Here is a 112,071-nt window from a genome sequence, read left to right as displayed (position 1 = left end):
GGCTCATTCCTTTCCGTTCACGAGGGGCCGCAGCGCATTTCTCGGGTGTCGCAGCAGGAATTGCTGCCGGGCATGATCTTGTCGAACGAGCCCGGTTACTACCGTCCCGGTGCCTTTGGTATCCGTATCGAGAACCTCATTTATGTGCGCGAGCCCGAGAGCATCGAGGGCGGCGATATCCCGATGCACAGTTTCGAGACGCTGACCTATGTGCCGATCGACAAATATCTGGTTTTGACCGAGCTTTTGACGCGCGAAGAGCTGCAATGGCTCGATGCCTATCATGCCAAGACGCGCGATGAACTGATGCCGCTTGTCGAGGATGCAAAGGTCAAGGCATGGCTTGAGAAGGCAACGGAGCCATTCAGCCGCTGAAATGGCGCATCGCCATGACCACGCACCAGCCGATGATCAGCATGGGGATGGCTGAAAAGCGAAGCCCTGCGATCAGTCCGGCAGCCATTGCCACCTTCACATCCAACCCGCCTGCATAAAAGGCGGGTGCCACAAGGGTGGTGAGCACGGCTGCCGGGACGGCGTTGAGCGCGGCATCAAGGCGTGGCGGGATGGTCTTCATCCGGCCGATGATCAGATGGCCGCCAATGCGGGTGAGATAGGTGGCCACAGCCGATGCCAGAATGACGATGAGCATGTAGGGGCTGGCAAATTCGCTCATCGTACCGCCTCCGCAGTGGCGACCGCATCCCGGCTTTTCGGCGGAAGCGCTGCTGCCAGCAGAATACCGACCGCCGCGCCGATGCTCACATGCCATGGCGAGCCGACATAAATATAGGCCGCGATTGACGCGATCGCGCTGGCGACGACGACGATGGCGAAGTTGTCGCGCTTGCGAAAGCCGAGTGTCAGGCCACCGAAATAGATGGGCAGCAGCACATCGATGCCGATGGTTTTCGGATCGCCGATCAGCGTGCCGAAATAGGCGCCGACGGCTGAGAGTATGACCCAGGGTACGTATAACGCGACGCCAAAGCCGAGATACCAGCCGAAGGTGACCGCCTTTCCGCTTTCCTTGCGCGCCAGAGACAGTGCGAACTGCGGATCGGTGAGAAGGAAGAAGGCGAGCGCCTTTTGCGCTGGAGAGTAGGCGGCAAAGAGCGGGCCGATGGCAGCGGAGTAAAGAATGTGGCGGAAATTCACAGCGAACACCGACAGCACGATCAACCATGCCGGCACGTTGTGTCCGAACAGTTCCAGGCCAACCAGCTGACTTGCGCCGGCAAAGATGGTGGCGCTCATCAGGCCAGCCTCTGCCACCGTCAACCCGTTGCTGGCGGCGATGGCGCCGAACAGGATGGCGAAGGGCACCGTCGATACCAATACCGGAGGGGCTGCCGACATCCCCTCAATGAAGTCCCTACGCATCTCTACTCCTCATGTCCTGTGTGTCGGGCATAGAACCGCCGGTGTGAATGCACAAATGAATTCCCTTTATGGGGCGTTGGAATTTGCTGAACCGGTCTTTCCGTCATAATCTTTGTGTCTCGCACCGTTTTCTTGAAGAAAAGGAACGACGTTGATGGCAACACTCGATTTTTCCCCCGAAGAACTGGCCGAGACCGTTGCGCGGCTGCAATCTCATTTTCGCGAGGAATTCCAGCTGGAGCTGGGGCGGTTCGAAATGGAGGAACTGGTCGCTGTTTTTGCCGGCGAGCTCAGCTCGCATTTCTACAATCGCGGGCTCTACGATGCGCAGGCTGCGGTGATGCAGAAGGTGGACGATATCAACGAGGCGATCTATCAGCTTGAAATGCTTGGTACCGACGCGAATTGATCTTTTCTGGACATCTTGGGGAAGGTGCTCAGGTCGCAGTCAGCCAGTCGTTATGACGCGGTTATCGAGCAGTCTCGTTGCGCCGATACGGACGTAAAGCAGGACAAGAATGGCATCGCCCCCGGTTTCGATCTGCCCAAGGGTATGCGGGTCGCGAACGGCGATGACGTCGGGCTGGGCGAGCGGTTCCGTGCGGATGAAGGTCGCAAGCGCTGCTTCCAGCTCTGCCGCGTTGCGCATACCACCCTTAAACAGTCTTTGTGCTTCGCTGAGCGCATTCGGTACGATGACGGCCGCAGTCCGCTCGATTTGCGAGAGGTAGACATTGCGTGAGGAGCAGGCGAGGCCATCGGCTTCGCGAACGGTGGCCACCGGAACGACACGAACCGGCTGCGCCAGATCCTCGACCATGCGCTTTATAATGGCGACCTGCTGGTAGTCTTTCTCACCGAAATAGGCGGAATCCGGCTGGACGATGTTGAAGAGCTTGGCAACGACGGTCGCGACGCCGGCGAAGTGTCCGGGGCGGGCTTCGCCCTCCAGCTGATTTCCCAGCTTCGGAAGGTCAACCACCGTTTCCATCGGGCGCGGATACATGTCTTCCACGCTCGGCGAAAACAGAAAGTCGACACCGGCTTTTTGCAGCATTTCACTGTCGCGTGCGAGGTCGCGTGGATATTTGCCGAGGTCCTCTTTCGCCCCGAACTGCAGCGGATTGACGAAGATGGATGTGACCGTCACATCGTTTTCGGCGCGCGCACGGGCAACAAGTTCCATATGGCCCTGATGCAGATAGCCCATGGTCGGAACGAAGCCGATGGACTTTGCGGCACGTCTTGGTGCGGCCAAGCGTTCGCGCAGTGCCGCTATGCTGGTGAGGGTTTCCATCCGCTTTTCCGCTTGGGTCAACCGAGGATGTCAGTGCTGTCGACGATAGCGATGCCCTTGGCACGCATCTCCTCTTTTGCTTGTTCGACGCCTGCTGGATCGATGCCGCGGCTGGCATCGGAGATGAAGCGAACGGTGGTGCCCGGCAACATCTCGACGGCGTCGAGAGCGGAGAACTTCACGCAATAGTCCGTGGCCAGACCGCAGATATCGACGGCCGTGACATCCTTCGATTTCAGGTAATCGGCAAGGCCGGTCAGGGCTGTCTGGTCGTTGTCGCGAAAGGCCGAATAGCTGTCGACCGCCGGGTCTTCGCCCTTTTGCTGGATATAATCGATCTTGCCGGTCTCAAGATCCGGATGGAACTCGGCATCCTTGCTGCCTTGCACGCAGTGATCGGGCCACATCATTTGCGGTTGGCCTGCCAGTTCGCCCATTTCGAACGGATGCTTGCCGGCATGTTGCGACGCAAAGCTGCCATGGTTGGCTGGATGCCAGTCCTGCGAGGCGACGATCAGATCATACCCCCCGGCATCCATCAGCCGGTTGGCGATGGGCACGATCTTATCGCCTTCGGGCACTGCCAGATTGCCACCGGGGCAGAAACCATTCTGAATGTCGACGAGAAGCAGGGCCTTGGTCATGAAAAATCCTTTGTCTATCTGGGCGGAGAATGCCAAGTGCCGTCTTCGGGATCAATCGGGAAATTGCCCGAAATTGCCGGAGAGACTGGAAGGGTTAGGCAATCGATGCCGCGTTTTCGCCCAAAAGGTAAAGACAGCTGTGCATGGTTTGCGTCAGGACACGGATGTATGTTGCCGCTCACTGATCGCTTCTATAGAGGGCAATGAGGTAATTGCTTTTCGGTTTCACGAGGTTGAGTTGAGCGGCACGTCAAAGAAGATGAGCGTGGAAGCCTGGATTCTGGCAGGGCTCGAGGCGCTTGAGGCCCACGGTTTTCGGGTTGTCAAAGCCGATACCCTGTCGAAGATGCTGAACGTCACGCGCGGCAGCTTCTACTGGCATTTCCCCGAGGTCGGTTCCTTTCACCGTGCCGTGATCGGTCGCTGGACGGACGAAAGGATGGGGATGCTCAACAAGGAGTTCGCTGCCGACGACACCAGCGTCAGAGACCTGCTGAAACAGGCTTTCGGCTCCGGTGCCATGCGCGAGCGGCAGATGCGGCTTTGGGCGATCGAAGAACCGATGGCACGCGCTGCCCTTGCCGAAATCGACGGACGCCGTCTGGCGCTGATGGAGGAACTGGCCGTTGGCCGTGGTCTGGAGCGCGACACCGCAAGCCGCCGCATCAAGCTCATCTATTGGAGCTATGTCGGTGCATCCGTGCTGGAAGAGCCGGCTCGCGACGATCTCTCCATCTATATCGAGGAACTGGCACTGATGCTGGAGCCGGCAGGTATCAATCTGTCTGCTGCCATGGGTGTGGAGAAGGTTGCGGCATTCGAAGCCGTCGCCGAGCCAATGGCCGCAGCTGGAACCGACAACGATGCTGTCTTGGAGCCGACACCAAAAGCCGCCAAGCCGAAGCGTGAGAAGCCCAAGACCGACAAACCTAAGGCTGCGAAGGCAAAGCCAGCACCGGACATGCCGGTTCAGCAGGCGCTATTCGACTTCTAGGCGAGTGCCATTGAAGAAACTGCGACAGCCGGGCTTCATGCCCGACTGCCAAGGGCCGCCTATCACTCAGGCTCTTATTTCCTGACGCTGGAACGCGACGTAAGCGATGGTATAGATGACGATCATCGCCGCAATCAGTCCCGAGAACTGCGGCCAGATCAGCAATGCGCTCTGATCCAGAGGCAGTGGCGTTCCCATCAAGGCACCTTGCAGCTGGCTCATGAAGACAAGGCCCAGAGAGCGGGTTTCCGGATTCAGCAGTGCCTGGATCGTCTCCTGATAGAGCGTCGCCGGTGATAGCCTGGCAAGATCATGCGCCCACTCGGCCTGCGAAATGAGGGTGAGCGGGTTATAGGGATCGACCGGGGAAATGGCCGATGCTGCAAGCGGCGCGATCATGCCCCAGAATAATGTCAGCACCAGCCACAGGGTCAGTGCTGCCAGCGCCGAGGTCGCCGGTGAGCGGAACAGCGTCGAAAACAGCATCGACACGGCGAGCCATACGCCCGCATAAAACAGCGAGGCGAGCAGGAAGGCGAGGCCGCGTGCCACTTCCTCACCCGATGGCGGCAGCCCCAACGTGATCAGAGCCATGCCGGTGACCAGCAGCCACAAGGTGACGAGGCAGATGCCGATGATGGTCAGCCCGCCGAGGAACTTGCCAGCCAGAAGCGCGTCGCGGTAGATCGGTTGGGACAGGATGCGGCTCATGGTGCGGCGGTTATATTCGCCATTGATCGCGTCGAAGCCGAGCGCGATACCGATCAGCGGCAACAGGAAGCCGAGAAAGGTGACGAAAGAAGGCAGTGGCTGCTGGGCCGTGGTGAAGACACGCAGGAACAGGAACTGGTCCTGTCCCACCGTGTCCTTGATCTGGCCGATGGCGCCATAGATCGAGCCAGCCGCCGTCAGCAGCACCAGCAGCATGACCAGATGCATGCGGGCGCTCGCCATATGGTCTGCCGCCTCCTTGAGGGCGACGGCGGCCAGTCCCGAAAAGGGGGAACCTTCACGCTGCTTCATGATGCATCTCCTTGAAATAGCGGACATAGACCTCGTCGAGGCTGGTCCGGTCCATGGAAAGCCGCTTCAACGAACCGCCGGCATCGACAATCGCCTTCGAGACGGCGGCGCGAACATCCCGATCGGCTTCGATGCGGATCGTGTCGCCACCGGAGCGGCTGACATGGGTGACGCCATCTAGTTTTTCGGTGAGCGCCTTGGCATCGCAGCCCTGCGCTTCCACTTCGACCACATGCGAGCCACCGAGCACCTGGGTGGCAAGATCATCGACCCGGCCGACAAGGGCGGCCTTGCCGGCATTGAACAGGGCGACGCGGGTGCAGATGCTCTGTACCATGGCCAGCATGTGCGAGGACAAGACGATGGTCATGCCGTCGGCGGCCAGTTTCAGGATCATGTCCAGCAGTTCCTGCGTGGACTGCGGATCGAGGCCCGAGGTCGGCTCGTCGAGGATGGCCAGTTCGCATTGCTTGACCAGGAGATCGGCGATGCCGAGCCTTTGGCGCATGCCGCGCGAAAAGTCCGATACCCGTTTGTTGCGCACATGGTCTAGGCGGACGCGCTTGAGGGAGTCATCGACGCGCGCGCCGATCTCGGCACCGGCAATGCCGGCCAGCCTTGCCGTGTAAGCGAGGTTTTCGAAAGCTGTCATGCCGTCGTAAAACCCCACAGCATCGGGCAGATAGCCCACGCGGCGTTTCACTTCCAGCGGTTCTCGCAGTGGATTTCGACCCAGAACCTTCACCTCGCCGCCGCTCGGCTCTGTCAAACCGAGAAGCAGGAGAATGGTGGTGGTCTTGCCGGCCCCGTTTGGTCCCAGCAGGCCGAAAATTTCGCCCTGCCGGATTGTCAGGTCAAGTCCGTCGACGGCGACGTGCTGACCGTAGCGTTTGGTGAGGCCTTTCGCCTCGATGACGGGGGCGCTCATCTGCGGCCATACCTGGTGACTGCAAAGGCCAGAACCATGACGGCAGCGCCGATTGTGCCAAGACCTGCCAGACCCCATACCGTGGAGGTGGTGACGGTGACGCGGAACTGCTGGCTGTCGGACAGGCCATCGCCATGAGCGCGCACGCTGACCATATAGTCACCGGCAATGGCCTTGTCGGACGGTGTCATGGTGACGGAAACGTCGGCCTTGTCGCCGGGGGCGATTTCCGGCACTTTTTCCGGACTTGCCGTGACTTTCCAGCCCGAAGGTGCGTTGGCACTCACTTCAACATTTTCGGCCGGAGCCGTGCCGGAATTGGCGACCACGAATTTGAAGCTTTGCTCCTTGCCGGCTTCGGCGCGGCCTGAGAGCCGTTCATCGGCGGTTGAAAGCTGCAAGTCTGCCTGACCGGTCACATCGAGAACAAGCTGTGTCTCGCCCTGGGCCTTGGCATCGGATGCGCCGACCTTGACCGGATACTGGCCAGCTGCGACCTGCGCCGGCGGCTTCACGGAAACCTTCACCGTTTTTGTCTCGCCGGCTTTCAGCGGCAGACTGGTCAGCTCGTTGCTGCCATACTGTTCCTTGAAGGTTGCGGTAAAGCCGGGCGGTGCCTGACTGAGAAGATTAACGACATTATCCTCGGTGCTATCGTTCTGGATGGCTACATCGTAGTCGAAGGAGGATTTTGGCGTGCCGCGCAGGGCCGGCAAGGTGGGTTTCAGCGTCAGCTTGTCAGGCTCGGCGGCAGCCAGCGTGATCTTGACCGGCAGCGTGAGGGTCCTGCCATCATCGGTGTGGCCGGCAACGGTGAAGGCGTAATTGCCGGGCTTGGCCGCGTCGGGCGGTGTGAGCTTCAGTTGGAGGGCGCGGGTCTCGTTGGGGCCCGCCATGGCCGCTTCAACCGCCTTGCCATCGCCAAGCAGCGTCCACGTCCAGCCAGACGGCAGACCGCTGACGGAAAAATCGACGCGGGCCGGCGGCATCTCGGCATTTTGCAGGCTGAGCGGCAAGGTTGCGTCCTGGCCGATCTTTTCGGTCAGTGCAGGATAGGTGGTGGTCAGCCACAGGCCGGTCGGCTGTGCGGTGTCCTGCTGGGCCAGAGCTGGCATTGCGGCAAGCACAAGCCCACCGGCAAGCGCCAGGGCTGCAGGCAGGTGACGAGGAGAAGTCATCCCATTACTCCCAATGTTTCGAAATGAAAAATGTCTCGATGCCGGGCGGTTTTGCAGGAGTGCTCAACGCCGGCGAATACGAGACTTTGCCTGAAAAATGACGAAACCGGGGCAAAGAAAATTACAGTTATGTAATGTTGCCAAGGGGTTATGCTGGGTGCGTCATATTCTCGACGCGCCCGGCGCTCTGCAGTTCGCTTGGAAAAACGGCCGTGATGTCGATGAAGCCGGCACTGCTGCAAGGTTTCTTTAACCCTGATGGGGCACCTTTGACGAATCTGCGAAGCAGGGGCAGGGGCGATTGCCCGGGCCTATTATTGCCGCATGATGATCATGCAATCAGCCGGTCTTGCAGCGTGTGTCGCAAGCGGTTCAGGGAGTAAAGAATGACGCGTTCAGCCGCCGCCAAAAGCCCCGCCGGAGCCCTCCATTTCTTTCCCATCAGCCAGCGGTCCGACGTGGTGCGCCAGGCCGCACGCGAACTCGACAGTCATAACGGTCAGGCGGCTCTCGACTTCTGGAAGAACAAGTGCCGCGCGCTTGGCGCTGAACTGACCGCCCGCGGCTGCGCCGAAGACGAAATGCGCGCCCAGATCATGGATTTCCAGGCGGCCGTTCAGGCAGAACTTCTGGAACTGCATCATCAGCGGATGGTTGAGGGCTGATTTTCCAGTTTGGCGATTGCCGCCTCACACCCGCTCCACAAATCCGTCCAGCACGCGTTTCTGCCCGGCCCGGTCGAAGTCGATCGTCAGCTTGTTGCCTTCGATCGTCGCGATGTTGCCGTTTCCGAACTTGATGTGGAAGACACGGTCGCCGACTGAATATTTCGACGGTTCGGTGGCGGTCGACTTGGCCACCAGTTCGCCATCGATGGTCTTGCCGCGCGGGCCCGATTCGCCGTAGCCGATGCGTTCGACCGCATGGCCGGAACGATTGCCCCAATTGTTGCGGGTGGCGTCGGTCTTGTTGGCCTGGGCGCGCTTCCAACCGGGGGTGGAATAGCTGTTTTCAAAGGGCTCCTGCTTGTCGAAGCGGGATTGTCCGTAGCCACCACGACCATAACCGCCATAATTCCCCTCGGATTCGGCCACATCCACATGGGCGGATGGCAGCTCGTCGAGAAAGCGGGACGGCATGGTGGATTGCCAAAGGCCGTGGATGCGGCGGTTGGATACGAACCAGATATGGCAGCGCCGCTTGGCGCGGGTGATGCCGACATAGGCGAGGCGGCGTTCTTCTTCCAAGCCCGAGCGCCCGCCTTCATCCAGCGCGCGCTGGTGCGGAAAGAGGCCTTCTTCCCATCCGGGCAGGAAGACGGTTTCGAATTCCAGTCCCTTGGCGGAATGGAGCGTCATGATGGAGACGGCGTCCATATCCTCGTTCTGCTCGGCATCCATGACCAGCGAGACATGCTCGAGGAAGCCGCGCATGCTCTCGAACGCCTCCATGGAGCGGATGAGCTCCTTGAGGTTTTCCAGACGACCCGGCGCTTCTGCCGATTTGTCGTTCTTCCACATATCGGTGTAGCCGGACTCTTCAAGGATCTGCTCGGCAAGTTCGGTATGGGGAACGGTTTCAAGCTGTTCCTGCCATCGGCGAAAGTTTTGCACGACGTCAAACAGGGCCTTGCGGGCCTTGGGTTTCAGGTCGTCGGTCTCGGTCATGTCGCCTGCGGCCTGCAACATGGGAATGTCGCGGGCGCGGGCATAATCATGCAGGGCGCGCACCGAGGTGTCGCCCAGACCACGCTTGGGCGTGTTGATGATGCGCTCGAAGGCCAGATCGTCTGCAGGCTGGCAGACGAGGCGGAAATAGGCCATGGCATCGCGGATTTCGAGCCGCTCATAAAAGCGCGGGCCGCCGACGACGCGGTAATTCAGGCCAAGGGTTACAAAACGATCTTCGAATTCGCGCATCTGGAAGGAGGCGCGCACGAGGATCGACATATCGTTGAGCTTGTGTTTCTTGCCGTCTGCATCGCCACGCTGCAGGCGCTCGATTTCTTCGCCGACTGCGCGGGCTTCCTCTTCGGAATCCCAGGCAGCATGCACCACGACCTTTTCATCGTCGGGTTCGGAGCGTTCGGTGAATAGCGTCTTGCCAAGGCGGCCTTCGTTATGGGCAATCAGATGGCCGGCAGCGCCCAGAATATGTTCGGTGGATCGATAATTGCGCTCCAGTTTCACCACCTTGGCGCCGGGGAAATCCTTCTCGAACCGCAGGATATTGTCGACTTCCGCGCCACGCCAGCCATAGATCGACTGGTCGTCGTCGCCCACGCAACAGACATTCTGGGCCACGCCCTTGGGGCGCTGGGCCAAAAGCCGCAGCCACATATATTGCGCGGTGTTGGTGTCCTGATACTCGTCGACCAGAATATAGCGGAACTTGTCGTGATATTCCCGCAGCACATCCGGATTGGCCTTGAACATGCGGATGGGGTGCAAGAGAAGATCGCCAAAATCGCAGGCGTTCAGGCTTTTCAGCCGGTTCTGATAGGCGGTGTAGAGTTCACGACCCTTGCCATTGGCAAAGGCACGGGCATCGCCTTCGGGGATCTGTGACGGATCGAGCCCCTTGTTCTTCCAGCCATCGATCATTCCGGCAAACTGGCGGGCCGGCCAGCGCTTGTCGTCGATGCCTTCTGCCTGGATCAACTGCTTGATCAGGCGAATGACGTCGTCGGTGTCGAGAATGGTGAAGTCGGAGCGCAGGCCAACCAGTTCGGCGTGGCGACGCAGCAGTTTCACGCCGATGGAATGGAAGGTGCCGAGCCAGGGCATGCCTTCGACCGCGCCACCGACCAGAAGCCCGATACGCTCCTTCATCTCGCGCGCGGCCTTGTTGGTGAAGGTCACGGCGAGAATCTGGCTTGGCCAGGCGCGGCCCGTCTCCAGAATATGAGCAATGCGGGTGGTCAGAACGCGGGTCTTGCCGGTGCCGGCGCCCGCCAGCACCAGAACGGGGCCTTCGGTCGCTTCCACCGCTTCACGCTGTTCCGGGTTGAGGCCTGACAGGTAATCGGGTGCCCGTGACTGATCGCGCGCCGCCATGGCGCGGGCCGCAATGCCAAGCCCGCCTTCCTTGGGCGCATGGGCCTGGGGGGCAGGGGCATTTGAGGGCTTGCGCGGCTCGTCAGGCTCCTCGTCGAAAAAGGGGATATCACTAAAACCACTGGTCATGGGGCTCAATGTAGTGATTCGAAACCGAAAGGCCAGAAAAGATGTTCTCCTTTCATTCCCAAAAGGTCACTATGCAACGGAAAATTGCCGGCTTTGGCGGATATCGTGCCGGACGCTGTCGTGAATGTGATTGGTCAATAGCCCGCATGGGTGCGAATAAAGGCTTGCGTTTCAATGTCGCCGGGCTTCGCAACACCTCAGGATAATGACAGTTTCGTAATGTTCATGATGGCGGGTTGCGGTTGCAACGCAGTCATGAATATTGGGCTTGAGCCGTTCCAAGACGCTGGGCCGCGGCGATCGCAAATCAGTTCTATTTCAGTGTCACTTGCGGAGATTGCATGGCCTTTTGGAAACAGTTGCTTCTGGCAATTATCGTCCTCGTTGCGGGGTTCTTTGTCTGGATCTGGCTCGTGCCCGGCAGTGGTGCCGTTTTGGCGCGGCTCGGCGTTCCAGCTGGCGTCGTTGCCATGGTGTCGACTTCGCAGACCGAAGGGGGGGATGCAGCCGGTGCAAAGCGCGGCGGTGGCCGCGGTTTCGGAAATACGCCTCAGGTGGTGGTTCAGCCGGTCGCGATCGGCAAGGTGAACGACCGCCTGACAGCGATAGGCAGCGGTGAGGCGGTTCAATCTGTCATCGTCACGCCACAGGTGGCCGGCACGTTGAAGGAAGTGCTGGTCAAATCCGGCGATCTCGTTGAGGCCGGTCAAGTGATGGCCCGCATCAAGGACGAGGAACAGATCATTGCGCGCGATCAAGCCAAGGTGGAACTGAACAGCGCTCTGGAAAAGGCGAAGCTCTACGAGAACCTGAAGTCGACCATTTCCCGTATCGATGCTTTCAACGCCGATATCGCGGTCCAGACTGCAAAGCTTGCGGTCGAGACGGCAGCGCTCAATCTGCAGCGGCGCGAAATTACCGCGCCCATCAGCGGCGTCGCGGGCATCGTCACCGTTGATCCCGGCGATAATGTTACCACGACAACAGCCATTGTCAGCCTCGATGACCGTTCGGAAATCCTCGTCGATTTCTGGGTTCCGGAGCGTTTCGCGCCGATCATCAAGGTCGGCCAACCGGTCGAGGCAACGGCAGTTGCGCGTCCGGCAGGGCTCTATCGCGGTGCGGTCGAGGCCATCGACAACCGCATTGATGAGGCCAGCCGCACGCTTCATGTGCGGGCCCGCATTGCCAACGAGAATGACGATCTGAGGGCCGGCATGGCGTTTACGGTCGCCATGACGTTCGACGGTGAAGACTATCCGGCCGTCGATCCGCTTGCGATCCAGTGGGACAGCGACGGCTCCTATGTCTGGCGGGTGAGTGACGGCAAGGCCGAAAAGGTTACCGTGCGCATCGTGCAGCGTAATCCCGACAGTATTCTCGTGGAAGCGGCATTGTCCGCCGGGGATGACATTATCATCGAGGGTGTGCAGCGTGTGCGGGCCGGCGGTGAGGTCGCAATCGCCGGCGAGCAACGTCCGGCCGATACCAAGCCATCCGCCGAGGCGCCTCAGCAGGAGGCGGCCAAGCAATGAGCGATCGCGAAGAAGGTCTGTTGCCGTCAGCCGATCATGGCGGGTTCACCGCGCTGTTCGTGCGACGCCCCATCCTGGCGCTTGTTTTCAATGCCCTGATCGTCGTTGCCGGCCTGTCTGCGCTTTACGGCGTCGAGGTTCGTGAACTGCCGGATGTCGACCGTCCGGTGATTACCGTTCGCACGACATTTTCAGGTGCGTCGCCCGAAACGGTCGATCAGGAGGTGACGACGGTCATCGAGGGGGCGGTGGCACGGGTCAGCGGGCTCAAATCCATGTCGTCGTCCTCGTCCTTCGGCTCCAGCCGCGTGACGCTCGAATTTTCCGATGCAACGGATCTCAACGTGGCCTCGACCGATGTTCGCGATGCGATTGGCCGTGTCACCAATGAGCTTCCCGACGAATCGGACGAACCACGAATCATCAAGGCCGATGCCGATTCCAGTGCGATCATGCGGCTGGCGATCACGTCGGACAGTCTCAGCCTCGACGATCTGACGCAACTGGTCGATGACGAGATCGTCGACCGGCTTGCCGCAGTGGATGGCGTCGCGGATGTCGATATCTACGGGGATCAGGAAAAGATTTTCCGGGTCGATGTCGATCAGGCAGCGCTTGCCAGCCGTGGGCTGACCATCGCCAATCTGTCCACTGCGCTGAGCGACCTTGCCTTTGACGTGCCGGCAGGCGCGCTCAACAGTGCCACGCAGAATATCGTGGTGCGGGCGACCGCGGAGCTGAAGACGCCGGAGGATTTTGCAAGTCTTATCATCCAGAACCGCGTGCGGTTGGGCGATGTGGCCACCATTACCCTGGGGCCGGATATCAGTTCGACCACTTTGCGGGCCAATGGCAGCCCTGGCATCGGTCTTGGCATCATTCGTCAGGCACAATCGAATACGCTCAGCATCTCCGATGGCGTGACCAAGGCTGTTGCGGATATCTCGAAGACCTTGCCTGAAGGCACGCAGATCCGCATCACCAGCGATGATGCCGTGTTCATCCGCGGCTCCATCGAAGAAGTGGTGCGCTCGCTGGCACTGGCAGCGATCATCGTGGTCGGTATCATCTATCTGTTTCTGCGCGACGCCAAGGCGACGATCATTCCGGCGGTCACCATGCCGGTGGCGTTGATCGGGACGGTTGCCGCGATCTATCTGCTCGGTTTCTCGATCAATATTCTGACCTTGCTTGCGATTGTGCTTGCCACCGGCATGGTGGTGGATGACGCGATTGTCGTGCTGGAAAATATCGTCAGGCGTCGAGCACAAGGCCTTGGACCTCGGGCAGCAGCCGTGCTTGGCACTCGGGAGGTGTTCTTTGCGGTCGTCACCACCACGGCCACGCTTGCCGCTGTGTTCGTGCCGCTGTCGTTCCTGCCGGGGCAGGTGGGCGGACTGTTTCGCGAATTCGGCTTCGTGCTGGCCTTTTCGGTGACGCTGTCATCGATTGTGGCGCTGACACTCTGTCCCATGCTGGCGTCTCGGCTGCTGACCCGCGATGTCGATCCTGACCCGGGTATGCTTGGCAGGTTGGGGAACCGCTTCTCCGATCTCTACCGCTATACGCTTCGCGGCTGTCTGAGAGCACCGTTCGTCGTGTTCATCGTTGCCATCGTCTTTGCCGGAGCAGCCTTTGGCGCATTCCAGCTGATCACCAACGAGTTGACGCCGCGCGAGGATCGCGGCCTGTTGTTGATGCGGGTGTCTGCTCCGCAAGGGGTCAGCCTCGAATATACCCGTGATCAGATGCGCCGGGTTGAGGAAAACCTTGAACCCCTGCGCGAGAGTGGAGAGATCATCAATCTGTTCTCTATTTCCGGATTTGGCAGCAGCAAGAACAGCGGCTTCATGGTGCTGACGCTGGCACCCTGGGATGAGCGCAGCCGCAGCCAGGACGAGATAGCAAAGGACGTGAATGCGGCGGCCGTAAAAGTGCCTGCCGTCCGTGCCTTTGCCATTCAGCCCAATTCTCTGAAAATCCGCGGCGGAGGAAATGGTCTCAGTTTCGCGCTTGTCGGTTCGAGCCATCAAAAGCTGACCCAGGCCGCTCTTTCCGTGGTCGATGCCATGGAACGGGACGGCCGTTTCGACAATCCGCGTCTGGCCGACGATGTCAGTCAGGCGCAGCTATCGGTCGTGATCGATCGTGAACGCGCGGCCGATCTCGGGGTCAATATAACGGGGCTTGCGCAGGCGATGCAGGCATTGCTCGACGGTCGCTCCATCGGTGATGTCTTCGTCGATGGCAAGTCTTATCCGGTGAAACTGGTATCGACCACGCGGCCAATCGATGATCCGACCGATCTTGAGAACATCTTCCTGCAGACGAGCGAAGGCAAGTTCGTGCCGATGTCGGTGATCGCCACGCTGAAGGAGAATGCGGTCGCGCCATCCTTGTCGCGTGAGCAGCAATTGGCGTCGGTTAGCATCAATGCCGGATTGAACGAGGGGACGTCGCTTGGTGAGGCGCTTGCCGTTGCCGAAGCCATCGCCGAACCGCTTTTGCCGCCCGGCGCAAGGCTGATGCCGCTGGCGGAGGCAGCCACGCTGAATGAAAATTCAAGCGGCATGGGCACGACCTTCGGTTTCGCCATCGTGATTGTCTTTCTGGTCCTGGCGGCGCAGTTCGAAAGCGTCTTGTCTTCACTGATCATTCTGGCGACCGTGCCGCTCGGGCTTGCCTGTGCCGTCTTCGCGCTGGTGCTGACGGGTTCATCGCTGAATGTCTATTCGCAGATCGGGCTGGTGCTTCTTGTCGGGGTGATGGCCAAGAACGGTATCTTGATCGTCGAATTTGCCAATCAGCTTCGTGATCAGGGGCAATCGGTTCGCAATGCAATCGAGAACGCATCCAATATGCGTTTGCGCCCTGTGATGATGACGATGATCTCGACGGTGCTGGGCGGTGTGCCGCTCGTGCTGGCCTCCGGCGCCGGTGCCGAGGCCCGTATCGCCCTCGGTTGGGTGATGGTGGGCGGACTGGGGCTTGCCACAATCGTCACACTCTATGTGACACCGGTCGCCTATCTGGCGCTTGCCCGGTTTTCAAAGCCGCGTGGCGACGAAGAAAAACGCCTGCGTCAGGAAATGGATATTGCGGCTTCGCTCGAGGCTGCTGAATGACTGCCGATAAGCAGGAGACTTTTGCATGACGACACATATGATTGAGATCAGCACCGCAGAAGGCGTGGCCAAGGCCGTTCTGGTGAAGCCTGCCGATGCCATTGCCTCCAAGGCGGGCGTGATCCTTTATATGGATATTTTCGGGCTTCGATCGACGCTCACAACCATGGCGGAGCGGCTGGCCAATGAAGGCTATACGGTTCTTGTTCCCGATCTTTTCTATCGCTTCGAGAACAAGCAGGACTTCGATCCCAAGACCGCCTTTTCCGACCCGGTTGCCGGTCCAAAACTAAAAGCAATGAAGCTTGAGACCACGCAGGCGATGACGGCAAGCGACAGTGCTGCCTTTATCGCCGCACTCGATGAGGCCGGAGCGACCGGTCCTGTCGGTGTCGTCGGTTATTGCATGGGTGGCGCTTATGCGCTGACGACCGCAGCCCGCTATGCGGAGCGCGTGGCGGCGGCTGCAAGCTTTCACGGCGGCAATCTTGCGACATATGCTCCAGACAGTCCGCATTTTGGCGCTCAGTCGATCAAGGCGCGTGTTTATGTCGGTGCTGCCGGTGTCGACGGGTCCTTCCCGCCGGCGCAGGCCGGGCGGCTGGCCGAAGCCATGGCTGAGGCCGAGGTCGACTTCATGTTGGAAAATTACAAGGACATGAAGCATGGCTGGACGATCTGCGATCACGGTGTCTATGACCGCGACGGCAGCGAGCGCCACTGGACCCGGCTTCTGACCTTTCTCGGCGAGACACTAAAGTCCGCCTGAACTGACACATCCGTCACTTGGGCCAGAATGTGATCTGGACAAGCCACGCCGATCTATCCCATATCTCGCGGCAAGAGGCGCGTCACTTTGCGCGCTGGCAATGGAAGTGCATAAGGGATTTCGCCATGGCGATGAAGGATGTCATCACGGGAGCGCGCAACGAGGACGGTATCGCGACGGTTCTCGCACTGTTGAAGCAGGTTTTTGGCGACAGGTTTCAGACCGGGCAATCTTTCCTCGAACAACACGCGCATACCACCACCTATCTGCCGGCGCAGCTTCCGGACGGTGTGGTCTTTGTCGAGACGACTGAAGACGTGCAAACGGTCGTGCGTTCCTGTGCCGAGCACAAGGTTCCCGTGATCGCGTTCGGTACCGGATCGTCGCTAGAAGGTCAGGTCAATGCATCGCATGGCGGTATTTCTCTGGATTTCAGCCGGATGAACAAGGTTCTTGAAGTCAATGCCGAGGATCTGGATTGCACCGTTCAACCGGGCGTCACGCGCGAGGACCTGAATGTCTATCTGCGCGACACAGGCCTGTTCTTCCCGATCGATCCGGGTGCCAATGCCTCTCTTGGCGGCATGGCGGCGACACGTGCCTCGGGGACCAATGCAGTTCGCTACGGCACGATGAAAGACAATGTGCTTTCGCTGACCGTGGTTACGGCTGACGGTGAGGAAATCCGCACGGCGCGCCGCGCGCGCAAGACGTCAGCTGGATATGATTTGACCCGGCTTTTTGTCGGATCTGAAGGTACGCTCGGGATCATCACGTCAATCACGCTGAAGCTGCAGGGCATTCCCGCGATGATATCAGGTGGCGTATGCGCTTTTCCGACCCTGAAAGCGGCGTGTGATGCTGTGATCATGACGATCCAAATGGGGATTCCGGTGGCGCGCATTGAATTACTCGACGAGACCCAGATGAAGGCGGTGAACGCCTATTCCAATCTCTCATATGCGGAAAAACCGACGCTCTTTGTCGAATTTCACGGCACGGAGGAGACTGTTGCGATCCAGGCCGAACAATTTGGGGAGATCGCCGCCGAATTCGACGCTGACGCGTTTCAATACACAACCAATGCCGAGGAGCGCACCAAGTTGTGGAAGGCGCGCCACAACGCATATTGGGCGGGCAGGGCGCTTGCGCCTGAGCTCAATGGTCTTTCCACAGATGTTTGCGTTCCGATTTCAAGGCTTGCAGAATGCGTGGAAGCGACCCAGGCGGACATCCGCGAGACCGGATTGCTGGCACCGATTGTGGGGCATGCCGGGGACGGAAATTTCCACGTTCTCGTTTTGATGAACGACAAGGATCCTGCTGAAGTTGCCAAAGCAGAGAAGTTCCTGGAGCGGTTGAATACGCGGGCGTTGGAGATGGATGGTACCTGCACCGGCGAGCACGGCATCGGGCAGGGCAAGATGGGCTTTCTTCGGCAGGAGCTTGGCCATGCCGTGGACATCATGGGGCAGGTGAAGCGCGCGCTCGATCCCGACAACATATTCAATCCGGGCAAGATTTTCCGCATCTGACTATGATATTTGGCGCTTGTTCCCGCCGCGAGAACCGTTAGTCTCCGCTGGACTCGTTTGGAGTGAGACGTTTGCTCGGTCGTATTCTTGTCTTCCTTGGCGGACTGCTCGTCGTAGCTTTGTTTGCGGCACTTTTAGCGCCTTTTTTCGTCAATTGGACGGATTTTCGCAGCAATTTCGAATTGCGCGCAAGCCGTATTCTTGGCCAGAAAGTAACCGTCAACGGTGCTGTGGAAGCACGTCTTATCCCGTTTCCGTCTGTCACCATGCATGACGTCACGGTCGGACGCGGCGATGATGGCCAGCCGCTGGTCCATGTGGCACAGTTTTCCATGGATGCAGAACTTGCACCGTTTCTGTCCGGTGAAGCGCGTATTTTCGATATGCGCATCGAACAGCCGAAAATTAATCTGAGACTGCTGAAAGATGGCACGCTCGATTGGCTGCGTGGCAGCCGGTCGGACATTCCTGCCCGGAACGTTGTTCTTGAGAATGTGCACGTTACAGACGGCGAGCTGCACTTCATTGACGAGCAGACAGGCCGTACCCGCATTGTGACCGGGCTGGAAGCCGAAATGTCGGCAAGCTCGCTTGCAGGGCCGTGGACCGTCGATGGCCATGCGGTTCTGGATGGAGAGCCTTCGCGCTTTTATCTGTCGAGCCTGCAGCCCAATGTTGCGACCGGCGCGATACCGGTCAAAACGCGGCTGATGCCGGACAATCGACCTTTCGAGTTTGAACTCGATGGCGATGTAGCCGTTACGGAGGGGAAACCCGGCTATGCCGGCGAGTTCGTGGGACGTTGGACGGGGCTTGAAGCTGAGGAAAAAGAGAGCGCTGCTGCCTCGGGGCCACGAGTCAGCGGACAGTTTGAGCTCAGCAATGAACGCTTGCGGGTTCCGTCCTACCGGCTTGAACTGGGCGATACCAACAATCCATATGCGGTGACCGGCGAAGCCACGCTTGATACAGGCAGCAAGCCGGAATTCCTGCTGACCGCCGATGGCCAGCAGATCGATGTCAGCCGGATCGGCAATGAGGGGGCCAGTGGCAAGACCGACCGCAATCCTTCCCTCTCTGTCCGCCAGCGGTTGAAAAAGATGATCGATCTGGCCGCAAGTATTCCCATTCCCAATGTCCCTGGCCGCGCAAGTCTTTCTCTGCCGGCTGTGGTGGCCGGAGATACGGTGATCCGGGATATTCAGCTGGAGGTTCAGCCGGCAGCCAAGGGGTGGACGATCGACAGTGCGGTCGCGACCTTCCCTGGGCGCACCCAGCTGGAGGCCAACGGGCAGCTGACACTTTCAGGCGAGCCTTCCTTCAATGGCGAAATGCTTGTGGCCTCTACGCAGCCGACCGGTCTTGCGTCATGGTTGTCTGGACAGGTCGATCCGGCGCTGCGGCAGATCAAATCCTTGGGCTTTTCGGCGCTGGTCGATCTGACGCCGGAACTTCAACGCTTCGACAAGCTCGAGGTTGCGATCGGCCCGGCCACGCTCAAGGGTCGCGTGGAGCGACAATCTGTCGGGGACAGCGAACCAAGCCTGTCGCTCGATCTCAGCGGCAATGCCGTCGATCTGGATGCGATCCGGTCTCTGGGTTTCCTGATCGCCGGCGAAGACGGGGGCGATAGCCTGTTCAGTCATCGGATCGGCGCGCATCTGAAAGTCGATACCTTCAGCGCCTTGGGCGTGGCGGCGGAAAATGTCGACACGATCTTCACGCTTGCCGATGGCGCAATCACGCTCGACAAGCTCAAGATCGGCAGTCTGGCCGGAGCGTCCATCGAGGCTTCCGGAAGTGGGGCCGGCGGGTTGCTGGATTATAGCGGCAGCGCCAAGCTGCATGTGTCAGCCTATGACCCTGGCGCCTTGCTGCGGATATTGCGAGACCGGTTGCCGGATCATATCGCACTGGACCGGCTGGTGCGGAACTCAAGCTGGTTTGCCAATAGCGACCTGTCTGCCGATATCAGTTTTGGCGAACAGAATGGCGGGGGGCTTAGTGTTCGCGTTGATGGTAGCTCCAACGGCAGCCGGATCGATCTGCATTATCGCCTTGCCGACCTGCTGGATCCAGATGGCGAAATGACGCTCGATGCAAACCTCGCCAATGACGATACGTCGATCCTTTTGGGGCAGGCCGGTTTGCAACCCCTGCCGCTTCCGGCCGATAATCACGGTGAGATTGCGCTGAAGGTCAAACGAACAGGATCCGGACCGGCAGAGACGACTGCAACATTCAAGACGGATCGCACGTCTGCGAACCTGACGGCCAGTCTGGATATCAATGCCGATGGCGGCTTGACGGGCACCGGCAATGCCTCGCTCGAGAGTGCGGATATCGAGCCTTATCTGATCATGAACGGTATCGCGTTGCCGCAGACCCTGAGTGGCGCTCCGGTGAAAGGTGAGGCGGCATTTGCGCTGGATGGCGGCACGATTTTGGTGTCAAATCTCAAGGCCGATATTGCTGGCAATTCCCTATCGGGCGATCTCAATCTCGATATATCCGGGCAGGGACCCAAGGCCACCGGTAATCTTTCCGTCGCTCGCCTCGATCTGCCCTGGCTTGCCGAAAATGTGTTCGGCATGATCACCGATCCATTGAGCGGAGATATCGGCGAGACTGCATTTCCAAAGCCGACATGGAGCGATGCCGAGGCGAAGCTCGCGATCAAGGCGGATACATTCACGCCGGGTCCCGGACAAAGTGAAATCTCCGGATTCTCGACCAGTCTCGATTTTAATGGCGGGATTCTGGTTCTGGATGACATGGCGGGCAAGTGGTATGGCGGCGACGCCAGTGGCCGGCTGACCATGACGAACAATGACGGCAACGGCTTTGGCGAACTCAGGCTCGATGTAAAGAACGGTAACATCGCCACCTTCTATGGTGCCCCAAATGGCGATGCACCTGCCAAGGGCATGTTCGATCTGACGCTTGTGGCGGAGAGTTCAGGCGCCAACGCCAATGATCTGCTGTCATCCTTCAATGGATCTGGATCGCTGGCGCTCAAAGACCTGTCCGTCGGTGATTTTAATCTGTCCCTGTTCCAGCCGCTTCTTGCGGCGACTGACAAGATCGAAGGCACCACGATCGATGCGACTGTGGTGACGCCGCTGGTGCAAGACCTTCTGGCCAAATCCGAGGTGGCGATCGGGAATGTCACCATACCTTTCAACATCACATCCGGCCTGGCGCGCATGCAGAATGTGACGGCCGCAACAGCCGATGCGCGCATGAGCGCCGACGCCCGCGTCGATGTCCTGAACCATGACCTCGATGCGACCGTAAACGTGTTGCTGGATGCCGGTGAGGACGCGCTGGACGGGGCAGAGCCTGCCTTCCGGCTTGGGCTCAAAGGCGATGTGTTTGCTCCAGATGCATCGCTCGATATTACCGATTTGAGCAATTATCTGTCGCTTCGCGCCTTTGAGCGCGAGCGTCGGCGAGTGGAGACGCTTCAGTCACGGGTATTGGAAAAACAGCGCCTCCGTCGCGAAGTCATGCTCTATCGCAGCAATGACGAAGCGCGCAAGGAGGCGGCGGCGCGGGAGCAGTCCCTGATCGCGGAGGAAAACCGTCAAAGGGCGCTTGCTGCAGAACGGGCAGACAAACAACGGGCTGAGGACCAGGCGAGGCGTCAGGCCGAGGAGGAGGCGCAGCGCGAGGCTGAACGTATATTACAGCAGTCCGTTCCTGACGATCAGGAGCCGCGGAGCACCGAGACAATTCCCGATAATGCGCGGTCTCTGCCGGTGCCGCAGCAGGAAAAAGTGATCCGCGGCAACAAGCTGCCACCGGTACAATTGAAATTCGACACGCTTCCGGGTGTGAACTGACATTCTCAACCGTCCGGGCCGGCCGTCGAACAGGTTGAGCCATGTCAGCCATGGTGTCGTTGACATCAAAAAAGGCGGCCCGCTGGACCGCCTGATCTTTTGATTTTTTCTGTTGCGCTATCAGACGTAAGCCCGGCGCTCACCGAAGGGTGGCTCATCGTCCATATTGGAGGTGCCGATGCGGTCGCTTTCGCCCGACATCTTTTCGCCGCTTGCATCGGGCCTGGGTGGCGGTGCCTTGGAACCGGTTTCCGTCTGCTTGTCGGCGGCTTCAAGCTTAGAGGCCTGTGCCTGGAGGGCGGCCAGCTGCTGTTGAAGTGCGGCCACTTCCTCTTCGAGGTCAGCCTTGGTGTCTTCATCTTCGGCGCTGCTGACCTCGGCCTGCTTGCTGGAGATTTTATTTTCAATAGCGGAGATCTTCGATTTCACCGCAGACGCGCTCGAGGCGGAAGACGAAACGTCGATTGACGCGGTGGTTGAGGTTCCTGAAATAGCTGCGACCATGGTCTTCAATATCCTGGCTTAAACGACGATGCTGTCGTGTAAAATGTGGGTTCAAACGCAACACATAAATGGATCGAGCCAATGCAGCTCATATAGTCAGCATGACAGCAATACGTATACAAATTATTTACGGGTGGGTTTCATATCGTTGAGCCGAATGCCGGTTCATTCAGTCTTCCAAATCACGCCGGCAGCGCGACCAAAGATCTCTAAAATTTTGGATCTATGGAATGTGAATGCGGCTGGTCAGGCCTTTTCCGCTTTCAATATATCGAGCACGTGAAGGCGGAGCGCCGATGAAAGATTGGTCTCGGGTGCGCGTGCTTCGTCGATCTCGCTGATCAATGCCGCGACGGCGATCGACCGCTTCTCTGCAATGGCTTTCAATTCGAGCCAGAAAGGCTCTTCCAGGGAAAAACTGGTCCTGTGTCCATGCAACGAGACAGAGTGCTTTCGGATCATGCGACACTCCAGAGCCGATCGGTGCCTTCAAAAAGTGCTTTTAGATTTGTCGCCAAGTGTTTGATGGCGAGTTGAGTTCGCAGAACCCTGGGCGCTATTCGTTTGCCTTTGGCTTTTCGATTCGCCCCTGGTCATGTGCCATCTCCGCCTTTTCATTGATCAGACGTGTCAATTCCTTCTCGGCCTTGGTCCTGCCATGGCTGAGTCGATTCTGATCCGCTTGCCGATCCTTATCGGCGCGGTTCTTCGCCTTTTTGAATTGGCGAAGATTGACAACTTCGGCACCCATTCCGGCCTCACCTGGTCGTTTGCTACCTAGTGCTTTTTGCGGAAAGCGTCGAGCGAGACGACAGAGCCTTCCTTCTTTTCTTCCGGTGCCGCGTCGGTTGCCTCGGCTGGTTCTGCAGCCTCTGTGGCCACTGGGTAAGCGGCGATTTCAGCACCTTCTCCTTCGGCGTCTTCATCTGCCAGAGGGACGTCGAATTCCAGCTCGAAATTGACCGACGGATCATAGAAACCGCGGATCGCATTGAACGGAATGACCAGCTTTTCCGGGGTGTCCGAGAAGGAGAGGCCGATTTCAAAGCCGGTCTCTGTCACTTTCAGGTCCCAGAACTGATGCTGGACCACGATGGTCATCTGCTCGGCATATTTCGATTTCAGCTGCTGCGAGATCCTGACCCCCGGCGCCCCGGTGAGGAAGGTGATAAAGAAATGGTGGTCGCCCGGCAGGCGGCTGGTAGCAGCGACCTCCGTCAAGACCTTGCGGATAACGCCTCTCAGCGCGTCCTGAGCCAGAATGTCGTAGCGAATATGGTCCTGCCCCATGTGTTCCTATCTTTCTTCCGGTGCCGAATTACGCGGCTATATGCCATGTCCCGCCGCTCGGGAAAACCCCGACCGCGAGTCATGGAACTTCATATTACATGATTTTTGAGAAGGGGAGTAGGTGAAGGCTTCTGTTGCCAGGTGCCTTCGGACCCCGCCTTACAGTGCTACCTGCAAGGACTTAGTTCGGATTTCCGGAACCGCCATTAGGCAGCTACAGCATAACCCTGAGCGTTGTTGTCATTTGCAACTACACTTGTGACCCGATAACGGTGGTATCATACCGAGCAAAAGTTCGATCTTTACACCCTTGTCGATCCTATTTCGCCCCCATCAAAAGCCGGTCCGAAGCATTTCGGATACGGGCCGGTTTTTGGTGGAGGCGCCGGGTACCGCCCCCGGGTCCAATAGGTTTATTTCATCGACCGTTTATCGCCATAGCCGGAGCAAGCCCCGGCAAGGCTGATATAGGTGTTTTAAACGCGGATGAAAAGAGGCAAGCGAAGAATCCGTCGATGGGGCCTGTAAAGAAGTGGTGGGCGGAGGACGTCAGCGCTTGGGTTTCCAGTCCGCGCGATATAAATATGGCGACAAGACACGATTCACGGGTGACGACCATGCGCCAATATCTCGACCTTCTCAGCCATGTGCTCGAAAACGGCTCCGACCGCGGAGATCGCACCGGTACCGGCACGCGTTCCGTCTTCGGTCACCAGATGCGCTTCAATCTGGCCGACGGCTTCCCCGTCACCACCACGAAGAAACTGCATCTTCGCTCGATCATTCATGAGCTTTTGTGGTTTCTGAAGGGGGAGACCAATATCGCCTATCTGCACGCGCATGGTGTCAGCATCTGGGACGAATGGGCGGATGAGAACGGCGATCTCGGACCCGTCTACGGTTCGCAATGGCGGTCTTGGCCGGCACCGGACGGCCGGCGGATCGATCAGATCGCCAATCTGGTCGAGAGCATCAAGACCAATCCCAATTCGCGTCGGCATATCGTCTCGGCCTGGAACCCGGCAGAGGTGGACGAGATGGCGTTGCCGCCGTGTCATTGCCTGTTCCAGTTCTATGTGGCGGATGGCAAATTGTCCTGCCAACTCTACCAGAGGTCTGCCGATATCTTTCTGGGCGTTCCCTTCAATATAGCCTCCTATGCGCTTTTGACGCTGATGCTGGCCCAGGTGACGCGGCTGGAGCCGGGTGATTTCGTCCATACGCTGGGGGATGCGCATCTGTATTCGAACCACTTCGAACAGGCGCGGCTGCAGTTGAGCCGGACGCCTGGGACATTGCCGGTGATGCGCCTCAATCCAGATGTCCGCGATCTGTTCGACTTCAAGTTCGAGGATTTCACGCTGGAAGGTTATGAGGCCGATGCCAGCATCAAGGCGCCAATCGCGGTATAACGGTCCTTGTGGTGGCTGAATGATTACTGCCTCAATCCACGGAATAAAAATGACCGATATCAAACACGTAATTGTTGTGGCTGTTTCCGAAAATGGCGTGATCGGTCGCGAGGGCGATATGCCCTGGAAACTTTCCACCGACCTCAAGCGCTTCAAGGCGCTGACGCTCGGAAAGCCGATGATCATGGGGCGAAAGACATTTGAGTCGATCGGTTCGCGCCCATTGCCGGGGCGGCCCCACATAATCATCACCCGCAGCACGGATTTTCATCCCGAGGGCGTTGATGTCGTTCACAGTCTCCAGGCCGCGATCGAGCGAGCGACGGCTCTTGCCGCTGAAGATGGCGTTGACGAGGTGGTCATTGCCGGCGGTGGCGAGATTTATCGGCAAGCCATGCCTTTGGCCGATGTGCTTCATGTCACCCATGTCGAAGCCCGGATTGACGGCGATACGCATTTCCCGACCATCGATCCAGCCGTCTTTTCCAAGATCGAGGAACACGTCGTTCCGGCGGGCGAAAAAGACAGTCAGGCGACGCGTTATGCGGTTTATCACCGCACTGTGACCGGATAGGCTGGAACTTATTGCGAATTCTTGCCGTTTCGGCGGCCTGCGCCGCCGCTTTACGTTGAAAGCGGTGATGCTGATACCTATAACGGGGCATACGTTTCGCGCCGGGGGCTCCGAGGAGGATGCCGGGGCGAGTGTGACATCGCATCAAACTAAGAGGTATGGATGCCCTGGAGCAATCAGAACGGCGGCGGCCCATGGGGCGGCGGCGGCGGAAATAATCAAGGACCCTGGGGGCAGGGACCAAAACGGCCAGGTGGTGGCGGTGGAGGAAATGGCAATGGTGGGCCACCGGATCTGGAGGACATCATTCGCCGTAGTCAGGACAAGCTGAAGAACATCATTCCCGGCGGTTTCAACGGTGGTGCAATTGTTGCCATTATTGCGGTGCTGGCGGTGTTCCTGGCGATCCAGTCGATCTACACGGTTCAGCCGGATGAGCGTGGCGTTGAGCTGCGCTTCGGCAAGCCAAAGCAGGAAGTCTCGATGCCGGGACTGCACTTCCATTTCTGGCCGTTTGAAACGGTCGAGATTGTGAAGGTCACCGAGCAGCAGCAGAATATTGGTGCCAAGGCATCTTCTGGCAGTGCAAGCGGCCTCATGCTGTCTGGCGACCAGAATATCGTGAACGTGCAGTTCTCGGTTCTGTTTACGGTCAACGATCCGGAAGCCTATCTGTTCAATCTGGAACGCCCACCGGAAACACTTCAGCAGGTTGCCGAAAGCGCCATGCGTGAAGTCGTCGGCAGACGTCCGGCACAGGACATCTTCCGTGATGCCCGTCAGGAAATCGCGACCGACGTGCGCGGTATCATACAGACCACGATGGATAATTACGGTGCCGGCGTTGCCATCAATGCTGTTGCGATCGAGGACGCTGCTCCGCCACGCGAAGTGGCAGATGCGTTTGACGAAGTGCAGCGTGCCGAACAGGACGAAGACCGTTTTGTGGAAGAAGCCAACCGTTATGCCAACCAGAAGCTTGGTGCAGCACGCGGTCAGGCAGCCCAGATCGGCGAAGAAGCAGCCGCCTATGGCGACCGCGTGGTCAAGGAAGCACAGGGTGAAGCCCAGCGCTTTATCTCGATCTACGACCAGTATACCCAGGCGCCTGACGTGACGCGCAAGCGCCTCTATCTCGAAACCATGGAGCAGGTCCTGAAGAATTCGAAGAAGGTCATCATCGATGGCGATCAGGGTGTTGTACCCTATCTTCCGCTGACCGAACTGAACCGCAGCCAGCAGGGAGGCAATTGATCATGTCAAATCGTCTTCCCGCTTTTCTGATCGGCCTCGCAGTTCTGCTGTTGCTGATCTATTCTTCGGTCTTCGTGGTCAATGAGCGCCAGCAGGCCATCGTTGTCCGCTTTGGTCAGATCCAGGCAGTTCACTCCGAGCCGGGCCTTTACTTCAAGCTGCCCTTCGCCTTCATGGATGCCGATCGTGTTCAGTATCTCCCGGACCAGGCCTTGCGCTTCGACCTGAACAATATTCGTGTTCAGGTCTCCGGCGGCAAGTTCTACGAAGTGGATGCTTTCGTGGTCTACAAGATCACGGATCCGCGCCGCTTCCGCGAAACCGTTTCGGGTGACCGGGACGCTGCTGAATCCCGTCTTCGTACCCGTCTCGACGCATCCTTGCGTCGCGTATACGGTTTGCGCGGGTTTGAGGCAGCCTTGTCGGATGCACGTGCATCCATGATGCAGGAAGTCCGCGACGATCTGCGCGGCGATGCCGAAACGCTCGGCCTCAGCCTCGAAGATGTCCGTATCCGTCGTACCGACCTGACGCAGGAAGTGTCTCAGCAGACATTTGAGCGCATGAAGGCCGAACGTCTCGCGGAAGCGGAACTCATCCGTGCACGCGGTAACGAAGAAGGCCAGCGTCGCCGTGCTATTGCCGACCGTCAGGTTGTCGAATTGCAGGCTGCGGCCCAGCGCGACGCCGAGATCGTTCGTGGTAAGGGCGATGCCGAGCGTAACCGTATCTTCGGTGAAGCCTTCCAGCGTGATCCTGCATTCTTCGAGTTCTACCGTTCCATGCGCGCCTATATCGCGTCCATGGTCGGTTCGGACACGACGATGGTGATGAAGCCGGATTCGGAGTTCTTCAAATTCTTCGAACAGTCCGGTCAGGACACTCCCTCGGCCCAAAGCCCGGCAGCTCAGCCTGACGGCACGACGGCTGCAGAACCTGCAACCCCGGCACCTGCCGGAAACTGAGTAGCAGACCGATGTCGGATTTTCTGACCGGTCTTGCTTTCTTCCTGATTATTGAGGGGCTGATCTATGCATTGGCCCCTCATGTCGTTGTCATGATGGCAAAACTGCTCCCCTCCATCCCCGAACAGCAGCTGCGTCTCTCCGGCCTCATTGCGATGGGGATCGGTGTGTTTCTTGTCTGGATAATCCGATTTTGAACAAGCTTCGGTGATCAATCGCTGAAAGGCGTTTCGCGATCCTGCAATACGCCCTATGTTCTATGGATAGAATCTAGAGCCCGGACGAGGAGCCCCATGGTCGCTTTCCCCTTCAAGATCTGGACGTGTTTTCCAACGGCTCTTCTGGGAGCCGCGCTGGCTTTCGGGCCGGTTTTACAGAGCGCTCACGCGCAAGGACCCGTGCCGGTTGCCAATCTGGCCGAGGGGCTGCTCGACGCGGTCGTCAATATCTCCACCTCGCAAAATGTGAAGACCGAAGGCAAGGGGCCGATGCCGAAAGTGCCGGAAGGGTCGCCTTTCGAGGATCTTTTCGACGATTTCTTCAAGAATCGTGATGGGGGAGGCGGAAGCCAGAAGGTCAACTCGCTGGGCTCCGGTTTCGTCATCGATCCAAAGGGCTATATCGTCACCAACAACCATGTGATCGAAAACGCCGACGATATCGAGGTCGTCTTTCCTGATGGAACGCAGCTCAAGGCAAAGCTGGTCGGCACAGATACCAAGACCGATCTGTCGGTTCTGAAAGTTGAGCCGAAGACACCGCTGAAGGCGGTGAAGTTCGGTGATTCGCGCAAGATGCGGATCGGCGACTGGGTGATGGCGATCGGCAATCCGTTCGGCTTGGGTGGCTCTGTCACGCTCGGCATCATTTCTGCGCGGGGCCGCAATATCAATGCCGGTCCCTATGACAATTTCATCCAGACGGATGCGGCGATCAACAAGGGCAATTCCGGTGGCCCGCTGTTCAACATGGATGGTGACGTCATCGGTATCAATACAGCGATCATTTCGCCCAGCGGCGGGTCGATCGGTATCGGATTTTCGGTTCCGACCGAGCTTGCAGAAAACGTCATCAATCAATTGATCGAGTTCGGTGAAACGCGACGCGGCTGGCTCGGTGTGCGCATTCAACCTGTGACCGATGACGTTGCCGAAAGCATCGGCATGGAAAAGGCGAGGGGCGCTCTGGTGAGCGGCGTGATCAAGGGCGGTCCGGTTGAAAACGGTCCGATCAAGGTCGGGGACGTGATCCTCAGATTCGATGGCAAGGATGTTCGCGATTCCCATGATCTAGTGCGCGTGGTGGCCGAAGGTGCCGTCGGCGAGGACGTCGATGTGGTTGTTTTACGCGACGGCAAGGAAGAGACGCTGAAGGTGAAGCTTGGCCGGTTGGAAGACAGCGAAGTGGCGTCTGCCGATCCTGCAAATGCGCAGCAGGCTCCACAGGATGACAACCAACCCAAGGCGGATGATGCTGATCCCGACCAGGGTGATACACAGGCCGCACCCGGCACGATCCTGGGTCTCTCGCTTGCCGAACTGGATGACGATGCACGCGCGAAATACGGCATCGATGCGAGCGTGGAAGGCATCGTCATTACCGATGTCGCGCCCGGTTCTGCTGCGGCTGAAAAAGGGTTGAAGCCGGGTGAGGTGATCGTCGAGATCTCTCAGGAGTTCATGGAGACCCCCGATGCCATATCGGAGCAGATCCAGAAGCTGCGGAGCGATGGGCGCAGAAGCGCGCATATGATGATTGCTGCGCCGAATGGCGACCTGCGCTTTATCGCCATTCCGATCGAATAGATTTTTGACAACCCGGGTAACCGGGTGTCTTCAATGGTTTTTGGCGCGATATTCTGCGGCCGTGATCGCATAGAGCACATGGTGCTTCAGGTGCGGATGGCTGTCGGGAACGCGCGGATTGTCAAAATCGCGGCTCGCATCCCGCTTTAGACCGATGCGCTGCATGACGGCGGTCGAGCGATGGTTTTCAGCGACGGCGAAAGAGACGATTTCGTTGAAGCCGCAGGTGTCGAAGCCGAATGAGAGGAGCGCTCTGGCCGCTTCCGTCACGTAGCCGTGGCCCCAGAACCGTGTGGCCAGACGCCAGCCGATCTCGATCACACCGTCGGGTAGTTCCGGTGCAAGATTGGCGTTCGACAATCCACAAAAGCCGATGGCTTCGTCGCTGTCTTTCAGCGCCACCGCGTAAAATCCAATTCCATCCTCTCGAATGGTCGTACGCACGCGCTCAAACAGGATATCGGCTTCCTCGTGGCTGCGGCGAAAGGGAAAATATTCCATCACCTTCGGATCGCGATTGATCTCGCGAAAGAGGTTGCGGTCCTCTTCACGCCAGTTGCGCAGTCGCAGCCGTTCTGTTTCGAGCACGAACACGGGTTTTCTCTCAATCCGGTGTCAGGGGTAGATGAAATCCGACTTCCGGTAACCCTGAAGATAAAGAAGGCCGGTCAGATCGGCGTGGTCTAGCCGGATTTTGGCCTGGGCGGCGACCGAGGGCTTGGCATGCAGTGCCACGCCAGAACCGGCCATTTGCAGCATGCCCAGATCGTTTGCCCCATCCCCGACGGCGATGACATCGGCGGGCGTGAGGCCGCGCTTCTTGCAGATGTCGAGAAGTGCGTCGACCTTGGCCTGTTTGCCAAGGATCGGCTCGGCGACCTCTCCGGCCAGCAATCCGTCTGCTTCGATTAAAATATTGGCGCGGTTCTCGTCAAAGCCCAGCCGCTCGGCAATGCGGCTTGTGAACACGGTGAAACCGCCGGACACCAAAGCTGCATAATGGCCCTTTGCCGACATCGTTGCGATCAGTTCAGGGCCGCCTGCGGTCAGTGTGATACGCTTTTCGATGACCTCGTCGACAACCGAGATCGGCAGCCCCTTCAACAATGCCACGCGTTCGCGCAGAGCCGGTTCGAATTCAATTTCGCCATTCATGGCGCGCGCGGTGATGGCAGCGACCTTTTCCTTCAGGCCGACTTCGGCTGCCAGTTCGTCGATGCATTCTTGTCCAATCATGGTCGAATCCATATCGGCGATCAGGAAGGCCTTGCGACGGGTCTCCGCGTCCTGAATGGCGACATCGATGGGGAGATCGCCGATCACCTCGCGCAACGCCGCATCAGCTAGCGCGGGATCTGAGCCATCGACAAGTGCTATATCGCAGGCAATGCCATCTGCCAGCCAGTAAAGACCGTGGGCTTTGACAACTCTTGCGGCCTCTTCTCCGACGGCAAGGGTCAAGACAGGATTTGACGGATTGGCGATAAGCGTGGCAACGAGAGCCATGATGACAGACCTTGAACAAGAGACAGACGCGGTTCTGATAACCGGCCCGACGGCCAGCGGCAAGTCCGCGCTGGCGCTTGAGTTCGCCCGACGTCACAACGGCGTGGTGGTGAATGCAGACAGCATGCAGGTCTATGGCATCTTGCGGGTCCTGACGGCGCGGCCGTCCGAGGCGGAAATGGCAGGGGTGGCGCATGCGCTTTATGGCCATGTTGATCCGGCAACACCCTACTCGACCGGCGATTGGCTGCGTGAGGTTCAAGCACTCATGTCGCGGCTGAAGTCCGAAGGACGCTTGCCGGTGATCGTTGGTGGAACAGGTCTTTATTTCAAGGCACTGACCGGGGGGCTGTCGGAAATGCCTTTCGTTGCGGATGATATCCGGCTTCAGTGGCGCTCGAGACTTGCCGATGATGGGGCTGTGGCTCTTCATGCAGAGCTCATGCGGGTGGATCCGCAGACGGCGTCCGGCCTCAATCCCGAGGACGGACAACGGATCGTGCGCGCGCTTGAGGTGTTTTCTGCCTCCGGTCAATCGATCCGCGCGTTTCAGGGCAAGTCCGGTCCCATGGTGGTCGATCCGGGACGCGCACGAAAGATCGTGGTCCTGCCGGATCGTGCCGTCCTGCATGACCGGATCAACCGACGCTTCGAGCGGATGTTCGATGATGGGGCCGTGGCCGAGGTCGAGGCGCTGCTGGCGCTGGACCTGAAGCCTGAAATGCCGGCGATGAAGGCCATTGGCGTCTCGCAGATCGGCCAGATGCTGCACGGCGCGCTTTCGCCTGAAGCCGTGATAGAAACCGCATCGGCTGCCACGCGGCGATATGCCAAGCGACAGATGACCTGGTTCCGTAACCAGATGGATGAGAGCTGGGAGCGCATGGCGCCCTAGTGGATCGTTTCTCGCTCTTTATCTAAGGTGAGGTCGAATATGCCAAGGTCTGCCAGGATGGTCGCATTGCTTTTCAGCGCTGCGATCTTGCCGTTGATATAATCCAGCGAGACCTGCGCGTGTTGCCTGTCATAGGAGCCGATGCAGTCCGAGGCCAGCACGACGCGAAGGTCGCGCTGGTAGGCGTCTATGGCCGCCATGCGAATGCAGGCATGGGTATTGATGCCGCAAATAGTGACTTCGTCTATGCCGTTCTGGACTAGAATCGTCTCGAGATCCGTCTTGAAGAATGCGCTGTAGCGCTTCTTAACGATCACCTTGTCTTCGTGATCGACATCGAGCGCTTCATGAAGCTCGGCACCTCTGGTGCCTTCAATGCAGATGTGAATGTTGCGATCTCGCATCTCGAGAAAGGCATCGGACAAATCGGCCTTGAATTCCTGCCTTACCCAGATCACCGGATAATCCTTGTCCCGGAATGCCTCAGCCAGAATGTTGGTGTGATCAATCAATGTCGCCACGACGTCGTCGTCCCATTGGTCGAGAAAGTCGTTGAGCATGTCGATAATGAGAAGGCAGCGTGCGGTCATACATTCAAGATCTCGCCTTCCTGTAACAAGGACATGACGACGATAACTTTCGATCTAAACCGTCACCGTCAATCCTTGTTGTAGAGGCTCGATAGCGGCTTCTTCAGGATGCTTTCGCGCAGCGATCCCGGCTCACGTCGCACCGCCTGGGCTGACGTGGGTGATGGTGCCGGAGTTTGCGAACCTGTGCCAATGCCGAAGCGCGGCGTCGTGCGCTCTATCGGGCGCTGCTGTTCTGCATACCGCGTGTCGTTCAAACCCGGAGCGCTGGTTGGTGCGCGCGCTTCGCCGATCGGCAGCATATCGGGCCTGTAGGGCTCGATCGGCGGCTGAGCGCTGGCGACGGGCGGAGAGTGCGGCTGGACGGGCGCTGTGGCCACCTCAGGCGGTCTGGCCTCAGTGCGGTAGGCTTCGTGCTGTTCGATCTCCGCAAACTCGTCTTCGTCTTCATCCATGTCTACATCGGAATAGCCCTTGGTATCGTCATATGCCTTCTGGAAGGATGAGATATCGGGGCCTGAGATCGCCCGCATGCGGTTGATGACGCCGCGCAGATCGACCGTATCCGGTGTTTCGTCTGTTGCCTTGGCGGTCGCGCCGTGGGCCTTGGGCAGATAATGCTCTTCGACGCGCGAGAACCGCATGCGCATGGGCACGGCGATGGCCTCACCGAAGGCGATGGCTTCGCCATTGCCGATCGACGAGATGAAGCTTGTGGTCGAGATTGATGAATCCGGGATTGCAGAGCGAATGATTTCCTGGTCGCGGTCGTTGGACAGGCGCATGGCAAACAGCGTCGAGCACTGTGACAGGATGGTCTGGTCGAGTTCGCCCGGACGCTGGGTGATGATGCCGAGCGACACGCCATATTTACGGCCTTCCTTGGCAATGCGGGCAATGGCCTGACGGGTCGGGAAAAAGCCCAGTGTCGGGTCGGCTGGAATGTAACGGTGTGCTTCTTCACAGACGACCAGCATATGGATTGCGCCGTTCGACCACAGCGCAATCTCGAACGCCATGCGGCACAGGACAGAGGCGACAGAATTGACAACTTCCGAAGGAATGCCGGACAGCTGGAATGTCGAGATCGGGCGTCCGTCTCCGGGTACCCGGAAGATATGGGCGATGGTCTCCATGATCGTATCGCTGATCGTATTGTTGGAGAACATGAAATGATAGCGGGGATCGTTGACCGCAGACATGATGCGCATCTTCAGCGCGCGCAGATGTGGCTTTTCACCGCGACCTTCGAGACGCCCTATGCGCTCGTCGATCAGCGCAAGCAGATCGGCTACCCGGTAGGGGACCGGTGTATCGGCAGTGATCGACGATTTCTCGTTGGCCCTGCGCATCAGCGTCGATTCCGAACCACGGAAAGCCTTTTTGGCCTCGGGCATTAGATCGCGCAGGATATCCATTTCCTCGGCAATCGGCGGGCGGCCGCGAAACAGCACTTCGGCAAATTCGTCCAGTTTCATCAGCCAGAAGGGAAGGTCGAGCGTATCGGTATCGATGACCACGGCATGATCCGGAAAGGCGGCCGCGAATTCGTTGTGCGGATCGAGAATCAGCACGCGCAGCTTTGGATCGGATTCGATTGCCTTGTGCAGCAGCAGCGAGACTGCGGTCGATTTGCCGACGCCGGTGGAGCCGACAATGGCGAAGTGCTTCGACAGCATGGAGGGAATGTGGATCGTCGCTTCGATCGACTCGTCCTGCGTCAGCCTGCCGACCGTGCGGGTGTCGCCCAGCCGGCTGTCGTAAATGCGAGACAGGTCAGCTGCGCGGATTCGGTGAGCGATGGCGCCGAGATAGGGATAGCGTGAGATGCCGGTGGAGAATTCCTCGCGGCCATCGGGAAAGACCTGGACCTCGCCCAATAACTCCACTTCGATCAGGAATGGATTATCGGTCTGTTCACCCCAGGCACGTCCATCGGTTTCCATGGAATAGGCCAGCGCCACGACGCGATTCGGGCCGACATCAATGGAAATCAGGCGTCCAACCGACCAGAGTTCGGTGAGTTCGGTTGCGCCTTCTCCCGCGACTGCCGCGATTGTCGCACGCGAGCCATTGCAGGCGACCACGCGGCCCAGGAGCCGATTTCCCGGATGCATGCCGTCGCGGCGCTCTGAATCGCCGTCGGATGCGGAATTCTGGAGGTCGTGATTACGCAATAAATAAAACTCCTGCTTGCATTGAGAATATCTGCGGCGCGTTAACAATATCTATAACAGTTGTGAATTTTTCGGGGGTGGGAAGGTGCCGCTGTCGTCAGAACTCAGAAAATGTAGCGCCTGCGTTGACGAAGCCGAGTTTTGCCATTATCAATTCCAGCCATGAAAAACGTTGCGGAAATTCTCGTGGTGGGACTGCGTATGGGCAGGATGGTGTAACCATCCGGCGATAGCCACCCATGCGCGACAAACAGGCTCCTCAAGGGGCCTTTTTTTATGGCCAAATTCAGGGCATCTGCTGAAGCAAAAAATTCCGAGGAAATGGACAAGGGCATGACGGACACAGACAATCAGATCACTGGGGCAGAGATCGTCTTACGGGCGTTGAAGGATAACGGTGTCGAACACATCTTCGGTTATCCGGGCGGCGCGGTTCTGCCGATCTATGACGAGATCTTTCAGCAGGAAGACATTCAGCACGTTCTGGTGCGCCATGAGCAGGGTGCTGGCCACGCTGCCGAAGGCTATGCCCGCTCGACCGGCAAAACCGGCGTCATGCTGGTAACGTCGGGTCCGGGCGCGACCAATGCGGTCACGCCGTTGCAGGACGCCCTGATGGATTCGATCCCGCTGGTCTGCCTGACGGGCCAGGTTCCGACCTCGCTCATCGGTTCGGACGCCTTTCAGGAATGCGATACGGTCGGCATTACAAGGCCTTGCACCAAACATAACTGGCTCGTGAAGGACGTGAACGATCTGGCACGCACGATCCACGAAGCGTTCCGTATTGCCCAGACAGGTCGTCCCGGTCCCGTCGTCGTCGATATTCCAAAGGATGTGCAGTTCGCCAAGGGCACTTATACCCCGCCCTCCGATTACGTTGCCCAGCGCAGCTATCAGCCCAAGACACAGGGCGATATCGGGGCCATTGCTGCGGCCGTCGAACTGATGGCGCAGGCGCGTCGTCCGGTCATCTATTCCGGTGGCGGTGTCGTCAATTCCGGTCCGGAAGCGACCAAGTTGCTGCGCGAACTGGTCCAGCTCACCGATTTCCCCATCACCTCCACACTGATGGGGCTTGGCTGTTATCCGGCTTCCGGTCCGAACTGGCTGGGGATGCTGGGCATGCACGGCTCTTATGAGGCCAATATGGCCATGCATGATTGCGACGTCATGGTTTGTATCGGTGCGCGTTTCGACGACCGCATCACCGGTCGTCTCGATGCCTTTTCGCCCAATTCCAAGAAGATCCACATCGACATCGATCCGTCCTCCATCAACAAGAATGTCCGCGTCGATATCCCGGTTGTTGGCGATATCACGCGCGTGCTCGAAGACATGGTTCGCCTGTGGCGCGCCTTGCCAAAGAAACCGGACGCCGCGCAGACGTCGGAGTGGAAGAGCAATGTCGATCGCTGGAAGGCCCGGAAGTCCTTTTCCTATACGCCTTCCAAAGATGTCATCATGCCACAATATGCCATCGAGCGTCTGGCAGCATTGAGCAGCGGTCGTGACACCTATATCACCACGGAAGTCGGGCAGCACCAGATGTGGGCAGCGCAGTTCTTCCCGTTTGAAGAGCCGAACCACTGGATGACATCCGGCGGACTTGGCACGATGGGTTACGGTTTCCCGGCAGCCATCGGCGTGCAGATTGCCCATCCGGAAGCGCTCGTCATCGACATCGCCGGTGACGCGTCCATCCAGATGTGTATCCAGGAAATGGCCTGCGCCGTTCAATATGAGGCACCCGTCAAAATCTTCATCCTCAATAACCAGTATATGGGCATGGTGCGGCAGTGGCAGCAACTGCTTCACGGTAACCGTTTGTCGCATTCCTACACGGAAGCGATGCCGGACTTCGTCAAGCTGGCCGATGCCTATGGTGCCGTTGGCCTGCGTTGCGACGATCCCGCCAAGCTGGACGATGCCATCATGGAAATGATCGAGGTGAAGAAGCCGGTGATCTTCGATTGCCGGGTCGCCAATCTCACCAACTGCTTCCCGATGATCCCCTCCGGCAAGGCGCATAACGAAATGCTGTTGCCCGACGAGGCCACGGATGATGCGGTCGCCACGGCCATCGATTCCAAGGGCCGTCAGCTCGTTTGACGAAATAGGGAAGGCAAGAAAACAATGAACGCACAGCTACAACCCACCGGATCTGCCTATTTCATCGCCAAGGAAACAGCAGTCGTGGAAAGCCATACACTTTCGGTTCTCGTCAGCAACGAGCCGGGCGTGCTGGCCCGCGTGATCGGCCTGTTCTCCGGCCGAGGCTATAACATCGAGAGCCTCACGGTTTCAGAAACCGAGCATGAAGCGCATCTATCGCGCATTACCATTGTCACCAATGGCACGCCTATCGTGCTGGAACAGATCAAGGCCCAGCTTGAGCGCATCGTTCCTGTCCACCGGGTCCTCGACCTGACCGTACGCGCCAAGGAATTGGGGCAGGAGCGTCCCATCGAGCGTGAAGTGGCGCTGGTCAAAGTGGTTGCCAGCGGTGAGATGCGGGCGGAAACCCTTCGTCTTGCGGATGCCTTTCAGGCCAAGGTGGTGGACGCCTCTGTCGAGCATTTCATTTTCGAGCTGACAGGAAAGTCGTCAAAGATCGATCAGTTCGTGTCGATCATGAAGCCGCTTGGCCTCAATGAAGTATGCCGTACCGGTATAGCCGCCATGAACCGCGGCGCTCAGGGCATGTAAGCTTTAGATACTCTTCGATCACCAGAAGGCGCCGGCGTTTTGACACCGGCGCCTTTGTTTTGTCTGATCCTATCGCAGTAGTTCATGGTTAATACAAAATGAACGCGATGTTACAATCTGGTTCAGCACATTTCCTTCAGAACAAAAGCGCGAGTTGCGCGTTGTAGTGGATGAAGGATAACGCCATGACAAAGAATATTTTGCAGACCAGTATCGCCGCCGCCTTTTCCGTACTTGCAATCGTCTTTGCAGTGCATGCGTCGACGGGTGTTTTTTCGAGCCGACCTTCTGCTGATATGTTCAGCAACCAGGTCGTCGAGAAGACCGGACGTTATGGCAATGAGATTGCCAGTGCAGATATGGCGCTCGAGGACGAGAGCGAATGGGTCCTCGACTGCTATGACCAGTTCGGTCCTGACGGGTCAAATCCTGTTGCAGCCAAGCTGAAAAGCTGCCTGCCCTCTTAGAGGGCTTCGCTCTACCGCATTTCCAGCGGCATTTTTGCTGCCGGTGGCGGAAACAATTCATCCAATGCATCCCAGTCTTCATCGGTGATATCGAGTTCGCAAGAACCGCGATTTTCGGCAAGACGCTTCAGGTTGGAACTCTTAGGGATGGCAATGACCCCATCGCGCTCCATGACGAAGGCCAGGGCGACCTGCGCCGGCGTCGCCTGGTAGGCCTTGGCAATGTCGATCAGTCCGGCATTCGAGAGCACGTGTCCCTGATCGATTGGGGAGTAGGCCATGACTGCCACCCCCTTTTCCTGACACCAGGGCAGAAGATCATGCTCGATCCCTCTGCGCGCCAGATTGTAAAGCACCTGGTTTGCCGCGCAGTTCTGCCCATCCGGGACTGCAAACAATTCTTCCATATCGTCAGTGTCGAAGTTGGAGACGCCCCAGGCGCCGATCTTGCCTTCACGTTTCAGGTGCTCAAAGGCAGACACGGTCTCTTCGAGGGGATACTCGCCGCGCCAGTGAAGCAGATAAAGGTCCAGTCGATCAGTCTTGAGCCGTCTCAAACTGGCTTCACAGGCACGTATTGTCTTTTCGAAACTGGCATTGCCGGGATAAACCTTGCTGACGAGAAAAACGTCGTCGCGCCGGTCTTCCATGGCCAGCCCCACCAGCGATTCAGCGCCGCCATCCCCATACATCTCGGCGGTATCGACCAGCGTCATACCAAGGTCGAGGCCTTGTCTTAGCGCGTCGATTTCCGTCTGCGCCCTTGATCGCGTCTCGCCCATTCTCCAGGTGCCGAGGCCGAGTGCCGGAACGCTGATACCTGAGGAAAGTTGGACGGTTGGGATAGGCTCTTGCATGGTGCTGTGCTCCTCGCTTTCCTTCAGCTTATTGAATACTTGCGGCAAAGCGAAGCATGTCGCTTTGGCAAGACGACATAATTTTCCGTTGTCGTCTCCAATGTCCAGCGATAGCATTTGTCTTTGCGACCATTCCGGAGCTTTTCATGACCACCGCATTGTTAAGCGCCTTGTTCCTCTTTGCGATCGCCACGTCGATTACTCCTGGTCCCAACAACATGATGGTGTTTGCGTCCGGTGTGAATTTCGGCTTCCGGCGCACGGTGCCGCATATGCTGGGCATCGCCTTCGGCTTTGCCGTCCTGCTGGCTGCAGTGGGTTTTGGCCTCGGCGCGGTCTTGCAGGTCACGCCAGTCCTCTATCTCGCCCTCAAGATCGCCGGCGGGCTCTATCTTCTCTATATCGCATTGCGACTTGCGACCTCACGAACGATGGCCAAGGGAGAGGCCAGGGCGTATCCGATGAGCTTTCTCGGTGCCGCTGCGTTCCAGTGGGTCAATCCCAAGGCGTGGGTAATGGCGATAACGGCGACCGCGACCTATGCCGCGCCCGGCGACTACGAACGCAGCATTGTCATCATCGCGCTGGTGTTCGGTCTGGTGACCATGCCGACAGTTTCCATCTGGACCGGTTTCGGTTCGGTCCTGCGCGAATGGCTCTCGGTGCCGCCGCGTCTCAAATATTTCAATATCGCCATGGCCATCCTGCTGGTTCTCAGTCTCTGGCCAATGCTGAGATAGCGCTTCAGATCAGGGTCACGACCACTTGGAATTTTCCGGGGGAATTCGTAGAGATAGACCGAGCTCATTGCGGGAGGTTTCTATGGACAAGCGTCATCACCATCACGACCATGGAGACCATCACGATAATCATTATTCCGACATGCAGGCGCGAGTGAAAGCGCTGGAGACGGTGCTTGTCGAGAAAGGATTGATCGATCCTGAAGCCATCGACGCCATCGTCGAGACTTATGAGACCAAGGTCGGTCCGCGCAATGGTGCGCGCGTTGTGGCCAAGGCCTGGAGCGATGCGCGATTTGCGGACTGGCTGAGGGAGGATGCGACGGCTGCGATTGCAAGCCTTGGCTATACCGGTCGACAGGGCGAGCATATGCGGGCGGTGTTCAACACGCCAAGCACTCATAACATTGTCGTCTGCACACTATGCTCCTGCTATCCCTGGGCCGTTCTGGGCCTGCCGCCTGTGTGGTACAAGGCACCCGCCTATCGCTCACGGGCAGTCATCAATCCTCGTGCGGTGCTTGAGGAGTTCGGTGTAACCCTGAGTCCTCTCACACAGATCCGTGTCTGGGATTCGACTGCGGAATTGCGCTATCTCGTGGTGCCAGAACGGCCAGAGGGAACTGATCACCTTGACGAAGCAGCGCTTGCAGATCTGGTGACACGCGATTCCATGATCGGTACCGGTCTTGCTACTCTACCGGGATCTTCACCATGAATGGTCCACATGATCTGGGTGGGCAAATGGGTTTTGGCCCGGTCGCACCAGAAAAGGATGAGCCGTATTTCCATGCCGAATGGGAGAAGACTGCGCTTGGCCTGACGCTGTCCTGCGGGGCGTTTGGGGCCTGGACGATCGATGAAAGCCGCCATGCGCGCGAAGCGATACCGCCGGCGCAGTATTATTCCGCGAGCTACTACGAGATCTGGATCCGGGCGCTGGAGACCCTGCTCGAGCGGCATGGCTTTGTTACCGCGCAAGAGATCCAAGCCGGGCAGGCGCAGCAGCGGGCTGCGACACCGAAACGCGTGCTTAAAGCGGAGATGGTGTCCGAGGTTCTGGCACGCGGCGGGCCCTGCGATCGCGCAATTCATCGAGAGCCGCTGTATGCAGTCGGCGATATCGTCCGCACGAAGAATTTCAATCCTGAGACCCACACACGCCTGCCGCGCTATGCCCGTGCGAAGATCGGCCGCGTGGAGACCGTGCAGGGAAGTTTCGTCTTTCCGGACGATAATGCCCATGGCCGTGGTGAAAACCCGCAATGGGTCTATACAGTGGTGTTTTCCGGTCCGGAACTATGGGGCGAGGGGGCCGATCCGACACTGTCCGTTTCGATCGATGCGTGGGAGAGCTATCTTGAGCCAGTGTGATGTGCCAACGCCGTTTCGGGCATCCCCCGGCTTACCCGTCTCTGCCGAGGGCGATCCGGTGTTTGAAGAGCCCTGGCACGCTCATGCCTTTGCGATCACCGTGCATCTCCACGAGCGAGGCCTCTTTTCCTGGGGTGAATGGGCCGAGACCCTTTCCGGCGAACTGCACAAACCTGGCCGCGCAGAAGACGGTTCGGACTATTTCGATGGCTGGGTCGCTGCCTTGACGACACTGCTTGGTGAAAAGGGCGTCGCTGACCATGCAACCGTCGTGGCGCTTCAGCAAAGCTGGCAACGGGCGGCAGAGGCAACGCCGCATGGGGCCGCCATCCGCATCGAGAACGATCCGTTGCGGTGAGCCGTTGCCGATATCGCTGCGTTACTTGCTGCCGCCTCTGAACGAGGCCTTCAGCTCGCTGGAGCTGGTCCGGCAAGCGTCCAGGGCCGAACGGTTGAAGACAATGCCGTGGCCCGGCACATCAAGCGGTGTTCCGATGCCGTTGCTCGTCTCTATCGGGTTTTCGATCAGGCCCAGTTCCGTCAGGCTGCCGCCGACGACATCTTCCAGCATGAAGCCGTTTGGAACGCCGCAAAGCAGCGGCAGTGACAGCTCCATCATGTAATGCGGCGCGATCGGCTTGCCGAATGTCCCGGCCAGATGGGCAATCTTCAGCCATTCCGTTACACCACCGACGAAGGCGACGTCGGCCTGAACGATATCGACGGCTCCGGCGCGCAGATAGTTGAGAAACTGGTATTTGCTGTAGAGGCTTTCGCCGAGCGCAATCGGTATCTTGGTCGACCGCTTGAGATCGGCATGGCCCTGGACATCGTGATAAATCAGGGGCTCTTCGATCCAGTCAAGATGGAAGCGTTCCAGTCTGGATGCTGCCTGAATCGCTTGGGATGCAGACCAGCGCTGATTGAGATCCACCATCAGATGAACATCGGAGGGAAGCATCTCCTTAAGTTTGGCAATGCGCTCGATATCGGCTTCGAAGTCAGGTTTGCCGATCTTGATCTTGATGGCCCGGTAGTGCCGGGAGAGATAGTCGCGTGCCCGGGCAAGGAGATCCTCGACGCGGTCGTTTTCCGACAGGTTGATTTCGCTGATATAGGCGGGGATGCTGTCGCGCGCGCCACCGATCAACCGGTGCAGCGGCTCGTTCTTGTGCTTGCCGATAATATCCCAGACCGCGACATCGATGGCGGCGATGGCCATGCTGTTGACGCCGAGACCGAGCCTGCGGGACTGGTTCGACAGTTTCGACCAGAGCTTCTCGTAGGACAGAGGATCCTCGCCAATCGCCAGGGTGGAGAGGTAGTCCTCGATCAACGTATGGATGGCGGTGCCACCGATGTCGACGCTGTAGGTGAAGCCGGTGCCCTTCAAGCCGGTATCGGTCGTTATTTCCACAACGACGAATTCCAGCGCGTCGACCTTGTTGGTCGCGTCTTCCCAAGGCGATGCCGGCGGCAACCGGTGCACACTTGATGTAATATTGTCTATCCGCATTCGATCCTCCTCCTGATCCTCAGGATACATCTCTGGCAGTTTCATGACACGGCACAAGGCGTCGCTGCTGGGGATGCGGTACGCATTCGTTCTTTTTCGGTTGCGCTCGTCATTCGAATCCTGCCAAGTCCGGCGATGCAATTTTCACCGCAACAGGACGAGGCCCTGAAGGCCGTTTCCAAGTGGCTGAAGGAAGGGCGCTCGCCTGTCTTCAGGCTGTTTGGCTATGCCGGAACGGGCAAGACGACACTGGCGCGGCACTTTGCCGAAGATGTCGACGGCGATGTGCTGTTTGCGGCCTTTACCGGCAAGGCGGCGCAGGTGCTGAGGTCTCGTGGCGCCACCAATGCCAAGACCATCCATTCGCTGATCTACCGCCCGCGCGGCGAGGAATCGGTTGAGGATGAAGAAACCGGCAAGACCTCGATTTCGCCCATGTTTGCCATCAATCGCCAGAGCCCCGTTGCCAAGGCAGCTTTGATTGTCATCGACGAATGCTCCATGGTGGATGAGGCGCTTGGGCGCGATTTGATGAGCTTCGGCACGCCGATCCTGGTTCTGGGCGATCCCGGACAGTTGCCACCGGTTCAGGGCGGCGGATTCTTTACCGAGCAGGAGCCGGATTATCTTCTGACGGAAATCCATCGACAGGCCCGCGACAACCCGATCATTGAACTTGCCATGCATGTGCGTGAGGGCAAGGAGATCATGTTTGGCGATTACGGGACGGCGAAGGTGATCTCCAAGAATGAGGTCAATCAGGACCTCGTTCTGGGAGCTGATCAGGTTCTGGTCGGCACCAACCGCACCCGGCGGCGCTATAACAAGCGATTGCGGGAGCTCAAAGGTTTCGTTGCCGATCATCCGCAGGCCGGCGACAAGCTTGTGTGTCTGCGTAACGATCAGGCCAAGGGCCTGCTCAACGGTTCCCTGTGGCAGGTGATGAGCTCATCTCGCGAGACGGTGAAGCCGGGCATCAATCTTCTGGTGCGCCCTGAAGACGACGACATGAATCGCGGTGCAGCCAAGATCAAGCTCTTGAAGGCGGCATTTGAGGATCTTGAAACCGAGATCCCATGGTCGACGCGCAAGCGGTATGACGAATTCGATTTCGGTTATGCGTTGACCGTCCACAAGGCGCAGGGTTCGCAGTGGAACAATGTCGTTTTGTTCGACGAGAGCTATGCCTTTCGCGATACGCGCGAGCGCTGGCTTTATACCGCCGTGACCCGCGCCGCACAGACGCTGACGATCGTGCGCTGAACACGCCAGCCGGCAATCAAACCATAAGATTATGATATCGATCCTCTGCGACAATCGAGAGCGTCAGGGCGTCCAGCATTCCGTGGTTGAGGTCAGGAAGAGACGATGCCGAGAAGCACTGCCTTGGCAACCGCCTGAAAGCGATTGTTGGCGCCGAGTTTTTCAATGATGCGGGTTTCAAGCGTGGAAATTTCCGAGCTTGTCATGTCCAGGGCCCGCGCCAGGCGAAGTGGAGCGTAACCTTCTGCCATGAGTTGCAGGCAACGGCGTTCCATATCGTTGAGGTCGATGTGTTCATGCCGGGTGTTTCCTCTCAGCTCATCGTCATCCAAATGCTGATCGGACAAGAGCTGCTCAAGATTGCCGATCTGTTTCAGGATTGTCGATTGTGCCGTCTTGAGTTCTCTCCTGCGTGCCAAGAGCGCGTTTTCAAAGATCAGATCTGCAGATTGCTGATCGTCGGCGTTCGCCAACGCGGCGAGCAAATCCTGGATTGCAGCAACGGACATGCCGATCTCGCGGCAGGTGTTGATGCACGACATCAGCGCGACATCGTCACGGGTATAGATCCTCATGAGGCCGATGCGACCTGCATGGATCATCCCTTTTTCCTCATAAAAGTGCAGGGTGCGGTGGGTGACACCGAAGAGGTTGGCCATGTCGGCGATTGCCACGGGTTCGTCCAGTTGTCGGCGGGGGCGCGTACTGGTCGGCAAGAAGTGGGCGTCTGGCTTCGGCTTTGTCCTTGCCGTTGCTTTTCGCGTGGAACCCTTCGTATGTTCAGCCATGGTGCCCCCCTTCCTGCTCAGCACGTCTCTTTTGTATTCAAAGACCAAGCAAGCAGTGCCGCTTCGTGCGTCGGAGGCTCTTCAGGGCCTGTCCGACCTTGCACATATCCCCAGTCGTTCTTTGTTTTTCCGCGACTTTAGCGAGCAGAGTAGGCCTCGCTTTTCAAATTTGCAAACCACTTCATCTGGCGTGTTTTGGTGACCGTGCAAAATGTGCAGTTGCTGTTGGAATCACATCGCAACCCATTTTCGGTTTGAAATTTAAGTACGGGAAATTGCTGGAATATTGCTGAAATGCCTGTTTGCAGAGGCAATCAATTGCAGAAATGGATAGATGATATAAACGCGTTGGCGTTTCAGCCGCTAATCGCCTAAATGCAATGGTTCCTGCTCAACATCAAAAGACGTGCGCCATGCCAGTTCAGCTTTCGGTCAATCTCAATGCCATCGCCATGCTTCGCAACAGACGCGATCTGCCATGGCCGGATGTTGCGCATTTCGGTCGGCTTGCGCTTGGCGCCGGTGCCAGTGGCTTGACGGTGCATCCCCGGCCCGACGAAAGACATATCCGTTTTTCTGATTTGCCGGTGCTGCGCGCCTTGATCGACGACGAATTCCCGCATGCGGAATTCAACATGGAAGGCTATCCGACAGAGGAGTTTCTGGCTCTTTGCGAAGCCAATGCGCCGGAGCAGGTGACCCTTGTGCCCGATGATCCGTCGCAGGCGACGTCCGACCACGGCTGGGATTTCGTCAAACACGGCGATTTACTGCAAACCGTTGTCGGGCGCCTCAAGCGCCGGGGTATGCGTGTTTCTTTGTTTGCCGATGGTGACGGCGATGTGGCGGCGGTCGATGCAGCCAAGGCGACCGGTGCCGATAGGATCGAACTCTATACAGGGCCGTATGGGGGGTGTTTTGATCGACCGGATCTGGCCGAAGAGCAGATTGATTTGCTCGGACGCACTGCAGATGCAGCTTTTGCGGCCGGGATGGGCGTGAATGCGGGTCACGATCTGACCGTCGCCAATCTTCCGCCACTGGTCAAGCGCATTCCCGACATGGCCGAAGTGTCCATTGGCCACGGCCTGACGGCGGACGCCTTGGAATTTGGAATGACGCAGACCGTCCTCCGTTTCCGCAAGGCTTGCGGTCAAAAAATCTGAAAACGGTTTGAATGCGTAACCCGTTCGACTACATATAATGCTGCGTTGCAGCAATTGTGCCGTATCGCCTTAAGTCAGGACGTATAGCCGTGAGCCATCATCGTATCGTCGTCGTTGGAGGCGGATTTGGAGGGTTGCAGTTGGTCAACTCCCTTGCGGGAGCGTCAGCGGATATCACGCTGATTGATCGGCGTAACCACCATCTATTCCAACCTCTGTTGTATCAGGTCGCAACCACAGTGCTTGCGACATCCGAGATCGCCTGGCCGATCCGTCATCTCTACCGTCACCGCAAGGATGTCCGCACACTTCTGGATGAGGTCATCGGCATTGACCGCGAGGCGCGCACCGTGGAACTCAGGTCCGGCGTGACAATTCCCTATGACACGCTTGTCCTGGCGACGGGTGCTCGACATGCCTATTTCGGTCGAGACGACTGGGAGGGTGTTGCGCCTGGCCTCAAGACTCTTGAAGATGCCACGACGATCCGGCGGCGAGTGCTTCTGGCGTTCGAACGAGCGGAACTCAACGGCGGCGAGGATGAGCGCGATGGTGAGTTAACCTTTGTGATCATCGGGGGAGGTGCGACAGGCGTCGAAATGGCAGGCATGATCGCAGAGCTTGCCAAGCAAACCTTGCCGTCCGAGTTTCGCTCCATCGATACCACCCGCACACGTGTCATTCTTGTCGAGGCCGGGCAAAGAGTGTTGCCGGCGTTCACGGACGACCTGTCTGACTACACGGCCAAAGCCCTTGGAAAGCTTGGTGTCGAGGTTCGCACCGGTCTACCCGTTACGGATATCACGGACGCAGGCGTGACTGTGGGTGAGGAATTTGTACCTTGCCGGACTGTCATCTGGGCTGCCGGTGTGCAGGCATCGCCTGCGGGTAAGTGGCTCGGGGTCGAGCAGGACCGTGCCGGTCGGGTTAAGGTCGAGCCGGATCTGTCGATCGGCAGCGATCCCGATATTTTCGTGATCGGCGATACGGCGCTCGCCGTGCAGGAGAACGGAAAACCTGTTCCCGGCGTCGCGCCTGCAGCCAAACAGCAGGGGGCATATGTCGCTCGGGTGATCAAGGCAAGGCTCAACGGCACGCCGGTGCCTGCAGCATTCCGCTATCGCAACCAGGGCAATCTTGCCACGATAGGCCGGCGTGCTGCGGTGGCCGATTTCGGCTGGATCAGACTAAAGGGCGGTATTGCCTGGTGGCTCTGGGGGCTGGCGCATATCTACTTTTTGATCGGAACCCGATCGCGCCTCGCCGTCGCATGGAGCTGGCTGTGGATCTATCTGTCCGGGCAGCACAGTGCGCGACTGATCACTCAAAAAGAAACGCTCAAGGATCACTCCTGAGCGTTTTCCTTGTGTCCGACGGCTCCCATGACGCTATTGGGAGCCGTCGGTTTCCGTTGCGCCTAAGGCGGATCGTTGGCGCAACAGGTTCGGGACCGACTGTCAGCCTGCAAGGGCTGCGGCGTTTTCAGCGATAAAGCTCTCCGTCGACTTCAAGGGCTGGCCGATCAGGGTGCGGGCGTCGGACGTGATTTGCGACAGCTTGCCTTCTCGCGTTGCTGTGCTCATGGAGACCAGAATCGGGATCAGGGGTGCCGGCAGGCCGGCACCGGCCATGCCTTCGGCCAGTTGCTCATCATTTATTGCCACGACATTGATGGGCTTTCCGGTCGCCTTGGATGCGAGTTCGGCAATTTCCGCGTCGGTATAGGCGCGCTCACCGGTCAAAGTCAGGATCTGATTTTCTTTTGCCGGTTTGGCGAGCGCCGCGGCTGTCGCGCGTGCGATGTCTTCACGGGCAATGTAGGCTGTCTTACCATCGCCGCTTGAGGTGTACATGGTGCCGGACGCAATGGCATTCGGGATGCTCATGAACATGTTTTCCTGGTACCAGCCATTGCGCAGGATGGTATACGGCAGTCCGGATGCAGATATGGCCTGTTCGGTGCCAAAGTGATCCGGTGCGAATGTGATCGGTGACGTATCTGCGTCGGGCAGGGATGTGTAATAGATCCGACCGACCTTGGCAGTTGTGGCAGCTTCGACGGCAGCCTTATGCTGCTGGAGGCGTTTTCCCGGTGCCATCAACTCATCAGTCGAAATGATCAGCAGGCGGTCGATGCCCTCGAAGGCGGATGGCAGATCTGCGTCGTCGAAATCAACCTTGCGGGTCTCGATATTCAGAGCGGCGAGTTCTGTGAGTTTCTGCGGATTGCGCGAGCCGGCGACAATATCGGATGCGGGCACCTTTTCGGTTTCCAGAAGGTGCTTGATGACGAGGCCGCCGAGATTGCCGGAGGCGCCGGTGATGAGGATCTTTGTCATGGTATTTCCTTTCGGTGACGGGACGTCTATAAACCCGCAGGCGCTCTCAAAATGAGAGTAGGGCTAAATTGTAGATTGACGCCTCGTTGTAAAGAAGGCAGTTTTTCAGCAGTTGGTTACGTAAAAGGAACTACCCATGGACGCCACGCGCAGCACTTTCGAGTCCAAGTTACGGAAATACAGTGATGACAACTCCTCGATCGCAGATTGCCCGGTTCGTCTTGTCATTGCGCCGATCGGCAGCAAGTGGTCGACGCTTCTATTATTGACGCTGGCTGAGCGGCCCTATCGTTTCGGAGCGCTACGCCGGCTGGTTCCCGATATCTCCCAGCGGATGCTGACCCAGACCCTTCGGGACCTCGAACGCGACGGTTACGTCCAGAGGACGGTGTATCCAACCAAACCGCCGAGCGTCGAATACTGCTTGACCAAGCTTGGACATTCGCTCTTTGCGTCGCTTCACGTCCTGGTGCGTTGGGCCGAAGACAATGCCCGGAGTGTGGAGGCGGCGCGCAGGACGTATGACGAACTTCAAAACATCGGTTAAGTCGTCAGCATCGCCACGCCATTTGCCCGTGCCCCGAATAAACCAGGGCACGGGATTTGCATACCAGCTTACTGGTCGTTGCTGAGCATCTGGCGCGTCACCAGATCAACACTATGCGAGGCGTTTACGCGGTAGATTTCGCGATATTCCTGACCGTCCTGGCCGGTGAAGCGGTGCTCGAAGTTCGAACCCACAGGGGACTTCGGCAGGTAGGATTCGTTACCGTTATAAGTGATGGAGCCCTGGATCGGCTGGGTCGCATAGGCTGCCGACGAGCCGGCAAGAACTGCGAGAAGGGTGGCTGTTGCGAACTTGTTCATAATATTCTCCTGTAATCAATGTTGCGCACAATCGAACTGTGCGGTTCGATTGCTTGTATTTCGTTATGTTTTATAACTTTTGCAAGAGCAGTCTTGCAAAAAAAAGTCACGAAGGGCTTTTGAGGATCCGAAAAATTCTTCCGCGGTCCATCATCTTCGATAATTTTTTCAGATACTTATGATTATTTTTGAAAGTTCTCATGGGTTGTTGAAAAAAGTTATAATAAACAACAAAACTTGAGCCTCCTGATCCAGGAGAAGGCTCTTGCCGTGTGCGGATTGGGACGCGCTCGGTGCAATTCATGTTGAAGGAGAGGCGCGCGCCACGTCGCTTACACGGCCAAAAAGACAGTCTCTGTCGTCTGCATTTTTCTCTTGACGATATTCGGCGTCCTCTGTATCTAAATCGGAACCGTACGGTACGGTACGGAATTTGGGAGAGATATTTTGCTTAGCGATCCTGCAAGCGACAGTAGCTTTACACCGCGACAGAACGCCGTTCTGGACGTGGCTTTGCGCTTGCTGGTTGACGGCGGCGAAAAGTCGCTGACAACAGCTGGACTGGCGCGTGCTGCCAATTGTTCCAAGGAGAGCCTTTACAAGTGGTTTGGCGACCGCGATGGGCTCTTATCTGCGATGATCTCGCATCAGGCCTCCAAGGTGAGGACGGTCGAGCGCGCAGGCGAACGGCTGACGTCGGAGAGCCTGACCCATCATCTTGAAGTTTTTGCCCATGACTTGCTCGATGTCTTGAGTGGTGATGTGTCGCTGGCGCTGAACCGCCTGGCAATCGGCCAGACAAGTCGCGACGGCTCCAAGCTTGGTCACCTTTTGCGCGAGCGCGGGCGCCGCCAGATCGACCGGCGGGCGAGGGCACTGATCGAATCCGGCCAGCGCGACGGTCTGCTGCGCTTTTCCGATGGCGAAGAAGCCTATCGTACCTTTTACGGTCTGATCGTCTCTGATCTGCATGTGCGCATGCTGCTGGGCGACAGACCGGACAATAATCTATTCGCCGCCCGGGCGCAGAAGGCCGTTGCAGCCTTTCTCACGCTTCACGGCACGGACAAGATACTGGCGGCCCCGGGTGTCGGCCAGAAAACAACGCTTTAAACGACTAAGTCAGGGAAGGAACAAGACAATGCGCGTTTATTACGATCGTGATGCCGACGTAAACCTCATCAAGGCCAAGAAGGTCGCTATCATCGGTTACGGTTCGCAGGGTCGCGCCCATGCGCTCAACCTCAAGGATTCCGGTGCCCAGAACGTGGCGATTGCGCTGCGTGCCGGTTCGGCAACCGCCAAGAAGGCAGAATCCGACGGCTTCAAGGTCATGACCGTTGCCGAAGCTGCGGCCTGGGCAGACCTGATGATGATGGCAACGCCTGACGAATTGCAGGCCGGCATCTACAAGGATGAAATCGCACCGAACGTTCGCGATGGTGCCGCGATTGCATTTGCGCATGGTCTCAACATCCACTTTGGCCTGATCGAGCCGAAGGCCTCTGTCGATATCGTCATGATTGCACCAAAGGGCCCTGGCCACACGGTGCGCGGCGAATATCAGAAGGGCGGCGGTGTGCCTTGCCTCGTTGCCGTTCATCAGGACGCATCGGGCAATGCTCTTGAAATGGCTCTGTCCTATGCCTGCGGCGTTGGCGGCGGTCGTTCGGGCATCATCGAAACCACCTTCCAGGAAGAGTGCGAAACCGATCTGTTCGGCGAACAGGTCGTTCTGTGCGGCGGTCTCGTCGAACTGATCCGCGCCGGTTTCGAAACTCTGGTTGAAGGCGGCTACGCGCCTGAAATGGCCTATTTCGAATGCCTGCACGAAGTGAAGCTGATCGTCGACCTGATCTATGAAGGCGGCATCGCCAACATGAACTACTCGATCTCCAACACGGCCGAGTGGGGCGAATATGTCACCGGTCCGCGCATCATCACCGATGAGACCAAGGCTGAGATGAAGCGTGTTTTGAAGGACATCCAGACCGGCAAGTTCACTGCCGAGTGGATGCAGGAATGGCATTCGGGCGCTGCACGCTTCAAGGGCATTCGTCGGATGAATGACAAGCACCAGATCGAAGAAGTCGGCGAAAAGCTGCGTGGCATGATGCCATGGATCGGCAAGAACAAGCTGGTCGACAAGTCGGTCAACTAAGATCGCAGATCGGCCGATAGAACACCTTGAATGAAAAGAGGCCGGGGCTTTCGCTCCGGCCTTAGTTTTGTGCTGCGTTTACATGGGACTATACGGCGGCGACCCGATTGCGGATCACTATGATCGCAAAGAGAAGCATTGCGATAAGGGTGATGAGCGAGCCGATTGCGGCGAAGGCTTCGGTAATATCGAGCATGGCCAGGGCGATACCGGGGGCGAGCAGAAGCACTCCCAGGGTGGCCGCGCCCACCTGGATTTGTGGCAGCCGCCCCAGAGAGGCTGCCGGCACCGCGTGATAGTAAAAACCATAAAGGGCGATGGTGACCCAGCCGACCAGATTTAGGTGGGCATGGGCTGGCGCGAGCATATGATCGTGCGACGCTGCCATGTAGATGCCAAAGGCCATGCCGGCCAGTGCGTAGAGGCTGGCTGTGGCCAGGCAGAAGAATGATAGTCCACGCATTTGGAACTCTCCTGTTTGTGGTGTCCCGGTGCATGGCATGTCCCCGCCAATGCGTCCCCCGAGTGTGTTTATGCTTGTGCGCTTTCGGCGTGCGGCCTGGTCACTGTTGCGGTGATCCATGTACGCGCTACGGCGCGATGGTGTTTCGTACGGCAGCGCCGGAGACCGCGGCATTTCGTGTGCACCGTGTCAAACCAGCTGCTTTCCCGTAGCCTGCGATATTCTTTTTCAGATGCGATTGTTCCCGCTGATTGCACGCTCCAGCGGATGACCTGATGCATTAGCGTACTGAGCGTCGCCGCGCTGCCTAAAACAATCCTAAGTGTCGAGGATGCTTTGCTTATACCAAGGTGGCGCGCCTGACGGCATCAATGATCGTTGGATCGAGGTGGCGGCAGCAGTGCGATGCCGTTGCGGATGGCCGCTTCGGCGATGAACGCGAAATCCGGATCTGTCTGCGGTGGAAACTGCGCGGTTTCCCCGCTTACGGGCTCACCTACGGCATCGAAGAATGCCTCGTGAAAGCCGCCGGGCATGTTGATGATCAACATCTTTGCTGGCGTTTCGCCGATATTCCTGAAGAGGTGGGGCGTGCCCGGCTTGATGTAGATGAATTCCTGAGGGCCAAGCAGAATCGCTTTCCCGTCAATGGTGAATTCCACATTTCCTTCCTGGATCAGGAAGGACTCTTCATCCTGTTGCGTGTGGTAGGGCGAGCCGGCACCCGGCGCGGTGATGCATTCCGCAACGGAAAATTTGCCGTCTGTTTGCGCAGCGCGGGCGCGAAAGGTCAATAAGTTGCCGAGGAAATGCACTGCACTGGGCGGCTTTGCCGGATCGGTTGTGCGGATCTTTTCGGTATTCATGGTTGCTTCCCTTCATGGTTTTGATACAGTTATCTCTTCATGAGATAATAGTCTCATAAAGAGGATCAAATGACCGGTCAAGTGAAAAGTTCCGAGCGGATCAACCAGAAGAAGAGGACGCGGGCCGAGTTGCTGCGGGCGGCCCACGCGTTGATCGAGCAGGGGATACAGCCCACGATTGCGGAAGTGGCAGATCATGCGGGAATTTCGAAAGCGACTGCCTATCGTTACTTCTCGAAACAGGACGACCTCATTCGTGAGGCGGCGCTGGATGCCGTTGCGGCAACGATTCATGTAGACCCATCGAGTGGCGGAGCCGACCCGGAGGAACGGGTTGTTGATGTGATCGGTCGGATCATGGCCATGGTAGACGCTGAGGAGCCAATGTTTCGGGCATTGCTGGCCAGTACGGCCAACAACGACGCTGCCACGCGAAGAGGCGGGCGCCGGACTGGCTGGCTGGATGCTGCGCTGGCACCGCTGCGTGATGAACTGCCCGGCGAAGACTATCGCCGTCTCGTGCATAGCCTCAGCCTTTTGTGCGGTATTGAAACAACGGTGGTGCTTGAAGACGTCTGCGGACTCGACCGAGAGGAGGCGAGGGATGTCTATCTTTGGGCCGCCCGCAGGCTAGTGCGTGCAGCGATTGCCTAATTGAATGGCCAATCCGGTCCGAAACGACTTTTACAAGCCGTCAGGTCTGTGGGAGTTCCTTCATCGAGGACAACTTCAGGCCGTCGCCGCTCCGCACGCGGTTGCGACCCGACCGCTTGGCCTCGTAGAGACCGGAATCGGCGCGGTTGATCAAGTCCTCAGCGGAGAGAGGTTCGCCGTTGAGCATTGTTGCAATGCCGATACTGATCGTAATGCCCGGGGCGCCTGCAATCACATTCGACATGTCTATCTCGGACATCAGTTTGCGGAGCTTTTCCGCGATGCTGGCTGCACCTGTGGAATCGGTTGAGCTCATGATCAGTGCAAATTCTTCACCGCCATAGCGGGCGGCAAAGAGTCTTGGCACGTCGGCGAATTCCTTCATGACAAGACCGATCACAGTCAGGCAGGCATCACCGGCGAGATGACCATGGGTGTCGTTAAATTGCTTGAAGTGATCGACGTCAATCAGGGCCAGAGAGAGACAGTTCTCCTGTCTGACGGCCTCATCCAATTGCCTTGCAAGACGCTGATCGAACTTGCGCCGGTTGGGAAGGCCCGTCAATTCATCGGTCATGGCGTAGTGTTTGAGTTGCGCATTGGCCGTCTCAAGCGCTTCAGCTTTTTCCGCCAACAGTTCCTGTGCCTCAACCCGCTCCTGCTTCGACTTGAGCTCGCTCACGCGCAATTCAATCAGTTTCCGGACCTGGCCGATCTGAAACAGCATAAGCAAGAGCGCAAGAGGAGCAACGAGATACAGGCCATCCACCACAGCCTGTGCTGCCAGTATGAGCATCAAAGCTGCTGCCTGTGACATAGACTGAAGCGGGGCCATGTAGCCACGGGATGTTGCGGACTGAACGATTGCGCAACCGACTGTGAGGGTCATGAGCTGAATCGAAGGAGATGCCTGATGAAACATCAGCGCCATGGATATGCCCCAGAGCACCCCGGACATAAGGGCCGCGACCCAGAAGATGTAAAGCCAAAGCTGAAGACTTGCCTGTTCGGAGCGGCGTATATAGGCAAGCTTGAAGCCGGCTCTCATTAAGAGTTGTAAGGCTATAAACAGGACGGACCATTCCAGAGCGACAGATCCGCCACCCGAATAACTGGCAATCGCGATCATCAGAATGCCGGTGCCCGCAATCAAGTGCGGCCACATATCGAACAGATCGTCGAGAACGTCCCAACAATGGGTGCCTTCGTTGTACTCCTGCCCGACCGCGAGCTTGAGAAAACTTCCAGCAGGGGCGGACTTCATGTTTTGTCCAATGCGTGTGCCGATACTGATCCGGTAGTAATGCATGCCAGGCTTAAACAAACCCTTATCAATAATGCGCGCATTCACTCCGGTCGGATTATGGGACGTGACAGTGTCTCCTGTTCGTCTGTGGCTGCCCTGTTTGGGATGTCACGATGAACACCTGCCGGTGATCCGAGCGCCACATTCAAATAGGTCAGCATTATTGACATATATAGGTCTTCGTGATCAGCTTCCTCTTAAAAGAACGCACTGAGGAAACGCTCCATGATGAAATGGGATCATATTTTCGCGACGCGCTCGTCGCGTATGCGCGCATCCGAAATCCGTGAATTGCTAAAGCTTCTGGACCAGCCCGATATCATCTCCCTTGCGGGCGGTATTCCCGATCCGGCACTCTTTCCCAATGAAGAGTTCAAAGACGCCTATGCCGATATCTTCAGCGGGGAACAGGTTGCGGCGGCGCTGCAGTATTCGGTGAGTGAGGGCTATCAGCCATTGCGTGACTGGCTCGTCGGTGAAACGGCCAAGCTCGGCATTCCCTGCAGCAGCGACAATGTCTTCATCACGTCTGGTTCGCAGCAGGCGCTTGATTACCTGGGCAAGCTGTTCCTGTCGCCTAAGGACACGGCACTGGTGACATGGCCAACCTATCTGGGGGCACTGCAGGCCTTCAACGCCTATGAGCCGTCTTATGACCAGTTGACACTCAACGGCAATCGGACGCCCGGCAGTTACAAAGCGGCCGCCGAGACGGCGGGCGGGGCCGTCAAATTTGCCTATCTCTCGGCCGATTTTTCCAATCCGACGGGGGAAACGATCGACCGCGCAGGGCGGGAGCGGCTGCTGGCACTGGCGGACGAGCTGGATATCGCAATTATCGAAGATGCCGCCTATCAATCGCTGCGCTATGACGGTGAGGCAATCCCGCCGATTCTCGCTCTCGAGATTGCCGAGAAAGGCTCAATCGAAAATACGCGCACCCTTTATTGCGGCAGCTTCTCCAAGACGTTGGCGCCGGGCCTGCGCGTCGGCTTCGTTGTCGCCGCTAAACCGGTTATTCGCAAGCTGGTCTTGATGAAGCAGGCAGCCGATCTGCACTCGTCGACGATCAACCAGATGGCGATTGCGCAGGTGGCCGAGCGCCATTTTACCCAGCAGGTCGCCAAGATCAGGGCTGCTTATGGTGCACGTCGCGATGCAATGCTCAGGGCCCTCACTGCCTATATGCCGGCTGGATGCTCATGGACCAGGCCTGACGGAGGTATGTTCATCTGGCTGACACTGCCTGCGGGACTGGACGGCGGTGAGCTTCTGGCGCGCTCCGTCGAAACGGAGAAGGTGGCGTTCGTCCCCGGACGTGCCTTCTTCGCTGATGGCTCCGGTGCGAACACGATACGGCTATCTTTCTCCTGTGCGAACGAAGCGATGATCGAGGAAGGCATTAGCCGTCTTGGGCGCCTGATCGGCGGTGCTGTGGCTGCTGCAGCCTGATCAATACACTTGTGTGTGGCTGCGTTCGTCAGGGGCGGAGCTCTCAGGCTTTTTGTTATCTGCTTGTGATTGTTCCCGTCCGGCTGGATGAGAATCGCGCCTCACCGGTTTGTCATACAGATGTTGCACGAGAGGCCTAGACCCGCCTCGAATTGAAACGAGGGTCCAATCATGTCCAAACGCCTTTCTTCCGCCGTCGCCGCCATTGCGCTTCTTGCATCCGCGACTTTTACCCAAGCCGCCGATCTGGTGCTCTATACGAGCCAGCCCAATGAAGACGCCCAGGCGACAGTCGATGGCTTCATGGCTGCCAATCCGGACATCAAGGTGGATTGGGTTCGCGACGGTACGACCAAGATCATGGCGCGTCTGATGTCGGAGATCGAAGCGGGCAATCCGGGTGCCGACGTGCTGCTGATCGCCGATACGGTCACGCTCGAGCGCATGAAGCAGGCCGGCCAGTTGATGGCCTACAAGTCACCGGAAGCGGCCAACTACGATGCATCGCTCTATGACGCCGATGGTACCTATTATTCCACCAAGCTGATCACAACCGGCATCATGTATAACACGGCAGCGTCAATGAAGCCGCAGCGCTGGTCCGACCTTGCCAAGCCTGAAGCCAAGGGTCTGGTTGCGATGCCAAGCCCGCTCACCTCGGGTGCAGCGCTCATTCATGCGCAGACCTTGAGCGGTGTGGACGGGCTCGGCTGGGATTATTACAAGGCGTTGAAGGAAAATGGCGCAACGGCCGCCGGCGGCAATGGCGGCGTATTGAAAGCGGTTGCCACCGGCGAAAAGGCTTATGGCGTGGTCGTCGACTATCTTCCCATCCGCGAAAAGGCCAAGGGCGCACCTGTCGAATTCGTCTTCCCAGAGGAGGGTGTCTCGGCCGTCACCGAACCGGTCGCTATTCTCAATACCACCAAGCATGCCGAGGCAGCCAAGAAGTTTATCGACTACGTACTCTCTGAAAAGGGTCAGGATGGATTCTTGAAACTCGGCTATATCCCGGCGCGCAACGGCATGCCTGTGCCCACTGGTTTCCCGGCCCGCGAAACGATCAAGGTGCTGCCTCTCGATGCTGCGGCAGCACTCGCATCGACAGACAAGGATCTGAAGACTTTCTCGGATATTTTCGCGACCAACTGAGCAATAGACTGCATTGGCCAAGTTCAGCTCTACCGGAAACAGCCAGCCGCGCTGGCTGTTTCCTTTTGTTATCACTGCAATTTCCTGCCTGAGTATCGTGCCGCTCGGACGGCTGGTCTATGCCGGTGCGCTGTCGATCATGGGTGGGGGGGCCGGCGATCTGCTTGTCGATCCTCAGGTCTGGCATGCCGTCGTCAACAGTCTGGTGACGTCGCTTGCCGGTACCTTGATCTCTGTCGTCCTCGGTGGCGCGTTTGCGCTTGCACTTGCACTGACGGATATCAGGGGGCGGTGGCTGTTGAGCTTCCTCTTCATGCTGCCCACCATGATTCCACCGCAGGTGACGGCACTGTCCTTTGTCGGCATGACCGGGCCATCCAGTCCGCTGTTGAAGGCGCTTGGCATTGCACCGCCCCTGGGGAGCCCGCAGCCGCTCTATTCGCTCGGTGGTATTGCGCTGTTATTGGGTATCCAGCATGCGCCGCTTGTCTATCTCTCGTTGCGCGCCGGGCTTTTGTCCCTTCCGCGCGAGGGTGTGGAGGCAGCTCAATTGTCCGGGGCGTCGCCAATGCGGGTGTTGCGTGACATCATCCTGCCGCTCTCCATTCCAGGTGCCATTGCCGGTGCCGCCATCGCTTTCGTGTCTGCAATCGGCAATTTCGGCATTCCCGCCATATTGGGTATTCCAGGCTCGATCATCACCTTGCCGACCTTGATTTATTCCCGTTTTGCCAGTTTCGACTCCGGTACCTTTGGTGATATCGCCATGCTGTCAGGGATCATCGCACTGATCGCTGTCATCGGACTTGCCATCCAGGATCGCGCGCTCAAGGGCCGCGATTACAGGGTGATCGGGTTGTCGGGTCCGGTGGCAAGTTTCAAGCTTGAAGGGCGGCGTCTGCCCGTTGAAATCATGCTGTGGCTTTGCCTTGCCTGCATTCTTCTAGCACCCTTCGCTGCCTTGCTTGCAGCCTCTCTCGTGCCGACATATGGCGTCGCGCTGTCACTCGATACGGCAACGCTGTCGGCCTATCGCGAGATCCTGTTTCGTCAAAGCGTCACGCAGATGGCGTTTTTCAATTCGATATTTCTGGCCGGCGCAACGGCTATCGGTCTCTTGGTGATCACCGTTCTGGCGGCCTATACGCTGTCCAAGCGCCGCGGCTTTATCGCAGGCCTGATCAAGTCGTCGATTGATATTCCCTATGCGCTTCCGGGCATCGTGATCGCGGTCGCCTTCATTCTGCTGTTTGCGGCACCATTGCCGATCCTCAAAGTGACGATCTACGGTACGATCTGGATCATTCTGCTTGCCTATTTCTCCAGTTTTCTGGCTGTCAGCTTCAAGCCGGTCATGAGTGCATTTCTGCAGCTTGATCCGGCGCTGGAAGAGGCCGCACGGCTGTCCGGTGCGGGATTTCGTCATCGGCTAGTCGATATCCTGTTGCCGCTGATCGCACCATCCGCCGGAGCATCGGTCATCCTGGTGTTTCTGATCGCCTGCAATGAACTCACGGTGTCTGCGCTTTTGTGGTCAGCGGGTACACAGACGCTGGGCGTCGCCATCTACAATCTCGATGACAGCGGTTCCTATGATCTGGCGTCGGCCCTTTCGGTGCTTGTGGTGTTGATGGTGGTCGTTTTGATGCTGATCCTGGAAGGTCTGGCCGACCGTCTGCCCAGAGGAGTGGTTCCGTGGCGAAACTGATACTCAATCATCTGGCCAAGGATTTTGGCGGAGTGCGGCCAGCCGTCTCGGACTTCTCTATCGATATTCGGGATGGCGGCTTTCTGGCGCTGCTTGGGCCATCCGGTTGCGGCAAGACGACGGTTCTGCGCATGATTGCCGGATTTGAAGTGCCGAGCGACGGCGCCATCTATCTCGGTGAACGTCTGATGTCCGACGGCGGCGGGATTGTGCCGCCAGAACGCCGCAACATGGCGATGGTGTTTCAATCCTATGCGCTGTGGCCCCATATGAGTGTTGCCGAGAATGTCGGTTATCCTCTGAAGGTGCGCGGCGTGACTGGAGAACCGTATCGACGCAAGGTGGCAGACGCGCTTTCCGCCGTGCGGCTCGAGCCCTTTGCGGGACGACGACCGGCTGACCTCTCCGGGGGACAGCGACAGCGCGTGGCTCTGGCGCGATGCCTCGTGACTGAGCCCGATGTGGTTCTTCTGGACGAACCGCTTGCCAATCTCGACCGCCACTTGCGGCAGGAGATGGAAGAGACATTCCGCGAATTTCACCAGCGCTCTGGCGCAACCATGGTTTATGTGACCCATGATCAGGCCGAGGCGATGGCGCTTGCCACGGATGTCGCGGTGATGTCGGAAGGGCGCCTGTTGCAGGTTGGAGCGCCCGCCGAACTGTATGCGCGGCCTGAGGGCAAGCTGGTTGGCGGATTGATCGGGCAAGGGGGTATTCTATCGGTCAGGGATGACGGGATTGCCGAGCGTGTCTACAATCATTCGAGAATGGCGACCGGTCTTGACCAGGCGCAATCTGGCGAACGGACAGTCGACGTTCTTGTGCGGCCGCAAGATATCGAGATTGGTTCTGACGGTGTTGCTGCACGGGTCGAGAGCGCGACGTTCGAGGGCGAGCGCCATCTGTTGCGACTGACCCTGGACGATGGACAGAGCCTGCGCGCATTCAGTCGGATCGCCGTCAAATCCGGAGACCATCTCAACATCAGGATCCGTGAAGGCTGGCGCCTATAGGGTCTCAGGAGCCTTGCAGACGCCTCATCACAAACTCATTGCGGCATATATCCATCGCCCCGTGCAGTCGTGTTCGGTGCTGCCATATTTGCCAAACCTTAAGCACCGTCGGCCTAGTTTCGCTTGTGGGCCTCTTGCCCGTGTGGAATTTCGGGGCCGGCGATCAGTGAAGGCTGGGTGAATTGATGCGATTTTTGGCGTTCGACGGCTTGCGCGGATTGTTTTCTATTTTTGTGGTGTTGTCGCACATACCGGCTGCGACTTTCCTCTACCAGTCTGGGCTCGAATCCAGCGGTCGTTCCCTGGTCGATCTTTTCTTTGTCTTCAGCGGCTTCGTCATCGTCGCAGGCTATGAGCAGAGGCTGCTCGAAGGATACAGCTTCCGCCGTTTTCTCATCGCGCGCCTTGGACGGATCTATCCCATACATGTGGTGATGCTACTGGTTTTTATACTGACAGAAATTGCCTTTGCGACCATTTTGAGCCCGCTCGCCCCTGAAGGCAGGGGCTATTTCGAGGGCCCTAAATCTCTCTTCGCGATTGTCACCAATCTGACTCTCATTCAGGCCTGGGGTATTCACGATCAACTGACCTGGAATTTTCCAAGCTGGAGCCTTTCAACCGAATGGGCGGCATATCTGCTGTTTGCCGCCTCGCTCTTCTGCCTAAGGCGACGTTTTCTGTATGTGACCGTCGTGGTGATCCCCTTCAGCATGGCGATGCTGGTGTTGGTTGCGCCGGATGGCATGAGTTCGTTTCAGGATTTCGGCGTCTTTCGGTCTTTCCTTGGCTTCAGTTGCGGAACGCTTTCCTATTATCTTTTTGGCTATCTCTACCAGCGTGACATGTTCAAGACTGTTCCTGTTGCGGTTTTCACGGCATTGGAACTTGCAGGATTTGCGCTGATGATCGGGCTCCAGCTGGCGATCGGGCGCACGGAATATGCCGTGATCCTGCCGGTAGTGTTCATTCTCTTGATGGTGCTGTTCGCCTATGGCCGAGGCCATATCTCGGCGTTGATGAGCACGGCTCCGATGATGTATCTCGGTGCGATTTCCCTTTCGATCTACGTCGTGCATGCGTGGATCGTTCTGCGCGCCGGCAATGTCATGATGTTGGTGCAAAAACTGACCGGTATCACCTTGTTCGATTATACGGCGGATGTTGGTCAGCAGTATTTTCGACTGTCGCTCTCGCCGCTCGCAGCCAATCTCTATGCTTTGGTCATTGTTGTGCTGACCGTGATTGTCAGCCATTTCACATATCGATGGGTGGAGTTGCCGGGGCAGACGCTCTTTCGCAACTGGGGCCAAAAATTGTGGCCGTCTGCTTCGCCGGCACCGCAAGGGCAGCCAGCCACGCTGCCCGGCACCAGATAGCAGTCACAAGTCTGCTTGCGGCCTCCGCTCTTAGATGGTTCATTGGCGCTCCAGTCACGCCCTTGATCAGGCGCTCGGGGGACGTCTCGTCCGATGGATGTCCTCAAAGGAGTTTCACCGACGCTTGCGCCAGCCCTCCGGCGTCGAAAATCCCGAAAGTCTCACATGACGCTTCGTCTTGCTACCTTCAACGTCGAAAACCTGATGACGCGGTTCGATTATTCGGGTTTCCGAAATGGCGCGCGACAGGACAGGGTCCTGCAGCTGTTCGAGGTCGATAACGAGGCTGAGTATCAGCGTCTTGAGGCGGCACGCGTGGTGGCATCAACCGACGACACGCGTCAGATGACGGGCGCGGTATCGACGTCGGCGTGATGATGCGCGAGGAAACGCGAGACGGCGAAAAGATCGAACTCACGGATATCAAAAGCCATGCCGGTGTCACCTATCGCGAACTCGGCCTGTTCAATCCGGCACTCGTCGATCGAAACGCACCCGATGACAAGATCTTCAAGCGCGACTGCCTGGAAGTCGATCTCAGAATCGGTGGACGTCCCTTTACGCTGTACGTCGTGCATTTCAAATCGATGGGCGGTGCACGCGATGGCGTCGATGGACGCATGGTAACCAAGCCTGTGCGCGAGGCGGAGACGTACGCGGTGCGCCACATTATTGAAGCGCGTTTCGGTAAAGGCGGCACTGCAACCAAGTCTTTTGCCATCTGCGGGGATATGAACGATTACCAGGAGCGTGTGGATGTGTCCGGCGACCGACGCCGTGGCTACAGCTTCCATCATGTCGGTGCGCTCGACAGCGCGCTCGATGCGTTCAGCCATGACGGTTTTGTTGAAAATCCGATGCTGCGTCGGGATGCACTCGATCGCTGGACGCTTTATCATTCGCGTGGCCCGCAAGAACAGCATTTGTGTCAGCTCGATTATATCTGGCTGTCGCCGCATCTGGCGCGGCGAAACGCAAATGCCGTTCCTGAGATCATTCGGGGCGGGCAGCCATTCCGCACGCCGTTCCGCCTGGCCAGGAGGTCGAGCGTTATCCGCGGATCGGTTGGGACCGACCCAAGGCGTCCGATCATTGCCCTGTCGTCATTTCTCTGGATCTTGAATGATCGATATCACTGAAGAAGATCATCGCTTGTGGCCGCCGGAACATCTTATTTTTCCGGTCGATTCCCTCAGTCTTCAGGTCTTGCCGGTCGATCATCCATTTCATATCGCGGAACGCTTGGAGGCAGAACGCAACTGGCTCCAGGAGGTGGACAAGAAGCCGGCTTTGTTCAACGGGCAGGTCGTGCTGCAGCATCGGCTGACGATGGACGATGGCGTCATCGAAGGGGTAGGGCACCTCGTTCCCTATTCGACCTTTCTCTGGTGGCGCGCCCAGGAGCCGGCACGGGGAGGATTTCACCTGTTTGGCTTTCCGGTGTTGATTTCCTCCGACGGGGCAATCATTGCCATCAAGATGGCGGCTCACACCATCAACGCGGGAAAAGTCTATTGCGCCGCTGGATCGCTCGACAAGGACGATGTCGCGAATGGCGCCTGCGATCTCGAGGGCAATATGATGCGCGAGGTCCTGGAGGAAACCGGTCTCGAGCTTTCCTCTGCGCGTGCTGATGAGAAACTCTTTGCCAGCCATCGGCAACGACGGGTCACCGTTTATCGCCGCTTCCATTTCGACAGGACAGCAGAAGACCTGATTGCCGATATCCGCTCACATATGGCGGTCGATGATGAACAGGAGATCGCGGATGTCGTTGCGATCCGCTCAAACGACCCCGCAGCCCACAATTATGATGTGGCGATGCTGCCCTTGTTGACGTGGATATTTGGAGACGGGGCTTGACCGGATGAACTGTCGCGGGGGATGAACGTTAAACGGATGACACACCGATGACGAGCGGAGGCGCCTTTGGCACGCGAATACTCGATCTATGATGTTTTCACTGACCAAAAGCTTGCCGGCAATCCGTTGGCGGTCATCTTCGACGGCGAAGGATTGACAGCCGAGGCCATGCAGGCAATCGCCGGCGAGATCAAGCTATCCGAAACCGTCTTTGTTCAGAAAGCGGAGAATACGGCCTATACCGCCCGTATCCGCATTTTTACGCCAGCGCGTGAATTGCCCTTTGCAGGACACCCAACCGTCGGCACGGCCATCGCTCTTGCGGAACGCAACCATGCAGACGCCGGCGGATCGCTCGATCAGGTCTCGGTGCTTGAGGAGAATATCGGGCCGGTACGCTGCGCTGTGCGATTGCGGCCCGGAGAAGCGAGCTTTGCCGAATTCGATCTGCCGCGCAAACCGGTAAAGATGGATTATATTCTTGAAAAAGGCGGCATTGCCAATGCGCTGTCGCTGAAGGCCGGCGAGGTCGGGTTCGAGAATCACCTGCCATCCGTCTGGAGCGCCGGCGTGCCCTTTCTGGTGGTGCCGGTTCACAATCTGCGCTCGGTCGAAAGCCTTGAATTCGATCCGCAGATGTGGGAGCGCGTCGCCCCCTATGCCGATGGTGCATTGTCGTCGGCTTATGTCTATTGCCGAGGCGGGATTCATCATCGCGCCCGTTTTCATGCACGCATGTTTGGTTCGGGCATGGGGATTGCCGAGGATCCGGCAACCGGTGCGGCAGTGGCAGCGCTTGCCGGCGCTATCCAGCATTTTGATGCATTGCCGGATGGTCATCATCCCATGATCGTCGAACAGGGTGTTGAGATGGGGCGCCCCTCCTTTATTCACCTGCATATCGATAGCAAGGACGATGAAATCGTGAAGGCCAGGATCGGGGGGCAGGCGGTGCGTGTTGCAAGCGGCGTACTGGACCTTTGAACGAGAAAAATCGCAAAGGTCGAAAGAAAATTCACCGAGGTGGTAGACAAGTCTGAGCTTCCTGTTTATACGCCGCATCACACCACCGGACGGTGGCTGTGGGTGATTAGCTCAGTTGGTAGAGCAGCTGACTCTTAATCAGCGGGTCGTAGGTTCGAGCCCTACATCACCCACCATTTCTTCTTCCTGGGAAGAAAAAACGTCAGCTCCAAATATAAAATTTTCCGTGATCTGCATCTGTTCCGCTGACTACTAGGTCGCGTTCCCGCAATGTTTCTGTTTTAGTCCTTGGGCTGTTCCACTTGCCTGTGGATTGCTGTGGATAACCTAAGGTAAGGTGGCGTGGTGGCAGGAGACAGGTAGCCGGCAACATAGATCGAAAATGCGATCATTGATGCGGCGTGTCGCTATGCATGCCGTCCTTTCCTTTGCCATATCGCATCTCTATGATCGACCACAGTTCGTGCCTGCAGTTAAAGGACAGAATTTGCTTCTTTCGCATCGTATCCGACGTCTGTTCGTCGCCATCGCTTTTTTATCTTTGACTGCCGGCATTGCCGGTGGATCCGCCGTTCCTGTCCAGGCTCAGGCAGCGATTATCAATGATGAGAACGCCATCCAGAAGGCGGAGCAGGAAATCACCGACGCGCAGAAGCGTCTCGAGACTTTGCGCAAGGTCGTCGAAGGCAATGTCACCGACGATTCGCGTCTGATCGACACAAAAGTGAGCATTGACGAGGTCACGCGCGATCTTCTCGCCACCACAGTCAATCTTCGCCCGCGGCTCGACGAGGTCAAAAGCCGCCTCGACCAACTTGGAGAGCCGCCAGCCGAGGGGCAGCCGGCCGAAGACTCATCGGTGACCGATGAACGCAACAAGCTCACCGCCCAGCGACTGAAGATCAATAATCTGACAGGAGAGGCTGAAGATCTTTCGATCACGGCCAACAAGCTATCGAATGCGATCACCAAAATTCGCCGCGATCTCTTCACTGACCGGCTTTTGGAGCATACCGACATTTCTCCCTCGTTGATTTCGGATGCAGCAGCGGCCTTTACCGTCGAAGTGAGCACTTTGGTTCGCACGGTCAGCAGTTGGTTCAACTTCATCTGGAACTACAAGCGTCTCTCGCTTGCAAGCGCGGTGTTGCTGTCCATCGCGTTAGCCTTGTTTTTGCTCGCCGTCGAATACCGGTTGTTCGGTCGCCTTATCCGACGTGATCCCGCAATCAAGGAGCCCGCTTACACAAGCCGATTGTCTGTGGCCTTCTGGGCGACGATCCTGCCGGCGCTAGCCTTGGCCTTCTTTCTTGTCACATCCTATTTCCTGCTCAAGACCTTCAACGTCTTGCGCATGGATATCGCTCCGATCGTCTCCGCGACCTACAGTTTTATCGGTCTCGTCGCTTTCGTTGCATTGATATCTCGTGCGATTCTCGCTCCCAGGCAGCCCAGTTGGCGGCTTGTCTCTGTTTCCAACAGTGGCGCACGCAGCCTCGGTGTAGCCATCCTCATGATGGCCATCGTCAATGGCCTCGATTACGTCGCTGGCAGCATAAGCGAGGCGCTGGGCTCGCCCGTCGTTCTCACCGTCATGAAGAGCCTGATTTCCTCTGCGGTCGTTGGCTTGCTGGTCATCTATGTTTCATTCCTGAAGCCCGTTGCAGGTGAGGATGGAGCCGACAGCGCCGACAGCCGCGATTGGCCTCGCTGGATCGTCTGGGCGCTCAGGTTGATCGGTATCGGCCTCTTGCTTGCCAGCCTCTCGGGTTATGTCGGCATGGCACGTTTCCTGGCAACGCAGATCATCGTGACAGGCGCTGTCATCGCCACGATGTATATCGGCATGCTGTCTGCCCGCGAGATATCGGCTGCTGACCGGTTCGGCGAGACGAGGGTGGGAAAGTATATCGAGGAGCGTTTCCATCTTGGCAGCGTCAGTCTCGACCAGGTCGGCCTTGTCGCCGGATTGCTCAGCTATCTTTTCGTTCTGGCCATCGGTGTTCCGCTGATCCTGTTTTCCTGGGGTTTCCAGCCCAGGGATATCGAATTGTGGGCTTTTCAGATCTTTAACGAGATCTCCATTGGCAATATCCGGATTTCGCTATTCGGGATTGCCGGCGGCGTTCTGTTGTTCGCCATCGGGCTTGTGGTTACGCGCTGGTTTCAGAAATGGCTCGACGGTAGCGTCATGGCGCGGTCGCATGTCGATGCCGGCGTGCGCAATTCGGTCAAGACGGGGGTCGGCTATATCGGCGCAGCAATAGCCGGCGTCATTGGCGTTTCGGCAGCCGGGATCAATCTGTCCAGCTTGGCCCTTGTCGCCGGTGCCTTGTCTCTCGGCGTCGGTTTCGGCTTGCAGAATATTGTCTCCAACTTCGTCTCTGGCCTCATTCTGCTGGTCGAGCGGCCTTTCAAGGTCGGTGACTGGATTGCCACCGGAACGACCGAAGGCTTTGTCCGCAAGATTTCGGTGCGGGCAACCGAGGTCGAGACATTTCAGCGCCAGACGATCATCGTGCCGAATTCGGAGTTCATCAACGCGTCGCTTGGCAACTGGACCCACCGCAACCGTTTGGCGCGCATCGATGTGCCGATCGGTGTTTCCTACGACAGCGATCCGCGTCAGGTGATCCGGATACTGGAGGAGGCGGGCCATGCGCAGGAAGGCGTGCTGAGCAATCCCGAGCCGTTTGTCATCTTCCTCGGTTTCGGCGATTCATCGCTCGACTTCCAGCTCTGTATCTTCGTGCCGGATATTCTCGATGCCTTGAACGTCAAGAACGGTATTCGTATCGAGGTGTTTGAGCGCTTCAAGAAAGCTGGAATCGAAATCCCGTTCCCGCAGCGCGACGTCAATCTCTTCATGCGCGAAAATCAGGTAAAAGAGGCAGTGAAGACAGCAACCGCTGCCGCACAACGCCCGATGGATAAACCGGAACAACACGGTATTGTGGAAACTGGCGACATACCGGAGGATGCATCCGGCGATGGCGATAAAGCCTGAGTGATATTATTCAGGTCGCATTCAGGTTGACGGTGTATAACGGTTGCAAATGCTTGAGGTCTTACAAGATCAAAGCGACATTCTAGACGAGAGGGCGGCGCTGTTGCGTCGTAAATGCCATGAAAAACATGATGACTACGCTTATGTTGCTGACCTTGTCCGCTGGCATGGCATCGGCAGCAACCGTTACAAACAAGGATTCTGCGCCGATCGTCTTGTCGGTCGTTGAAAATGGCAACCGTATGGAAGTGGCGTTGGATGCCGGTGCAAGCCAGTCACTATGTCCGACCGGCTGCTTTTTAACGCTTCCGAACGGAGACCGGATCGGACTTCAAGGCAATGAAAAAGTCGATATCATCAATGGTTCGGGTACCATCAAGTAATGGCCTGAACCAGTATCGCGATCAAAAAGAAAGCGTCCGGTCTAACCGGACGTTTTTCTTTTTTCGCACCCCAAAAAAACAACTGCACGTCCGTGTTTGGGAATGTTTTCTTCAGGTTTCATTAATAGCTTTGCGAGTTCCGTGCTTCTGCGATTAACAGTTCTTCAAGCTGATGATGTTAGAACCTCCTGAAATTAGTGAAGTTCTCGAGAAAAGGCGTAGCATGGCAATCTTCGGTATTTCCGGAATGCAGTATTCCGGTCAGCAATTCCCCGATGTCAGGATCATCGTGGCGGAAGACTCAAATGTCTTCACATCCATGATCACCACACGCCTGAAAGAACTATTCAGCATAGACGCCGAGGTCTGCCGTACGTTCGAGGATTTGCAGGTGGCCAATGAACTGGCCGACGAGCCGGTGACCTTGGCCATTTCCAACATCAATCTGCCGGGTGCCGAAAATGGCGAGGCTCTGGAATATCTGATCGATCTCAATATTCCGACGATCGTGTTTACCGGCACATTTCACAGCGATACCCGCGAGAAACTTCTGGCGAAAGAGATCGTCGACTACATCCTCAAGGACAGCGTTTTCGCCGTCGAGATGCTGGCCGAGTCAATCTATCGCTTCTTGACCAACCACCAGCACCACGTGCTGATCGTCGATGATAGCCCGACAGCGCGTGCGTTGTTGTCCACCCGCCTGAAGCGCTACAATTTCCGGGTCAGCGTTGCCGAGAACGGTGCCAAGGCACTGGAAATCCTGAAGGCCAATCAGGATATCGGCCTGGTGGTGACCGACTATAACATGCCCGATATCGATGGCTTTGAATTGACGCGTCGTGTGCGTGCCGTTCGCGGCAGTCATGAATTGCGCATCATCGGCGTGTCGTCCTCGACGGATCGTCTGCTGTCGGCGCGCTTCCTCAAGGTTGGCGGCAACGACTTCATGCTGCGCCCCTTCATTGACGAGGAATTCTACTGCCGCGTCAACCAGAACCTGGATACGCTGGTGCAGATCAATGCCGGTAAAAAACAGCGCGCCTGATTGAGGATTGCTGCCTGTCTTCAAACCCGTCGCGGCCTCGGCCGTCGGCGGGTTTTTTGCGTCCGGGATCTATCTGCTGCCCCTTTCTGGCGGTGAATCGCGCTAACGAACTGGCAAGTTCGATCATGCTTTCTATCTATAGGGCTCTTATCCTCGCACCGACTGGTTACAACCGATGCCGCCCATTATTTCGATCCAAAATCTTTCCAAGACATATGACAACGGTTTTTCTGCTCTCAAGGATGTTAGCATCGACATCGAGAAGGGGGAGATCGTTGCTCTTCTGGGTCCCAATGGGGCGGGAAAAACGACACTGATCTCCATTGTGTGCGGTGTCGTCAATCCGAGCGGCGGGACTGTTCTGGTCGGTGGACACGACGTTGTAAAGGAGTTCCGCAAGACCCGGGCTGTAATCGGTCTGGTGCCGCAGGAACTGACGACGGATCAGTTCGAGACCGTGTTCAATACCGTCACATTCTCGCGCGGTCTCCACGGCAAGCGTGCCGATCCCGCCTATATCGAGGACTTGCTGAAATCCCTGTCGCTTTGGGACAAGCGGGACAGTGCCTTGCGCGAACTTTCCGGCGGCATGAAGAGGCGCGTGCTGATTGCCAAGGCGCTCTCTCACCAGCCCGACATTCTGTTTCTCGACGAGCCGACGGCTGGCGTGGATGTGGCCTTGCGCAAGGATATGTGGCGATTGGTGGGCGAGCTTCGCCGTACGGGTGTCACCATCATCCTGACGACCCACTATATCGAGGAAGCCCAGGAGATCGCCGACCGCATCGGTATCATCAACAAGGGTGAATTGCTGTTGATCGAGCAAAAGGATGCGCTGATGCACAAGCTCGGGCGAAAGCAGATGGTGCTGGAGCTGGCGGAGCCGATTGATGGCGTTCCGGAGGCGTTGTCTGCCTATCATCTCAATCTATCCGAGGATCGTTCTCAGTTGATCTTCGAATATGACCAGGAAACCAATCATGGTGGCGTTGCCGGGCTGCTGGCCGCTGTCGAGGCGGCCGGTGTCCGCTTCTTGGACATTTCCACCAGCCAGACGTCGCTTGAAGATATCTTCGTCTCACTCATCGGAGAAAAAGCATGAATTTCGAGGCGATCAAGTCAATCTACTATTTCGAGATGAACCGCACACGCAGAACCATGCTTCAAAGCGTGGTGTCTCCGGTGGTCTCCACCTCGCTCTATTTCATCGTGTTCGGGGCTGCCATCGGCTCACGGCTGCAACAGATCGACGGTGTATCCTACGGTGCCTTCATTACGCCGGGGCTGATCATGCTGACGCTGATCACCCAGTGCATTTCCAACGGTTCGACCGGTATCTACTTTCCGAAATTCGTGGGGACGATCTATGAGATCCTCTCGGCACCGGTGGCCATGACGGAGATCCTGTTGGGCTATGTCGGGGCTGCGGCGACAAAAGGCATGATGATCGGTTTCATCATCCTTGCGACTTCGGCGCTCTTCGTTGACCTGCATATCGAGCATCCGGTCATGATGGTCGTGTTTATGGCGCTGACGGCCGTCACCTTCAGTATGGCCGGCTTCATCATCGGGATCTGGGCGAAGAATTTCGAGCAGTTGAGCATGGTGCCCATGCTTGTGGTTCCGCCTTTGACTTTCCTCGGCGGGACCTTCTATTCGGTCAGCGTGTTGCCGCCGTTCTGGCAGACGGTCAGTCACCTCAATCCTGTGCTCTATCTCGTCAGTGGCTTTCGCTGGAGCTTCTACGGCATTGCAGATGTCGCTCCGACCATCAGCTTTGCCATGATCCTCGTCTTCCTGGGCATCTGCCTCGGTTTTCTGAGCTGGGTGTTCAAGACAGGATACAAGCTGCGCAACTGACCTTCAGTCCTGCAGCCGCAACTCATCGGACTGAATGTTGATCGAACGCAGCGTGGAGAGAAAGCTCATTCCGAGCAGGCTCTGATCGAGCATTCCCTGCTGGGTGACTGTCGCTTCGATGTTTTCGCGGCGGATCGGGCCGAGGTCGATGCTTTTCAGGCGGACCGGGGCTGCCTGCGCGCGGCCATTGGCCGTCAGCATGGTGCGGCTGTATGTCAAGCTTTCCGGGTCTATGCCGGCGGCAATGGCGTCTTCATAGGAAAGGGCAACGATTGTCGCTCCGGTGTCAACCAACATCGAGACCGGGGTGCCGTTGACCGTGGCCTTGGTCTCGAAATGACCGCCGAGCGATTTGTGCAGGATGACGATCGGCTGACCATCGGCATTGGTTGCGACGACCGCACGACCAGGCATCAGACCGGAGACCAGACGATTTCCCACTTGCTGCAATTCGTTGCGATAGAGATAGCCCGTGGTCAGCGCCATGGCGATCAGTGCCCAGGTCAGCATCTGTTTCAAACTCTCGCCCAATGAACGACGGCTGGCAAGGATACCGACCGACAGCATCGCGGCGAAGGGCAGGAGCGTGATCAATTGCCCGAAGCTGTCATTGTCCATGCCGAAGCTTCGGCCCGTATCGTGGTTGGCAATCAAAACGACCAGGCCGAAGGCCAGGATGGCGATGACGATATAAAATCTGTTCAAGCTATTCTCGCTGTTTTGCCATGCGGCTGCGGCGGGTTTCGCGGCGCGGTTTGCGCTCGATGGTTTCCAGCCGGGTGGGGAGTGCTTCCATGATGGTGCGGCGCTGTTCACCGGTATAGCCGCTCCAGCCGCCGATCTCCTCGCGCGTGCGACCGCAGCCGAAACAGAGGCCGGTCTTGTCGTCCATCACGCAAACGAGGATGCAAGGTGATTCCATGGGGCGCCTCTGTTGTCAGACCCTATATTGTGGCTTCAGACTGCCAGAGCAAGACTTGCAAGCATCAGGCATTCGCAAATCTGTTGGGTGGCACCGATGGTGTCGCCGGTATGGCCACCGATGCATTTGCGGACAAAGGCTGTAAATGCGGCACAAGCGAGAGCCGCCATAGCCGAGGCAAACAGCATTGGCGCAAAGCCCGCCGATGGCCAGAGCAGGGCGAATGCGACGATCGCCGCGGCGATGAGCGCTGCAGTCACAGCATCTCTCGTCGGTTCCCCTTGCGATGCTGCAACGCCATCTGTCTTGGCCGGACCGATGGCCGACCAGTGCCAGACCATCAGCGCTCTGCTCAAGGCGGCGACCGCTGGCAGGCAAAGGGCAGCCTCGATCGGATCGATCCTCGTGGCGATGGCACCGATGGCTGAGGCCCTGAGGCCAAAGCTCAAGACCATGGCAATGACACCATAGGAGCCCACGCGGCTATCCTTCATGATGGTGAGCGCATGGTCTTTGTCGCGGCCGCCAAAAAGACCGTCTGCAGCATCGCTCAAGCCGTCTTCATGCAGTGCTCCAGTGATCATGGTCTGCAGGGTCAGAACCAGGAAGGCGGCCAGATAGACGGGCGCATCGGCTGCCAGCAGCAACCACAGCAATATCGCGGGACCAGCCAGGATCAGCGCTCCTGCGAGCGGGAATGTCTGGACACCGCCCGAAATGCTGGGGCCTGTGCCAGAGAAAAATGATCTGGGCACGGGAATGCGGCTCAGGAAGGCAATCGAGCGGACGGTGTCGTCAAAATAGTCGCTCAATTTCATGGCCTTGCGAACCTCCATTGCATGTGCGACCGAAATGTCGCTTTTTTGGGTTGTGGCATATTCCCGGGCTTATTATGAGAGGCCACAAAGCCTCAAGTCGAGTGCAAAGACAAGGAAGCAATATCCATGAATGTCACAGGCCTGCCGTTCGACGATTTTCGCGTGCTGATCAACGACCTTCCGGGTCCCGACACCGCAGCGCTGGCTGCCGCGCGCAAACGGGACGGACAGTTGACCAAGCCGCCCGGCGCGTTGGGTCGACTCGAAGAAATCGCCATGTGGCTTGCGGCCTGGACCGGCCGTACACCTGCAGTCAACAGGCCTCTCGTTGCCATCTTCGCCGGCAATCACGGTGTCACGACGCATGGTATCACGCCGTTTCCATCCTCCGTTACCCAGCAGATGGTGGAAAATTTCGCAGCGGGCGGTGCCGCCATCAACCAGATCTGCGTGACCCATGATCTGGGTCTGAAGATCTTCGATCTGGCGCTCGACTATCCGACCGGCGATATCACCTGCGAGGCGGCGTTGTCGGAGCGCGATTGTGCGGCCACCATGGCCTTTGGCATGGAAGCGGTGGCCGGTGGCACGGATCTTCTGTGCATCGGTGAAATGGGCATTGGCAACACCACGATCGCCGCTGCAATCAATCTGGCGCTTTACGGCGGCACGGCGGAAGACTGGGTCGGTCCTGGAACCGGGTCCGAGGGTGAAGTGCTTCAGCGCAAGATCAATGCTGTGAAAACCGCCGTCGAATTCCACAAGGAGCATCTGTCGGACCCGCTGGAAATCCTGCGCCGGTTAGGCGGGCGTGAAATCGCGGCCATGGCGGGTGCCATTCTGGCTGCCCGTATGCAGCAGATTCCCGTGCTGCTCGATGGCTATGTCACAACCGCTGCGGCCTCCATCCTCAAGGCAATGAACCCGTCGGCGCTCGACCATTGCCTGATCGGCCATGTATCAGCGGAACCGGGCCATATGCGGGCGATCGAAAAGCTCGGCAAGACGCCGCTTCTGGCGCTCGGCATGCGCTTGGGCGAGGGCACCGGTGCTGCGCTGGCCGCGGGTATCGTAAAGTCCGCAGCAGCCTGCCATACCGGCATGGCGACTTTTGAAGCTGCCGGTGTCAGTGGTAAATCCGATGCTTGACGATAAAACATCTCGAAGCGAAGAGAGAATTGGCGAGACGGATCTTAGCAAGAAGACCGGCGTTGCGCATTTTTTTGCAGCGGCGCGATATTCGTCGCAGGGGTTCCAGCGGCTTCTCGGCGAAGCGGCGTTCCGTCATGAACTGCTGGCCTTCGTCGTTCTTGTGATCCTGTTTGCGCTCACCGGCGCAGTGCTGGCTCAGTATGTGATCCTGTTGGTTCTGGCGCTGGTGCTGTTTGCCGTGGAAGCACTCAATACAGCGGTCGAGGAGATCGTCGACCGCGTATCGCCGGAATTCTCAACGGTCGCTCGCCATGCCAAGGATTTGGGATCGTTTGCCGTTTTCTGCCTGCTCATTGCCAACGGCGTGTTTGCGGCAAGCGTGGTGTTCTTCTAAGGGCCAGATACAAGTCCGTATCTGAGGACCGGAGGCTTGCTCCGGTCCTCAATATCCCGATCAAAACTCGACTTTTGCAAAGGTGGAGCGGTGATCCGACGGCCAAGGTGTGACGACGACATCGGCGTCCGGTGATTTCTCGCCGACGATGCCGGCGGCGATGACCTTGATGTCTTTGGCCTTGCCGAAGGTGTAATCGATGCGGTCATGGTGGTCTTCCGGATCGGACACCTCGCTTGTCGGTGTCCAGGTATAGGCCGGTTTTGCGACTTCATCCGGGAAGGCTATGCGAAACAGATCCGTGAAGCCGCCTTCCTGTTCGATCCTCAATGCGGAAGGGTATTGGACAGCGATGGGCTGATGGCCGGCCTTCACGCTTGCCTCGGTCCAGTCCAGATGCGACGGCTCATTGAAGTCGCCAAACAGAAATACTGCATCTGCGCCCTCTGCTTCCCTCAGATCCTTCATCACCAGATCGAGTGCCGGTCCCCGCGCCTTAACAGCAGCATCGACCGCTTCCGCTTCGGTCTTCAAATAGGGGGCCGGTCCGTATTCTATGTTGAGCAGCTGATAGGGTTGGTAGGGGAAATCGGTCAGGTGTATGTTGAACGCATAGACCTTGCGTTCATCGACGGTAATTTCAACGCCGAGATCGTTGGCCGTCGCCTTGCCGATGGGATAGCGGCTGATTATGGCATTGGCCCACAAAGCCGGATTTTCCTTGGTCTGGTCGTAGAAGTGAAAACCGAGTGCTTGCGCGAGCTTGGCTGCGACGCTTTCGCCGACCGCCGGACAGGCATCGGCTTCACAGACTTCTGGCTCCGGTTTGGTTTCCTGGATGCCGATGATATCCGCACCGGTGGCGCGAATGGCTGCTGCTGTTTCCTCTACACCCTTGCCCGCATTGGTGCCGCCGCCCCAGATATTGAAGCTCATTACCGTCAGTTCTGTTTTGTTGTCTGCTGATGAGGCAGACGTCACCGCGGCGGCCGTCATTGCAAGGCCCAGCAGGGCCGCGTTCAGTCCCAGTTTCATGATGTCGTCCCCACTGAATAGTCAATGGACAGAGGCTAGCAGAAAACGGTGACAGATACGCGAATTCCCAACAGGCGTCTGAGCCGTCAGGCGAACTGCCTGCGGCGAGGCTGGACGGCCTGGATTTCCGAGACGGCGGGTAATGTTTCCAGAACGCGGCGGGCCGGTAGGATGGCAATCACTTCGGTGCCTTCGCGCAGCTTGGACTTGAGCTTGAATTCACCACCATGCTTGTTGAGGATCGCCTGGACGATCGGCAGACCAAGGCCGGTGCCCTGTTCTGCACTCTTGATGGCGATCGATCCCTGACCGAAAGCCGAGAGAACGACCGGAATTTCCTCTTCGGGAATGCCCGGTCCATTATCGCGTATCGCCACATATTGCCCGCCGCCTGCAGTCCAGCCGACACGAATGTTGACCTCGCCGCCCTGGGGGGTGAATTTGACCGCGTTGGACAGCAGGTTCAAGATGACCTGACGCATCGACTTTTCGTCAGCCCAGACACCGGGCAGGGCGGATTCGAACTGCTCGTGAATGGTGATGTTCTTGGCGCGGGCGCGAAGCTGGACCATGCCGACGCAGTCTTCGCTCAATTCCAGCAGTGAGATCGCGGATTCGTTCAACTCGTATTTGCCGGCCTCGATGCGCGACAGGTCGAGGATCTCGTTGATAAGGTTGAGCAGGTGATCGCCGGAGCGATGAATATCGGCTGCATATTCCTTGTAGAGCGGGTTCTGCAGCGGCCCCAGGACTTCCGTCGCCATGACTTCCGAAAATCCGAGAATGGCATTCAGCGGCGTTCTCAACTCATGCGACATGGACGCAAGAAACCGGGATTTGGCCAGATTGGCGTCCTCGGCGCGGCGGCGGGCCTCATCCGACATGGACTTGGCGACTTCCAGCTCGACGATCAGGTCGTCCTTTTCGCTCTGGAACGAGAGCAGGACGATGTTGTTGCGATAGAGCTTGCCGGCCAGATAGATGAAGAAGATCACCGCCGTGGTGAACATCGTGGTCAGTCCGATGTCGAGCGGCTGACGTGTCGTTGCTGCATTATAGAGCAGTGCCATAACGGTTGGCAGAAAGCTGAAGAGAGTCGCCTGCCGCAGCATGACATTCGACATGGCGGTGACGGAGAGCACGATCAGCAGAACGGCGCCCTTGTAGAAAAACAAGGTGTGGCTGTTGCCATAGTCCAGGGCGAACATGGCCCAGCAGATGCCGATTGCCACCTGACCACCGATCAGGATCCGGCGAAACTTCTGCACCTGCCGTTCATCGAAATCCATCTTCGACACGCTGCGGATCAGCAGCACGTTGAGCGCATGGATGGTCAGGGTGAACATGACCCAGATGTAGAGTGCAGGCGACGGTTGGATGATCGCGCCAACACCGGCCACGAATAGCACGAGGATGGGGATGACAGCGGCACCTTGAAGTGCTGAGCGCATATGCATGCGCAGCATCTCGCAATCGAATGCAGCGCCACCGATGTGATTTGTCTGGAGACGCTCCCGGGTTGCGCGCACGGCCTTGGACGCAGCCTTGTTACGGTGACTGCGTGTGAGGTCGACAATGTTTTTGTCGGTCGAGGTGCTTACGCCGTTACTCATCTCTGCCGGATGCCGATCGGAATTGTTCCAATTGACTGCAATCTATCGTGCAATTCTTAAGAAATGCTGTTGAGAAAGGTTTTGTTTGCCATGTCGGTAAAGAATGAATTGCCGCAATTCAGTGCATTTTAGCGAAGTTGTTTTGAGGTAAAACAAACTCTTACGAGCTGTTTCTCGCATATCGAATCAGACGCCCAATTTCGCCTTAATCGTAAACTTTCGATATCCTGTTGGCATGTCCTCTTGGCGATCTCTGGCGAGAGCTGAATTCTTTGCTATCTATGGGAGGCAGAGGAGGCATTCGATGAAGCTATATGATGGCGGGCGCGCGCCCAATCCGCGCCGGGTAACGGTCTTTTTGAAAGAAAAAGGCATTTCCGTGGACATTGTGCCGGTGGATATGGGGGCGATGGGACACAAGTCGGCGGAACTAACGGCGAAAAATCCGTTGCAGCGGCTTCCGGTGCTGGAACTGGACGATGGGACCGTGATTACGGAATCTGTGGCTATCTGCCGATATTTCGAGGAGCGTCATCCCGAGCCGCCGCTTTTTGGCGTGGATGCCAAGGACAAGGCCTTGGTTGAAATGTGGAACCGCAGGGTGGAATTTCACTACCTCGCAAGTGTGGCCGCCGCCTTCCGCCATCTGCATCCGGCGATGAAGGAATGGGAAGTCCCGCAGGTGCCGGAATGGGGTGAGGTCAACAAGCCCAAGGCGCTGGAATTTTTGCAGTTCATGGATCAGGAGTTGAGCGGCCGGGAATTCGTGGCCGGATCGCTTTTCTCCATCGCCGACATCACCATGATGATCGCCTTCGATTTCATGAAGCCGGCCCGGATCCTTTGTCCGGAGGAATTGGTGCATGTCTGGCGCTGGTACAAGGCGGTCTCTGCGCGTCCGAGTGCAGGACAGTGACGATCCAGACGACGGTAAGGTAGCATATGTCCGACATCGAGGCGTTGAGAGAGACGATTGCGGCCTGCCGGATCTGTCGGGAGCAACCGTTGGGTGGCCCGGAAAAGCGATTGCCACACGAGCCTCGACCGGTCGCAGTGATCTCCAGGACGGCGAAAATCCTCATTGCCGGTCAGGCTCCGGGGATGAGGGTGCACCAATCGGGTCTACCGTTTAACGATGCCTCGGGCGACAGGCTGCGGCAATGGCTGGGTGTGGATCGCGACAGTTTTTACGATCGAGACAAGTTTGCCATCGTGCCGATGGGATTCTGCTTTCCGGGCTATGACGCCAAGGGCCATGATTTGCCGCCGCGTCGGGAATGCGCACCGCAGTGGCGGTCTTCCGTGATGGCGTCCATGCCGCAAATCGAGATCGTGCTGGCGATCGGTCAATATGCACAGGTCTGGCATCTTGGTGAAAACCGCAAGAAGACCATGACCGAGACCGTCTTTCACTGGCGTGACAGCTTCCTCGCCAATCGCGATGGACCTCGCGTTTTGCCGCTGCCGCATCCGAGCTGGCGCAACACCGGATGGCTGAAACGCAATGCGTGGTTTGAAGCCGACATACTTCCCCTGTTGAAAAGAGAGGTCAATCGTCTGCTGGGGTCTGCTTGATACTGTTTGTTATCGGTATTTGTGGGCTATACGGTAGATGAGAGCTCGAAAGGGTAGAAATGGACCGTTTAGACCGGAAGATCCTGCGCATCCTGCAGGAAGATTCAACGCTTGCCGTTGCCGATCTCGCCAAGAAGGTGGGGCTTTCGACGACGCCTTGCTGGCGCCGCATCCAGAAGATGGAAGAAGACGGTGTTATTCGCCGGCGTGTGGCGCTTCTCGATCCGGCCAAGGTCAATACCAAGGTGACGGTATTCGTCTCCATCCGCACCAATACCCATTCGATCGAGTGGCTCAAACGCTTCTCTGAAGTGGTTGGCGATTTTCCCGAAGTGGTCGAGTTCTACCGTATGAGCGGCGACGTGGATTATCTGCTGCGCGTCGTGGTGCCGGATATTGCCGCCTATGACGCCTTCTACAAGCGGTTGATTGCCAAGATCGAGATCCGCGACGTGTCGTCTGCTTTTGCCATGGAGCAGATCAAGTATACGACGCAATTGCCGCTCGACTACATGATGCTCGACAACGGAAAATCGGGCGAGGAATAGGGCTGGTCAAGAACCGAACGCCCGGTTGGTTGGAAACCGAACCGGGCATTGTCGGAAAAGCCGATTATTTGGCTTCAAGTCGTGCCAGCAGGGACGACGTATCCCAGCGGTTCCCACCAAGCTTTTGTACTTCTCCGTAGAACTGGTCGACAAGGGCTGTGACGGGAAGACTTGCGCCGTTGCGGCGAGCCTCAGTCAGCACGATGTCGAGATCCTTGCGCATCCAGTCGACGGCAAAGCCATAGTCGTATTTGCCGTCGTTCATGGTCTTGTGGCGATTTTCCATCTGCCAGGACCCTGCCGCTCCCTTGGAGATAACCTCGATCACCTTTTCTATGTCGAGACCGGCCTTCTTGCCGAAGTGGATGCCTTCGGCCAGACCCTGCACAACGCCGGCGATGCAAATCTGGTTGATCATCTTGGTGAGCTGGCCGGAGCCCACATCGCCCATCAGGCCCACCATTCGTGCATAGGCATCAATGATCGGCTTTGCCTTGTCGAAGGTCGCCTTGTCGCCGCCGCACATGACTGTCAGCACACCATTTTCAGCGCCGGCCTGGCCGCCCGATACGGGCGCGTCGATGAAGCCGCAGCCCTTGTCGCTTGCTGCGGCAGCGAGCTCGCGGGCAACTTCCGCAGAGGCTGTGGTGTTGTCGATCAGAATGGCACCGGGGGCCATACCGGCAATCGCGCCATTGGCGCCGAGTGTTACCGAACGAAGGTCGTCGTCATTGCCGACGCAACAGAAGACGAATTCGGCATCCTGTGCAGCCTCCGCCGGTGTCAGGGCCATGGCTCCGCCAAACTGCTTCACCCATGCTTCGGCCTTGGCAGTGGTGCGATTGTAGACGGTGACGTCATGACCACCCTTCACCGTCAAATGGCCCGCCATCGGGTAACCCATTACGCCCAAACCGATGAATGCCACCTTGGCCATGTTCTGCTCCCTTGAGAATTTTTTTCGATCTGCCAGACGTAGCGGACCGGCGCGAAAAGGAAAAGCCGGGCAGGGTGTCTTTCGGTTCGCTCATTTCGATGGCCGGTGCTTCAACTCTCCGTTTCGGCGGCAGCCGATGTGGCTTCCAGGAGCCAGTCGACGAAAGCGGCTGCCAGTGCGGACAGTCTGGCGAAATCACGCACCACAATGAAATAATCGCCGCTTGGAATGACAATGTCGGACAGCTGTACAAGGTCGCCTACCGCAAGCGCCGGTGCAGCCTGTTTGAGGTCGACCAGAGCCACGCCATCGCCGCGCAGGGCCGCTTGATAGACCAGCGCACCATCCGTGAAGATCGGGCCTGGCTTTGCCGGCACAGACAGGCCAGCTGCTTGAAACCAGCGCTGCCAGTTTTCCCGGTTTTCCTCGTGAAGCAGGCTGAAGTGTGAAACATCGGATGCCGCGACAATCGTCTGGCCGTCCAGTAGTCTGGGGGCTGCGACGGCGACGAGTGAGACGTCGGTCAGGTGACGCGCCTGACTGCGCGGCCAGCTGACGCGCTCCAGACTATGGCGAATGGCGATATCCGCCTTGCCCTGGCGCAGGTCGATCAATCGTGCATCGGAATCGATGGTCACATCGATATCCGGTTCGGTCTGCTGGAAGAGGGACAAGCGCGGGCCGAGCCAGTTTGCGGCAAAGCTCGGTTCGCAACTGATCGTCAGTGCGCCGCGCGCCGTGCTTGTGGACACCTGGTCGAGCTGTTCGGAGATTGTGTCGAAGGATGCTGTCAGGACGGCCAGCAAGGAATGACCCTCGTCTGTCAAAGCGATGCTGCGGTGTCCACGGGTGAACAGCGGCTTGCCGAGCTGTAGTTCGAGGTCGCGGATCTGCCGGCTGACTGCTGCTGCCGATACGAACAGCTCATCGGCGGCTGCTGTGATGCTTTGGAGGCGTCCCGCCGCCTCGAAGCTGCGTAGTGCCGTTAAGGGAAGCCGACCACGTTTCATGCATAACCTCAAGTCAATCGAAGGTGACTTAAAGCTCGTTTGAGCGGAGAGCGCAAGTGGGCTCAATTGGTGTCTCGAAAGGAGACCACTATGCCCGCATTTCTCTTGATACTATCCGATGTGATCCGGCTGATGACGTTTCAGCCGGCACGGATCATCCGCCCGTCAGCTTCGCGATCACCAGATGACCGGGGCTCGGCTGACCATCCTGCATGCGAACGTTGATTTCGCCCATTTCGACGATCTCAAAGCCAGTCGCGGCCAGACGCTCGCAGATATAGGCTTCTGTATGCAGATAACGCTGATGCGGCCCGACCGTATAGGGTCGACCTGCCGATGCCTCCAGCGTTTCGGACGAGAAGACGAAAAGCCCGCCCTCGACCATGTTTTCGGCGGCCCCGAAAAAGAGCGGTTCCAGCGCTCCGAGATAGGGCAGAACGTCTGTTGCGGTGATCAGGTCAAAAGGCTCGTCGTCATTGTCTTCGAGGAAGTCCTCGACTTCGGCGACGTAGAGCGTCTCGTAAAGATCCTTCTCGTGGGCGATTTCGACCATGTTTTCCGAAATGTCGATGCCGGTCATGTCATCCACCATGTCGCGCAAGGTGCCGCCGGTCAGGCCGGTGCCGCAGCCAAGGTCGAGCATGCGCTTGAACGGTCCAAGCTCCAGAGCCTGAAGTCGCTGGCGTACCATGACGGGGACCGCGTAACCGAGCTGCTCGACGAGAATGTCCTCAAACGCTTCGGCATGCTGGTCGAACAGGGTCTCGACATAGGCATCGGGTGCCTTGGGCGGCGCGTCTCCGCGTCCAAGTGAGGCGATGCGGACAGCGGCTCCGCCGTGGTCTTCCGGATCAAGTGCCAGGCACTCCGTATAGGCTGTGACTGCGGCATCGATCTCACCGGCCTTTTCATGGGCCAATGCGCGGTTATAGGCCTCCGCCAAAGCTTCCTCGTCGATCCGGGCCATGAACATTCCTCGTGTGCTTGAATTTTGTGGCGCTCTATCGTCTTCGACGGCATTTTGCAATGTGCAGGGCTTGGGAACCCTGAAACACTTGGTTCGTTGGAAATGCTATCTGGAGGCAGGCTGCGATGGAAACGCTCGATTTTTTGAACGAACATTTCGAACGGCAAGCGCCGGCGACGCCAAAGCTGCCATCGACCTCCGCCGAAAAAGCCAACATGATTGCTCATTATTATCGCGGTGAACTGGGACGCATGGCCAGTTGGCGCGATCGGATCGACCGGACATCGAACTGGGCGATCACGCTGGTGGCCGGTGTGCTCTCGGTCTCACTGTCGACGCCCAACTCCCATCATGGCATCGTTCTGTTTGCCATGCTGCTGATATCGCTTTTCCTGCTGATCGAGGCGCGGCGCTACCGTTTCTTCGATGTCTATCGTTCGCGGGTGCGGCAGCTGGAGCGCAACTACTTTTCTCAAGCCTTGTTGCCCCATGGCGAGCTGGACGACGACTGGTCTGTGGCCATCGCATCCAGTCTCAGATCGCCGATCTTCCTGATGGGACGTTGGGAGGCCATCTCGCGCCGTATCCGCCGCAACTATGTCTGGATGTATCTGATCCTGCTTGCGGCCTGGTTCCTGAAGATCTCGACGCCCAAATTGCTGCCGAACCAACCTGCGGTCGATACCGTCTGGTCGTTTGGCGAACTGGTGAAGAATGCCGCCCTCGGGCCCTTGCCGGGCTGGTCGGTGCTCACGGCCGTTGCCATCATCTATGTCGGGATCATCGCCGCAGCCGTTGCTCGCAAGCCCGGCGAGGGCGAGTTCGCCTTCGGCGATGTCCATGTGTGATCGCGTCAGTGCAGGATGAATTCGCCCTTCAGCGCCCGCCACTCATTCTGTGCGATCAGCTTGCGATGGACATAGGTGACCGAATGAATGGGGCCTTCCAGTTTCTCCTGCCAGAATTTGAGGAAATTCTGCATCTCGGGAAAATCAGGTGCCAGATCGTAATGCTGCCAGATATAGGCTTGAAGAAGTGTCTGATGGTCGGGCATGCGGTAAAGGATCTGTGCCGTGGTCATGCCATAGCCTTTGAGCATCAGTTCCATGTCGTTTTCCATGCTGTGCCTCGTATTGCTGTTCCCTTTGGTGTCGCGTTTCGTGCAGACACGGAAATGGAAACACCAAAGGCTTAACCGAAGCTTGAGCATGAGACGGCGATGACAATATTTTGTCATTTGAATCAATGTTTTGGCAGCGCTGTTTGGTGAGTGCTGCCAATGTTGAAGCGCTGTGCCTAGCGCTTCAGATGCCGCGTGAGCCTTGCCTCGAGTGCAGCCCAGGTGTGGCGCAGGGTTTCCACAATGGCGAGATAGAAGATCGCGGCCCACAGATAGGCCTGATAATCGAAGGTGCGCGAAAAGGCGTAACGCGTCTGGCCCATGAGGTCGAAGACAGTCACGATGGCGACGACAGCGGATCCCTTGATGAGCAGGATGATCTCATTGCCATAGGGCCTGAGTGCGACGATCAGAGCCTGGGGCATGACGATCCTCCAGAAGGTGACATTGCGCCTGAGACCCAGGCTGTCTGCCCCTTCCAGCTGACCTTTCGGCACGCTCTGAATTGCGCCGCGTAAAATTTCAGCCTGATAGGCTGCGGTGTTAAGGGTCATGGCCAACAAGGCACAGTACCAGGCGTCCCTGAAGAACCACCAGAGCCCGATCGGGTCGAAAAAAGATCGAAAACTTCCCAGGCCGTAGTAGATCAGGAACAGCTGGGCGAGCAGGGGGGTGCCCCGGAAGACATAGACATATCCGTAGGACACGGCGTTGAGGAACTTGTTCCTGGACATCCGTCCAAATGCAACGGGGACCGATAGCATCGCACCCAATGTGATGGACACGGCCACAAGCGAGATTGTCACTCCAAGACCCGAGATATATCGGGGGCCGTATTTGACGAATTTGTCGGTATCCCAGTTCAGGACCATCATCGCGATCAATCCCGCGAAGAGCGCGCACCACAGTGCGAGCAAGACCAGTCCGATGATGCGACCGGCAGTCATCTTTCCGGGCAGTGCCGGGGGAGCAGGACGCGCGTCAATGAGTTCTGTCGCAATACTCATCGCTTTGCCTCCGAGCGCTTCATCCACCGTTCAAGCCCGGACGTTGCAATTGAAGAAACGACGGCTATCGCCAGAAACAGACCGCAGGCAAGCAAATAGAATGTGAAGGGGTCTTTATTGATGCGTCCGGCAACACCAGTCTGGCGGATGATATCGGACAAGCCAATTGCAGAGACCAGTGCGGTATCCTTCAAAAGGTTCATCCAAAGATTGATCAGACCTGGGTAAGCGATCCGGATCAATTGCGGAAAGACGATGAAGATCTGGGTCTTGAGGTAGGAAAGTCCGAGGGCGGACCCGGCCTCATATTGTCCGTTCGGGATTGCTTTGAACGCCGACTGCAAAACCTCCGAACAATAGGACGAAAACACGATCGACAGGGCGATCATACCGGCGACAAAGGAATTGATTTCAACTCGCGCTTCAATTCCAATTGCTTCCAAGGCCGATTGGATGAAAATTTGCAGCCCGTAATAGATGATGAAGAGCGTCAGAAGCTCGGGCAGGCCTCTGAAAATGGTCGTATAGATGCCGGCCGCTAATTTCAGCTCCTTTTCTCTGGACTGCGTGGCCAGTGCGACCAGAAAACCGAGGGCAAGTCCCACGGGGAGCGTGGCAACCGCCAGGCTCACGGTGATCTTGACGCCGTAGGCTATCTCATCGCCCCAGCCGGTATCGCTGCAGGCGAGAAGGGAGGATGGGTCGAGAAGGGAAAAGACGCCAACTGGACCACAGAGCGGATCGATGATGTGGCCGATCCAAGCCAGCACCTCACCGAGCGCGGAAAACAAGGCGCTCATCAAAACCCTTTCCCCTTGCGGCGTGGCCGCTTCTTCTTTGTGTTGTTGATCTCTATTTCAAACAAAAACGGCGGAAGGGCAAGCCTTCCGCCGAGGTGTTTCAACAGAAGCGTTCGATCATTCGCCGTAAACGTCGAAGTCGAAATACTTGTCGTTGATTTCCTTGTATTTGCCGGTGGCGCGGATGGCGTCGATAGCGGTGTTGAACTTGGCTGCGAGTTCGGTTTCGCCCTTGCGGACCGCGATACCGGCACCTTCGCCGTTGATCACTTCATCGATCGGCAGGGTGGTCAGGATCTTGCAGCAGCTGCCATCTTCCGACTTGACCCATTCCGACAGAACGACCACGTCATCGACCACAGCGTCAATACGGCCGTTGGAGATGTCGAGCTTGTATTCGTCGGCCGTCGGGTAGAGCTTCAGCTCGGACTCGGCCATATGCTTTTCGACATAGTTGGAGTGCGTCGTCGAGCCCTGTGCGCCGATAACCTTGCCAGCAAGGCTTTCCGTCGTGGCTTCGGTCAAATCGCTATCCTTGGGGACGGCGATGGCCGGTGGTGTGTTGTAATACTTGTTGGTGAAGTCGACCTTTTCGGCGCGCTCTGGCGTAATCGACATCGAGGCGATGATGGCGTCGAACTTCTTGGCCTGGAGTGCCGGGATGATACCGTCCCAATCCTGCGTGACGAATTCGCAGGTAACCTTCATTTCATCGCAAAGTGCCTTGGCAATATCGATATCGAAACCGACGAGGGTGCCATCCGCTTCGAGATTGTTGAAGGGCGGGTATGCACCTTCCGTGCCGATAATCAGCTTTTCACCTTCGGCCATGGCGTTGCCTGCGAGGAGCGACAGGGCTGCGATGGACGCGGCGGCGAAGAAACGGGTGGAAATACGCATATTGATCCTCTCTGTTGACTATCTTTCCGTTTGGTTGCTGTTATTGCGGAAAGATGTGACGCGGCGGCGCTGCGAAGGCCGCCTTGCGAGCGCAGTTTTAACGTTTTTCAGCAAAATGCAACTGGGAAATGTATTCACCGCAAGCGCTTTAGTTCACGCACAATCGTCATTCAGGGAACATTCATGTCGGGATCGGCATTGTGGTCAGGCTTTCGTTAAAGCTGCCGCGATGCCGACAAACAGCGATTTCGGATATCGCCGTTACCGTTTGAATTCTGGCATTCGCCACCCGAGGAGACACCATGACAATCAACAATAAACTGACCCGAAGCCTTCTTTTGGGCGTCGCCGCGCTTTCGCTGCAGGCAGCCCCCATACACGCGTTTCCGATGTTGACAGACAAGCCGCAGATCGGTGCGGGCATGATCTCGCGCGTTGCCATGGATGTGGATGCTTTGCGTCAGCAGTTGGCTGCAGCCGAGCAGGCGCTTGCCGATGCGCAGGCCAATGGTGGCGATGTTGCCGCCGCACAGGCGCAGGTCGATGCTGCCCAGGCCCAGCTGAGCGCTGCGGAGGCGGAAGCCCAGCAGGCCCCGGCAGAAGAGCCGCAGGCTGCGGAACCGCCACCTGAACCCGAACCACAGCCGGAACCTGAGCCGGCCCCGGCGCCGCCTGCGCCAGAGCCTGCGCCGGAACCTGAACCCAAGCCCGCGCCGGTCGAAGAACCCAAGCCCGAGCCAGAAGCGCCGGCGGTTGAAGAACCGCAGGCTCCAGCGGCACAGGAAGCGCCAGCTGCCGAGGCGCCCGCTGAACCCGCACCTGAACCGGAAGCCGAGCAAAAGCCTGCCGAGGAAGCCCCGGTTGCTGACGCTCCGGCGGAACAGCCGGCGACTGCTGAACAGCCCGGTGAAGCAGCACCGGAAACGGCGCCTGTTCCAGAAGAACAGACCGATCCGGCACCGGGAGCGCAGCCGGCTGATGCAGTGGACCCGCCAAAGGATGCGGAAGCCCCTGTGCCTCAGGAAAGCCCCGATGAGCGGCCTTTGCCGGACGAAGGCCCAGCGCCGACCTCAGCAGAGGAACCCGCTGCGACGGACGCAGCGCCAGCCGTCGAGGGCGAACAGGCACCTCCACCCGAGCAGGTGGAAGCAGAGCCGATGTCCAAGGAGCAGCTCGATAATGCCAAGGCCATTGCAGAGGATCCGTCGAAGACCGATGAGACCGTGATTCTGCCTGTGGACAAGGGTGCAGCTGTTCTCGACAGTGAAAAAGAAGCTGATCTGGATGCGCCGAAGACCCAGGATAGCCGCCGCAGGGCGCGTGCCGAAGCCGAGCCGACCGTTGCCCCAGACAGTGATGCGGCTGCGCAGTCCGGTTTTGCCAAGAGCGATGGCGAGCCGCGCAAGATGAGAGCGGCGAATGCCGAGGAAGGGCGCCGCATCGATCGACGTCCCCGCTGGGATCGCCACGATGGTGTGCGCGAGCGGGAAGGCCGCGATAACCGCATTATCCTGCAATTTGGAAACAATGTTATCGTCCGAAGCGATGACAGCGACCGGTTCACGCGTGACGGCAATGAGCGCTATTACGAGGAACTGCCACGCGGTCGCGTTCGCGAGACCATCGTTCGCGAGGACGGCAGCCAGGTGGTGACCATTCGAAACCGTTACGGCGAAATGATTCAGCGTTCGCGCATCGACAGCCGTGGCCGCGAATATGTGCTGTTTTATGCGCCTGACATGATGGATGGCCGTCGTGATGATCGCCAGTTCCGCGATCCGGGCCGTGATCTGCCGCCCATGCGTCTGAACATTCCTGTGCGTGACTATATCATCGACACGTCCAGTGATCCGGACCGCAACTACTACAACTTCCTGGAACAACCGCCCGTGGAGCCCGTCGAGCGCGTCTACTCGCTGGATGAGGTTAAATATTCGGCCCGTATCCGTGACAAGGTCCGTCGTATCGATCTCGATACCATCACCTTTGCCACCGGCAGTGCGGAAATTCCGATGAGCCAGGCCCGCACGCTGCGCAAGGTTGCCGATGCGATGACGAAGATCCTCGACCAGAACCCGGCCGAGACTTTCCTGATCGAGGGCCATACCGATGCCGTCGGTTCCGATGACAGCAACCTTATCCTTTCGGACGAGCGTGCAGAATCGGTCGCCAACCTGTTGACGGATGTCTATGGCGTCCCGCCTGAAAATCTGGCGACACAGGGTTATGGCGAGCGTTACCTGAAGGTGCGCACGCTAGGTGCCGAGCAGCAGAACCGCCGCGTTACCATTCGTCGTGTCACAGCGCTGGTTCGCCCGGTCGCGTCCAATCAGTAAGCCGGTTCTCCGACGTGAAATCAGGCCGCCGTTTCCACGGCGGCCTTTTTTATGGGCGTCAAGAAATCTCATTGCCTCAGGTGCGGTCTATAGAGACGGCAGTCCGGTCGTCATGGCTATGAAGTCCGCGATGGCCGTTGTGTCGTTGAGGTCAAAGGTCTGGAGCCCGTTTTCATCGGAGACGGCGTGGTCGGCTGCGATGGCCACGATATGCGGATCGGTCGGGGCCAGCGGTTCGCGGTTCTTTGCCTCCAGTCGTCTTGCTTCGATCTTGGGGATCGCTTCACGCTTGTAACCTTCGATCAACACCAGATCGCAAGGGGCCAGACGGGCAAGAATTTCTTCAAAGCTGGGTTCGGCTGCGCCGCGCAATTCATGCATGATGGCATACCGTGTGCCTGAGACAATCGTCACCTCATGGGCACCCGCTTCGCGGTGGCGGAAGCTGTCGGCCCCCACCTTGTCGACGTCAAAGTCATGGTGCGCATGCTTGATGGTCGAGATGCGATAGCCGCGCCTTGTGAATTCTTCGACCAGCCTGACGGCAAGCCCTGTCTTGCCCGAGTTCTTCCAGCCGGAAATACCGAATACGCGTGGTTGGTTCATGGGGTACTTGTATCCAGCATGGTCTGCGCCCGCAGCAGATCGTCGGGGCTGTTGACGTTGAAGAAGGGATCGATCGCACCAGTCGTTGTGCCGTCGGAACTGAAATCGACGACTGTGAATGTGTGTCGGGCGATAAAATCCTGAAGCTTTCGATGTTGCGGATCGACAAGCCAGGCCTCCAGCTCATCGGCAAGGTTTAACGGCCAAAGCGCAATGACGGGATGCAGCCGGTCATTGGAGCGGGCAATCACAATCTCGTCCGCTGTCGAGGTGGCATCAAGCAGGCGCTTCGCGAGGTCTGCCGGCAGGAACGGAGTATCGACCGCGACGCTCAACATATAGGCCGTTTCAGGCGCCGTATGCGCGAAGTGCCTCAATCCCGCCAGGATGCCGGCAAGGGGGCCGGCATAGCCTTTAATCGTATCTTGGATCACGGGCAGGCCAAGCGGCAAGGGCGGTTCTGCCGGTGCGTTGATCGCGAGTGTCTTCACCTGTGGTGCGAGGCGGTCGGCGACATGGGCGATCATCGGTTGCCCGGCGAGGACGGCCAGCGCCTTGTTCTCGCCCATGCGCCGCGACAGACCGCCTGCGAGGATCAGGCCTGCAGGACGCCCGCGCATCAGTTCCCCTCCATGGCTCGGGCGTCATTTCGGTCAAGGTAGCAGATGTAGAGAACGGCAACCACCGCCAGAACGCAGGTGCCGCACATGACGACCAGCAGGGGCAGGGCGCCGGTCTCGACGCTCAAAATGGAGGAGGCGAGGGCCGACAAGGCTGCTCCACCACCCATGGTAATGGCGCCGCCAAGGCCAGAGGCCGAGCCCGCCAGATGGGGTCTCACGCTGACAATGCCGGCATTGGCGCTTGGCAAGGTCAGTCCGTTGCCGAAACCGACGATAAACAGGGGGCCAAAGAAGGTGATGGCCGAGAAGTGGCCGGTCAGCAGCAAGACCATGGGAACGAGCGACCCGAGCAAGGCAAAACCGCCTCCGGCCAGCATCATTCTCGAAATGCCGACCCGACGTGCATAGCGACCGGAGAAGAAATTGCCGACGAGATAGCCGGCAGCCACAAAGGCAAACTGGATGCCGAGCGCACGCGGCGACAGATCGAGGATATTGCTACCGACGAACGGCGCGCCACCCAGAAAGGCGAAGAACGCGCCGGTCGTCATCGTTGCTGTCATCGTATAGCCCCAGAAGCGTCGGGACAGGAGCAGCTGCGGCCAATCACGGAATTGCCCGAGGATACTGGCCGATTGCTGGCGGTTGGTTTCGCCGAGATCGGTGACGACCACGGCCAGCACCAATGCGCCCAAGAGGAATAATGCGATGAAGTTGGCCTGCCAGCCGAAGGCGTCGTTGAGGAAACCGCCGGCGGTCGGTCCCAGCATCGGCACGATGGTCATGCCCATGGTGACATAGCCGATCATGGAGGCGGCCTGCTCCATGGGGACCATGTCGCGCACGATGGCCCGCGACAGGACCATGCCGGCAGCGACCGTCGTTTGCAGCAATCGTCCGATCATGAAACCCGTGACGGAAGTTGCGAAGATACACAGCAGGGTCGCCAGCAGAAAGATAACGAGGCTGGCGATCATGGTTGGACGGCGCCCGAAGCGGTCGGACAGTGGTCCGATGATGATTTGCAGGACGGCGATGCCGGTAATGTAGCCGGAGACGGCAAACTGCATGACACCATATTCGACTGAGTAAAACTCTGCCATCAACGGCAGTGACGGAAGGAAGATGTTCATCGTCAGTGCCGACAGGCCTGCAATCAGAACCAGCGTCACAATGTGCGGCGGTGAGTGACGGTCGAACAATGTCCCTTTCGTCAAAGCGATTCTCCCGTCATATGCGCCTTTTTCCCGTGGGTGTCGTTCCGCTCACAGGGGCGAACCCGGTTGCGACTCCTGGCCAATCAGCAAGGCGGATTTGCGCTTGTTCTCTCGATAGAAAGTGTAGAGCCCGGAACCGATGACGATGGTGGCACCCGTCACCATCCACGGATCCAGCTTTTCGTTGAACATCAGCATGCCAAGGCCGATGGCCCAAAGCAGGCTCAGATAACGAAACGGCGCCACGAAGGATACTTCAGCAGTCCGCATGGCAAGCACGATGGACTGGTGGCCGACGAAGAGCAGCATGGCAGCGGCGGTGAGAATGCCAAAGGAATAACCAGGCATGGGTTGCCAACCGCCATAGGGGACAATCAGCAATCCGCCCATTAGTGCATTTCCGGCAGCGGTAAAGAGGGTCACGTTGATGGATGCGGTGTTCGCGCCGATCTTCTTGGTCACGAGGTCGCGTGCTGCGGCCAGAAAAACGGCGGCGACCGCAAACAGAGCGGCGCTGGAAAATCCTTCAGGCCCGGGGCGAAGAATGATCAGGACGCCGATAAAGCCGACCGTGATCGCACTCCAGCGGCGCCAGCCGACCGGCTCGCGCAGGAACAGTGCCGCGCCCAGCGTTACGGCCAGCGGAAGGGATTGCATAATCGATGAGATGTTGCCCAGAGGCAGGTGGCTAAGCGCAGTCAGAAAGCACAGGGCGGCCAGACATTCGAGCAAGACGCGGGCGACCACCATCGGCTGTCTGAGCACGTTGAAATGCGGGCGCGCGCCGATCTTGAGGGCCACGATATAGACCAGCAGCGTCATGATCACGCCGCGCACCATAATGATCTGGCTTACCGGAATGGCGTCGGTCAGGGATTTGGTCAGCGCGTCATTGCAGGTGAAGCCGGCCATGGCGAATGTCATCAGGATGGCGCCCTGGGTGTTTTTCGTGAATGGCATGTCTGTTTTTCCCCTCGCGCTGTCAGGTTGTTCTACAGCAGCGCAGGGCGAACGGAAACGACGTTTACGGCGTAAACTGTTGGTTTGGAGCGACAAAAGTATATGCGCCGCAATAATTGAGTGTCCGTCATTAATGAAAGCGCAAGTTTCATTGGGGAAGGTGGTGATGTTGATCCGTAAACATCCAATCGTCGATTCGGGCGGTTGATCGTTCATTCCCAATCGACTGCCTTTCTGAGGGATATATGTCTTTCATCGACCGTCTTCTGCAGAGCCGCCGCATCGTCACCAAGGTGCTTTTGTTCATCGTTCCGCTGGTGGTTCTGATGGCGGGCGTCGGGCTTCTCGGTTACTACACATCGCATATGCTCAACGGGCATATGACGATGACACGGGCCACGATCGGCAATATCGCAGACTTCGACAATCTTCAGTCGGCGTTACAGGATTATACCGCTGAACCGACCGAGGATATGGCTGCCAATCTTGAGGCAGCCATTGCCAGGCAGGCAGATGGTGCGAAGACACTTGAACAGTTGTTGGTCAATGACGGCGACCGCGCCAAACTGACGCTTGTCCTTGGGCTTGAGCCTGTCATGCGGAGGGCTGAAGCCGATCTCGTTGCCATCGATGCAAACCGCACCGCGTTGAATGCGGCGATTTCTGCCGATATGGCAGCGCTGGTCGTTGCCGGTCAGGGCGCACAAAAGCAGATCGATATCATCCAGAAGGATTTCAGCGACAAGGAGGCTTTCGCCAAGGGTCTTCTTTACGACGCGGCAGCCTTCAAGGGGCTGTCGGAGCGTCTGGAGAAATTGCTGAAAGCCATGGATGGAGCGCTGACCGATTCGGACCGACTGAAGACGATCAAGAATTATGGCGGGCCTTTGTCGAAAGAACTGGATTCTGCCGAAGGGATGGTCAGTGAGAAGGGCGCAAAGCAGATCGAACCGGTGAAGAAGGCCGCGACCGAACTTGCAGACCTCGGCGCGGAAACCGTTTCGCCGCTTGCCCGTGAGACACGTTTCGAGGCTTTGAAGGCATCTCTGCCGAAGGTTGCAGAAACTCTGGCGAACAAGGCAATCAAGAATTCCAACACGGCAGCCGAGCGTTTCGTCAAGCTCGACGCCGATGTGCTGCCGCAGCGACAGCTGGTCGGTCAGGTGGATGCCGCGCTGCAGATCATGAACACGATGGGTCTTCATGCCGCCCGCATGCAGAATCTGCTGGATGATGCCTCCCGCGAATCAGTGCTCTCCGATATTTCGGCCCTTACCGCCAATATCGAAAAGATTGCGGAGCTTGGGCAGAAGAACAGCACCATGCGCGATCTTCCGGGCGTTGCCGGTCCTCTGCTCGCGCAGATGACGGATGATTCTGCTACGTTGCTTGCGGCGGACGGGCAGTGGACCCAGACACGTCAGGCGGCATTTGCCGAGCTGACACGTGCGGCAGCCTCGCTGCATGATTTTGTCAGGCAGGCGCAGGAAGTGGGCAAGGCCGACAGCGATCGATCCGCAGTCATTTCCGTCGTCGCGATGGTGGTCGGCACACTGATGGCCATCATCGGTGGACTGATGCTTATTGAAACCCTGCGTGCCCCGATGAAGCGGATCACCGAGGTGATGAGCCGGCTTGCCAATGGCGACCTGTCTGTCCCGATCGAGGGACGCGAGCGCGGCGATGAAATTGGCGACATGGTGCGTTCGGTTACCGTTTTTCGCGATGCCGCGGTCGAGAATGTCCGGCTTGAAGAAGAAGCAAGTCGCAGTCGCGATCAGGCGGGCATGGAAGAAGAGCGTAGAGCCGCGGAGCGCGCGCGCATCGAGGATGAGCAAAGGCAGGCCTTGGCCGCGTTGGACGATGTGTTGAGGGCTCTGGCTACAGGAAATCTTGAGGCTACCATGCGCGGCGACCTGCCGTCCGATTTCCAGGACATGGCGCGGATTTACAATCAGGCCGTCGAGACCCTGCGGGTGACGCTTGCCGATGTGCGCGGGACTGCTGCCGACATCAATGCCGGTACAGGCAATCTTGCCGTTTCGGCTGACGATCTCGCACGCCGTACCGAGCAGCAGGCTGCTGCCATCGAGGAAAGTTCGCGAGCCCTGTCGCGCCTGAGCGAAGTGGTCCATGCGACCGCGCAGAATGCCCGGACCACGGCGGGTGCGGTTCAAGGCGCGCAAACGACGGCGCGAGGCTCGGGTGAGATCGTATCGCGCGCCATCGATGCCATGAGCGAGATCAACCGCTCGTCGGAGAAGATCACGGCGATCATCGGTGTCATCGATGAAATCGCGTTCCAGACCAATCTGCTGGCCCTCAATGCCGGCGTGGAAGCGGCGCGTGCGGGCGATGCCGGTCGCGGTTTTGCCGTGGTTGCCCAGGAAGTGCGGCAGCTTGCCCAGCGTTGCGCCAGCGCTGCCAAGGAGATCAAGGGTTTGATTTCCGAAAGCGGTGCGCAGGTGCGTGACGGCGTGGAGCTTGTCGAGCAGACAGGCACGGCGCTGTCAGACATCATCGCGCAGGTCGATCAGGTGCAGTCACTGATCGAGAGCATTTCCTCGTCGACCAGCGAACAGTCTACCGGCATTGCCGAGGTCACCCGCGCGGTTGGCGATGTGGAACTCATCACCCAGCGCAATGCGGCCATGGTTGAGGAAAATAACGCGGAAATCCAGGGCTTGCGCGATCGTGTCGAGGCCTTGAGTGCGAAGATCGGGCAGTTCAGGACAGGCGAGACCGTGTCTGCAGCCGGCTATCGAAAGTCCGCCTGATTTGGGTGCATGGCGGTTCGAGCCTAGCCGCCGGTGACACTCATGTGGCGGCCAACTGCCGGGCGTTTGTGCTGACGATCGATGATGAAATCGTGACCTTTCGGCTTTCTGCCGATTGCCTCGTCAATGACGCTGGACAGATAGGCGTCGTTTGGCGAGGCCCGAAGCGCGGTGCGAAGATCGGCTGCATCGTTCTGACCAAGACACATGTAGAGCGTGCCTGTGCATGTGAGGCGCACACGGTTGCAGCTTTCGCAGAAATTATGGGTCATTGGCGTGATGAAACCCAGCCGTCCGCCGGTCTCCGCCACGTCGACATAACGGGCAGGGCCGCCGGTCTTGTACGGATTGTCGGTGAGCGTGAATTGTTCTTCCAGGCGGTTTCGCACGTCCGATAGCGGAAGATAGCGGTCGGTCCGATCTTCCTCGATTTCACCCATCGGCATGGTCTCGATCAGGGTCAGGTCCATGTCGCGTTCATGGGCAAACCGCATCAGGTCCGGTATTTCGTGTTCGTTGAAATCCTTCAGTGCGACGGCATTGAGCTTGATCTTCAGGCCAGCCTTCTGGGCCGCCTCGATGCCTTGCATGACGCGCGAAAAATCACCCCAGCGGGTGATGGTCTTGAACTTGTCGGGGTCCATCGTGTCGAGCGACACATTGATGCGGCGGACACCACAGTCGTAAAGCTCCTCGGCATGTTTTGCCAGCTGGGACCCGTTGGTGGTCAGTGTCAGCTCTTCCAGTGCGCCGCTTTGCAAATGGCGCCCGAGATTGCGGATGAGGAACATGATGTTCTTGCGCACCAGAGGTTCACCGCCGGTCAGCCGCAGTTTGCGCACACCCTTGGCGATGAAGGCGGAACAGAGGCGATCCAGCTCCTCAAGAGTCAGCAGATCTTTCTTCGGCAGAAAGGTCATGTTTTCCGACATGCAATAGGTGCAGCGGAAGTCGCAGCGGTCGGTAACCGAGACGCGCAGATAGCTGACGGTGCGGCCAAACGGGTCGACCATCGGCGCATCGGCGGCGGAAAGCGCTGCTGCGTCAAATACTTTTCCGATGCTGTCGGTCAATGGGTTTCCTCCGGGCTTTTCATTAAGGTGGACTTCGCACCTGCTTCCGTCAAGGAAGCGGCCGCAATGTTTATCTTCAAATTCTCTTGCGCCATGGGGCAAGCGCGCCTACGTCTCTGGCACATTTCAGCTTTATGGGCTTGCAGCATGACCGAATTCTGGCCAACCGACCTCAAGGTCTCCAAAGACCGCCGCCAATTGTCTGTTACCTATGATGATGGTCAAAGCTTCACGCTGCCAGCAGAGATGTTGCGCGTTCTATCACCGTCTGCCGAAGTGAAGGGCCATGGACCGGGGCAGGAGGTTACAGTTCCGGGCAAGCGCAATGTCCAGATCTCGGCCATGCATCCCACCGGCAATTATGCGGTGCGCATCGGCTTCGACGACGGCCATGACAGCGGTATTTTTACCTGGTCCTACCTGCGGGAACTCGGCGAGAGTGGCGACGATAAGTTCGCCGAGTATGAACAAAAACTGGCAGAGAAGAAATTAAGCCGCGACGCCATGTGAAGCCTCAATCTGAGGCCAGATCCTCGTCGGCCTGCAAGCGGGCGGCCAGCTGCTCCATGACATCGGCCACTGTCAGGCATTGCTCTATAGGAGCAGCCGACATGGTCTTTTCAATCAGCGCTGTCTGGATGGCCATGGCCTCTTCTGTGAGTTTGCGGCCTTTGTCTGTCAGATAGAGGCGCAGGATCCTTTTGTCTTGCCTGTCGCCAAGGCGGGAGATCAGATCGCGTTTTTCCATCTGGGGCAGCAGCATGCTCATATTCGAGCGCCCTACCAGCAGCTTGCGGGCCAGTTCTTGCTGAGAAATACCTTCGAAGCGGTAGAGATTGATCAAGATATCGAGTTGCGGCGGCTTGATGTCGAGCGGTGCAAGCTGGCGTGCGAGGGTCTGTTGCATCAGCTGGCAGGCGCGACCGACGGCGATCCAACTCTTGAATCGCGGATGTTCCCAGGGAAGAGCTTGCTTTTTGTTCATGCTTGTACTTTATTGTTCAATGTTGAACATGTTATGGGAATCCGACTATGGCATCGTTCGCGCTGAAGGTCACCCGTCTCGCTTTCAGGATATTGGGTGCGCTCTCGCCGCGTCTTGCGGGACAGGCGGCATTTTATCTGTTCTGTCGGACACCGTCGCGCAAGCCACGGGGCGAAAAGCCGATTGCCATGTTTGCCAAAGGCAGAGAATTGCTAAGGAACGCCAGGCTGGAGATGGTGCATGTCGACGCGGGCGATGTCGCCACCTATCGCCTCGCAGGGACCGTCGGCGGCAAACGGGTGATGCTTGTCCATGGATGGGCGTCTCGAGCCGAATATATGGCGGTGCTGGCAACGGGGCTGCACAGGGCCGGAGCCGAGGTGGTGCTGGTCGATCTGCCGGGTCACGGACGCACCTATGGCAAGACGCTGAACATCCGAAATGCGGCGGAAGCGCTGGCCGCGGTGGAAAAGGCAATCGGTCCGTTCGACGCTGTGGTTGCCCATTCATTCGGCGGGCTGGCCTTGATGTCAGCCGTCGGGCAGATGTTTCCCGAGGTGCCGTCTTTGGCGGCACAGCGTCTCGTCCTGATCGGTGCGCCATCTCAGGCCGTGGAGATATTCCAGGACTTCTCGGGCCTGTTGAAGCTCTCACCGGCGACCAGACAGGCCTTGTTCGATCATGTGGGAAAGGTTGCCGGGCGCCCCCTTGCCGAATTCGACATGGCTCAGATTGCACGCACCGAAGCCCGCCCTATGCTGATCGTGCATGCGCCGGATGACAAGGAAGTCGGTGAGCATCATGCCCGCAGCTATGAGGGGATCGGAAACCACATATCCTTTTTCTGGGCCGATGGTCTGGGACATCGCCGGATTGTCTCGGCGCCTGACGTCAGTGCTGCCATTGCCGAATTTCTCCAACTGTCGTCCTCCGACCGAACGCTTGCTCACAGCGCAAGGGCGTCATAAATCTGAAATGCGCGTCGGCTAGTGGCGCAGTTTTGAATGATTGATGTCTGGAGATGTGATGACGATCCTGCGCTCGGTTGACGATTTGAAGGCGATCTACGGCGATGTTTCCGAAGCGTCCGTGGCCAAGGTGACGCGCTTTCTGACGGCCGAATATCGCCAGATGATAGAGGCGTCACCGTTTGTTGCGCTGTCGACGGTCGGGCCTGAAGGGATGGACTGTTCTCCGCGCGGCGACGAGGGGCGTGTCGTTCGGGTCGAGGACGATCGCCATCTGGCGCTGCCGGACTGGCGTGGCAATAACCGGATCGATTCGCTGGTCAATATTGTGCGAGACCCGCGGGTTGCCTTGATGTTCCTGATCCCGGGCTCAAATACAGTCATGCGCGTCAATGGAACCGCCGTTGTGTCGGTCGAGCCGGATCTGCTTGCCAGTTTCGAAATGGACGGCAAGCATCCCCGCAGCGTCATTGTGATTGAGATCGTGGAAGTTTATTTTCAGTGTGCGCGTGCAGTGATGCGGGCACAATTATGGAATCCGGAGCGGTTTGCAGATGTTTCTGCGCTACCGACGCCGGGTACATTGCTCAAGGCGGCAAAAGCAGATTTCGACAAGGAAACCTATGATCGTGAGTGGGCCGCGCGTGCGGCCAACACCATGTGGTGACGGAAAGATACCTCACGCGCCGCGGTAGAGCAGCCAGCTCTTGTTGAAGTCTTTCTTCATTCCGTCTTCGAACAGGCGCGTTCGATTGCGACCATCGTTCTTGGCGCAGTAAAGCGCGATGTCGGCCTTGCCATACAGCTCGCCGGCATCACTGACTTCTGCGGCCATGCAGCCGCCCAGGGAAATGGTGACGGAGCCATAATCGACGCCGGTTTTAGAGTTCCTGAATGGTGTGCTCTGTAATGCAATTCGTACACGCTCGCACACCTCGTAGACCTCTTCGCGTGAGCTTCCGTCGAGAATGACCGCGAATTCTTCTCCGCCGGTTCGTGCAACAAAAGCATCTCGGCGGACATTGGTGCGTATTACGGTTGCCACAGTTGCTAGAATCTTGTCACCGACCGGATGGCCATAGCTGTCGTTGATCTGCTTGAAGTGATCGATGTCCATCAAGATGAGCGCGGTTGGCAGAAAACCGTTCTCCGATTCAAAGATGCCGGCAAGTCTCTCGTCGAAGGCGCGACGGTTGGACAGCCGCGTCAGCGAATCGGTATTGGCAATCCGCTTGTACTCGTCGAGCTCCTTGCGGATCACGTCCATTTCCTGGGACTTCTGCTGGACGCTTTCGACCGTCTTTTCGCCATGCGCCATGGTGTCGCCAGTGGCAACGGTCAGTATGGTGATGGCGTTGCGCAGGATGTCGGCACTGGTGCTGCTCTTGGAAGCAATCTGTTGAACAGTTTCGCCGAGAAGCTTGTTATAGCTTTCGAGCGAGTTCTGCTCGACGTTTAGCGCGCGCAACAGGCTGTCCAGCTGCGTTATGATCTTGGAATGCGCGTTTTCGATTCCGCGGGTCCGCTGGCTGGCGAAATACCGCTCGCCAATCGTGTCAAGCTCGTCCTGCGTTGCACGTTTTCCAAGTGCCGCAAGGTCTCTGCTCAGTGCGGGGTTGGACCCGATATAGGCTTCGTAGAACAGTTCATAATTGCGGGGAATCGACGGAACGCCCATGGTGCGCATGGCGTAAACGATCTGTGCAGCGATGTCTGGAAGTTGCGCTTTCGCCACTTCGACCGTATTCATCGATTCTACCCCAAAGTATTATTATTTATGCTTGCGCTTATGTTGTTATGCTTAAATTATTTTGAAAGTTTTAACAGAGTGCTTGTCGGTTTTTCCTGCTGGATTAACAAATTACAATCTAAGGCACTGAAAGATAGAGTAAATTAGCTATATTTTTTACCCTTCCGATAAAAAAGGCGCAAATTGCGCCTTTTAATTTTCGAGAACCGGCAAGATCAGCCCAGATTGAACTCCTGGAAGAAGTCGTTGCCCTTGTCATCGGTCACGATGAAGGCAGGGAAATCCTCAACCTCGATCTTCCACACAGCCTCCATGCCCAGTTCCGGGTATTCCAGAACCTCGACCTTTTTGATGCAATCCTGCGCAAGCCGAGCGGCCGGGCCGCCTATGGAGCCGAGGTAAAAGCCGCCATGGGTCTTGCATGCCTCGCGAACAGCGCGCGAGCGGTTGCCCTTGGCCAGCATCACCATGGAGCCACCAAACGACTGGAACTGGTCGACATAACTATCCATGCGACCGGCTGTGGTCGGACCGAATGATCCAGAGGCATAACCGGCCGGTGTCTTGGCCGGTCCGGCGTAGTAGACCGGGTGATTTTTCAAGTATTCCGGCATGCCTTCACCGTTTTCCAGGCGCTCGCGTATCTTGGAGTGGGCAAGGTCACGCGCGACGATAATGGTGCCGGTGAGCGACAGCCTTGTCTTGACCGGATGCTTGCTCAATTCGGCGAGGATTGCCGTCATGGGCTGATTGAGGTCGATCTTCACCATTGAGGATGACAGCGCGGTCTCATCGATCTCCGGCATGTATTTCGACGGATCGGTCTCAAGCTGCTCGATATAGATGCCGTCCTTGGTGATCTTGCCCTTGGCCTGACGGTCGGCGGAACAGGAAACGCCAAGTCCGATCGGCAGTGACGCGCCGTGACGCGGCAGTCGAATGACGCGGACGTCATGACAGAAGTACTTTCCGCCGAACTGGGCACCGACGCCCATGGACTGGGTCAGCTTGTGGACTTCCTTTTCCATCTCAAGGTCGCGGAACGCATGGCCGCTGTCCGAGCCTTCGGTGGGCAAGTCGTCGAGATAGCGGGCCGACGCCAGCTTGACTGTCTTCAGGTTCATTTCTGCTGACAGGCCGCCAATCACGATTGCCAGGTGATAGGGGGGACAGGCAGCGGTACCCAGGGTCAGGATCTTTTCCTTCAGGAAATCGATCATCCGGTCATGGGTCAGAAGCGAGGGCGTGCCCTGATAAAGGAATGTCTTGTTGGCCGAACCGCCGCCCTTGGCCATAAACAAGAACTTGTAGGCGTCCTCGCCCTCTTCGTAGATATCGATCTGGGCCGGCAGATTGGTCTTGGTGTTCTTTTCCTCAAACATCTTCAGCGGTGCGAGCTGCGAATAGCGCAGGTTCTTGCGCTCATAGGCATCGCGTACGCCGGCTGCCATGGCTTCATAGTCGCCGCCATCGGTCCAGACGCGGCGGCCCTTTTTGGCCATGACGATGGCGGTGCCGGTGTCCTGGCACATTGGCAGTATGCCGCCGGCTGCAATGTTGGCGTTCTTCAGCAGGTCGAAGGCGACGAAACGGTCGTTGTCGGTGGCTTCGGGATCGTCCAGAATGGAGGCCAGCTGTTTCAGGTGTCCCGGCCGCAGCAGATGGTTGATGTCTGACAGCGCCGTTTCGGCCAGCAGCCTGATCCCTTCGGGATCGACGCTCAGGATCTCGTTTCCGTTGAAGGATGTGGTTGAAACATAGTCGGATGAGATCTTGCGGTAGGGGGTCGTGTCCTCACCAAGCGGAAACAGGTCGTCAGCCATCGCGGTGCCTTTCGAAATAGCATGCAGGATGGTCTGTGGTTTAAGGGCAGGGCGTTAACAATTCAATGTTCGGGCTGCTCTGCAGATCCCAAGTTTTCGGCATTTCCCTCGATTTGATGAAGCAGAGTGCATTTTTTTTGGCAGACTTGAGCCGCCGATGTAGTAGTGGGGCGTCAAGTTTCAGGAGCTTAGTATTTATGGATACGATGAAGTCTGCCAGCCCGATGTGGCGCCGGTCCATTGTCACGCGGATCTTCGTCGTCTGCTTTGTCTGCATTCACCTTCCCTTGCTCGGTCTGATCGCCAGTCTGAGCCTGCTCGAAGGCGGCGACAATGCACATTCCTTATTCGTCGTTCTCGGGGCAACGCTTGTTGGTACCGTTCTTTGCCTTGGCATTCTGTGGCAGTTGATTGCTCCGCTGCGCCGGTTGTCGACGGAAATTGCAGCATTCCGGATGATCGGGGAATTCGGCGAGGCTCGGCTTAACAAGCGCGGAGACGATGAGATCGCTGTGGTCACCCGGGCCGTTTGCGGGCTTGTAAGCGAAATTGAAGCGATCGGTGAGCGCAATGACGTGCCGGCGATCACAGACCCATTGAGCGGATTGCGCATGGGGCGTGCGATGCTGGACGAGGGGGAGGATCTGTTCCGCAGATGCCAGGAGGGCAAAGAGCCTCTGAGCCTGATCATCTTCGATCTCGACCATTTCAGAGCGATCAGGGAAGAGCAGGGGCGGGCCATTGCCGACAAGACGCTGGTTGCCGTTGGTGATTTGCTGCGCTCGATGACCGATGATAATTCTCTGTCTGCACGCATGGGCGGCAGCATCTTCATGCTTCTTCTGCCGGAAACGGGGCAGGACGGCGCTTTGGAATTTGCGCAGAAGATCGGCGACAGACTGGATAGCCTGGTGGTCGATCCACTCAAACGTGGAGACCTGTCTGCTAGCTTTGGCGTCAGCCAGCTGAGCCCGGAGATGACGTCGGTCGCTGACTTGATCCGCGACGGAGACATGGATCTGTTCAGGGCGCGGGAGACCGGTCGCAGCCGCTGGCGGTCTGCATCTTGATGCGCAGCCGGTCCGCAATGACCGGCTGCGTTTACATCTTTGATGCTTACTTGGGCCCGATCATGAGTTCCGGGCGCACCAGTTCGTCGAATTCCTCATTGCTGAGATAGCCACCGCCCACGGCCTCTTCGCGAAGCGTGGTGCCATTCTTGTGGGCGGTCTTGGCGATCTTGGCGCAGGTGTCGTATCCAAGCCGGGAGTTGAGCGCGGTCACCAGCATCAGCGAGTTTTCGACACCCTTCTTGATGTTGTCCTCACGCGCCTCGATGCCAACCACACAATTGTCGGTGAAGGAGCGGGCTGCGTCGCCCAGCAGCTGGACCGACTGGAGGAAGTTGTAGGCCATCATCGGATTGTAGACATTAAGTTCGAAATGGCCCTGGCTGCCGGCGAAGGTGATGGCAGCCTGATTGCCGAAGATATGCGCGCAGACCTGGGTGAGGGCTTCCGACTGGGTGGGGTTGACCTTGCCAGGCATGATCGAGGAGCCAGGCTCGTTTTCCGGCAGAGAAAGTTCTCCAAGGCCTGCGCGGGGGCCGGAGCCGAGAAAGCGGATGTCATTGGCGATCTTGAAGCAGGCAGCAGCCGCAGCGTTGATCGCGCCGTGCGCAAAGACCATGGCGTCATGGGCGGCCAGCGCCTCGAACTTGTTGGGCGCTGTTACAAAGGCGAGGCCAGTGATGGTGGCGATTTCTTCAGCGACCTTTTCGGCAAACCCTTTTGGCGCATTGAGCCCTGTTCCAACGGCTGTGCCCCCTTGGGCCAGTTCGCAGAGGCCGGGTAGGGTCAGCTCGATTCGCTTGATGGCGGAGGCAATTTGCGCCGCATACCCGGAGAATTCCTGGCCGAGCGTCAGGGGTGTCGCGTCCTGCGTGTGGGTCCGGCCGATCTTGATGATGTGAGCGAAGGCCTTCGCTTTTTCGTCTAGCGCTTGCTGGAGATGCTGCAGGTTTGGTAGCAGATGGCGAACGATCTGTTCGGCACAGGCGATGTGCATGGCCGTCGGATAGGTATCGTTGGACGACTGGCTCATATTGACGTGGTCGTTCGGATGGACCGGCTTTTTCGAGCCCATCTCGCCGCCCAGCATTTCAATGGCGCGGTTGGAGATCACTTCATTCGCATTCATGTTGGACTGGGTACCGGATCCTGTCTGCCAGACCACAAGTGGGAAGTGGTCGTCCAGTTTTCCGTCGATCACTTCCTGCGCAGCGCTGACGATTGCGTTGCCAATTTTCGTGTCGAGGACACCCAGAGACATATTGGCACGGGCCGCCGCCTGCTTGACGATACCAAGTGCGCGCACCACAGATAAAGGCTGCTTTTCCCAGCCTATCTTGAAATTGCCACGCGATCGCTCGGCCTGAGCGCCCCAATATCGGTCGGCAGCGACGTCAATTGGGCCAAAGGTATCCGTCTCGGTGCGGGTGTTTGTCATGGGGTGATCCTTTTTTGAGAACTCCCAAGACAAGATGGTGGGAGACGGGCGCAAATCAAGTTGACTGGGCAGGCAAGTGGTGCGCAAGGGCATGTCAGAGCATCCTTGGACTTGCAATCTTTCATACTTCATGATTTATCGAACTATGGACAAAATTGATGCACTGGCAGCGCTTTCGGCGCTTGGTCACGAAGCACGGCTTGAAATTTTTCGTTTTCTGGTGCGCGCTGCGCCGGATGGAAAGCATGCGGGCGACGTTGCGAGCCATCTCGATATTCGCGCCAATACATTGTCTGCGCATTTGATGGTGCTCACCAATGCCGGGCTCATCGCAGGAGAACGGGAAGGGCGCCATATCAGGTATCGTGCCAATCTCGATGCGATGCGCGGACTAATGGCGTTCATGCTGGAAGACTGCTGCGGCGGCTCGCCGGATTTATGCCGTCCCATTCTGGATGAACTGGTTTGCCGGTGCTGAGATAAGCGCGGGCACATGTTTTCGGCTCTCCTCTCCCTCATTTTTCGTTTCAGGATCGTCATGAAAGACAACGCTTCCCGGTCGCCGCTCGGCTTCTTCGAACGCTACCTTTCCCTGTGGGTTGCCCTTTGCATTGCAGCCGGCGTCGGGCTTGGGCTGGCATTTTCGCCCGCGTTCAGTCTGATCGCATCGCTGGAATATGCCAAGGTCAATCTGGTGGTTGCGGTGCTCATCTGGGTGATGATCTATCCGATGATGGTCAGCATCGACTTTGCGTCTTTGCGGGACGTTGGCAAAAAGCCGAAGGGTCTGTGTGTGACCCTGGTTGTGAACTGGCTGATCAAGCCGTTCACCATGGCGGCCATCGCGGTGTTGTTTTTCGACCACCTGTTTGCCGGTCTCGTGTCGCCACAGGAGGGCAGCGAATACATTGCCGGCATGATCCTGCTGGGCGTCGCACCCTGCACCGCCATGGTTTTCGTCTGGAGCCAACTGGTCAGGGGCGATGCGAACTACACGCTGGTGCAGGTTTCGATCAATGACGTGGTGATGGTCTTTGCCTTCGCGCCCATCGCCGCTCTTCTGCTGGGCGTGACCGACGTGGTGGTGCCGTGGGAGACGCTGATGCTATCGGTGCTGCTCTATGTGGTCATCCCGCTTCTGGCCGGATATCTGACGCGCCTGTGGCTGGACCGAAAGCACGACACTCATGCCGTCGAGACCTTCACGGCTGCGCTGAAGCCTTATTCCATCGTCGGACTGCTTGGCACCGTGGTTCTGCTGTTCGGGTTTCAGGCGCAGACCATTGTCGGCTCGCCGCTTGTGATCGTGCTGATTGCCATACCATTGCTGTTGCAGAATCTGGTTATTTTCGTTGTCGCCTATGGCTGGGCTTATCTCTGGCGGCTTCCGCATTCGGTGGCAGCTCCCGCGGCGCTGATCGGAACGTCCAATTTCTTCGAACTGGCCGTTGCCGTCGCCATCAGTCTTTTCGGACTGCAGTCGGGTGCGGCACTCGCAACCGTTGTCGGCGTGCTGGTTGAAGTGCCGGCCATGCTGGCGCTGGTGGCCTTTGCCAACCGGACACGCAATAACTTCGATCTTCGCTCTGCCTGAGTGGCGCTGTTTCGCCACAGGTGTTATCAGTGATTCGGCTCTGTTATTTGAAAGTTAACTAAAGTTTTCTTCAAATGCAGTCAGGGGTGAAAATTATGCGCGCAGACCTCACATTAATTTGAGACATGCGGTACACGTCCCTGACGGATAAAACTTTTCAGCGTGGCGTTAATCGGTTAGCTCTCGGCGTTACGCCATTGGGATTGCTTGCCCGCGAGATGCGTTGTCGGGGCGTCCTGATGAAACAATCAAGAATATGAGGTTCGATAGTGAGCAGGTTCAAGAACAACACCGTCATGGCAGTTGCAATCGTTGGCGCATTTGCCGCGGTGCAGGCAGCGCCGGTCACCGCGCAGGCCACGACGCTTCTTGATCTGTTGCGCGGCGGTCCTGCCAAGGGCGAAAATAACAGAAGCAGGGATCGCGGCATTCAGCCGCTCTTTGGCGGTAGCCGCAATGTCTCGGGTATCCAGGCTGCGATCGATGACTCGGATCCTGAGCCGCTGCCGCGGGTGAGCGGACCGCGCTATTACGACTACAAGGCCGAGGCCATGCGCCTGGTCAAGACCGAAGGTTTCTGGACAGCGCCTGAGCCCGTTGCTGCCGTTGAGAATGTCTCGGCGTCGGGCGCCGACATGACCTCCACGGCGTCAATCGCCGCTCAGCCGAATTCCGATCCGCGTGCGGCGATGGATGGGGTCAAGGTTTATGCCACCGATGATGTCGCCGATGCGGTTGAAGCCTATTACACAAGCGGCAAGCCTTTGATCTGGGTCGATGGCCAAGGACCGAGCGACAAGGCGAAAGCCATGATCGAGGCGCTGGCCGCCGCCGATACAGTGGGCCTCGACCCCGAAGACTATCGCGTCAGCATGCCAGCCACCGCGGATGCGACGTCTGACGTTGACGGACGCGATGCCGCGCTGATGCGTTTCGAGGTGGCACTGTCCACCAAGGTGCTGACCTATGTCCGCGATACCGAACGCGGTCGGATCGATCCCAACAAGCTGTCTGGCTATCACGATTTCAAGCTCAAGAAGGTCAAGCTGACGCCGGTCTTGAACATGATGCGTCTGAGCCCCGATGTTGCCGCCTATCTGCGTCACCGGGATCCGTCCAATCCGCAATTCGAGGCATTGAAGGCTGAACTTGCAAAGCTGCGCGCGCAGGATGCGGGCGCCGGTCCGCGTATTACCATTGCGCCAAAACTATTGTTGAAGCCGGGTCGCAGCGATGCGGAGCTGGCCAATGTCGTGGCTCTCATTCGCAAGAACGCGTCGCCTGAACTCAAGGCCGAAAATTCCGCGGTCCTTGCTGCCTACACCGATACGCCGGAATACACGCCAGAGCTCGTGTCGCTGGTCGAAGGCTTCCAGAAGGAAGCCGGTCTACGCCCGGATGGCGTGATTGGACCTGCGACCGTTCGCGCGCTGGTGGGGCACACAAGCGCAGACAAGATCGAAAAGCTGATCGTGGCGATGGAACAGCTGCGCTGGTTGCCGGACAATCTCGGTGAGCGCTACGTGTTCATCAACCAGCCGGCATTCCAGGCCTATTACTTCGACCATGGCAAGCAGCAGATCGCCATGCGCGTCGTGGTCGGCTCGAAGGCGCACCAGACCTATTTCTTCGAGGACAAGATCCAGACGGTCGAGGTCAATCCTTATTGGGGCGTGCCGCAGTCGATCATCATCAACGAAATGCTGCCGAAGCTGCGGGCAGACCCAAGCTATCTCGACCGTCAGGGGTACGAAGTCAGCTACAAGGGGCGGCAGGTATCCTCCACCCAGGTTGACTGGAACTCCACCCATGCTGTCGATGTGCGCCAGCCGCCCGGCGGTAGCAACGCCCTTGGCGAGTTGAAGATCCTGTTCCCGAACTCGCATGCGATCTACATGCACGACACGCCGCAAAAGGCCTTCTTCAAGCGTGACATGCGTGCACTCAGCCATGGCTGCGTGCGGCTGTCAGAGCCGCGTGTGATGGCAGCCGCCGTCATGGGGACAACAGTCGATGATATCGGTCGCGAGATTGCGCAGGGTCAGAACAAGTCTCTGCCGGTGAAGGGCGATATTCCTGTCTACGTGTCCTACTTTACGGCCTGGCCACAGAAGGACGGATCGATCGGCTATTACAACGACGTCTACGATCGCGATTCGCATACTGAAAAGGCATTCGAAGTCACGACGGACGCACGCGAAGCCCGCAGTTGAGGAGAGGGGCTTAAGCGCCCCTCACCATCAGTTCGATCAACAGGTCGGGCGATAGCTCGTCATAATGACGGACAATCCGGTCGGCACCCAGTTGATCGACCGGAATATCGGTATAGCCGAACGGGACAGCCACACAGGGAACGGCGGCATTCTTTGCCGCCAGAATGTCGTTGATACTGTCGCCAATCATCACAGCTTTTTTCCGATCGCCTCCGGCCTTCAGGATGGTTCCCGTCAGATGGGCGGCATCGGGCTTGCGCACAGTGAATGTGTCCCCGCCGGTTGTGGCCGCGAAATAGTGGGACAGGCCGAGCCCGTCGATCAACTGCACGGCCAGCTTCTCGGTCTTGTTTGTGCAGACGGCAAGCGTAAAGTTTGCCTCTTTCAGTCTGTCCAGAGCGTCCACGAGGCCTGGAAAGGGTTTGCTCTTGCCCGGCATGTTGGCACCGTAATGCGCAATAAAACGGGCCATCAGCTTGTCGAGTTCTTCAGCTTCGATCGTTTGATCATAGAGTTTGAAGGCGCGTTCAATCATGGTGCGGGCACCCTGGCCCACCAGATGGGTGACGTCGTCGTAACTGACGGGCGGCAAATTGGCCGCTTCAATCGTGTGATTGAGGCTGTCGATCAGATCAGGCGCGGTGTCGACGAGTGTTCCGTCGAGGTCGAATACGATTGTGGGAGCTGGCATGATGTCCTCGTTGGCAACCGGATGACGCATCCGGGGTAGGAGATCATTCTTTAAAAAGCAAGCGCATGCAGGTCGCCAAAGGGGCTTTCGTTTGCACGTTCGGGCGTGTAAACAGCACTCGTCGAAATAGTTGGGAGATGCTGGCGCATGGACGCCCGGCAAATGAAGATCAAGGCCGCAGAAGCGGCGCTGGCGCATGTCGAGGATGGCATGAAGCTGGGCATCGGAACAGGCTCGACCGCGGAGGAGTTTGTCCGTCTGCTGGCCGAGAAAGTTTCGCAAGGGTTTAATGTCGAAGGGGTGCCAACCTCCGAGCGGACCGCGCGTCTTTGCGTGGAACTCGGCGTGCCGCTGAGATCGCTGGACGAGCTTCCTGAACTCGACCTGACAATTGACGGTGCCGACGAGGTCGATCACCAGTTACGGCTGATCAAGGGCGGCGGCGGCGCGCTGTTACGCGAAAAGATTGTGGCGGCTGCGTCGAATCGGGTGATTGTGATCGCCGACGATAGCAAGCTGGTGGAGACACTGGGTGCATTTCCACTGCCCATCGAGATCAATCCCTTTGGTCAGGCATCCACGCGGATCGCCATTGAAAAGGTCGCTTCCCGGCTCGGTCTTGTCGGCGAACTGGTCGTTCGTTCATCGCGCGACGTGGAGTTTACGACCGATGGCGGACACCTGATTGTCGATGCATCTTTTGGCCGCATTCCTGATGCAGAGGCCTTATCATCATCGCTCAATTCCATACCCGGAGTCGTAGAACACGGGTTATTTATCAACCTGGCTTCGATCGCCATCATCGCCGGACCGTCCGGCGCACGTGTGCTGGAAGCTGGAAGCAGACAGGAGCTATAGGTTTCATGATTGGTTTTTCGCGCATTGGCCGTGTTGCTTCGGTCGCCATTGTTTTGGGCAGCGTCGTTTTGGGCGCAACGGCTCACGCACAGGATGTTTCCGATGAGCAGTTGAAGGAGGCCCGTTCTGCCATTTCCGCACTGGGTTTGACGGACCGGTTCGATACCATTCTGCCGGGCCTGGCTGAGCGGCTTAAGGCCCAGCTGATTCAGGCTTATCCGAACTATCTCGATGAGATTTCCGCGACTGTCGACAAGAAGGCTATTGCGCTTGCGTCCCGTCGTGCCGATCTGGAGAAAGAGGCCGCACTCGTTTACGCAAAGGCCTTCACCACCGAAGAGCTGAAAAGCATTGCCGATTTCTACAGCAGCGATGTTGGCAAGAAGCTGTTGAAGGACGGCCCGATCGCACAACGCGAGCTGCTCAAGGCCGCTGATATCTGGGCGTCCGGCATTGCACGGGATCTCAACAAGGAGACCACCGAAGAACTGGTCAAGAATTTGGGCGCACCAGTGAACGCGGATGGCGCTGCAGCCCCGGCTGCTCCTGCGACCAACAACTGACGCTTAACGGCCTTTATGATGAGTGGGGAGCCCGGACACTGTTCGGGCTTTCCCTGTTTGATGATGTGACACTGAAAGGGCCGGGCTGCTGAAGAGCGCTGCCGTGGCCGAAGGAGCTTGTAATGGCAACCTATGACTATGACCTCTTCGTAATCGGCGGCGGTTCGGGTGGCGTTCGTGCCGGACGCCTTGCCGCGGGCATGGGCAAGAAGGTTGCTATCGCCGAGGAATACCGGTTCGGCGGAACCTGCGTCATTCGGGGCTGCGTGCCGAAGAAACTTTTCGTCTATGCCTCACAGTTTCACGAGCATTTCGAGGATGCAGCCGGCTATGGCTGGACGGTGGGCGAGAGCCATTTCGACTGGAAGAAACTGATTGCCGCCAAGGACAAGGAGATCCTTCGGCTGGAAGGTCTTTACCGCAAGGGGCTGGAGAATGCCGGTGCGGAAATTCTGGAGACACGCGCTGAAATCTTAGGCCCGAACACGGTGCGTCTGGTGAAAACCGACAAGGTTGTCTCGGCCGAGCGTATCCTGATCGCCGTCGGTGGATCTGCCAATCCGCACGCGTCCTTGCCGGGTCATGAGCTTTGCATTTCGTCCAATGAGGCGTTCCATCTGGACGAGCTGCCGCGCTCCATCGTGATCGCAGGCGGCGGCTATATTGCGGTGGAATTTGCCAATATCTTCCACGGTCTCGGTGTCGATACCACGCTCATCTATCGCGGCGCCGAAATCCTGTCGCGCTTCGATTCCGATATGCGCCGGGGCCTTCATGCGGCCATGGAAGCAAAGGGGATCCGTATCCTTTGCCATGACGTGATCCAGAATGTCAGCAAGCTGCCGGCGGGCGGCCTCTCGGTTGAGACGAAGAACCACGGAACATTGTCTGCCGGCCAGGTAATGCTGGCCCTTGGCCGTGACCCCAATACCAAAGGTCTGGGGCTGGAGGCCGCAGGCGTAAAGGTCGATGAACGAGGCGCTATCGTTGTCGACGATCATTCGCGGACAAATGTACCAAGCATCTTTGCGCTGGGCGACGTGACCGACCGTGTCCAGTTGACACCTGTGGCGATCCATGAGGCGATGTGCTTCATTGAAACCGAGTACAAGGGCAATCCCACCAAGCCAGACCATGACCTGATCGCGACCGCTGTTTTCTCGCAGCCTGAAATTGGCACGGTCGGTCTTTCCGAGGATGACGCTGCAAAGCAGTATCCGGAACTCGAAGTCTACCGCGCAGAATTCCGTCCGATGAAGGCGACTTTGTCGGGGCGCCAGGAGAAGATGATCATGAAGCTGATCGTCAATACCGCGGACCGGAAAGTGGTTGGCGCGCATATCCTTGGTCATGATGCCGGGGAGTTGGCGCAGATCCTCGGCGTTACCCTGAAGGCCGGCTGTACCAAGGATGACTTCGATCGCACGATGGCCGTACATCCGACAGCATCGGAAGAGCTGGTAACGATGTACAACCCAAGTTACCGGGTGAAGAACGGCGAGCGGGTATAACCCCGCTCTCTCGTCAGTTCGTCAGGCGAGGCCTTCCGATGACCTTGTTGAAGAGGGCGTTCATGGCGGCGGAAATGCCTTCGCCGGGAGCCACCTCGAAAAAGAGTCCCTCGGAAGCGCACTGCTCCATTCGAGTGGCGATCTGATCCTGGAACGGGCTGATCCAATTATTGTACCAGGCGTTCTTTGGCAGGGGCAGATAGGTGGTGTAGAGCACGGCTATCTGTATGCCCTTGTCTTTTAGCGGCTTGCAGTAGGAGGTATCGATGGGCTCCTGACAACGCGTTCCCGTCGTAGGTTTGGTGCAGGTGTACTGCTTTTTGCTGTCGCCCAGGCCGTCTGAGACGAAGAAAACCACTTTCTGTCGATCGCTGGCCGTGTTGCCTGTTCCACCAGTGCCCATGATCGTCTTCAACTCAGACAGTGCGTTGTCGAAGTCGGTGGTCTGGTCATTGTTGTAATTCTGCTTGGGTATCGACATCAGGTCGACCGCCGAGGCGTAGCTGCTGACCGTCTGCATGTTGGAACTCAATCCGCTCACCTTTGTCAGTTTGGCTTCTTCAGCCTTGGCGCCGAAGGTATAGACGGCCATGCGGTATTGATCACTCAGGATCATGCTGGCGGCAGCAGTATCCGTCAGCTCTTTCGTTGCCTCTCGCACGACATCGATCCGCATGTCGATCTTCAATTTCTTGGCGAGGTTATAGTAGTTGTTGCTGTCGGACTTGTCGTGGCAGGCGAAAGCGCAGCTGTCGGGCGTATTTCGCTCCAATGCGCTGATGTCGTCCGGAGTGGCGCCGACGCCCATGGACGGGGTGTTATCCAGCAACATGTAGAAGTCGATATAGGAACCAAGCGTATTGCTTGCCGTCGCCGTTCCACCGGTGGTGATCGTCTGCTTGCCGATGACCTTCAGAAGTGTGGTCGGAATGGTTGCCGTAAAAGTTACGTGTGCCGTGAGTTCGCGACCGACTTTTGTAAGCTCGACTTGAACGTTGTCCAGTATTTCTTCGTCGGGATCGGCCATCTGACCCAAAAACATGCGGCGGGCGTCTTCCTGGCCGATTGTCGTCGCCGCGCTATTGCTTGCGAGAGCGGCCTTCACAGCGGGTGATTTGGCGGCAATGGCACCGATTGCCGCTGCATCTGCGGCGTTTTGCAATTCGTTACGCAAGTTGAGCGCGCGCTGGACATCGATTGCCACACCTACGGTGCCGAGAAGGGGAACAAGCAGCAGCGCGGTCATGATGCCGAAATTACCGGATCGATCGTGCAAAAGACGCATGATAAATGGGCGCATGGACTACCACCTAAACAGCAAACAAGAGCGTATCTTCATGACACCAAATGGCGCGCCTGCATCGGCGCACAGAATTTAAATAGATGTATTTCTTTTGCCTTAATTACTCTTTAAAATTGTAGATCCATTTGCTTGCTTTCGATCGTTTTTTGTCTTCAGATCTTTTTGTCACTGCCTTTCGTGATCCTGGCTATTCTAGCTGCCTAAGTCCCCAAGTGAAGATTTGCGCGTGGGTCGGTTCTGTCCTGGTATCGAGCATCCCCGACCGCAAATTCGTGCCCATAAGGCGCCATTCTTTAGAAAACTACGGCTTTGCAAGCGGAGTATTAGCGACTATAAGCCGGCAATTCAGCGTGGCCGGGGTACGGCCGCCTACCGGCATGAACTAGCAGGTGATGACCATGGCACAGAATTGGACTCCAAGCAGCTGGCGGCACAAGCCGATCAAGCAGGTTCCGCTTTATCCCGACGATGCGGCGCTGAAAGCAGCCGAGGCGCGGCTTGCCAGCTATCCACCGCTTGTTTTTGCAGGGGAGGCACGTCGTCTCAAGAAGCATCTCGCCAATGTGGCCGAAGGCAACGCATTCCTGCTGCAGGGTGGTGATTGCGCCGAGAGCTTTGCCGAGCATGGTGCCGACAATATTCGCGACTTCTTCCGCGCGTTTTTGCAGATGGCTGTCGTGCTGACCTATGGTGCCCAGCTGCCCGTGGTGAAAATTGGCCGTATTGCCGGTCAGTTTGCAAAGCCGCGTTCTTCCGATTTCGAGAAGCAGGGCGATGTCGAGCTGCCAAGCTATCGTGGCGATATCATCAACGGTATCGAGTTCACGCCGGAAGCACGTATTCCGAATCCTGAACGTCAGATCATGGCCTATCGTCAGTCTGCGGCGACGCTGAACCTGCTGCGTGCGTTCGCGATGGGCGGCTATGCCAACCTAGAAAACGTACACCAGTGGATGTTGGGCTTCGTCAAGGATAGCCCGCAGGCGGAGCGGTACCGCAAACTTGCCGACCGCATCTCTGAAACCATGAATTTCATGCAGGCGATCGGCATCAATGCCGACAACCAGCCGAGCCTTCGCGAGACCGATTTCTTCACCAGCCACGAAGCGCTGC

General features: G+C 57.8%; 108 protein-coding genes, 1 tRNA gene, 1 other RNA gene and 1 pseudogene (2 of these 111 cut by a window edge). 63 read left to right on the top strand and 48 right to left on the bottom strand.

The features are described 5' to 3' along the window. A protein-coding gene (locus tag ACQQ2Q_RS11205) for an aminopeptidase P family protein (protein ID WP_428187144.1) crosses the window boundary here: on the top strand, positions 1-375 show its 3' end. The gene continues 1,461 nt to the left of window position 1, outside the view; 375 of the gene's 1,836 nt are visible here — the last part of the coding sequence; the start codon falls outside the window, past its left edge; it ends in the stop codon at positions 373-375. Here the strand turns inward: ACQQ2Q_RS11205 and ACQQ2Q_RS11200 are convergent. After that, the gene (locus ACQQ2Q_RS11200; protein WP_428187143.1) at positions 365-676 is read right to left on the bottom strand and encodes an AzlD family protein; all 312 of its coding nucleotides are present in this window, start codon (positions 674-676) and stop codon (positions 365-367) included. The two genes, ACQQ2Q_RS11205 and ACQQ2Q_RS11200, sit on opposite strands and share 11 nt — an antisense overlap. Further along, positions 673-1,383: an AzlC family ABC transporter permease gene (locus ACQQ2Q_RS11195; RefSeq protein ID WP_428187142.1), complete on the bottom strand. Its 711-nt coding sequence runs from the start codon at positions 1,381-1,383 to the stop codon at positions 673-675. Before ACQQ2Q_RS11195 ends, ACQQ2Q_RS11200 begins: the two co-directional genes overlap by 4 nt. 154 nt (positions 1,384-1,537) lie before the next feature. Between ACQQ2Q_RS11195 and ACQQ2Q_RS11190 the strand changes: the two genes are divergently transcribed. Next, complete coding sequence (locus tag ACQQ2Q_RS11190) at positions 1,538-1,792, top strand: DUF2164 domain-containing protein (protein WP_428187141.1); 255 nt, start codon at positions 1,538-1,540, stop codon at positions 1,790-1,792. A 39-nt stretch (positions 1,793-1,831) separates the two neighbouring features. On the opposite strand, the gene panC is transcribed toward ACQQ2Q_RS11190, so the two are convergent. After that, positions 1,832-2,680, bottom strand: coding sequence for a pantoate--beta-alanine ligase (panC, locus tag ACQQ2Q_RS11185; RefSeq protein ID WP_428187140.1), 849 nt, complete (start codon positions 2,678-2,680; stop codon positions 1,832-1,834). 17 nt (positions 2,681-2,697) lie between these two features. Beyond that, positions 2,698-3,324 (bottom strand): bifunctional nicotinamidase/pyrazinamidase, encoded by a 627-nt coding sequence (gene pncA, locus ACQQ2Q_RS11180; RefSeq protein WP_428187139.1) that lies wholly within the window; start codon positions 3,322-3,324, stop codon positions 2,698-2,700. Positions 3,325-3,562: 238 nt separating this feature from the next. Here pncA and ACQQ2Q_RS11175 point away from each other — a divergent pair, with 238 nt between their 5' ends. Continuing rightward, positions 3,563-4,318 carry a TetR/AcrR family transcriptional regulator gene (locus tag ACQQ2Q_RS11175; protein WP_428187138.1) on the top strand — a complete coding sequence of 252 codons (756 nt, stop codon included), beginning with the start codon at positions 3,563-3,565 and terminating at the stop codon, positions 4,316-4,318. Positions 4,319-4,384: 66 nt separating this feature from the next. Here the strand turns inward: ACQQ2Q_RS11175 and ACQQ2Q_RS11170 are convergent, their stop codons facing one another. From ACQQ2Q_RS11170 to ACQQ2Q_RS11160, 3 genes are read right to left on the bottom strand one after another with little or no spacing between them, the layout of a single operon-like run. After that, positions 4,385-5,341, bottom strand: a complete 957-nt coding sequence (locus ACQQ2Q_RS11170; protein ID WP_428187137.1) for an ABC transporter permease subunit — start codon at positions 5,339-5,341, stop codon at positions 4,385-4,387. Next, positions 5,328-6,269, bottom strand: a complete 942-nt coding sequence (locus tag ACQQ2Q_RS11165; protein WP_428187136.1) for an ABC transporter ATP-binding protein — start codon at positions 6,267-6,269, stop codon at positions 5,328-5,330. The genes ACQQ2Q_RS11170 and ACQQ2Q_RS11165 overlap by 14 nt, the downstream gene beginning before the upstream one ends. Next, the gene (locus tag ACQQ2Q_RS11160; RefSeq protein ID WP_428187135.1) at positions 6,266-7,447 is read right to left on the bottom strand and encodes an NEW3 domain-containing protein; all 1,182 of its coding nucleotides are present in this window, start codon (positions 7,445-7,447) and stop codon (positions 6,266-6,268) included. Before ACQQ2Q_RS11160 ends, ACQQ2Q_RS11165 begins: the two co-directional genes overlap by 4 nt. Positions 7,448-7,833: 386 nt before the next feature. Here ACQQ2Q_RS11160 and ACQQ2Q_RS11155 point away from each other — a divergent pair, with 386 nt between their 5' ends. Beyond that, complete coding sequence (locus ACQQ2Q_RS11155; RefSeq protein WP_428187134.1) at positions 7,834-8,112, top strand: DUF6074 family protein; 279 nt, start codon at positions 7,834-7,836, stop codon at positions 8,110-8,112. Positions 8,113-8,136: 24 nt separating this feature from the next. On the opposite strand, the gene ACQQ2Q_RS11150 is transcribed toward ACQQ2Q_RS11155, so the two are convergent. Further along, on the bottom strand, positions 8,137-10,632 hold the full coding sequence (locus ACQQ2Q_RS11150) for an ATP-dependent helicase (RefSeq protein WP_428187133.1): 2,496 nt from the start codon (positions 10,630-10,632) through the stop codon (positions 8,137-8,139). Between the two features lie 341 nt (positions 10,633-10,973). Between ACQQ2Q_RS11150 and ACQQ2Q_RS11145 the strand changes: the two genes are divergently transcribed. The 5 genes from ACQQ2Q_RS11145 to ACQQ2Q_RS11125 all read left to right on the top strand — a co-directional run bounded on the left by ACQQ2Q_RS11145 (position 10,974) and on the right by ACQQ2Q_RS11125 (position 21,441). Continuing rightward, on the top strand, positions 10,974-12,167 hold the full coding sequence (locus tag ACQQ2Q_RS11145; protein WP_428187132.1) for an efflux RND transporter periplasmic adaptor subunit: 1,194 nt from the start codon (positions 10,974-10,976) through the stop codon (positions 12,165-12,167). Then, entirely contained in the window at positions 12,164-15,292 is a 3,129-nt protein-coding gene (locus ACQQ2Q_RS11140; protein ID WP_428187131.1) for an efflux RND transporter permease subunit, read from the top strand. The genes ACQQ2Q_RS11145 and ACQQ2Q_RS11140 overlap by 4 nt, the downstream gene beginning before the upstream one ends. Before the next feature lie 25 nt (positions 15,293-15,317). Then, positions 15,318-16,061 (top strand): dienelactone hydrolase family protein, encoded by a 744-nt coding sequence (locus tag ACQQ2Q_RS11135; protein ID WP_428187130.1) that lies wholly within the window; start codon positions 15,318-15,320, stop codon positions 16,059-16,061. Positions 16,062-16,186: 125 nt separating this feature from the next. Beyond that, a complete protein-coding gene (locus ACQQ2Q_RS11130) occupies positions 16,187-17,596 on the top strand; it encodes an FAD-binding oxidoreductase (protein WP_428187129.1) in 1,410 nt (469 codons plus the stop codon). A gap of 71 nt (positions 17,597-17,667) precedes the next feature. Continuing rightward, entirely contained in the window at positions 17,668-21,441 is a 3,774-nt protein-coding gene (locus ACQQ2Q_RS11125) for an AsmA family protein (protein WP_428187500.1), read from the top strand. Between the two features lie 120 nt (positions 21,442-21,561). On the opposite strand, the gene ACQQ2Q_RS11120 is transcribed toward ACQQ2Q_RS11125, so the two are convergent. From ACQQ2Q_RS11120 to ssrA, 5 genes are all read right to left on the bottom strand, one after another. After that, complete coding sequence (locus ACQQ2Q_RS11120) at positions 21,562-21,945, bottom strand: hypothetical protein (RefSeq protein ID WP_428187128.1); 384 nt, start codon at positions 21,943-21,945, stop codon at positions 21,562-21,564. A gap of 246 nt (positions 21,946-22,191) precedes the next feature. Beyond that, on the bottom strand, positions 22,192-22,407 hold the full coding sequence (locus tag ACQQ2Q_RS11115) for a ribbon-helix-helix domain-containing protein (protein ID WP_428187127.1): 216 nt from the start codon (positions 22,405-22,407) through the stop codon (positions 22,192-22,194). 94 nt (positions 22,408-22,501) lie between these two features. Beyond that, positions 22,502-22,696, bottom strand: coding sequence for a DUF4169 family protein (locus tag ACQQ2Q_RS11110; RefSeq protein WP_428187126.1), 195 nt, complete (start codon positions 22,694-22,696; stop codon positions 22,502-22,504). 26 nt (positions 22,697-22,722) lie between these two features. Then, positions 22,723-23,235 (bottom strand): SspB family protein, encoded by a 513-nt coding sequence (locus ACQQ2Q_RS11105; protein ID WP_428187125.1) that lies wholly within the window; start codon positions 23,233-23,235, stop codon positions 22,723-22,725. A 120-nt stretch (positions 23,236-23,355) separates the two neighbouring features. After that, positions 23,356-23,732: a transfer-messenger RNA gene (ssrA, locus tag ACQQ2Q_RS11100) on the bottom strand. A gap of 120 nt (positions 23,733-23,852) precedes the next feature. Here ssrA and ACQQ2Q_RS11095 point away from each other — a divergent pair. From ACQQ2Q_RS11095 to ACQQ2Q_RS11070, 6 genes are all read left to right on the top strand, one after another. After that, the gene (locus ACQQ2Q_RS11095) at positions 23,853-24,647 is read left to right on the top strand and encodes a thymidylate synthase (RefSeq protein ID WP_428187499.1); all 795 of its coding nucleotides are present in this window, start codon (positions 23,853-23,855) and stop codon (positions 24,645-24,647) included. Between the two features lie 49 nt (positions 24,648-24,696). Next, the gene (locus ACQQ2Q_RS11090) at positions 24,697-25,221 is read left to right on the top strand and encodes a dihydrofolate reductase (protein ID WP_428187124.1); all 525 of its coding nucleotides are present in this window, start codon (positions 24,697-24,699) and stop codon (positions 25,219-25,221) included. Between the two features lie 162 nt (positions 25,222-25,383). Continuing rightward, the gene (gene hflK, locus ACQQ2Q_RS11085) at positions 25,384-26,475 is read left to right on the top strand and encodes an FtsH protease activity modulator HflK (protein WP_428187123.1); all 1,092 of its coding nucleotides are present in this window, start codon (positions 25,384-25,386) and stop codon (positions 26,473-26,475) included. Between the two features lie 2 nt (positions 26,476-26,477). Beyond that, positions 26,478-27,440, top strand: a complete 963-nt coding sequence (gene hflC / locus ACQQ2Q_RS11080; RefSeq protein WP_428187122.1) for a protease modulator HflC — start codon at positions 26,478-26,480, stop codon at positions 27,438-27,440. An 11-nt stretch (positions 27,441-27,451) separates the two neighbouring features. Beyond that, a complete protein-coding gene (locus ACQQ2Q_RS11075) occupies positions 27,452-27,637 on the top strand; it encodes a DUF2065 domain-containing protein (RefSeq protein WP_428187121.1) in 186 nt (61 codons plus the stop codon). Between the two features lie 96 nt (positions 27,638-27,733). Further along, positions 27,734-29,245 (top strand): DegQ family serine endoprotease, encoded by a 1,512-nt coding sequence (locus ACQQ2Q_RS11070; protein WP_428187120.1) that lies wholly within the window; start codon positions 27,734-27,736, stop codon positions 29,243-29,245. Positions 29,246-29,275: 30 nt separating this feature from the next. Here ACQQ2Q_RS11070 and ACQQ2Q_RS11065 read toward each other — a convergent pair whose 3' ends face one another. After that, positions 29,276-29,839, bottom strand: coding sequence for a GNAT family N-acetyltransferase (locus tag ACQQ2Q_RS11065; protein WP_428187119.1), 564 nt, complete (start codon positions 29,837-29,839; stop codon positions 29,276-29,278). A gap of 21 nt (positions 29,840-29,860) precedes the next feature. Next, positions 29,861-30,751 carry a phosphoserine phosphatase SerB gene (gene serB / locus ACQQ2Q_RS11060; RefSeq protein ID WP_428187118.1) on the bottom strand — a complete coding sequence of 297 codons (891 nt, stop codon included), beginning with the start codon at positions 30,749-30,751 and terminating at the stop codon, positions 29,861-29,863. On the opposite strand from serB, the gene miaA reads away from it, so the two are divergent. Continuing rightward, on the top strand, positions 30,750-31,646 hold the full coding sequence (miaA, locus tag ACQQ2Q_RS11055; RefSeq protein WP_428187117.1) for a tRNA (adenosine(37)-N6)-dimethylallyltransferase MiaA: 897 nt from the start codon (positions 30,750-30,752) through the stop codon (positions 31,644-31,646). The two genes, serB and miaA, sit on opposite strands and share 2 nt — an antisense overlap. Here miaA and ACQQ2Q_RS11050 read toward each other — a convergent pair. Together ACQQ2Q_RS11050 and ACQQ2Q_RS11045 are read right to left on the bottom strand one after the other, a co-directional pair. Further along, positions 31,643-32,236 (bottom strand): cysteine hydrolase family protein, encoded by a 594-nt coding sequence (locus ACQQ2Q_RS11050; protein ID WP_428187116.1) that lies wholly within the window; start codon positions 32,234-32,236, stop codon positions 31,643-31,645. The genes miaA and ACQQ2Q_RS11050 overlap by 4 nt on opposite strands. A gap of 68 nt (positions 32,237-32,304) precedes the next feature. Continuing rightward, on the bottom strand, positions 32,305-34,413 hold the full coding sequence (locus ACQQ2Q_RS11045; RefSeq protein ID WP_428187115.1) for a helicase HerA domain-containing protein: 2,109 nt from the start codon (positions 34,411-34,413) through the stop codon (positions 32,305-32,307). 333 nt (positions 34,414-34,746) lie between these two features. Here ACQQ2Q_RS11045 and ACQQ2Q_RS11040 point away from each other — a divergent pair, with 333 nt between their 5' ends. The 3 genes from ACQQ2Q_RS11040 (at position 34,747) to ACQQ2Q_RS11030 (ending at position 37,589) form a co-directional block, all read left to right on the top strand. Then, positions 34,747-36,525, top strand: coding sequence for an acetolactate synthase 3 large subunit (locus tag ACQQ2Q_RS11040; protein ID WP_428187114.1), 1,779 nt, complete (start codon positions 34,747-34,749; stop codon positions 36,523-36,525). A gap of 24 nt (positions 36,526-36,549) precedes the next feature. Then, on the top strand, positions 36,550-37,122 hold the full coding sequence (gene ilvN / locus ACQQ2Q_RS11035) for an acetolactate synthase small subunit (protein ID WP_428187113.1): 573 nt from the start codon (positions 36,550-36,552) through the stop codon (positions 37,120-37,122). Positions 37,123-37,307: 185 nt separating this feature from the next. Then, positions 37,308-37,589, top strand: a complete 282-nt coding sequence (locus ACQQ2Q_RS11030) for a hypothetical protein (protein WP_428187112.1) — start codon at positions 37,308-37,310, stop codon at positions 37,587-37,589. 11 nt (positions 37,590-37,600) lie between these two features. Here the strand turns inward: ACQQ2Q_RS11030 and ACQQ2Q_RS11025 are convergent, their stop codons facing one another. Then, positions 37,601-38,446 carry an aldo/keto reductase gene (locus ACQQ2Q_RS11025; protein WP_428187111.1) on the bottom strand — a complete coding sequence of 282 codons (846 nt, stop codon included), beginning with the start codon at positions 38,444-38,446 and terminating at the stop codon, positions 37,601-37,603. Positions 38,447-38,592: 146 nt separating this feature from the next. On the opposite strand from ACQQ2Q_RS11025, the gene ACQQ2Q_RS11020 reads away from it, so the two are divergent. The 4 genes from ACQQ2Q_RS11020 (at position 38,593) to ACQQ2Q_RS11005 (ending at position 40,918) form a co-directional block, all read left to right on the top strand. Further along, a complete protein-coding gene (locus ACQQ2Q_RS11020) occupies positions 38,593-39,186 on the top strand; it encodes a LysE family translocator (protein WP_428187110.1) in 594 nt (197 codons plus the stop codon). Between the two features lie 82 nt (positions 39,187-39,268). Then, positions 39,269-39,904 carry a nitrile hydratase subunit alpha gene (nthA, locus tag ACQQ2Q_RS11015; RefSeq protein ID WP_428187109.1) on the top strand — a complete coding sequence of 212 codons (636 nt, stop codon included), beginning with the start codon at positions 39,269-39,271 and terminating at the stop codon, positions 39,902-39,904. Continuing rightward, positions 39,901-40,560, top strand: coding sequence for a nitrile hydratase subunit beta (nthB, locus tag ACQQ2Q_RS11010; protein ID WP_428187108.1), 660 nt, complete (start codon positions 39,901-39,903; stop codon positions 40,558-40,560). The genes nthA and nthB overlap by 4 nt, the downstream gene beginning before the upstream one ends. Then, a complete protein-coding gene (locus tag ACQQ2Q_RS11005) occupies positions 40,547-40,918 on the top strand; it encodes a nitrile hydratase accessory protein (protein ID WP_428187107.1) in 372 nt (123 codons plus the stop codon). Before nthB ends, ACQQ2Q_RS11005 begins: the two co-directional genes overlap by 14 nt. A gap of 21 nt (positions 40,919-40,939) precedes the next feature. Here ACQQ2Q_RS11005 and ACQQ2Q_RS11000 read toward each other — a convergent pair whose 3' ends face one another. Continuing rightward, the gene (locus ACQQ2Q_RS11000; RefSeq protein WP_428187106.1) at positions 40,940-42,076 is read right to left on the bottom strand and encodes a mandelate racemase/muconate lactonizing enzyme family protein; all 1,137 of its coding nucleotides are present in this window, start codon (positions 42,074-42,076) and stop codon (positions 40,940-40,942) included. A gap of 135 nt (positions 42,077-42,211) precedes the next feature. Between ACQQ2Q_RS11000 and ACQQ2Q_RS10995 the strand changes: the two genes are divergently transcribed. Further along, entirely contained in the window at positions 42,212-43,339 is a 1,128-nt protein-coding gene (locus tag ACQQ2Q_RS10995) for an ATP-dependent DNA helicase (RefSeq protein ID WP_428187105.1), read from the top strand. A gap of 92 nt (positions 43,340-43,431) precedes the next feature. On the opposite strand, the gene ACQQ2Q_RS10990 is transcribed toward ACQQ2Q_RS10995, so the two are convergent. After that, positions 43,432-44,127, bottom strand: a complete 696-nt coding sequence (locus ACQQ2Q_RS10990) for a MerR family transcriptional regulator (protein WP_428187104.1) — start codon at positions 44,125-44,127, stop codon at positions 43,432-43,434. A gap of 413 nt (positions 44,128-44,540) precedes the next feature. Here ACQQ2Q_RS10990 and ACQQ2Q_RS10985 point away from each other — a divergent pair, with 413 nt between their 5' ends. Together ACQQ2Q_RS10985 and ACQQ2Q_RS10980 are read left to right on the top strand one after the other, a co-directional pair. Next, positions 44,541-45,293 carry a pyridoxine 5'-phosphate synthase gene (locus ACQQ2Q_RS10985; RefSeq protein ID WP_428187103.1) on the top strand — a complete coding sequence of 251 codons (753 nt, stop codon included), beginning with the start codon at positions 44,541-44,543 and terminating at the stop codon, positions 45,291-45,293. Between the two features lie 89 nt (positions 45,294-45,382). Further along, positions 45,383-46,648, top strand: coding sequence for an NAD(P)/FAD-dependent oxidoreductase (locus tag ACQQ2Q_RS10980; protein ID WP_428187102.1), 1,266 nt, complete (start codon positions 45,383-45,385; stop codon positions 46,646-46,648). Positions 46,649-46,750: 102 nt separating this feature from the next. Here the strand turns inward: ACQQ2Q_RS10980 and ACQQ2Q_RS10975 are convergent, their stop codons facing one another. Continuing rightward, positions 46,751-47,632 carry an SDR family oxidoreductase gene (locus ACQQ2Q_RS10975; RefSeq protein ID WP_428187101.1) on the bottom strand — a complete coding sequence of 294 codons (882 nt, stop codon included), beginning with the start codon at positions 47,630-47,632 and terminating at the stop codon, positions 46,751-46,753. A gap of 136 nt (positions 47,633-47,768) precedes the next feature. Between ACQQ2Q_RS10975 and ACQQ2Q_RS10970 the strand changes: the two genes are divergently transcribed. Beyond that, on the top strand, positions 47,769-48,179 hold the full coding sequence (locus ACQQ2Q_RS10970) for a winged helix-turn-helix transcriptional regulator (protein ID WP_428187100.1): 411 nt from the start codon (positions 47,769-47,771) through the stop codon (positions 48,177-48,179). Positions 48,180-48,247: 68 nt separating this feature from the next. Here the strand turns inward: ACQQ2Q_RS10970 and ACQQ2Q_RS10965 are convergent, their stop codons facing one another. Then, entirely contained in the window at positions 48,248-48,499 is a 252-nt protein-coding gene (locus tag ACQQ2Q_RS10965) for a hypothetical protein (protein ID WP_428187099.1), read from the bottom strand. 447 nt (positions 48,500-48,946) lie between these two features. Between ACQQ2Q_RS10965 and ACQQ2Q_RS10960 the strand changes: the two genes are divergently transcribed. Beyond that, positions 48,947-49,612, top strand: coding sequence for a TetR/AcrR family transcriptional regulator (locus ACQQ2Q_RS10960; protein WP_428187098.1), 666 nt, complete (start codon positions 48,947-48,949; stop codon positions 49,610-49,612). Continuing rightward, entirely contained in the window at positions 49,587-50,660 is a 1,074-nt protein-coding gene (gene ilvC, locus ACQQ2Q_RS10955) for a ketol-acid reductoisomerase (RefSeq protein ID WP_428187097.1), read from the top strand. Before ACQQ2Q_RS10960 ends, ilvC begins: the two co-directional genes overlap by 26 nt. Before the next feature lie 88 nt (positions 50,661-50,748). On the opposite strand, the gene ACQQ2Q_RS10950 is transcribed toward ilvC, so the two are convergent. Together ACQQ2Q_RS10950 and ACQQ2Q_RS10945 are read right to left on the bottom strand one after the other, a co-directional pair. After that, positions 50,749-51,123 (bottom strand): hypothetical protein, encoded by a 375-nt coding sequence (locus ACQQ2Q_RS10950; RefSeq protein WP_428187096.1) that lies wholly within the window; start codon positions 51,121-51,123, stop codon positions 50,749-50,751. 368 nt (positions 51,124-51,491) lie between these two features. Next, positions 51,492-51,989 carry a cupin domain-containing protein gene (locus tag ACQQ2Q_RS10945; protein ID WP_428187095.1) on the bottom strand — a complete coding sequence of 166 codons (498 nt, stop codon included), beginning with the start codon at positions 51,987-51,989 and terminating at the stop codon, positions 51,492-51,494. Between the two features lie 69 nt (positions 51,990-52,058). On the opposite strand from ACQQ2Q_RS10945, the gene ACQQ2Q_RS10940 reads away from it, so the two are divergent. Further along, positions 52,059-52,643 (top strand): TetR/AcrR family transcriptional regulator, encoded by a 585-nt coding sequence (locus ACQQ2Q_RS10940; protein ID WP_428187094.1) that lies wholly within the window; start codon positions 52,059-52,061, stop codon positions 52,641-52,643. Between the two features lie 40 nt (positions 52,644-52,683). On the opposite strand, the gene ACQQ2Q_RS10935 is transcribed toward ACQQ2Q_RS10940, so the two are convergent. After that, positions 52,684-53,907: a GGDEF domain-containing protein gene (locus tag ACQQ2Q_RS10935; protein WP_428187093.1), complete on the bottom strand. Its 1,224-nt coding sequence runs from the start codon at positions 53,905-53,907 to the stop codon at positions 52,684-52,686. Between the two features lie 267 nt (positions 53,908-54,174). On the opposite strand from ACQQ2Q_RS10935, the gene ACQQ2Q_RS10930 reads away from it, so the two are divergent. The 14 genes and pseudogenes from ACQQ2Q_RS10930 to ACQQ2Q_RS10865 all read left to right on the top strand — a co-directional run bounded on the left by ACQQ2Q_RS10930 (position 54,175) and on the right by ACQQ2Q_RS10865 (position 69,801). After that, positions 54,175-55,401, top strand: a complete 1,227-nt coding sequence (locus ACQQ2Q_RS10930; RefSeq protein WP_428187092.1) for a PLP-dependent aminotransferase family protein — start codon at positions 54,175-54,177, stop codon at positions 55,399-55,401. Between the two features lie 171 nt (positions 55,402-55,572). Next, positions 55,573-56,553 carry an ABC transporter substrate-binding protein gene (locus ACQQ2Q_RS10925; RefSeq protein WP_428187091.1) on the top strand — a complete coding sequence of 327 codons (981 nt, stop codon included), beginning with the start codon at positions 55,573-55,575 and terminating at the stop codon, positions 56,551-56,553. Between the two features lie 13 nt (positions 56,554-56,566). Continuing rightward, complete coding sequence (locus tag ACQQ2Q_RS10920; protein WP_428187090.1) at positions 56,567-58,261, top strand: ABC transporter permease; 1,695 nt, start codon at positions 56,567-56,569, stop codon at positions 58,259-58,261. Further along, positions 58,249-59,277, top strand: coding sequence for an ABC transporter ATP-binding protein (locus tag ACQQ2Q_RS10915; RefSeq protein WP_428187089.1), 1,029 nt, complete (start codon positions 58,249-58,251; stop codon positions 59,275-59,277). The genes ACQQ2Q_RS10920 and ACQQ2Q_RS10915 overlap by 13 nt, the downstream gene beginning before the upstream one ends. Positions 59,278-59,462: 185 nt before the next feature. Continuing rightward, entirely contained in the window at positions 59,463-60,656 is a 1,194-nt protein-coding gene (locus ACQQ2Q_RS10910; protein ID WP_428187088.1) for an acyltransferase family protein, read from the top strand. A 165-nt stretch (positions 60,657-60,821) separates the two neighbouring features. Continuing rightward, positions 60,822-61,782: pseudogene (locus tag ACQQ2Q_RS10905) on the top strand (endonuclease/exonuclease/phosphatase family protein). Beyond that, on the top strand, positions 61,779-62,519 hold the full coding sequence (locus ACQQ2Q_RS10900) for an NUDIX hydrolase (RefSeq protein WP_428187087.1): 741 nt from the start codon (positions 61,779-61,781) through the stop codon (positions 62,517-62,519). The pseudogene ACQQ2Q_RS10905 and the gene ACQQ2Q_RS10900 overlap by 4 nt, the downstream one beginning before the upstream one ends. Before the next feature lie 66 nt (positions 62,520-62,585). Then, complete coding sequence (locus ACQQ2Q_RS10895) at positions 62,586-63,503, top strand: PhzF family phenazine biosynthesis protein (RefSeq protein ID WP_428187086.1); 918 nt, start codon at positions 62,586-62,588, stop codon at positions 63,501-63,503. A gap of 100 nt (positions 63,504-63,603) precedes the next feature. Continuing rightward, positions 63,604-63,679: transfer RNA gene (locus ACQQ2Q_RS10890), tRNA-Lys, on the top strand. Between the two features lie 311 nt (positions 63,680-63,990). After that, a complete protein-coding gene (locus ACQQ2Q_RS10885) occupies positions 63,991-66,510 on the top strand; it encodes a mechanosensitive ion channel domain-containing protein (RefSeq protein WP_428187085.1) in 2,520 nt (839 codons plus the stop codon). A gap of 119 nt (positions 66,511-66,629) precedes the next feature. Beyond that, complete coding sequence (locus tag ACQQ2Q_RS10880) at positions 66,630-66,893, top strand: hypothetical protein (RefSeq protein ID WP_428187084.1); 264 nt, start codon at positions 66,630-66,632, stop codon at positions 66,891-66,893. Between the two features lie 223 nt (positions 66,894-67,116). Further along, positions 67,117-67,941, top strand: a complete 825-nt coding sequence (locus ACQQ2Q_RS10875; RefSeq protein WP_428187083.1) for a response regulator — start codon at positions 67,117-67,119, stop codon at positions 67,939-67,941. A gap of 175 nt (positions 67,942-68,116) precedes the next feature. Further along, a complete protein-coding gene (locus ACQQ2Q_RS10870) occupies positions 68,117-69,043 on the top strand; it encodes an ABC transporter ATP-binding protein (protein WP_428187082.1) in 927 nt (308 codons plus the stop codon). Further along, a complete protein-coding gene (locus ACQQ2Q_RS10865) occupies positions 69,040-69,801 on the top strand; it encodes an ABC transporter permease (protein WP_428187081.1) in 762 nt (253 codons plus the stop codon). Before ACQQ2Q_RS10870 ends, ACQQ2Q_RS10865 begins: the two co-directional genes overlap by 4 nt. 3 nt (positions 69,802-69,804) lie before the next feature. On the opposite strand, the gene ACQQ2Q_RS10860 is transcribed toward ACQQ2Q_RS10865, so the two are convergent. Genes ACQQ2Q_RS10860 through ACQQ2Q_RS10850 form a run of 3 tightly spaced genes read right to left on the bottom strand, consistent with a single transcriptional unit; the run spans position 69,805 to position 71,541 of the window. Beyond that, entirely contained in the window at positions 69,805-70,506 is a 702-nt protein-coding gene (locus tag ACQQ2Q_RS10860; RefSeq protein ID WP_428187080.1) for a retropepsin-like aspartic protease family protein, read from the bottom strand. Position 70,507: 1 nt separating this feature from the next. Continuing rightward, complete coding sequence (locus ACQQ2Q_RS10855; protein WP_428187079.1) at positions 70,508-70,723, bottom strand: DUF1289 domain-containing protein; 216 nt, start codon at positions 70,721-70,723, stop codon at positions 70,508-70,510. Positions 70,724-70,758: 35 nt separating this feature from the next. Next, positions 70,759-71,541 carry an adenosylcobinamide-GDP ribazoletransferase gene (locus ACQQ2Q_RS10850; RefSeq protein ID WP_428187078.1) on the bottom strand — a complete coding sequence of 261 codons (783 nt, stop codon included), beginning with the start codon at positions 71,539-71,541 and terminating at the stop codon, positions 70,759-70,761. 126 nt (positions 71,542-71,667) lie between these two features. Between ACQQ2Q_RS10850 and cobT the strand changes: the two genes are divergently transcribed. Continuing rightward, entirely contained in the window at positions 71,668-72,690 is a 1,023-nt protein-coding gene (gene cobT, locus ACQQ2Q_RS10845; RefSeq protein WP_428187077.1) for a nicotinate-nucleotide--dimethylbenzimidazole phosphoribosyltransferase, read from the top strand. Then, positions 72,683-73,087, top strand: a complete 405-nt coding sequence (locus ACQQ2Q_RS10840; protein ID WP_428187076.1) for a diacylglycerol kinase — start codon at positions 72,683-72,685, stop codon at positions 73,085-73,087. Before cobT ends, ACQQ2Q_RS10840 begins: the two co-directional genes overlap by 8 nt. A 60-nt stretch (positions 73,088-73,147) precedes the next feature. Here the strand turns inward: ACQQ2Q_RS10840 and ACQQ2Q_RS10835 are convergent, their stop codons facing one another. Then, positions 73,148-74,122: an endonuclease/exonuclease/phosphatase family protein gene (locus tag ACQQ2Q_RS10835; RefSeq protein WP_428187075.1), complete on the bottom strand. Its 975-nt coding sequence runs from the start codon at positions 74,120-74,122 to the stop codon at positions 73,148-73,150. Between the two features lie 86 nt (positions 74,123-74,208). After that, a complete protein-coding gene (locus tag ACQQ2Q_RS10830; protein WP_428187074.1) occupies positions 74,209-75,735 on the bottom strand; it encodes a sensor histidine kinase in 1,527 nt (508 codons plus the stop codon). A 304-nt stretch (positions 75,736-76,039) separates the two neighbouring features. On the opposite strand from ACQQ2Q_RS10830, the gene ACQQ2Q_RS10825 reads away from it, so the two are divergent. Genes ACQQ2Q_RS10825 through ACQQ2Q_RS10815 form a run of 3 tightly spaced genes read left to right on the top strand, consistent with a single transcriptional unit; the run spans position 76,040 to position 77,858 of the window. Beyond that, a complete protein-coding gene (locus ACQQ2Q_RS10825) occupies positions 76,040-76,651 on the top strand; it encodes a glutathione S-transferase (protein WP_428187073.1) in 612 nt (203 codons plus the stop codon). Between the two features lie 26 nt (positions 76,652-76,677). Then, entirely contained in the window at positions 76,678-77,310 is a 633-nt protein-coding gene (locus tag ACQQ2Q_RS10820; RefSeq protein ID WP_428187072.1) for a uracil-DNA glycosylase family protein, read from the top strand. Between the two features lie 59 nt (positions 77,311-77,369). After that, complete coding sequence (locus ACQQ2Q_RS10815; protein ID WP_428187071.1) at positions 77,370-77,858, top strand: Lrp/AsnC family transcriptional regulator; 489 nt, start codon at positions 77,370-77,372, stop codon at positions 77,856-77,858. Between the two features lie 64 nt (positions 77,859-77,922). Here ACQQ2Q_RS10815 and ACQQ2Q_RS10810 read toward each other — a convergent pair whose 3' ends face one another. The 3 genes from ACQQ2Q_RS10810 to ACQQ2Q_RS10800 form a co-directional block, all read right to left on the bottom strand. Further along, entirely contained in the window at positions 77,923-78,831 is a 909-nt protein-coding gene (locus ACQQ2Q_RS10810) for an NAD(P)-dependent oxidoreductase (RefSeq protein ID WP_428187498.1), read from the bottom strand. A gap of 74 nt (positions 78,832-78,905) precedes the next feature. Then, positions 78,906-79,805, bottom strand: a complete 900-nt coding sequence (locus tag ACQQ2Q_RS10805; protein WP_428187070.1) for a LysR substrate-binding domain-containing protein — start codon at positions 79,803-79,805, stop codon at positions 78,906-78,908. 154 nt (positions 79,806-79,959) lie between these two features. Next, positions 79,960-80,778 (bottom strand): methyltransferase domain-containing protein, encoded by an 819-nt coding sequence (locus tag ACQQ2Q_RS10800; protein ID WP_428187069.1) that lies wholly within the window; start codon positions 80,776-80,778, stop codon positions 79,960-79,962. 119 nt (positions 80,779-80,897) lie between these two features. On the opposite strand from ACQQ2Q_RS10800, the gene ACQQ2Q_RS10795 reads away from it, so the two are divergent. After that, positions 80,898-81,620: a DUF2270 domain-containing protein gene (locus ACQQ2Q_RS10795; protein WP_428187068.1), complete on the top strand. Its 723-nt coding sequence runs from the start codon at positions 80,898-80,900 to the stop codon at positions 81,618-81,620. Between the two features lie 5 nt (positions 81,621-81,625). On the opposite strand, the gene ACQQ2Q_RS10790 is transcribed toward ACQQ2Q_RS10795, so the two are convergent. The 4 genes from ACQQ2Q_RS10790 to ACQQ2Q_RS10775 form a co-directional block, all read right to left on the bottom strand. Further along, entirely contained in the window at positions 81,626-81,892 is a 267-nt protein-coding gene (locus ACQQ2Q_RS10790; protein WP_428187067.1) for an usg protein, read from the bottom strand. Positions 81,893-82,068: 176 nt separating this feature from the next. Next, a complete protein-coding gene (locus ACQQ2Q_RS10785; RefSeq protein ID WP_428187066.1) occupies positions 82,069-82,899 on the bottom strand; it encodes an ABC transporter permease in 831 nt (276 codons plus the stop codon). Then, positions 82,896-83,699 carry an ABC transporter permease gene (locus ACQQ2Q_RS10780; protein ID WP_428187065.1) on the bottom strand — a complete coding sequence of 268 codons (804 nt, stop codon included), beginning with the start codon at positions 83,697-83,699 and terminating at the stop codon, positions 82,896-82,898. Before ACQQ2Q_RS10780 ends, ACQQ2Q_RS10785 begins: the two co-directional genes overlap by 4 nt. A gap of 117 nt (positions 83,700-83,816) precedes the next feature. Beyond that, on the bottom strand, positions 83,817-84,599 hold the full coding sequence (locus tag ACQQ2Q_RS10775) for an ABC transporter substrate-binding protein (RefSeq protein WP_428187064.1): 783 nt from the start codon (positions 84,597-84,599) through the stop codon (positions 83,817-83,819). A gap of 302 nt (positions 84,600-84,901) precedes the next feature. On the opposite strand from ACQQ2Q_RS10775, the gene ACQQ2Q_RS10770 reads away from it, so the two are divergent. Further along, positions 84,902-86,935 carry an OmpA family protein gene (locus ACQQ2Q_RS10770; RefSeq protein ID WP_428187063.1) on the top strand — a complete coding sequence of 678 codons (2,034 nt, stop codon included), beginning with the start codon at positions 84,902-84,904 and terminating at the stop codon, positions 86,933-86,935. Between the two features lie 87 nt (positions 86,936-87,022). Here the strand turns inward: ACQQ2Q_RS10770 and mobB are convergent, their stop codons facing one another. The 4 genes from mobB to ACQQ2Q_RS10750 are packed head-to-tail and all read right to left on the bottom strand — an operon-like array spanning position 87,023 to position 90,341. After that, a complete protein-coding gene (gene mobB / locus ACQQ2Q_RS10765) occupies positions 87,023-87,541 on the bottom strand; it encodes a molybdopterin-guanine dinucleotide biosynthesis protein B (RefSeq protein ID WP_428187062.1) in 519 nt (172 codons plus the stop codon). Next, positions 87,538-88,161: a molybdenum cofactor guanylyltransferase MobA gene (gene mobA, locus ACQQ2Q_RS10760; protein WP_428187061.1), complete on the bottom strand. Its 624-nt coding sequence runs from the start codon at positions 88,159-88,161 to the stop codon at positions 87,538-87,540. Before mobA ends, mobB begins: the two co-directional genes overlap by 4 nt. Beyond that, positions 88,161-89,381 carry a multidrug effflux MFS transporter gene (locus tag ACQQ2Q_RS10755; RefSeq protein WP_428187060.1) on the bottom strand — a complete coding sequence of 407 codons (1,221 nt, stop codon included), beginning with the start codon at positions 89,379-89,381 and terminating at the stop codon, positions 88,161-88,163. Before ACQQ2Q_RS10755 ends, mobA begins: the two co-directional genes overlap by 1 nt. Before the next feature lie 48 nt (positions 89,382-89,429). Continuing rightward, the gene (locus ACQQ2Q_RS10750) at positions 89,430-90,341 is read right to left on the bottom strand and encodes a DMT family transporter (protein ID WP_428187059.1); all 912 of its coding nucleotides are present in this window, start codon (positions 90,339-90,341) and stop codon (positions 89,430-89,432) included. A 245-nt stretch (positions 90,342-90,586) separates the two neighbouring features. On the opposite strand from ACQQ2Q_RS10750, the gene ACQQ2Q_RS10745 reads away from it, so the two are divergent. After that, positions 90,587-93,118, top strand: a complete 2,532-nt coding sequence (locus ACQQ2Q_RS10745) for a methyl-accepting chemotaxis protein (RefSeq protein WP_428187058.1) — start codon at positions 90,587-90,589, stop codon at positions 93,116-93,118. 23 nt (positions 93,119-93,141) lie between these two features. Here the strand turns inward: ACQQ2Q_RS10745 and moaA are convergent, their stop codons facing one another. After that, positions 93,142-94,131: a GTP 3',8-cyclase MoaA gene (gene moaA, locus ACQQ2Q_RS10740; protein WP_428187497.1), complete on the bottom strand. Its 990-nt coding sequence runs from the start codon at positions 94,129-94,131 to the stop codon at positions 93,142-93,144. 207 nt (positions 94,132-94,338) lie between these two features. On the opposite strand from moaA, the gene ACQQ2Q_RS10735 reads away from it, so the two are divergent. Then, on the top strand, positions 94,339-94,701 hold the full coding sequence (locus ACQQ2Q_RS10735; RefSeq protein ID WP_428187496.1) for a gamma-butyrobetaine hydroxylase-like domain-containing protein: 363 nt from the start codon (positions 94,339-94,341) through the stop codon (positions 94,699-94,701). 4 nt (positions 94,702-94,705) lie between these two features. Here ACQQ2Q_RS10735 and ACQQ2Q_RS10730 read toward each other — a convergent pair whose 3' ends face one another. Beyond that, complete coding sequence (locus ACQQ2Q_RS10730; protein ID WP_428187057.1) at positions 94,706-95,176, bottom strand: MarR family winged helix-turn-helix transcriptional regulator; 471 nt, start codon at positions 95,174-95,176, stop codon at positions 94,706-94,708. Positions 95,177-95,223: 47 nt separating this feature from the next. Between ACQQ2Q_RS10730 and ACQQ2Q_RS10725 the strand changes: the two genes are divergently transcribed. Together ACQQ2Q_RS10725 and ACQQ2Q_RS10720 are read left to right on the top strand one after the other, a co-directional pair. Next, on the top strand, positions 95,224-96,144 hold the full coding sequence (locus tag ACQQ2Q_RS10725) for an alpha/beta fold hydrolase (RefSeq protein WP_428187056.1): 921 nt from the start codon (positions 95,224-95,226) through the stop codon (positions 96,142-96,144). Between the two features lie 58 nt (positions 96,145-96,202). Then, complete coding sequence (locus tag ACQQ2Q_RS10720; protein WP_428187055.1) at positions 96,203-96,811, top strand: pyridoxamine 5'-phosphate oxidase family protein; 609 nt, start codon at positions 96,203-96,205, stop codon at positions 96,809-96,811. Positions 96,812-96,823: 12 nt separating this feature from the next. Here ACQQ2Q_RS10720 and ACQQ2Q_RS10715 read toward each other — a convergent pair whose 3' ends face one another. Further along, a complete protein-coding gene (locus ACQQ2Q_RS10715; protein WP_428187054.1) occupies positions 96,824-97,894 on the bottom strand; it encodes a GGDEF domain-containing protein in 1,071 nt (356 codons plus the stop codon). A gap of 215 nt (positions 97,895-98,109) precedes the next feature. Continuing rightward, entirely contained in the window at positions 98,110-99,717 is a 1,608-nt protein-coding gene (locus ACQQ2Q_RS10710) for a fumarate hydratase (RefSeq protein ID WP_428187053.1), read from the bottom strand. Between the two features lie 197 nt (positions 99,718-99,914). Here ACQQ2Q_RS10710 and ACQQ2Q_RS10705 point away from each other — a divergent pair, with 197 nt between their 5' ends. After that, on the top strand, positions 99,915-100,787 hold the full coding sequence (locus ACQQ2Q_RS10705; protein ID WP_428187052.1) for a GGDEF domain-containing protein: 873 nt from the start codon (positions 99,915-99,917) through the stop codon (positions 100,785-100,787). Between the two features lie 46 nt (positions 100,788-100,833). Here ACQQ2Q_RS10705 and fumC read toward each other — a convergent pair whose 3' ends face one another. After that, entirely contained in the window at positions 100,834-102,225 is a 1,392-nt protein-coding gene (fumC, locus tag ACQQ2Q_RS10700; protein WP_428187051.1) for a class II fumarate hydratase, read from the bottom strand. Between the two features lie 76 nt (positions 102,226-102,301). Between fumC and ACQQ2Q_RS10695 the strand changes: the two genes are divergently transcribed. From ACQQ2Q_RS10695 to ACQQ2Q_RS10685, 3 genes are all read left to right on the top strand, one after another. Then, positions 102,302-102,703, top strand: a complete 402-nt coding sequence (locus ACQQ2Q_RS10695) for an ArsR/SmtB family transcription factor (protein ID WP_428187050.1) — start codon at positions 102,302-102,304, stop codon at positions 102,701-102,703. Positions 102,704-102,763: 60 nt separating this feature from the next. Beyond that, the gene (arsB, locus tag ACQQ2Q_RS10690; RefSeq protein ID WP_428187049.1) at positions 102,764-103,819 is read left to right on the top strand and encodes an ACR3 family arsenite efflux transporter; all 1,056 of its coding nucleotides are present in this window, start codon (positions 102,764-102,766) and stop codon (positions 103,817-103,819) included. A gap of 296 nt (positions 103,820-104,115) precedes the next feature. After that, positions 104,116-106,032: a L,D-transpeptidase family protein gene (locus tag ACQQ2Q_RS10685; RefSeq protein ID WP_428187495.1), complete on the top strand. Its 1,917-nt coding sequence runs from the start codon at positions 104,116-104,118 to the stop codon at positions 106,030-106,032. A 10-nt stretch (positions 106,033-106,042) separates the two neighbouring features. Here ACQQ2Q_RS10685 and ACQQ2Q_RS10680 read toward each other — a convergent pair whose 3' ends face one another. Next, on the bottom strand, positions 106,043-106,723 hold the full coding sequence (locus tag ACQQ2Q_RS10680; protein ID WP_428187048.1) for an HAD family hydrolase: 681 nt from the start codon (positions 106,721-106,723) through the stop codon (positions 106,043-106,045). 147 nt (positions 106,724-106,870) lie between these two features. Between ACQQ2Q_RS10680 and rpiA the strand changes: the two genes are divergently transcribed. From rpiA to gor, 3 genes are all read left to right on the top strand, one after another. Beyond that, positions 106,871-107,581 (top strand): ribose-5-phosphate isomerase RpiA, encoded by a 711-nt coding sequence (gene rpiA / locus ACQQ2Q_RS10675; RefSeq protein ID WP_428187047.1) that lies wholly within the window; start codon positions 106,871-106,873, stop codon positions 107,579-107,581. A gap of 5 nt (positions 107,582-107,586) precedes the next feature. Beyond that, positions 107,587-108,144 carry a DUF2059 domain-containing protein gene (locus ACQQ2Q_RS10670; protein ID WP_428187046.1) on the top strand — a complete coding sequence of 186 codons (558 nt, stop codon included), beginning with the start codon at positions 107,587-107,589 and terminating at the stop codon, positions 108,142-108,144. A gap of 122 nt (positions 108,145-108,266) precedes the next feature. Then, the gene (gene gor, locus ACQQ2Q_RS10665) at positions 108,267-109,655 is read left to right on the top strand and encodes a glutathione-disulfide reductase (RefSeq protein ID WP_428187045.1); all 1,389 of its coding nucleotides are present in this window, start codon (positions 108,267-108,269) and stop codon (positions 109,653-109,655) included. 13 nt (positions 109,656-109,668) lie between these two features. On the opposite strand, the gene ACQQ2Q_RS10660 is transcribed toward gor, so the two are convergent. Next, positions 109,669-110,955 carry a pilus assembly protein TadG-related protein gene (locus ACQQ2Q_RS10660; protein ID WP_428187044.1) on the bottom strand — a complete coding sequence of 429 codons (1,287 nt, stop codon included), beginning with the start codon at positions 110,953-110,955 and terminating at the stop codon, positions 109,669-109,671. A gap of 401 nt (positions 110,956-111,356) precedes the next feature. On the opposite strand from ACQQ2Q_RS10660, the gene ACQQ2Q_RS10655 reads away from it, so the two are divergent. Further along, positions 111,357-112,071: the 5' portion of a class II 3-deoxy-7-phosphoheptulonate synthase gene (locus tag ACQQ2Q_RS10655; RefSeq protein ID WP_428187043.1), read on the top strand. Its footprint extends 662 nt past the window's final position; only the first 715 of its 1,377 coding nucleotides appear in the window; its start codon is at positions 111,357-111,359; its stop codon lies beyond the right edge, outside the window.

Origin of the sequence: Agrobacterium sp. ES01 (assembly GCF_050320885.1) — a bacterium.
Lineage (GTDB): Bacteria > Pseudomonadota > Alphaproteobacteria > Rhizobiales > Rhizobiaceae > Allorhizobium.
This window is presented reverse-complemented; position numbering and strand designations above follow the sequence as displayed.

Excerpts from the sequence above, each read along its gene's own strand:
- ACQQ2Q_RS11200 (WP_428187143.1), bottom strand. The coding sequence starts at position 676 with ATGAGCGAATTTGCCAGCCCCTACATGCTCATCGTCATTCTGGCATCG.
- ACQQ2Q_RS11195 (WP_428187142.1), bottom strand. The coding sequence starts at position 1,383 with ATGCGTAGGGACTTCATTGAGGGGATGTCGGCAGCCCCTCCGGTATTG.
- ACQQ2Q_RS11190 (WP_428187141.1), top strand. The coding sequence starts at position 1,538 with ATGGCAACACTCGATTTTTCCCCCGAAGAACTGGCCGAGACCGTTGCG.
- panC (WP_428187140.1), bottom strand. The coding sequence starts at position 2,680 with ATGGAAACCCTCACCAGCATAGCGGCACTGCGCGAACGCTTGGCCGCA.
- pncA (WP_428187139.1), bottom strand. The coding sequence starts at position 3,324 with ATGACCAAGGCCCTGCTTCTCGTCGACATTCAGAATGGTTTCTGCCCC.
- ACQQ2Q_RS11170 (WP_428187137.1), bottom strand. The coding sequence starts at position 5,341 with ATGAAGCAGCGTGAAGGTTCCCCCTTTTCGGGACTGGCCGCCGTCGCC.
- ACQQ2Q_RS11165 (WP_428187136.1), bottom strand. The coding sequence starts at position 6,269 with ATGAGCGCCCCCGTCATCGAGGCGAAAGGCCTCACCAAACGCTACGGT.
- ACQQ2Q_RS11160 (WP_428187135.1), bottom strand. The coding sequence starts at position 7,447 with ATGACTTCTCCTCGTCACCTGCCTGCAGCCCTGGCGCTTGCCGGTGGG.
- ACQQ2Q_RS11155 (WP_428187134.1), top strand. The coding sequence starts at position 7,834 with ATGACGCGTTCAGCCGCCGCCAAAAGCCCCGCCGGAGCCCTCCATTTC.
- ACQQ2Q_RS11150 (WP_428187133.1), bottom strand. The coding sequence starts at position 10,632 with ATGACCAGTGGTTTTAGTGATATCCCCTTTTTCGACGAGGAGCCTGAC.
- ACQQ2Q_RS11145 (WP_428187132.1), top strand. The coding sequence starts at position 10,974 with ATGGCCTTTTGGAAACAGTTGCTTCTGGCAATTATCGTCCTCGTTGCG.
- ACQQ2Q_RS11140 (WP_428187131.1), top strand. The coding sequence starts at position 12,164 with ATGAGCGATCGCGAAGAAGGTCTGTTGCCGTCAGCCGATCATGGCGGG.
- ACQQ2Q_RS11135 (WP_428187130.1), top strand. The coding sequence starts at position 15,318 with ATGACGACACATATGATTGAGATCAGCACCGCAGAAGGCGTGGCCAAG.
- ACQQ2Q_RS11130 (WP_428187129.1), top strand. The coding sequence starts at position 16,187 with ATGGCGATGAAGGATGTCATCACGGGAGCGCGCAACGAGGACGGTATC.
- ACQQ2Q_RS11120 (WP_428187128.1), bottom strand. The coding sequence starts at position 21,945 with ATGGTCGCAGCTATTTCAGGAACCTCAACCACCGCGTCAATCGACGTT.
- ACQQ2Q_RS11115 (WP_428187127.1), bottom strand. The coding sequence starts at position 22,407 with ATGATCCGAAAGCACTCTGTCTCGTTGCATGGACACAGGACCAGTTTT.
- ACQQ2Q_RS11110 (WP_428187126.1), bottom strand. The coding sequence starts at position 22,696 with ATGGGTGCCGAAGTTGTCAATCTTCGCCAATTCAAAAAGGCGAAGAAC.
- ACQQ2Q_RS11105 (WP_428187125.1), bottom strand. The coding sequence starts at position 23,235 with ATGGGGCAGGACCATATTCGCTACGACATTCTGGCTCAGGACGCGCTG.
- ACQQ2Q_RS11095 (WP_428187499.1), top strand. The coding sequence starts at position 23,853 with ATGCGCCAATATCTCGACCTTCTCAGCCATGTGCTCGAAAACGGCTCC.
- ACQQ2Q_RS11090 (WP_428187124.1), top strand. The coding sequence starts at position 24,697 with ATGACCGATATCAAACACGTAATTGTTGTGGCTGTTTCCGAAAATGGC.
- hflK (WP_428187123.1), top strand. The coding sequence starts at position 25,384 with ATGCCCTGGAGCAATCAGAACGGCGGCGGCCCATGGGGCGGCGGCGGC.
- hflC (WP_428187122.1), top strand. The coding sequence starts at position 26,478 with ATGTCAAATCGTCTTCCCGCTTTTCTGATCGGCCTCGCAGTTCTGCTG.
- ACQQ2Q_RS11075 (WP_428187121.1), top strand. The coding sequence starts at position 27,452 with ATGTCGGATTTTCTGACCGGTCTTGCTTTCTTCCTGATTATTGAGGGG.
- ACQQ2Q_RS11070 (WP_428187120.1), top strand. The coding sequence starts at position 27,734 with ATGGTCGCTTTCCCCTTCAAGATCTGGACGTGTTTTCCAACGGCTCTT.
- miaA (WP_428187117.1), top strand. The coding sequence starts at position 30,750 with ATGATGACAGACCTTGAACAAGAGACAGACGCGGTTCTGATAACCGGC.
- serB (WP_428187118.1), bottom strand. The coding sequence starts at position 30,751 with ATGGCTCTCGTTGCCACGCTTATCGCCAATCCGTCAAATCCTGTCTTG.
- ACQQ2Q_RS11050 (WP_428187116.1), bottom strand. The coding sequence starts at position 32,236 with ATGACCGCACGCTGCCTTCTCATTATCGACATGCTCAACGACTTTCTC.
- ACQQ2Q_RS11040 (WP_428187114.1), top strand. The coding sequence starts at position 34,747 with ATGACGGACACAGACAATCAGATCACTGGGGCAGAGATCGTCTTACGG.
- ilvN (WP_428187113.1), top strand. The coding sequence starts at position 36,550 with ATGAACGCACAGCTACAACCCACCGGATCTGCCTATTTCATCGCCAAG.
- ACQQ2Q_RS11030 (WP_428187112.1), top strand. The coding sequence starts at position 37,308 with ATGACAAAGAATATTTTGCAGACCAGTATCGCCGCCGCCTTTTCCGTA.
- ACQQ2Q_RS11025 (WP_428187111.1), bottom strand. The coding sequence starts at position 38,446 with ATGCAAGAGCCTATCCCAACCGTCCAACTTTCCTCAGGTATCAGCGTT.
- ACQQ2Q_RS11020 (WP_428187110.1), top strand. The coding sequence starts at position 38,593 with ATGACCACCGCATTGTTAAGCGCCTTGTTCCTCTTTGCGATCGCCACG.
- nthA (WP_428187109.1), top strand. The coding sequence starts at position 39,269 with ATGGACAAGCGTCATCACCATCACGACCATGGAGACCATCACGATAAT.
- nthB (WP_428187108.1), top strand. The coding sequence starts at position 39,901 with ATGAATGGTCCACATGATCTGGGTGGGCAAATGGGTTTTGGCCCGGTC.
- ACQQ2Q_RS11000 (WP_428187106.1), bottom strand. The coding sequence starts at position 42,076 with ATGCGGATAGACAATATTACATCAAGTGTGCACCGGTTGCCGCCGGCA.
- ACQQ2Q_RS10995 (WP_428187105.1), top strand. The coding sequence starts at position 42,212 with ATGCAATTTTCACCGCAACAGGACGAGGCCCTGAAGGCCGTTTCCAAG.
- ACQQ2Q_RS10990 (WP_428187104.1), bottom strand. The coding sequence starts at position 44,127 with ATGGCTGAACATACGAAGGGTTCCACGCGAAAAGCAACGGCAAGGACA.
- ACQQ2Q_RS10985 (WP_428187103.1), top strand. The coding sequence starts at position 44,541 with ATGCCAGTTCAGCTTTCGGTCAATCTCAATGCCATCGCCATGCTTCGC.
- ACQQ2Q_RS10975 (WP_428187101.1), bottom strand. The coding sequence starts at position 47,632 with ATGACAAAGATCCTCATCACCGGCGCCTCCGGCAATCTCGGCGGCCTC.
- ACQQ2Q_RS10970 (WP_428187100.1), top strand. The coding sequence starts at position 47,769 with ATGGACGCCACGCGCAGCACTTTCGAGTCCAAGTTACGGAAATACAGT.
- ACQQ2Q_RS10965 (WP_428187099.1), bottom strand. The coding sequence starts at position 48,499 with ATGAACAAGTTCGCAACAGCCACCCTTCTCGCAGTTCTTGCCGGCTCG.
- ACQQ2Q_RS10950 (WP_428187096.1), bottom strand. The coding sequence starts at position 51,123 with ATGCGTGGACTATCATTCTTCTGCCTGGCCACAGCCAGCCTCTACGCA.
- ACQQ2Q_RS10945 (WP_428187095.1), bottom strand. The coding sequence starts at position 51,989 with ATGAATACCGAAAAGATCCGCACAACCGATCCGGCAAAGCCGCCCAGT.
- ACQQ2Q_RS10940 (WP_428187094.1), top strand. The coding sequence starts at position 52,059 with ATGACCGGTCAAGTGAAAAGTTCCGAGCGGATCAACCAGAAGAAGAGG.
- ACQQ2Q_RS10935 (WP_428187093.1), bottom strand. The coding sequence starts at position 53,907 with ATGAAGTCCGCCCCTGCTGGAAGTTTTCTCAAGCTCGCGGTCGGGCAG.
- ACQQ2Q_RS10930 (WP_428187092.1), top strand. The coding sequence starts at position 54,175 with ATGATGAAATGGGATCATATTTTCGCGACGCGCTCGTCGCGTATGCGC.
- ACQQ2Q_RS10925 (WP_428187091.1), top strand. The coding sequence starts at position 55,573 with ATGTCCAAACGCCTTTCTTCCGCCGTCGCCGCCATTGCGCTTCTTGCA.
- ACQQ2Q_RS10910 (WP_428187088.1), top strand. The coding sequence starts at position 59,463 with ATGCGATTTTTGGCGTTCGACGGCTTGCGCGGATTGTTTTCTATTTTT.
- ACQQ2Q_RS10900 (WP_428187087.1), top strand. The coding sequence starts at position 61,779 with ATGATCGATATCACTGAAGAAGATCATCGCTTGTGGCCGCCGGAACAT.
- ACQQ2Q_RS10880 (WP_428187084.1), top strand. The coding sequence starts at position 66,630 with ATGAAAAACATGATGACTACGCTTATGTTGCTGACCTTGTCCGCTGGC.
- ACQQ2Q_RS10875 (WP_428187083.1), top strand. The coding sequence starts at position 67,117 with ATGGCAATCTTCGGTATTTCCGGAATGCAGTATTCCGGTCAGCAATTC.
- ACQQ2Q_RS10870 (WP_428187082.1), top strand. The coding sequence starts at position 68,117 with ATGCCGCCCATTATTTCGATCCAAAATCTTTCCAAGACATATGACAAC.
- ACQQ2Q_RS10865 (WP_428187081.1), top strand. The coding sequence starts at position 69,040 with ATGAATTTCGAGGCGATCAAGTCAATCTACTATTTCGAGATGAACCGC.
- ACQQ2Q_RS10855 (WP_428187079.1), bottom strand. The coding sequence starts at position 70,723 with ATGGAATCACCTTGCATCCTCGTTTGCGTGATGGACGACAAGACCGGC.
- ACQQ2Q_RS10850 (WP_428187078.1), bottom strand. The coding sequence starts at position 71,541 with ATGAAATTGAGCGACTATTTTGACGACACCGTCCGCTCGATTGCCTTC.
- cobT (WP_428187077.1), top strand. The coding sequence starts at position 71,668 with ATGAATGTCACAGGCCTGCCGTTCGACGATTTTCGCGTGCTGATCAAC.
- ACQQ2Q_RS10840 (WP_428187076.1), top strand. The coding sequence starts at position 72,683 with ATGCTTGACGATAAAACATCTCGAAGCGAAGAGAGAATTGGCGAGACG.
- ACQQ2Q_RS10835 (WP_428187075.1), bottom strand. The coding sequence starts at position 74,122 with ATGAAACTGGGACTGAACGCGGCCCTGCTGGGCCTTGCAATGACGGCC.
- ACQQ2Q_RS10830 (WP_428187074.1), bottom strand. The coding sequence starts at position 75,735 with ATGAGTAACGGCGTAAGCACCTCGACCGACAAAAACATTGTCGACCTC.
- ACQQ2Q_RS10825 (WP_428187073.1), top strand. The coding sequence starts at position 76,040 with ATGAAGCTATATGATGGCGGGCGCGCGCCCAATCCGCGCCGGGTAACG.
- ACQQ2Q_RS10820 (WP_428187072.1), top strand. The coding sequence starts at position 76,678 with ATGTCCGACATCGAGGCGTTGAGAGAGACGATTGCGGCCTGCCGGATC.
- ACQQ2Q_RS10815 (WP_428187071.1), top strand. The coding sequence starts at position 77,370 with ATGGACCGTTTAGACCGGAAGATCCTGCGCATCCTGCAGGAAGATTCA.
- ACQQ2Q_RS10805 (WP_428187070.1), bottom strand. The coding sequence starts at position 79,805 with ATGAAACGTGGTCGGCTTCCCTTAACGGCACTACGCAGCTTCGAGGCG.
- ACQQ2Q_RS10800 (WP_428187069.1), bottom strand. The coding sequence starts at position 80,778 with ATGTTCATGGCCCGGATCGACGAGGAAGCTTTGGCGGAGGCCTATAAC.
- ACQQ2Q_RS10795 (WP_428187068.1), top strand. The coding sequence starts at position 80,898 with ATGGAAACGCTCGATTTTTTGAACGAACATTTCGAACGGCAAGCGCCG.
- ACQQ2Q_RS10790 (WP_428187067.1), bottom strand. The coding sequence starts at position 81,892 with ATGGAAAACGACATGGAACTGATGCTCAAAGGCTATGGCATGACCACG.
- ACQQ2Q_RS10785 (WP_428187066.1), bottom strand. The coding sequence starts at position 82,899 with ATGAGTATTGCGACAGAACTCATTGACGCGCGTCCTGCTCCCCCGGCA.
- ACQQ2Q_RS10780 (WP_428187065.1), bottom strand. The coding sequence starts at position 83,699 with ATGAGCGCCTTGTTTTCCGCGCTCGGTGAGGTGCTGGCTTGGATCGGC.
- ACQQ2Q_RS10775 (WP_428187064.1), bottom strand. The coding sequence starts at position 84,599 with ATGCGTATTTCCACCCGTTTCTTCGCCGCCGCGTCCATCGCAGCCCTG.
- ACQQ2Q_RS10770 (WP_428187063.1), top strand. The coding sequence starts at position 84,902 with ATGACAATCAACAATAAACTGACCCGAAGCCTTCTTTTGGGCGTCGCC.
- mobB (WP_428187062.1), bottom strand. The coding sequence starts at position 87,541 with ATGAACCAACCACGCGTATTCGGTATTTCCGGCTGGAAGAACTCGGGC.
- mobA (WP_428187061.1), bottom strand. The coding sequence starts at position 88,161 with ATGCGCGGGCGTCCTGCAGGCCTGATCCTCGCAGGCGGTCTGTCGCGG.
- ACQQ2Q_RS10750 (WP_428187059.1), bottom strand. The coding sequence starts at position 90,341 with ATGCCATTCACGAAAAACACCCAGGGCGCCATCCTGATGACATTCGCC.
- ACQQ2Q_RS10745 (WP_428187058.1), top strand. The coding sequence starts at position 90,587 with ATGTCTTTCATCGACCGTCTTCTGCAGAGCCGCCGCATCGTCACCAAG.
- moaA (WP_428187497.1), bottom strand. The coding sequence starts at position 94,131 with ATGGTCGACCCGTTTGGCCGCACCGTCAGCTATCTGCGCGTCTCGGTT.
- ACQQ2Q_RS10735 (WP_428187496.1), top strand. The coding sequence starts at position 94,339 with ATGACCGAATTCTGGCCAACCGACCTCAAGGTCTCCAAAGACCGCCGC.
- ACQQ2Q_RS10730 (WP_428187057.1), bottom strand. The coding sequence starts at position 95,176 with ATGAACAAAAAGCAAGCTCTTCCCTGGGAACATCCGCGATTCAAGAGT.
- ACQQ2Q_RS10725 (WP_428187056.1), top strand. The coding sequence starts at position 95,224 with ATGGCATCGTTCGCGCTGAAGGTCACCCGTCTCGCTTTCAGGATATTG.
- ACQQ2Q_RS10720 (WP_428187055.1), top strand. The coding sequence starts at position 96,203 with ATGACGATCCTGCGCTCGGTTGACGATTTGAAGGCGATCTACGGCGAT.
- ACQQ2Q_RS10715 (WP_428187054.1), bottom strand. The coding sequence starts at position 97,894 with ATGAATACGGTCGAAGTGGCGAAAGCGCAACTTCCAGACATCGCTGCA.
- ACQQ2Q_RS10710 (WP_428187053.1), bottom strand. The coding sequence starts at position 99,717 with ATGGCTGACGACCTGTTTCCGCTTGGTGAGGACACGACCCCCTACCGC.
- ACQQ2Q_RS10705 (WP_428187052.1), top strand. The coding sequence starts at position 99,915 with ATGGATACGATGAAGTCTGCCAGCCCGATGTGGCGCCGGTCCATTGTC.
- fumC (WP_428187051.1), bottom strand. The coding sequence starts at position 102,225 with ATGACAAACACCCGCACCGAGACGGATACCTTTGGCCCAATTGACGTC.
- arsB (WP_428187049.1), top strand. The coding sequence starts at position 102,764 with ATGAAAGACAACGCTTCCCGGTCGCCGCTCGGCTTCTTCGAACGCTAC.
- ACQQ2Q_RS10685 (WP_428187495.1), top strand. The coding sequence starts at position 104,116 with ATGGCAGTTGCAATCGTTGGCGCATTTGCCGCGGTGCAGGCAGCGCCG.
- ACQQ2Q_RS10680 (WP_428187048.1), bottom strand. The coding sequence starts at position 106,723 with ATGCCAGCTCCCACAATCGTATTCGACCTCGACGGAACACTCGTCGAC.
- rpiA (WP_428187047.1), top strand. The coding sequence starts at position 106,871 with ATGGACGCCCGGCAAATGAAGATCAAGGCCGCAGAAGCGGCGCTGGCG.
- ACQQ2Q_RS10670 (WP_428187046.1), top strand. The coding sequence starts at position 107,587 with ATGATTGGTTTTTCGCGCATTGGCCGTGTTGCTTCGGTCGCCATTGTT.
- gor (WP_428187045.1), top strand. The coding sequence starts at position 108,267 with ATGGCAACCTATGACTATGACCTCTTCGTAATCGGCGGCGGTTCGGGT.
- ACQQ2Q_RS10660 (WP_428187044.1), bottom strand. The coding sequence starts at position 110,955 with ATGCGCCCATTTATCATGCGTCTTTTGCACGATCGATCCGGTAATTTC.